Origin of the sequence: Chitinophaga sp. YR627 (assembly GCF_900114995.1) — a bacterium.
Classification (GTDB): Bacteria; Bacteroidota; Bacteroidia; order Chitinophagales; family Chitinophagaceae; genus Chitinophaga.
Genome location: NZ_FOUX01000003.1, coordinates 692,058 through 807,400 on the forward strand (window position 1 = coordinate 692,058; position 115,343 = coordinate 807,400).

101 protein-coding genes (1 of these 101 only partly in view) are annotated in these 115,343 nt (G+C 44.3%); 64 read left to right on the plus strand and 37 right to left on the minus strand.

The features are described 5' to 3' along the window. The first annotated feature begins 83 nt into the window (after positions 1-83). Genes BMZ72_RS18280 through BMZ72_RS18290 form a run of 3 tightly spaced genes read left to right on the plus strand, consistent with a single transcriptional unit; the run spans position 84 to position 7,466 of the window. On the plus strand, positions 84-3,449 hold the full coding sequence (locus tag BMZ72_RS18280) for a SusC/RagA family TonB-linked outer membrane protein (protein WP_089810878.1): 3,366 nt from the start codon (positions 84-86) through the stop codon (positions 3,447-3,449). Between the two features lie 3 nt (positions 3,450-3,452). After that, positions 3,453-4,898, plus strand: coding sequence for a RagB/SusD family nutrient uptake outer membrane protein (locus tag BMZ72_RS18285; protein WP_089810880.1), 1,446 nt, complete (start codon positions 3,453-3,455; stop codon positions 4,896-4,898). 18 nt (positions 4,899-4,916) lie between these two features. Next, positions 4,917-7,466: a redoxin domain-containing protein gene (locus BMZ72_RS18290; protein WP_089810882.1), complete on the plus strand. Its 2,550-nt coding sequence runs from the start codon at positions 4,917-4,919 to the stop codon at positions 7,464-7,466. Between the two features lie 129 nt (positions 7,467-7,595). On the opposite strand, the gene BMZ72_RS18295 is transcribed toward BMZ72_RS18290, so the two are convergent. From BMZ72_RS18295 to BMZ72_RS18330, 8 genes are all read right to left on the minus strand, one after another. Next, a complete protein-coding gene (locus BMZ72_RS18295; protein ID WP_089810884.1) occupies positions 7,596-8,438 on the minus strand; it encodes a metallophosphoesterase family protein in 843 nt (280 codons plus the stop codon). 3 nt (positions 8,439-8,441) lie between these two features. Further along, positions 8,442-8,972, minus strand: coding sequence for a hypothetical protein (locus BMZ72_RS18300; protein ID WP_089810886.1), 531 nt, complete (start codon positions 8,970-8,972; stop codon positions 8,442-8,444). A gap of 2 nt (positions 8,973-8,974) precedes the next feature. Further along, the gene (locus tag BMZ72_RS18305) at positions 8,975-10,042 is read right to left on the minus strand and encodes a DUF4221 family protein (protein ID WP_177222834.1); all 1,068 of its coding nucleotides are present in this window, start codon (positions 10,040-10,042) and stop codon (positions 8,975-8,977) included. A gap of 200 nt (positions 10,043-10,242) precedes the next feature. Next, the gene (locus tag BMZ72_RS18310) at positions 10,243-10,512 is read right to left on the minus strand and encodes a hypothetical protein (protein ID WP_089810891.1); all 270 of its coding nucleotides are present in this window, start codon (positions 10,510-10,512) and stop codon (positions 10,243-10,245) included. Positions 10,513-10,648: 136 nt separating this feature from the next. Beyond that, positions 10,649-12,823, minus strand: coding sequence for a protein kinase/lanthionine synthetase C family protein (locus BMZ72_RS18315; RefSeq protein ID WP_089810892.1), 2,175 nt, complete (start codon positions 12,821-12,823; stop codon positions 10,649-10,651). Continuing rightward, positions 12,820-13,092, minus strand: a complete 273-nt coding sequence (locus BMZ72_RS18320) for an HTH domain-containing protein (RefSeq protein ID WP_089810893.1) — start codon at positions 13,090-13,092, stop codon at positions 12,820-12,822. Before BMZ72_RS18320 ends, BMZ72_RS18315 begins: the two co-directional genes overlap by 4 nt. A 316-nt stretch (positions 13,093-13,408) precedes the next feature. Next, the gene (locus BMZ72_RS18325) at positions 13,409-14,161 is read right to left on the minus strand and encodes a hypothetical protein (RefSeq protein WP_089810895.1); all 753 of its coding nucleotides are present in this window, start codon (positions 14,159-14,161) and stop codon (positions 13,409-13,411) included. Positions 14,162-14,228: 67 nt separating this feature from the next. Beyond that, entirely contained in the window at positions 14,229-15,209 is a 981-nt protein-coding gene (locus tag BMZ72_RS18330; RefSeq protein ID WP_089810896.1) for a helix-turn-helix transcriptional regulator, read from the minus strand. Between the two features lie 654 nt (positions 15,210-15,863). Between BMZ72_RS18330 and BMZ72_RS18335 the strand changes: the two genes are divergently transcribed. From BMZ72_RS18335 to BMZ72_RS18345, 3 genes are all read left to right on the plus strand, one after another. Beyond that, positions 15,864-16,295, plus strand: coding sequence for a response regulator transcription factor (locus BMZ72_RS18335; RefSeq protein ID WP_012788660.1), 432 nt, complete (start codon positions 15,864-15,866; stop codon positions 16,293-16,295). A gap of 58 nt (positions 16,296-16,353) precedes the next feature. Further along, the gene (locus BMZ72_RS18340) at positions 16,354-17,823 is read left to right on the plus strand and encodes a sigma-54-dependent transcriptional regulator (RefSeq protein ID WP_089810897.1); all 1,470 of its coding nucleotides are present in this window, start codon (positions 16,354-16,356) and stop codon (positions 17,821-17,823) included. A gap of 114 nt (positions 17,824-17,937) precedes the next feature. Continuing rightward, positions 17,938-18,420 carry a low affinity iron permease family protein gene (locus BMZ72_RS18345; RefSeq protein WP_089810898.1) on the plus strand — a complete coding sequence of 161 codons (483 nt, stop codon included), beginning with the start codon at positions 17,938-17,940 and terminating at the stop codon, positions 18,418-18,420. A gap of 90 nt (positions 18,421-18,510) precedes the next feature. Here the strand turns inward: BMZ72_RS18345 and BMZ72_RS18350 are convergent, their stop codons facing one another. The 3 genes from BMZ72_RS18350 to BMZ72_RS18360 are packed head-to-tail and all read right to left on the minus strand — an operon-like array spanning position 18,511 to position 21,784. Further along, entirely contained in the window at positions 18,511-19,944 is a 1,434-nt protein-coding gene (locus BMZ72_RS18350) for a hybrid sensor histidine kinase/response regulator (RefSeq protein WP_089810899.1), read from the minus strand. A 3-nt stretch (positions 19,945-19,947) separates the two neighbouring features. Next, positions 19,948-20,403, minus strand: a complete 456-nt coding sequence (locus BMZ72_RS18355; RefSeq protein ID WP_089810901.1) for a response regulator — start codon at positions 20,401-20,403, stop codon at positions 19,948-19,950. Beyond that, positions 20,396-21,784, minus strand: a complete 1,389-nt coding sequence (locus tag BMZ72_RS18360) for a sensor histidine kinase (RefSeq protein WP_089810903.1) — start codon at positions 21,782-21,784, stop codon at positions 20,396-20,398. Before BMZ72_RS18360 ends, BMZ72_RS18355 begins: the two co-directional genes overlap by 8 nt. A 454-nt stretch (positions 21,785-22,238) precedes the next feature. On the opposite strand from BMZ72_RS18360, the gene BMZ72_RS18365 reads away from it, so the two are divergent. From BMZ72_RS18365 to BMZ72_RS18380, 4 genes are all read left to right on the plus strand, one after another. Then, positions 22,239-22,580 (plus strand): hypothetical protein, encoded by a 342-nt coding sequence (locus BMZ72_RS18365; RefSeq protein ID WP_089810904.1) that lies wholly within the window; start codon positions 22,239-22,241, stop codon positions 22,578-22,580. 32 nt (positions 22,581-22,612) lie between these two features. After that, positions 22,613-23,242, plus strand: a complete 630-nt coding sequence (locus BMZ72_RS18370) for a YciE/YciF ferroxidase family protein (RefSeq protein ID WP_089810906.1) — start codon at positions 22,613-22,615, stop codon at positions 23,240-23,242. A gap of 74 nt (positions 23,243-23,316) precedes the next feature. After that, positions 23,317-24,183 carry an SDR family oxidoreductase gene (locus BMZ72_RS18375; RefSeq protein ID WP_089810908.1) on the plus strand — a complete coding sequence of 289 codons (867 nt, stop codon included), beginning with the start codon at positions 23,317-23,319 and terminating at the stop codon, positions 24,181-24,183. Positions 24,184-24,200: 17 nt separating this feature from the next. After that, the gene (locus BMZ72_RS18380; protein WP_089810910.1) at positions 24,201-25,262 is read left to right on the plus strand and encodes a DNA topoisomerase IB; all 1,062 of its coding nucleotides are present in this window, start codon (positions 24,201-24,203) and stop codon (positions 25,260-25,262) included. Between the two features lie 81 nt (positions 25,263-25,343). Here the strand turns inward: BMZ72_RS18380 and BMZ72_RS18385 are convergent, their stop codons facing one another. Then, the gene (locus BMZ72_RS18385) at positions 25,344-25,691 is read right to left on the minus strand and encodes a hypothetical protein (protein ID WP_012788670.1); all 348 of its coding nucleotides are present in this window, start codon (positions 25,689-25,691) and stop codon (positions 25,344-25,346) included. Between the two features lie 93 nt (positions 25,692-25,784). Here BMZ72_RS18385 and BMZ72_RS18390 point away from each other — a divergent pair, with 93 nt between their 5' ends. Further along, a complete protein-coding gene (locus BMZ72_RS18390) occupies positions 25,785-26,576 on the plus strand; it encodes a non-homologous end joining protein Ku (protein WP_089810913.1) in 792 nt (263 codons plus the stop codon). Beyond that, entirely contained in the window at positions 26,573-29,158 is a 2,586-nt protein-coding gene (gene ligD / locus BMZ72_RS18395) for a DNA ligase D (RefSeq protein WP_089810915.1), read from the plus strand. The genes BMZ72_RS18390 and ligD overlap by 4 nt, the downstream gene beginning before the upstream one ends. A 6-nt stretch (positions 29,159-29,164) precedes the next feature. Here the strand turns inward: ligD and chrA are convergent, their stop codons facing one another. After that, positions 29,165-30,358 carry a chromate efflux transporter gene (gene chrA / locus BMZ72_RS18400; RefSeq protein ID WP_089810918.1) on the minus strand — a complete coding sequence of 398 codons (1,194 nt, stop codon included), beginning with the start codon at positions 30,356-30,358 and terminating at the stop codon, positions 29,165-29,167. 220 nt (positions 30,359-30,578) lie between these two features. Between chrA and BMZ72_RS18405 the strand changes: the two genes are divergently transcribed. Then, positions 30,579-31,619, plus strand: coding sequence for an alpha/beta hydrolase (locus BMZ72_RS18405; protein ID WP_089810920.1), 1,041 nt, complete (start codon positions 30,579-30,581; stop codon positions 31,617-31,619). Between the two features lie 70 nt (positions 31,620-31,689). On the opposite strand, the gene BMZ72_RS18410 is transcribed toward BMZ72_RS18405, so the two are convergent. The 3 genes from BMZ72_RS18410 to asnS form a co-directional block, all read right to left on the minus strand. After that, positions 31,690-32,646 carry an isopenicillin N synthase family dioxygenase gene (locus BMZ72_RS18410; RefSeq protein ID WP_089810921.1) on the minus strand — a complete coding sequence of 319 codons (957 nt, stop codon included), beginning with the start codon at positions 32,644-32,646 and terminating at the stop codon, positions 31,690-31,692. Positions 32,647-32,676: 30 nt separating this feature from the next. Continuing rightward, complete coding sequence (locus BMZ72_RS18415; RefSeq protein ID WP_089810923.1) at positions 32,677-33,207, minus strand: ExbD/TolR family protein; 531 nt, start codon at positions 33,205-33,207, stop codon at positions 32,677-32,679. 247 nt (positions 33,208-33,454) lie between these two features. Further along, positions 33,455-34,894 carry an asparagine--tRNA ligase gene (gene asnS / locus BMZ72_RS18420; protein ID WP_089810925.1) on the minus strand — a complete coding sequence of 480 codons (1,440 nt, stop codon included), beginning with the start codon at positions 34,892-34,894 and terminating at the stop codon, positions 33,455-33,457. Between the two features lie 511 nt (positions 34,895-35,405). Here asnS and rho point away from each other — a divergent pair. Beyond that, positions 35,406-37,103 (plus strand): transcription termination factor Rho, encoded by a 1,698-nt coding sequence (rho, locus tag BMZ72_RS18425; RefSeq protein ID WP_410492774.1) that lies wholly within the window; start codon positions 35,406-35,408, stop codon positions 37,101-37,103. A 41-nt stretch (positions 37,104-37,144) separates the two neighbouring features. Here the strand turns inward: rho and BMZ72_RS18430 are convergent, their stop codons facing one another. From BMZ72_RS18430 to trmB, 6 genes are all read right to left on the minus strand, one after another. Further along, positions 37,145-37,900, minus strand: coding sequence for a LytR/AlgR family response regulator transcription factor (locus BMZ72_RS18430; RefSeq protein WP_089810929.1), 756 nt, complete (start codon positions 37,898-37,900; stop codon positions 37,145-37,147). Between the two features lie 24 nt (positions 37,901-37,924). Next, positions 37,925-40,006: a histidine kinase gene (locus BMZ72_RS18435; RefSeq protein ID WP_089810932.1), complete on the minus strand. Its 2,082-nt coding sequence runs from the start codon at positions 40,004-40,006 to the stop codon at positions 37,925-37,927. Between the two features lie 17 nt (positions 40,007-40,023). Further along, on the minus strand, positions 40,024-40,254 hold the full coding sequence (locus tag BMZ72_RS18440) for a 4a-hydroxytetrahydrobiopterin dehydratase (RefSeq protein WP_089810934.1): 231 nt from the start codon (positions 40,252-40,254) through the stop codon (positions 40,024-40,026). Positions 40,255-40,327: 73 nt separating this feature from the next. After that, on the minus strand, positions 40,328-40,771 hold the full coding sequence (locus tag BMZ72_RS18445; protein ID WP_089811596.1) for an IPExxxVDY family protein: 444 nt from the start codon (positions 40,769-40,771) through the stop codon (positions 40,328-40,330). Between the two features lie 196 nt (positions 40,772-40,967). Next, positions 40,968-41,168, minus strand: a complete 201-nt coding sequence (locus BMZ72_RS18450) for a DUF5522 domain-containing protein (protein ID WP_089810936.1) — start codon at positions 41,166-41,168, stop codon at positions 40,968-40,970. Continuing rightward, positions 41,140-41,943, minus strand: a complete 804-nt coding sequence (trmB, locus tag BMZ72_RS18455; protein ID WP_255373231.1) for a tRNA (guanosine(46)-N7)-methyltransferase TrmB — start codon at positions 41,941-41,943, stop codon at positions 41,140-41,142. Before trmB ends, BMZ72_RS18450 begins: the two co-directional genes overlap by 29 nt. 387 nt (positions 41,944-42,330) lie before the next feature. Between trmB and BMZ72_RS18460 the strand changes: the two genes are divergently transcribed. The 15 genes from BMZ72_RS18460 (at position 42,331) to BMZ72_RS18535 (ending at position 58,943) form a co-directional block, all read left to right on the plus strand. Beyond that, positions 42,331-42,798, plus strand: coding sequence for an Lrp/AsnC ligand binding domain-containing protein (locus BMZ72_RS18460; protein ID WP_012788686.1), 468 nt, complete (start codon positions 42,331-42,333; stop codon positions 42,796-42,798). 92 nt (positions 42,799-42,890) lie between these two features. Further along, entirely contained in the window at positions 42,891-43,817 is a 927-nt protein-coding gene (locus BMZ72_RS18465) for a tryptophan 2,3-dioxygenase family protein (protein WP_089810940.1), read from the plus strand. 414 nt (positions 43,818-44,231) lie between these two features. Continuing rightward, positions 44,232-44,927 carry a DUF4290 domain-containing protein gene (locus BMZ72_RS18470; protein WP_410492770.1) on the plus strand — a complete coding sequence of 232 codons (696 nt, stop codon included), beginning with the start codon at positions 44,232-44,234 and terminating at the stop codon, positions 44,925-44,927. After that, positions 44,924-46,237: a UDP-N-acetylglucosamine 1-carboxyvinyltransferase gene (murA, locus tag BMZ72_RS18475; RefSeq protein ID WP_089810942.1), complete on the plus strand. Its 1,314-nt coding sequence runs from the start codon at positions 44,924-44,926 to the stop codon at positions 46,235-46,237. Before BMZ72_RS18470 ends, murA begins: the two co-directional genes overlap by 4 nt. Positions 46,238-46,365: 128 nt before the next feature. Further along, the gene (gene gmk / locus BMZ72_RS18480; RefSeq protein WP_089810944.1) at positions 46,366-46,932 is read left to right on the plus strand and encodes a guanylate kinase; all 567 of its coding nucleotides are present in this window, start codon (positions 46,366-46,368) and stop codon (positions 46,930-46,932) included. Between the two features lie 82 nt (positions 46,933-47,014). Further along, on the plus strand, positions 47,015-48,280 hold the full coding sequence (locus tag BMZ72_RS18485; protein WP_089810946.1) for a hemolysin family protein: 1,266 nt from the start codon (positions 47,015-47,017) through the stop codon (positions 48,278-48,280). A gap of 765 nt (positions 48,281-49,045) precedes the next feature. Continuing rightward, positions 49,046-49,897, plus strand: a complete 852-nt coding sequence (gene tatC / locus BMZ72_RS18495) for a twin-arginine translocase subunit TatC (RefSeq protein WP_089810949.1) — start codon at positions 49,046-49,048, stop codon at positions 49,895-49,897. A 105-nt stretch (positions 49,898-50,002) separates the two neighbouring features. Further along, positions 50,003-50,464 carry a ribose 5-phosphate isomerase B gene (gene rpiB, locus BMZ72_RS18500; RefSeq protein ID WP_089810951.1) on the plus strand — a complete coding sequence of 154 codons (462 nt, stop codon included), beginning with the start codon at positions 50,003-50,005 and terminating at the stop codon, positions 50,462-50,464. A 731-nt stretch (positions 50,465-51,195) separates the two neighbouring features. Continuing rightward, positions 51,196-51,696 carry an RNA polymerase sigma factor gene (locus BMZ72_RS18505; RefSeq protein ID WP_012788694.1) on the plus strand — a complete coding sequence of 167 codons (501 nt, stop codon included), beginning with the start codon at positions 51,196-51,198 and terminating at the stop codon, positions 51,694-51,696. 130 nt (positions 51,697-51,826) lie between these two features. Next, the gene (locus BMZ72_RS18510) at positions 51,827-54,178 is read left to right on the plus strand and encodes an ATP-dependent helicase (protein ID WP_089810953.1); all 2,352 of its coding nucleotides are present in this window, start codon (positions 51,827-51,829) and stop codon (positions 54,176-54,178) included. 64 nt (positions 54,179-54,242) lie between these two features. Continuing rightward, the gene (locus BMZ72_RS18515; protein WP_089810954.1) at positions 54,243-54,704 is read left to right on the plus strand and encodes a regulatory protein RecX; all 462 of its coding nucleotides are present in this window, start codon (positions 54,243-54,245) and stop codon (positions 54,702-54,704) included. Between the two features lie 190 nt (positions 54,705-54,894). After that, positions 54,895-55,689, plus strand: coding sequence for an amidohydrolase (locus tag BMZ72_RS18520; RefSeq protein ID WP_089810956.1), 795 nt, complete (start codon positions 54,895-54,897; stop codon positions 55,687-55,689). Next, the gene (locus BMZ72_RS18525; protein WP_089810958.1) at positions 55,689-56,072 is read left to right on the plus strand and encodes an SMU1112c/YaeR family gloxylase I-like metalloprotein; all 384 of its coding nucleotides are present in this window, start codon (positions 55,689-55,691) and stop codon (positions 56,070-56,072) included. Before BMZ72_RS18520 ends, BMZ72_RS18525 begins: the two co-directional genes overlap by 1 nt. A 69-nt stretch (positions 56,073-56,141) precedes the next feature. Then, positions 56,142-57,248: an N-acetylglucosamine-6-phosphate deacetylase gene (nagA, locus tag BMZ72_RS18530; RefSeq protein ID WP_089810960.1), complete on the plus strand. Its 1,107-nt coding sequence runs from the start codon at positions 56,142-56,144 to the stop codon at positions 57,246-57,248. 21 nt (positions 57,249-57,269) lie between these two features. Beyond that, complete coding sequence (locus BMZ72_RS18535) at positions 57,270-58,943, plus strand: ArnT family glycosyltransferase (RefSeq protein WP_089810962.1); 1,674 nt, start codon at positions 57,270-57,272, stop codon at positions 58,941-58,943. A gap of 133 nt (positions 58,944-59,076) precedes the next feature. Here the strand turns inward: BMZ72_RS18535 and BMZ72_RS18540 are convergent, their stop codons facing one another. From BMZ72_RS18540 to BMZ72_RS18565, 6 genes are all read right to left on the minus strand, one after another. Further along, the gene (locus tag BMZ72_RS18540; RefSeq protein WP_089810964.1) at positions 59,077-60,456 is read right to left on the minus strand and encodes a di-heme oxidoreductase family protein; all 1,380 of its coding nucleotides are present in this window, start codon (positions 60,454-60,456) and stop codon (positions 59,077-59,079) included. 23 nt (positions 60,457-60,479) lie between these two features. Beyond that, positions 60,480-61,562, minus strand: coding sequence for an imelysin family protein (locus BMZ72_RS18545; protein WP_089810966.1), 1,083 nt, complete (start codon positions 61,560-61,562; stop codon positions 60,480-60,482). An 11-nt stretch (positions 61,563-61,573) separates the two neighbouring features. Beyond that, the gene (locus BMZ72_RS18550) at positions 61,574-62,008 is read right to left on the minus strand and encodes a QcrA and Rieske domain-containing protein (protein ID WP_143087725.1); all 435 of its coding nucleotides are present in this window, start codon (positions 62,006-62,008) and stop codon (positions 61,574-61,576) included. Positions 62,009-62,038: 30 nt separating this feature from the next. Then, the gene (locus BMZ72_RS18555) at positions 62,039-63,307 is read right to left on the minus strand and encodes a hypothetical protein (RefSeq protein WP_089810968.1); all 1,269 of its coding nucleotides are present in this window, start codon (positions 63,305-63,307) and stop codon (positions 62,039-62,041) included. 261 nt (positions 63,308-63,568) lie between these two features. Continuing rightward, positions 63,569-64,603 carry a thiamine-phosphate kinase gene (gene thiL, locus BMZ72_RS18560; protein WP_089810970.1) on the minus strand — a complete coding sequence of 345 codons (1,035 nt, stop codon included), beginning with the start codon at positions 64,601-64,603 and terminating at the stop codon, positions 63,569-63,571. Between the two features lie 12 nt (positions 64,604-64,615). Next, the gene (locus BMZ72_RS18565) at positions 64,616-65,389 is read right to left on the minus strand and encodes an inositol monophosphatase family protein (protein WP_177222835.1); all 774 of its coding nucleotides are present in this window, start codon (positions 65,387-65,389) and stop codon (positions 64,616-64,618) included. A gap of 158 nt (positions 65,390-65,547) precedes the next feature. Between BMZ72_RS18565 and BMZ72_RS18570 the strand changes: the two genes are divergently transcribed. Further along, complete coding sequence (locus BMZ72_RS18570; RefSeq protein WP_089810974.1) at positions 65,548-67,080, plus strand: GH3 family acyl-acid amido synthetase; 1,533 nt, start codon at positions 65,548-65,550, stop codon at positions 67,078-67,080. A 112-nt stretch (positions 67,081-67,192) separates the two neighbouring features. Next, positions 67,193-67,834 (plus strand): LysE family translocator, encoded by a 642-nt coding sequence (locus BMZ72_RS18575; protein WP_089810976.1) that lies wholly within the window; start codon positions 67,193-67,195, stop codon positions 67,832-67,834. Between the two features lie 76 nt (positions 67,835-67,910). Here BMZ72_RS18575 and BMZ72_RS18580 read toward each other — a convergent pair whose 3' ends face one another. Together BMZ72_RS18580 and BMZ72_RS18585 are read right to left on the minus strand one after the other, a co-directional pair. Further along, positions 67,911-68,945 carry a 2-oxoacid:ferredoxin oxidoreductase subunit beta gene (locus tag BMZ72_RS18580; protein WP_089810978.1) on the minus strand — a complete coding sequence of 345 codons (1,035 nt, stop codon included), beginning with the start codon at positions 68,943-68,945 and terminating at the stop codon, positions 67,911-67,913. A 101-nt stretch (positions 68,946-69,046) separates the two neighbouring features. Beyond that, complete coding sequence (locus BMZ72_RS18585) at positions 69,047-69,400, minus strand: carboxymuconolactone decarboxylase family protein (protein ID WP_012788706.1); 354 nt, start codon at positions 69,398-69,400, stop codon at positions 69,047-69,049. A gap of 311 nt (positions 69,401-69,711) precedes the next feature. On the opposite strand from BMZ72_RS18585, the gene BMZ72_RS18590 reads away from it, so the two are divergent. The 5 genes from BMZ72_RS18590 to BMZ72_RS18610 all read left to right on the plus strand — a co-directional run bounded on the left by BMZ72_RS18590 (position 69,712) and on the right by BMZ72_RS18610 (position 76,496). Further along, positions 69,712-71,340 carry a tetratricopeptide repeat protein gene (locus tag BMZ72_RS18590; protein WP_255373232.1) on the plus strand — a complete coding sequence of 543 codons (1,629 nt, stop codon included), beginning with the start codon at positions 69,712-69,714 and terminating at the stop codon, positions 71,338-71,340. 227 nt (positions 71,341-71,567) lie between these two features. Next, a complete protein-coding gene (locus tag BMZ72_RS18595) occupies positions 71,568-72,020 on the plus strand; it encodes a DUF6934 family protein (RefSeq protein WP_089810982.1) in 453 nt (150 codons plus the stop codon). A gap of 64 nt (positions 72,021-72,084) precedes the next feature. Further along, positions 72,085-72,267, plus strand: a complete 183-nt coding sequence (locus tag BMZ72_RS18600; RefSeq protein WP_089810984.1) for a hypothetical protein — start codon at positions 72,085-72,087, stop codon at positions 72,265-72,267. Positions 72,268-72,597: 330 nt separating this feature from the next. Then, positions 72,598-75,414 (plus strand): TonB-dependent receptor, encoded by a 2,817-nt coding sequence (locus tag BMZ72_RS18605; RefSeq protein ID WP_089810986.1) that lies wholly within the window; start codon positions 72,598-72,600, stop codon positions 75,412-75,414. A 29-nt stretch (positions 75,415-75,443) separates the two neighbouring features. Continuing rightward, positions 75,444-76,496: a phytase gene (locus BMZ72_RS18610; RefSeq protein WP_089810988.1), complete on the plus strand. Its 1,053-nt coding sequence runs from the start codon at positions 75,444-75,446 to the stop codon at positions 76,494-76,496. Between the two features lie 71 nt (positions 76,497-76,567). On the opposite strand, the gene BMZ72_RS18615 is transcribed toward BMZ72_RS18610, so the two are convergent. The 3 genes from BMZ72_RS18615 to BMZ72_RS18625 form a co-directional block, all read right to left on the minus strand. Beyond that, positions 76,568-76,900, minus strand: coding sequence for an SdpI family protein (locus BMZ72_RS18615; RefSeq protein WP_089810990.1), 333 nt, complete (start codon positions 76,898-76,900; stop codon positions 76,568-76,570). A gap of 19 nt (positions 76,901-76,919) precedes the next feature. After that, positions 76,920-78,656, minus strand: coding sequence for an N-acetylmuramoyl-L-alanine amidase family protein (locus BMZ72_RS18620; RefSeq protein ID WP_089810992.1), 1,737 nt, complete (start codon positions 78,654-78,656; stop codon positions 76,920-76,922). 84 nt (positions 78,657-78,740) lie between these two features. After that, a complete protein-coding gene (locus BMZ72_RS18625) occupies positions 78,741-80,534 on the minus strand; it encodes an acyl-CoA dehydrogenase family protein (protein ID WP_089810994.1) in 1,794 nt (597 codons plus the stop codon). 72 nt (positions 80,535-80,606) lie between these two features. On the opposite strand from BMZ72_RS18625, the gene BMZ72_RS18630 reads away from it, so the two are divergent. From BMZ72_RS18630 to BMZ72_RS18735, 22 genes are all read left to right on the plus strand, one after another. Further along, complete coding sequence (locus BMZ72_RS18630; RefSeq protein WP_089810996.1) at positions 80,607-81,410, plus strand: alpha/beta fold hydrolase; 804 nt, start codon at positions 80,607-80,609, stop codon at positions 81,408-81,410. 63 nt (positions 81,411-81,473) lie between these two features. Then, positions 81,474-82,616: a glycosyltransferase gene (locus BMZ72_RS18635; RefSeq protein WP_177222836.1), complete on the plus strand. Its 1,143-nt coding sequence runs from the start codon at positions 81,474-81,476 to the stop codon at positions 82,614-82,616. A 4-nt stretch (positions 82,617-82,620) separates the two neighbouring features. Beyond that, positions 82,621-83,766, plus strand: coding sequence for an ABC transporter permease (locus BMZ72_RS18640; protein WP_089810999.1), 1,146 nt, complete (start codon positions 82,621-82,623; stop codon positions 83,764-83,766). Between the two features lie 56 nt (positions 83,767-83,822). Continuing rightward, positions 83,823-84,245, plus strand: coding sequence for a hypothetical protein (locus BMZ72_RS18645; protein ID WP_089811001.1), 423 nt, complete (start codon positions 83,823-83,825; stop codon positions 84,243-84,245). Between the two features lie 254 nt (positions 84,246-84,499). Then, positions 84,500-85,594 (plus strand): glycosyltransferase, encoded by a 1,095-nt coding sequence (locus tag BMZ72_RS18650; protein ID WP_089811003.1) that lies wholly within the window; start codon positions 84,500-84,502, stop codon positions 85,592-85,594. 48 nt (positions 85,595-85,642) lie between these two features. After that, positions 85,643-85,993, plus strand: coding sequence for a gliding motility protein GldC (gldC, locus tag BMZ72_RS18655; RefSeq protein ID WP_012788718.1), 351 nt, complete (start codon positions 85,643-85,645; stop codon positions 85,991-85,993). 24 nt (positions 85,994-86,017) lie between these two features. Then, entirely contained in the window at positions 86,018-86,470 is a 453-nt protein-coding gene (locus BMZ72_RS18660; RefSeq protein WP_089811005.1) for a GatB/YqeY domain-containing protein, read from the plus strand. An 85-nt stretch (positions 86,471-86,555) separates the two neighbouring features. Continuing rightward, on the plus strand, positions 86,556-87,098 hold the full coding sequence (locus tag BMZ72_RS18665; protein WP_089811007.1) for a CvpA family protein: 543 nt from the start codon (positions 86,556-86,558) through the stop codon (positions 87,096-87,098). A gap of 71 nt (positions 87,099-87,169) precedes the next feature. Continuing rightward, positions 87,170-87,937 carry an alpha/beta fold hydrolase gene (locus BMZ72_RS18670; protein ID WP_012788721.1) on the plus strand — a complete coding sequence of 256 codons (768 nt, stop codon included), beginning with the start codon at positions 87,170-87,172 and terminating at the stop codon, positions 87,935-87,937. Positions 87,938-88,168: 231 nt separating this feature from the next. Continuing rightward, the gene (locus BMZ72_RS18675) at positions 88,169-88,828 is read left to right on the plus strand and encodes a CBS domain-containing protein (RefSeq protein WP_089811010.1); all 660 of its coding nucleotides are present in this window, start codon (positions 88,169-88,171) and stop codon (positions 88,826-88,828) included. A 397-nt stretch (positions 88,829-89,225) separates the two neighbouring features. Then, the gene (locus tag BMZ72_RS18680; protein ID WP_089811012.1) at positions 89,226-90,113 is read left to right on the plus strand and encodes an NAD kinase; all 888 of its coding nucleotides are present in this window, start codon (positions 89,226-89,228) and stop codon (positions 90,111-90,113) included. Positions 90,114-90,242: 129 nt separating this feature from the next. Continuing rightward, a complete protein-coding gene (locus BMZ72_RS18685) occupies positions 90,243-91,109 on the plus strand; it encodes a type IX secretion system protein PorG (RefSeq protein ID WP_089811014.1) in 867 nt (288 codons plus the stop codon). A gap of 231 nt (positions 91,110-91,340) precedes the next feature. Beyond that, positions 91,341-92,102 carry an isoprenyl transferase gene (locus BMZ72_RS18690; RefSeq protein WP_012788725.1) on the plus strand — a complete coding sequence of 254 codons (762 nt, stop codon included), beginning with the start codon at positions 91,341-91,343 and terminating at the stop codon, positions 92,100-92,102. After that, positions 92,083-94,827, plus strand: coding sequence for a BamA/OMP85 family outer membrane protein (locus BMZ72_RS18695; protein WP_089811016.1), 2,745 nt, complete (start codon positions 92,083-92,085; stop codon positions 94,825-94,827). Before BMZ72_RS18690 ends, BMZ72_RS18695 begins: the two co-directional genes overlap by 20 nt. 183 nt (positions 94,828-95,010) lie before the next feature. Next, positions 95,011-95,547, plus strand: a complete 537-nt coding sequence (locus BMZ72_RS18700) for an OmpH/Skp family outer membrane protein (RefSeq protein ID WP_012788727.1) — start codon at positions 95,011-95,013, stop codon at positions 95,545-95,547. Between the two features lie 63 nt (positions 95,548-95,610). After that, complete coding sequence (locus BMZ72_RS18705) at positions 95,611-96,120, plus strand: OmpH/Skp family outer membrane protein (RefSeq protein ID WP_012788728.1); 510 nt, start codon at positions 95,611-95,613, stop codon at positions 96,118-96,120. A 177-nt stretch (positions 96,121-96,297) separates the two neighbouring features. Continuing rightward, a complete protein-coding gene (rpmH, locus tag BMZ72_RS18710) occupies positions 96,298-96,453 on the plus strand; it encodes a 50S ribosomal protein L34 (RefSeq protein ID WP_012788729.1) in 156 nt (51 codons plus the stop codon). Between the two features lie 100 nt (positions 96,454-96,553). After that, positions 96,554-96,943 carry a ribonuclease P protein component gene (locus BMZ72_RS18715; RefSeq protein ID WP_089811018.1) on the plus strand — a complete coding sequence of 130 codons (390 nt, stop codon included), beginning with the start codon at positions 96,554-96,556 and terminating at the stop codon, positions 96,941-96,943. Then, positions 96,943-97,173 (plus strand): membrane protein insertion efficiency factor YidD, encoded by a 231-nt coding sequence (gene yidD, locus BMZ72_RS18720; protein WP_089811020.1) that lies wholly within the window; start codon positions 96,943-96,945, stop codon positions 97,171-97,173. The genes BMZ72_RS18715 and yidD overlap by 1 nt, the downstream gene beginning before the upstream one ends. A 118-nt stretch (positions 97,174-97,291) precedes the next feature. Then, complete coding sequence (locus BMZ72_RS18725; protein ID WP_089811022.1) at positions 97,292-98,959, plus strand: S41 family peptidase; 1,668 nt, start codon at positions 97,292-97,294, stop codon at positions 98,957-98,959. 168 nt (positions 98,960-99,127) lie between these two features. Next, positions 99,128-100,516, plus strand: a complete 1,389-nt coding sequence (locus BMZ72_RS18730; protein WP_089811023.1) for a Gfo/Idh/MocA family protein — start codon at positions 99,128-99,130, stop codon at positions 100,514-100,516. Positions 100,517-100,526: 10 nt separating this feature from the next. Next, entirely contained in the window at positions 100,527-101,312 is a 786-nt protein-coding gene (locus BMZ72_RS18735) for a 3-keto-disaccharide hydrolase (protein WP_255373233.1), read from the plus strand. Positions 101,313-101,451: 139 nt separating this feature from the next. On the opposite strand, the gene BMZ72_RS18740 is transcribed toward BMZ72_RS18735, so the two are convergent. Further along, positions 101,452-102,057: a superoxide dismutase gene (locus BMZ72_RS18740; protein WP_012788735.1), complete on the minus strand. Its 606-nt coding sequence runs from the start codon at positions 102,055-102,057 to the stop codon at positions 101,452-101,454. 329 nt (positions 102,058-102,386) lie between these two features. On the opposite strand from BMZ72_RS18740, the gene BMZ72_RS18745 reads away from it, so the two are divergent. The 3 genes from BMZ72_RS18745 to BMZ72_RS18755 all read left to right on the plus strand — a co-directional run bounded on the left by BMZ72_RS18745 (position 102,387) and on the right by BMZ72_RS18755 (position 104,527). Beyond that, a complete protein-coding gene (locus BMZ72_RS18745) occupies positions 102,387-103,091 on the plus strand; it encodes a LuxR C-terminal-related transcriptional regulator (RefSeq protein WP_089811026.1) in 705 nt (234 codons plus the stop codon). 152 nt (positions 103,092-103,243) lie between these two features. After that, the gene (locus tag BMZ72_RS18750; protein WP_012788737.1) at positions 103,244-103,453 is read left to right on the plus strand and encodes a hypothetical protein; all 210 of its coding nucleotides are present in this window, start codon (positions 103,244-103,246) and stop codon (positions 103,451-103,453) included. A gap of 147 nt (positions 103,454-103,600) precedes the next feature. Further along, complete coding sequence (locus BMZ72_RS18755) at positions 103,601-104,527, plus strand: SPFH domain-containing protein (RefSeq protein ID WP_089811028.1); 927 nt, start codon at positions 103,601-103,603, stop codon at positions 104,525-104,527. Between the two features lie 62 nt (positions 104,528-104,589). Here BMZ72_RS18755 and BMZ72_RS18760 read toward each other — a convergent pair whose 3' ends face one another. From BMZ72_RS18760 to BMZ72_RS18770, 3 genes are all read right to left on the minus strand, one after another. Further along, a complete protein-coding gene (locus tag BMZ72_RS18760; RefSeq protein ID WP_089811030.1) occupies positions 104,590-105,030 on the minus strand; it encodes a nucleoside deaminase in 441 nt (146 codons plus the stop codon). A gap of 14 nt (positions 105,031-105,044) precedes the next feature. Continuing rightward, positions 105,045-107,174 (minus strand): NAD-dependent DNA ligase LigA, encoded by a 2,130-nt coding sequence (gene ligA, locus BMZ72_RS18765; RefSeq protein ID WP_089811031.1) that lies wholly within the window; start codon positions 107,172-107,174, stop codon positions 105,045-105,047. Positions 107,175-108,097: 923 nt separating this feature from the next. Further along, entirely contained in the window at positions 108,098-111,424 is a 3,327-nt protein-coding gene (locus tag BMZ72_RS18770) for a methylmalonyl-CoA mutase family protein (protein WP_089811033.1), read from the minus strand. A gap of 177 nt (positions 111,425-111,601) precedes the next feature. On the opposite strand from BMZ72_RS18770, the gene BMZ72_RS18775 reads away from it, so the two are divergent. The 3 genes from BMZ72_RS18775 to BMZ72_RS18785 form a co-directional block, all read left to right on the plus strand. Next, a complete protein-coding gene (locus tag BMZ72_RS18775) occupies positions 111,602-113,035 on the plus strand; it encodes a glycoside hydrolase family 125 protein (protein WP_089811035.1) in 1,434 nt (477 codons plus the stop codon). A gap of 101 nt (positions 113,036-113,136) precedes the next feature. Continuing rightward, positions 113,137-114,918, plus strand: coding sequence for a MutS-related protein (locus BMZ72_RS18780; protein WP_089811037.1), 1,782 nt, complete (start codon positions 113,137-113,139; stop codon positions 114,916-114,918). Positions 114,919-114,968: 50 nt separating this feature from the next. Beyond that, a protein-coding gene (locus tag BMZ72_RS18785; RefSeq protein ID WP_089811039.1) for a PA0069 family radical SAM protein crosses the window boundary here: on the plus strand, positions 114,969-115,343 show its 5' portion. The gene runs 708 nt beyond the window's last position; only the first 375 of its 1,083 coding nucleotides appear in the window; its start codon is at positions 114,969-114,971; its stop codon lies beyond the right edge, outside the window.

Consider the following 115,343-nt stretch of genomic DNA (forward strand, 5'->3'; position numbering starts at 1 on the left):
GGGGGAACCTTTTTGCCTAGCTAAATTCATTACCAAATATCGTCAGGTGACTGTGTATTAACTAACCATTTAGTCTTGTCCTTATGCATCAAAAATTTACTCACTGCTACGCAGCCCGTAGCTTAATGGGCATATTTTGCCTGTTACTTCCCTGTATTTATTCCGTTGCGCAGAAGAGTACGCAGCCGGGTAGAAATGTCACACTTACCAGTAGCCGTATTGCGCTGGGAGACGTTTTCAATGTCATTGAAAAACAGACCGGTATTTTGCTATTCTTTGGAGACCTTAATACCAATCAGACCGTTGGGGTGAAGTTTGTTGCCACCCCGGTAGAAGAGGCGTTGGGAGAGATGCTGCCACCGATTGGACTGACGTATGAATATGTGAAGGGCAATAAGGATAAGATATTTATAAAGTCGATCATGCCGACGAAAAAGGATACGGTGATGATGACGAGTATCAGTGGGGTAGTGACGGATGAGAAAGGTGAGCCGCTGCCGGGGGCGAGTGTGAGAGTGAAGGGGACGAATGTGGGGACGGCGACGGAGAGAAATGGTAGTTTTACGTTGAGGCGTAATAGTGAGAAGGATGTGTTGCAGATTAGTTTTATGGGGTTTACGATGGAAGAAGTGGCTGTTGGAGGGAGAGCGAATGTGAAGGTGAGGCTGAAGCAGGAGGATAATAGTTTGAGGGTGGTGACGGCTTATGGGACTACGGAACAAAAAGCTTTGACTGGTGCAGTTACGGTCGTTAAGGGAGAACAGATTCAAAGTTTGCCGAACAGAAGTTTTGACAAAAGTCTTCAAGGGTTAGTACCTGGGCTAATGGTTACTGGTGGCACTGGACAGCCCGGTGGAGGAATGAGTAACTTTGTACTTCGCGGTATCGCTACTGCTGCTGATCCTCAGAATGGATCAACTGTTAGAAATCCGCTGATTGTAATAGATGGAATTCCCGTTTCACAAGATCCTTTGCAGTTGACAGTCCGTAGCTCAGCAACTCCTATCAGCAACCCATTATCCCAACTCAATCCTTCTGATATAGAGTCGATTTCTGTCCTGAAAGATGCTTCTGCAATTTCGTTGTATGGATCCAGAGCAAGTAACGGTGTTTTGTTGGTTACAACTAAAAAAGGGAAATCAGGAAAGACTACTGTCAGCTTTCGTCATCAGACAGATATTTCCACTCCATTAATGGGTAAGACAAAAGTTCTCAATCAACAGGAGTATCTGGGCCTATTAAGAGATACTTACTTAGCCAGTGGGTACACCGAAGAAATGTATCTCGGAGATTTACATTCGAAATTCCCCTACAAGGTGCCTTCAGCAGGAGATACACTTTTTTATGATGCTGACAACTGGAAGAATAATTTATATAAGAAAGCTGCAACTACACTTTCCAATGAAATATCAATTTCCGGTGGAAACGAGAATAGCAATTTTTATATTAACCTGGAGTATACTAAGCAAAATGGTGTTGCAAGAGCTACGGGTTATGACAGAAAATCTCTGAGGATTAATTTTGAGAATCGGCTTAGTGATTGGATAAAGATGGGAATATTGAGTAGCTTTTCGTATGGCAAACAAGATTATTCGAGCACTGGACATGATGCGACTAATATTGCACTTGTCGATTTGATGTCTCCATTGAACCCTGCCCGCTTAGATAATGGTTCATACATTCTGAATTATAAATGGGGGACAGTAATATCGCCCACCTTACAGGCCAATCCGGTTGCTGCTGCTGAGTACAACTTAAATAGAAATACGTCTTATACCGGACTTGGTAAGGTCTATGCTGAAATTAAATTACTGCCATTCTGTTCTTTTACTTCGAGTTTGGGAACAAATTTTATACTGACAGAGGCCAAGGAAAAAACGGACCCGAGATTAATTTCAGATGATGGATATGATGTGGGCATTGGAAGTGTTGCGGAACGCGACATAAGAAGAGCCTCTTTTATATTCAATAATATTTTGAGAGTAACAAGGTCTTTAGGTGAGAAGAACAATTTTAATATTTTGTTGGGTCAGGAAGTACAGATGCTTAATGAGAAGAGTTTGCTTGTCAAAGTTACTGGACTTAAATTACCTTATTACGACCAGATAAGTAGTCCTGGTACAAAACTTCAATCTTTCAATGGAGCGACGGCTCGTGAAAATTTATTATCATATTTCGGGCAAATAAATTACGATTACGACAATAAATATCTGTTATCAGCAAGTGTCAGAAGGGATGGATCTTCCAGATTTGGTAGCGACAGGAAATTTGGAGACTATTGGTCTGTAGGTGCAGGTTGGGTTTTGACGAAAGAGTCTTTTTTGTCAGATCAGAAGTGGATTGATTTTCTGAAAATCAGAGGTAGCGTAGGCGCTGCTGGTAATGCATCTGCGATTAATTATTCGACCAAGTATGATAGAATAAATTTAGTCGATATCTCCGATGGCCTTGCAATATATCCAACGACACAACCTGGTAACCCCGATGTGCAATGGGAACAAACCTTATCTACAGATATCGGGCTTGAAGCACAACTGTTCAGGAATAAACTTTCTCTTAACGTAGACGCATATAAAAGGAATACATCAGATCTGATTTACTTAATAAATCTTCCGTTTAACTCTGGATATTATAGTGTGCTTTCAAATATAGGCAAAATGCAGAACAGGGGGATTGAGATCACTGTATCTGGAAATATTATTCAGAATAAGAACTTCATCTGGCGGGCTAATGCAACCTGGAGCACCAATCAGAATAAACTGGTAAGAGCAGATGTATCTGAATCTGTGTTAAAGACAGACCAGCTGGCAAATGAAGAGGGTCGGAACTTTAATTCTTTCTATTTGCCAATATGGGAGGGTGCGAATCAGGAAGATGGGAAGCCCATGTGGCGTGATGGTAATGGTAAAGCTACCGATGATTATAGTTCGGCTCCAAGAACCTTTGTTGGAAAGCCGCAGCCAGATGCTTTTGGTGCAATAACAAATACGTTCACACATAAGAATATTGAGCTCTCGTTGATGTTATATTACCAATATGGGTTCCAGATCTATAATAATGCTTTTAGAAGTCTTAATTCCGATGGTGAAAACCCATTTGTTAACCAAAGTGTGGATGCATTAAACAGATGGGAGAAGCAGGGGGACAAGGCGAGCAATCCTCGTAGATATCTTAACAATATTGATGGTGGCACAAGGCACTCAACGAGATATTTATTTGATGGAGATTTTTTGAGAGTAAAGAATATCAGATTGTCATATAGGTTAATGGGAGAACAATTAGAACGCGTCAATATTTCTATGCTTACTTTCTTTTTACAGGCAGATAACTTGTTAATTATCACTAAATATCCTGGACAGGATCCAGATAATGTCAGTACTGTAGGGACAGTAAATTTTCCTTATCCGAATCAAAGAAATTTTTCTCTTGGAGTTAATATGAAATTATAGGTCATGAAATATATAAAATGTCTTTTAATTCTTTTGATAGGAGTCTTCTCCTTTCAGTCCTGTAAAAAGGATTTTTTAGAGGTTCCTATAACGAATGATACTTTTCGGCAGGATTACGTTAAAGACTTAAATACGTTAGATGAATTTTTGAATGGTATATATCTACAGTTATCAACACGTTTTTTTAAGGGATATTTTTTAATCTACCCTGATTTAGTTTCAGATAATGTAAAACCTGTTGATGGGTCTGATATATTATCGTATCTGTATCGTTGGGCGCAACAAAGCAATAGTGATAGATCTGCTTCGGGAATCAATGACGAATCTGTCAATATGAACTCTGCTTGGTTTGTAGGATACAGAATAATTAGAGATTGCAATTTCGTGTTAGAGCAGGCAGATAGTTATAAAAGCCAGAATGCAGCAAAAGCTGATCAAATTAAGGGACAGGCATATGCAATAAGGGGATTTATTCATTTCATGTTGTGTAATGTTTTTTCTCAGCCTTATAACTATCAGCAGGGAGCGACTCATTTAGGTATTCCATATGTTAAAACATCGGACTGGTCAAAAGTGGTTCATCGGGAATCTGTAGCTAGTGTATATGAAGATGTGATCAATGACTTTAACACAGCCTTATCTTTAATGACGCTGGAGGAGCCGTCAAAATATAGATTCAACCGGCGTGCAATAATTGCAGCTTTGTCAAGAGTTTTTTTATATAAAGGAGATTTCCTGCAGGCGAAAAATATGGCATTGGTTATTTGTCGGGAGGTACCGTTGCTATCCAGTTATAATTATCCTGAAAAACTATTTACTACAGAAGAAACAGAGGCTGTTTTTCAGTTGCCTCCAGCTTGGGGTGGAAGTGGGGCCGGTAACTATTACACTTATTTTGCTGGATTTTATTATAATCCAGGCTCTATCCAGTTTTCTGCCACAGAAGATATCGCTAAAGTTATTTCCGAAAGCAAAACGGATAAGCGTAATGATTGGATAAAACCAATGGGGGATAAATGGATTGTTAGTAAATATCCAAGCAATATTGTTTTTGGTTTCCCTGATCCGGGAGCATCTTCCTATTATCAAACTATCATTCGTTCGTCAGAAATGTATCTTACCGCTGCGGAAGCTTATTCAAGGCTGAATAAGGCAGATAGCGCTCAATGGTTTCTGGATAAAATAAGAATGCGTGCGGACTCTCTGGCCGTCCCTACTACTGTTCAGGGAGAACAATTGAATGAATTAATCTATACAGAACGTAGAAAAGAATTTGCGTTTGAAGGCGCCAGAATTTTTGATTTACTCAGACTCTCTATGCCTATAGTGCGTAAAGATGTACTTCCTGGTGGACCTAAGATGATGTTACTACCAAATGAAAAGGCAATAGCGCCTATTCCTGTTCCGGATGTTGAGTTGTCAAATTTGCAGCAGAATCCCGGATACTAAAATAGAAAAAGATAGTTTATGATAGTTAGATTCTTATTCTTGACTTTTTTCTTATGTAGTTATTTTTCATCATCAGGTATGATGAAAGAGGCTACCTCAAAAATTAGGATACAAGGTAAATTTACGCGAAGTGCGGATAGTCAGGAGTTTACCTACGATTATTGTTTTTCTGATGATATTGATGTAGTAGACGCATGGCGTACAGGGAAAGTGTTGGTTCAAGATGGAGTAGGTAGTATTGAATTAATTGTCGATCGGCCTATTTTGATTTCGTCAAGGCAAATATTTGGCAGAGATGGTATTTATTATATTGAACCAGGTGCCGTTATTAGTTTAGATCATATTTCAGACTCTTTGATTGTCATCACCGGAGCTGGATCGGAAAATGTCAAATTAAAGAATAGTCTGGATCAATTTAAACGTGGGTTGGCGTCTTCATTGAAAGGATCTTCATTGGTAACTAAATCAGTAGAGGAATTCCTGGGCTGGAATAATATACTTAATAATCAAATTGTTAAGGTTGTCCAATATTTAGAAACGCAACGAAAAAATCTGACTCCCCAGGCGTTTCTTTACCTAAAAGCTAATTCTATAATTTATTATGAAAAGAAAAGACTTGATAAATTTTGGGGATTAAAAAACTTATATGAAAAGCAAAAGAATACTTTCCATGATCTGTCTTTGATATTTGATTCTACATTTTATGGACAATATGGAAGCTGGATTCGATCTCTTTCTAATGGACTGTCTGAAGAACCATATTTTTATGCTTTTAATAGAGCAGAGATCTTTAGGAAATACGATTTCGATATACGTAATGAAAATATTAATACCGATGTGAAGCGTCGTTTGCTTTATTATGCCCTTGCTAAACAAAAGTATAAAGGTATTATTCGTGAAAAACTCCTTGTTTATATGTTGACTGATCAAACTATAAAAGAGGTCGGTTTCGCGGAAGAAACAGAAATGTTACTTAATGATTATTATAGCCAGGAAGGGTTCAAACAATTTAAAAAATGGGTGAAAGAGTATGAATTAGTGTCTCGTAATTTAAGGAATGGTCGGCCAGCTCCGCAGTTTTCTTTAAAAAATGTTGATGATTTGGAATTTACACTTGAACAGTTTAAAGGAAAACCCGTTATCCTTGATTTTTGGTTCACAGGTTGTGTTGGCTGCTTACAAATGACACCGACATTAAGGAAAGTTGAGCAATATTTTGGAGAGGAAGTGGTTTTTATTAGCATATGTGTTGATAAAGAAAAGGCGACTTTTTTAAAAAGTGTAAAAGATGGGAAGTATACAACTGGTAGGTCTTTAAATTTGTATACCAATGGATTGGCACAAGATCATAAAATTTTGAAGGAATACAATATTCGGTCATATCCTAGTTTGTTTATGATAGATCCTAATGGGAATATCATAAATAATCCTATGCCTGATATCAAACAGGGGGATGGTGAAAAGCTGGTGGGACTTATAAAAGAACAACTGGTATTCAGAAAAGATGGACCTTATGTATTTGGCAACGCTGACACGCTTAAAAGTTATCGGCTTAATGGAGATTCAGTTTTTTTTGATAGTTATTTAAAGAAATCGGGTGAGCGGTTACGCTTATTACCAGATGTATCAAAACTCGAATTCGATATTTCACTAATGGATTCCTACGAAGATGAACCTTCAGTATTTGAAAAACCAGATAAGATAGTAGTCATGTCAGATATAGAAGGAAATTATACCGCCTTCAAAAAACTATTGCTATCAAATGGTATTATTGATTCTTCATTCAACTGGACGTTCGGGAGGGGACATTTAGTTTTAAACGGAGATATATTTGATAGAGGGAACCAGGTTACGGAATGTCTATGGTTGATATATACTTTGGAGTCCAGGGCAAAGGCTGCGGGTGGATATTTGCATTTTATATTAGGAAACCATGAGATAATGAATCTTCAGGGAGACTGCCGATACAATGCTGCGAAGTACAAGGAGAATGCTCGTTTAATGAGTCGCTCTTATCAACAGTTGTATGACTCAACTTCGGAGCTTGGCCAGTGGCTTAGAACAAAAAATATAATGGAAAAAATCGGCGACGCTTTGTTTGTACATGGTGGTATAAGTGCTCCAGTTAATAATTTAGGAATGTCAATTTTGCAGATAAACCAGATGGCAAGGAAATGGATAGATAAATACAATCTTCCTGTTGATAAAATGCCAGAGTCAGCACGTATACTTTTTAATTCAAAAAGTTCTCCTTTATGGTACAGGGAGTATTACCTGGATAGTGAGGTGAAGGCTTATAGCAATGGTCGTACTGTATTTAAGGCGTCTAATACGCTTATTGATTCGTCATTGCATAAATTTAATGTGAGTCAAATCATTACCGGACATACCATCGTTGCTGATACCATAAGTGTTCATTTTGGAGGAAAGGTTATTAATACCGATACTAGACATGCAAAGGGAAAGTCTGAATCACTCTTTATTGATAATAGTGGTTATTATAGAGTTAATTCAAGTGGTGAAAGGAAAAGACTGCAGGTTTCTCTTGTAGAAGATGTCGTGAGGTGAATTGAATGAATGTTTTGGTGATTATTTATTTTAACGTTAAAGAATATTGGTGTTACCAGTTCTTTAACGTTAAATATAGATATAAAGCAGCTTGCTGATACATTAATATATGGTATGATATTCGCCATTTTATAAACTTATTTCTTCTTTTTTTTCTGCAAACCCGATTCTAATATGAGTTCGGGATAACATTAAGGTGCATGTTTCATGCGTTAATAGGTTGATAGTTATGTACTCATCTTCAGTCTTTTCTTGTGGTAGATCCGGCTTTGCAGAATGATTTTTTGGTTGCTCTTTTTTTATTAAAATCAAAGGGGCGCTGTTATGAGACTCTGCTGCTGGTGCATCCTCTTTTTTAATATTAGTTTGTGCGTTTTTCGTAAAAGCTTTATATGCACTCATATTAACCCCAGATGAATAATCATCTGATTGTATGTTGTGATAGAAACCGCCGTTTATTAACACCCGGCCAATTTTTTCTATAATATTTTTTGTTAAAAGCCACCTATGAAGTTCCAGGTTTCCGTCATATAATAACGCATAATTCTTCTTCTTGCCTATTATTGGGTATGCATAGTTTGGTGTGGAAAATGTCCAGTTCAACCATAAATTTTTAATTCCCTGAGCCCCTAATATGAAATGTACATACCCTCCATGTTTCATTGCTTTTTGTTCTAAAGAATATACCATCCAAAGCAATTCATTTCCTACGTTTCTGTAATCTTCGAAGTTTCCCACAACTATCAGGTGGCCATTTGAAAAAATCCATGTATTTTTTTTATCTATTACACCTTTGTCAAGAAGTTTTTTTTTGAATGAATGGAAGTTTCCTGTCGTATCTGCAACAATCATCATCTTTTTGACTTCTGAAAATAATGCATACTCCGATTCCAGCTTATTTTTAATGATGACACTGAAATACTTTCTGGATAAACCTGTTCCAGGTTCTTTTAGCGCGATTTTGTTCATCATGGCTTAGTGTTTCAATGTTAGGAATTTGTTCAATTCATGTTGTATAGTATGGGGTATTAGAGTTGTTTTTTTATACACCTTCTTGCCTGCCATATGATATATAATTGGTTTTTCATCAGCTAGATTATATTTCGTACATAAGGAAAAACTATCTACGATAATTTGTTTATTGTTCATAGGGAGTCGTCCTCCATTGTCAATAAAATAAGAGTTTACAGTTTTATATCCTTTTTCTGATGAAATGAAGAGATAGCGATTTGAAGGTATGATGTAGTCATGCTTCACTAATTGATCAATAATTTTTCCACGGCAATAGGGACAACTTTGTGTAATTGGTAAAATGAGTAATTCGGATGTATCTGTTGATGAGCTGACAGATAATATTTGATCTGTGAGTTTTGTAATATTAATGAAGAGTGAATCCTGCATAGCTTGATCATTAATGTTTTCTTCCGTTTTATTTTTACTGGAATTACTGCATGATAGTATAAGCATAAAAAGATGTAGGATGAGTGTTGCTTTTGGGCTTTTCATATCTATGGGATTATTTTTAGTCTCAGAAAATTGAGATTGTATTCATCTTTGTTTACAATTCTTGTATACAGATCTCCTCTGGAATTGATGAAAGCTGAGTTTAGGTATGTCTGATCTTCTATTGTAGATTCACCGATGACTTTTAGGTTTTTATCCAATATAACAATGCTTTTTTTTCTTTGACTGTCCGGGCCGGCATCTATGTCTCTGAAAATTCTTAGATAATATCCACTTGCTGCATTGAAATAAATTTGTCCGTATGACTGTTGCTGTGAAAAAGAATTGAAATCATTTGTAATTGATGAGAAGTTAGGAGTGCCTTTCCCTGTTATCCCCTTGTCAAGATAGCTTCTTCCGGTATACTCAATGTTGAATGTTTCTAAATTAGTTTCGTAAATACTACTGTCTGCAGGAAAGCTGAAGACAAGATTTTTCTTTTCATTTATACAATAGCTGTAATTGGAGAAGTAATATCCCCAATTTTTTAATTTATATATATCCGGGTATTGATAATAAAAAGTTGTTTTGTTATTTAACATATTAATCGCGCAAACCAGTGGAAGATTTTTTCGTTCCGATTTTTTATGCGTAAGGGTTTCTGTTGATTGTAGACCGAAGTAGAGAATGTTGTCTTTTATAAACGGCATACATTTCATGTTTATCTTGGGGCTAAGTTTGAAGGGGAGCTTAGATATATTGATTGTTTGAATGATGTCTGCATTGCTATTCAGGAGATATATAGCTTCATAATTATAAAGGATTATGCTGTCTCTGCTGAGCATCAAGGCCGATGATTTGGCCAGGCTTTTCGGATCGAAGTTTTTTTTAAGATCTGTTCTTTTAACTAAAGATCGTTCGAGTAGGTCATAGGTGTTTAGCGTATTTGAGCGTTTGTCATGAAAAGTTATGTATTCCTTCCCGCCAACACAGAATGTGTTAAATGCTTTTATATCGTTGTACATCGATTCATGTAGTTTGAATCGTATGGTATCTGAGGTTGATACTATGTGAAGAGAAGTGTATGTAGGTGTTATGTATTTTGATGTTTTAGGAAGTTTTTTTTGGTTCATGGTACAACTTTCTCCAAAAAGAAATAAACAGGCGAACAATGCCCCGGAAAGATAGTTTTTGCAGTTATGTTGTATGGTTACTTTCATTTCGTCTTTCTGTATTCTTGGAAATTTGGAAATCAAGCTAGCACATTATAAGTTTTACAATATGCTAGCCTGATTGGAAAAATTAGATTATGTTCGGGGTGAACAGGTAATCTTTAAGCGTTATCTGGTAATGTAGTTCCTTCGCTTGTTTCTGGACTACCACCAGTTGTACCTGAATTTAATGTTGCGAAACATGAATCAGCAGCAGCACGGGCAGCGCATGTTACAGAAGCTCCATCGCTGGATGGAACGATAGTGCCGCCTTTAAGACGATAAGAATCGTCTTCTTCTTTGTTAGCAGGAATGATAGCTGCGGTAACAGCAGATACACCAATTAATGCGAGACCTAAAAAGGAGAAGTGTTTCAGTGATAACTTTTTCATGATTAGAAAATTTAGGATTGTGAAGAAAAATATAATCGATGGCCATAGAATACACAGCTAAGTTCAATTCTTTGGGTGAAAAAAATGTTCAGTATGCGCCATGATTTTTGGAATAACGCTCACATGATCTTTCTGCTTACATCATAAGAGGCGCTGATAATTCTTTTGGGTAACAATAGCGTAGTAGAAAATGCAATACACCGCTATTTCCTGACATAAAACTTGCAGTTGGGAATCGCTCGCTTTGAACAAGCCAATAGTTGCCGTTCTTTTGGTCTTCTTTTCTCAGACGTAGTATTGTTTGCGCAATCCAATCAGCCCGTTCAATCCATTGTTCATCTGAGGTGATTTTAGCCGCTTCGAGATAGACCTCTCCAAGCCCGGCGAGGCCCTGGTTTTGGCTCAAGTTGTTGCTCACAACCTTTATGGGATGTATTTTAAGACATTTGTCAATAACTTTTTTGTAGCTGGCGTCATTGGTGATTGCATATCCTTTCAAAAAAGCCAGCGCAATCCCTGGTGTGCCATCACTCCACCATGGAGGAAGCTTTTGTTTGTTTGAAGAATACCAGCTTATGATCCCATTTTCCTGAATGCTATTTTGAATCAGCCATTGCAATGCTTTCGTTCCCGCATTTAAAGACCTTTGATCGTTAAATATTTTCCCATGTTCTAATAAGAAATAGGCAATCCCACTGACACCTTGTGCGAAACCACGTGTTATTCTTTTTTTATTTTCGATGACGCTTCTAATCCATGCCCCATTTTTTTCCTGCTTGTTTATTAGATAGTCTGCATATTTATGGAGGTTGTTCCTGACTTGCTGATTAGGTTGAACATTGTTGATTATGATGTTTGCTAGTCCTTGCCCTGCTACACCGTAGAGTATATCAGGTTCAGTTCCCATTTTGGTAACTAGTTTGTCGATCCAATTATTATAACTGTATTGTTTTGGAACATAGCCCGATCCCGAAAACAGGCTTAGTACAGCTGCTACTCCATCGCTACCGAAATGTAATCCAGGATGCGTTGCATCTAGTCTTTGAATATATTTATTGTTTATTCTATCAAGTGCTAATTCAATATTTTCAGTATTTTTATTAATATCCAGACCTTTTTGATGAGCTTTCGTAAGAAGATAAAGAATGCCGGTGTCTCCGCAATTGAAACTGGAGTACCATCCCTTGTTTAATTTTGTTTTGTCTGCTTTGCTTGGGTTCCTTATGTTTTCGGTGAACCAACCACGGCCCTGGTCGCAGAAAATTGGGGTAGAGAAGGTGTCAATGCCAGACTGTATTAAGTCCAGAATTTCTTTTTTTTCGTATCGGGGTACATGAACTTTCTCACGCGATCTTCCTGTCTTAGTATCTTTTTGATACGCTTCAAACTCAGATTTGATTACCCTTAAATCTGGCCTTTCTTCCGGATTTGGATGTATACATTTAAGTAATAGGGTGCTAATTTTTTTGTCAGGAATGAAATAATTTAGTTTATCTCTGAGATTATCATTTTCGTTGACTGTAAATTTCGCGGGACTAATACTCGTAAATAATTGTATAAAGATGGCGCCCAGAGAGAAAATGTCTTCTTTTGTTGTCGGCTCTAATGTGGCTTCCTGTTCAGGAGACATATATCCGTATGTTCCAAGTTTGAAAGGAGGAGCAGGATGGTGATCTCTTGTAGAATAACTTAACTCCATATCGATCACATATACATTTCCTCCTGGAGTGACCATAAAGTTATTGACTGTGACATCCCTATGTACGATATGCTGTTCGTGCAGTTTTTCCAGTATGGATATGATTTGGAGCAGATACCCAACAATTTTCGGACTTTTTTTATTTCCATATGCAACAGGTATGAAAGATGGCGTCATTTCGGACAGCACTTTATGTAGAGATTTTCCTTTTATCCTTTCCAGCACGAGATAGGAAATATTATTTTCTTCAAACCATGCTAGCGCCTTTGGCAATTTCACATGCCCGTGCAACTTTTCATGGAGTTCTTTTTGCCACATGAGCCTATCCCTGATGTCTCTGCCGTTTTTGTCTATAGAGGCCCCTGATACACCTTCTTTGATCACACAGATACCAAAGTCGAACAGGCTTTTTATATATATGCATTTAATGACATCATTTTTATCACTTTCTTTCAGACTCTTTAGTACGATGTAGTGGTATCCCAGTCTCAGTCCACTTCTTTTTTTTTCTTTAGTTTTATTGACTGAAATTTCCCCATTGGTTTCACTTATGCTATTAGCGACCGATAGATGATCATTGTTATCGTCAATTGATATAACCTTATTATTCATGACAGAAGTGTTTGTGTTCCTGTAGATGGTATTTCACTCTTTTCGAAGAAAAATGATATATTAAAATGTCCCTCTTCATCATAGTAATAGCTTTGCCGGCTATTGGAGAATTTTATGGGAGCTCCAAAGTCTTTCATGATGTTTATGTATTTATAAACACAGCGTTCGGATATTCCAACCCTTCTTGCAAGCTCTGAGGGAGAGCCGGTCCCCTTTATCCGGATGAGGCGATCTATACGTTGTAGTCGTTCAAGCGCATCTATTGTCATAAATGTTTTAATTTATAGTATTGATGTTGATAGTTTTGTTGAGCTTGTAGCGCAGATAGTTAGTAGCGTTGCTGTTATAGCTGTCCGGAAGATATTTTATGATATCTTCAATACTAATTATCTTAAATAGCGTTATTTTCTGGTATCAGGACCAGAATGGTAAATGGGCTAAAAAACTCTCAGAGGGTTAAAGGTTTATCCTATAGGCTGATCTAAGCTGTCTCTATATTAAAGTTAGGTTAAATTAAATCCCTCAAATTATCCCAAGCGGCATATTTACTTATCCTGCGCGTCTTTCCCCGCGCCCACAGTTCCATCATCCTCCCACAACAGCACCGTTACACCAATCCACCAACACTAACTGAAACTTTTCTACCAGCAGTGAAAACTCATCATCTACATATTCAAAATCACGTAGACACAGCGCCGTGATAATATCATTATCAACGATACCATAATAAACATGACTATGTGAATGAATAACGAACGAAGAATGAATAACGCCTTGTGAGTCTATGCCTAACGTACCCCGCGAGCTAACACTGACCACATCACAGAATTCATTCATAGGAATATGAACAGACAGCAAAGGAATATTATCACGAATATAAGACGACGGATATCCCACCAGGTTATTCCCTATCTCCAAAATTTGAGTAATCGCTCCTAAGTCTGTTTCAATAACCGGCATTAATTCTATCGATAGGAACTGTAACTGCATCCATTGATTAACATGAATAGTCTCTGAATAGATACCAGGTACAACGACAGGTAAAGTACCCGAGCTAGTCGGGACCAACGACCGCTGATTCGTATTATCGAAATCAATTTTCCGCTGAATAGTCAGCGTTAGCTTTTTCGAATAATGAAAATCATCCCCTGATACAGGATTAGCTGTTATCACCTGCCAGGGCTCGCCGTCTAAAGTTAAGACGGTGGGTTTATCAAACACTTCCGGTAAATCATCTTTCAGAATTTTGCGTTTAGAAAGTATCTGATTAGAGGTGGCGTCAACAAACGTAACATTGATCTTTTTAGGGAACAATGTGAGTAGGGTTAAATAATTCATAAGGAGAAGTTACAAAAACTGTCTCTTCAGAAATTATCCTGAGCGGCAAAGTTACTTATCCGTAGCGTCATTCGCTGCCACCATTCCGCCGTGTCTCGCTGGGGGTTTCTTCAAAGTAGTTTTTATAGACTTTTGTGAGGGCGGAGGGATTTTTATAACCGACGATGTAAGCGATGTGAGCGATACTGATTGTTTCGTTGATACAGAGGTTGCGTGCTCGTTCCATGCGGATCTTTAGTTGGTACTCCGAGAAGGACATGCCGCAATATTTTGTGAAACTGTGTCTTAGTTTAGATTCACTTATATAATAGGTGGATGCGAGTTGAGAGATAGTGAGTTCTTTATCGATATTATTGCGGATATATGTTTTGATGGTGTTAAAGGTGAGATCTGAGCTGGGTGGGAGTGCTTTGTTATCCTGGTGTTCGAGGATAAGAATAAGTAGCTCCTGGAGTTTGGCGGATAGCCAGGAGCGGCGCAGACCGGAATTGACAATACTATATTTTAGCTCATGATTGAGGATATGGAGTTTATCCCAGACGATACCCGGCGTAGGGGTGAGGAGGGCTGGCGTTTCTCCGTCAATTTTTGACAGCCATCTGGACACCATGGGAGAGTTTGAAGTATTATAAGAGAGAATTTCCCTGCTAAAGGAATAATGTTGCACCTCATATATGCCAGGAGAGAACACGGAGGCTTGTTGCTGCCCTATTATCTGGAAGCAGCTGTACTGTCCCTGCAGCAGGGTCACTACGTTGTCGTAGTACATAATATTAAGACTACCTTTCACCACACAGCATACAGTACTCAATGCCTCTTTCACCTTCGGCAGCAGCTGCACCGGCTCTTTCACGATAAACACATTATTACTCATACTACACCCATTCGCAACCACCGTATGATAAATAATATCTACCGCAGGCGATGTCACTAAAACAGGATCGGCAAAGTCACAGCGGTAGGCTGCATATTGTGGTGGAAGCTGATGTGTCACTTTAATATGGTGCTCGGGAATACCGACTATACCATATTCTATAGTCACGTTCATATAGGTAAAGTTTGCTTTGAGGGATGTTGGCGAGGTAGACTCAGGTCAACAGACTGGGTTAAAGTCAACGGTAATATTCGCGAGAAAGGCGGGGAGTGCAAAAAAAAGCGGGTTAAGAAATTATTAAGAAAAGGAGCCAGGCTAAAAAACCTGGCTCTTCACTTAAAACAAGAAAACAACCTGTTAAAATATTTAACACCTGCGGGGTACGCAGGTGAGGATTAAACATTTATTGGATAATCAAAAGTAGATGCTTGGAAAGAGAAATCTGTGAATGAGATGTTAATGAAAAAAAATTGTCCCGGGTACTGCGCCCGGGACAATAACTAAACAACAGCTATGAATGAAAATCTTATTAGTAGGATAAAAAGGTCAATTACTATACCACCTGTAGGAATGGCGGTTTTCCCTGTGAATGTTATCGCATTTAGTGGACACTCTACAGGTAGTGTGGAAATATTTCCACACCTTTGTGTGACAGGCGATTGAGAACCCCTGTGAAAATCATGGGTTTGGTAATGGATTGATATTTGAAAGATAAAGAAATAGGTATTTGGGAAGGATTAGGGTGGATTTTGAGCGACGCATCGGCTTTATGTAAAGAATACATCTACAAGCATTTGATAATCAATTTTTAATGGAATAAGTGAAAGCATGGTACAGCATATAAAAACGGATGTGGACCACCCGTCCGATAAAATATTGACTACTGAGGGGAAAAAAGGATCGTTTATTCTGATCATAGATGATGAACCTGATATCTGTAAACTGTTGCAGTTAAGCCTGGTAAAACATGGTTATAAGGTGAAGTACGTGCATGCGCTCACAGAAGGGATGCAATACTTACAGCAACAACAACCTGATTTGCTTTTCCTCGATATACATCTCCCGGATGGTTCGGGTTTAGAAGCCCTTCCTGCGATCAAAAAGAAATGTCCCGCACTGCCGGTCATCACCATCAGTGCTTACGATAATGGAATGGAAAAGCAGAAAGCATTGAATGCAGGCGCCAGTTACTTTATGGCGAAACCATTCAATGTGACCAATCTGGATGAACTGATGAGTAATATGTTAAGTCAGAAATAAGTAAGGTGATTATTTGTAAATTTAAAAACGCTGTTGTCTAACACCACATATAAATATTATGAGAAATATTCTGATAATTGACGATGAGATCAATATTTGTACGTTATTAAGCAAGTTTTTAGGTAAACATGGCTTCAAGGTAGATACCACTATGAGTGGCGCAACTGCATTGAAGATGATGAAAGAAAAAACTTTCGATCTGGTGTTATGTGACTACCGGTTAAAAGATACCGATGGCGCACAACTGTTGCAGGATATCCTGCAAATTAACCCACGCACGATCGTTATCATCATCACTGGATATACTGACGTCAGAGTCGCAGTAGATATGGTGAAAAATGGCGCGTATGACTATCTGTCAAAACCGCTTTATCCGGATGAGATACTGAATCTGGTGCATAAAGCATTTGCACATATGGACTCCGAGCGTGAACGTGAGTCGTCCATGCCAATGCGTACCGTGAGTGCTGCTCCTGCTGCTAATGGCTCCTCACAGCCAGTGGACGACGGCGCCCCGGACAGTGAAATGCTGGATAAAAGTCACAAGTATGTTTATGGTGAGAGTAATGGAGCAAAAGAACTGTTCCGACAGATTAAACTCGTTGCACCAACTGATTACAGTGTGATCATCTTCGGTGAAACAGGTACTGGTAAAGAATCTGTTGCACACCTCATCCACCATCATAGTAAACGACATAACCAGCCTTTCGTAGCGCTGGACTGTGGTAGCCTCTCTAAAGAACTGGCAGCAAGTGAGCTGTTTGGTCACGAGAAAGGAGCATTTACCGGTGCTATCAATACAAAGATCGGTGCCTTTGAACAGGCCCACGGCGGTACGCTGTTCCTCGATGAGGTAGCCAACCTTTCCTACGATATTCAGGTAGCCCTGCTGCGTGTGATCCAGGAAAAAGTGATCCGCAGAGTAGGTAATCTGAAAGAGATTCCGATCGACGTACGTATCATCGTAGCGTCCAACGAGAAACTCTCTGAATCAGTAGCCAAAGGCCGCTTCCGTGAAGATCTCTTCCACCGCTTTAACGAGTTCACTACCTATATTCCACCATTGCGTGAAAGGGTAGAAGACCTCCCGCTTTTCGTGGATGCATTTATGCGCCAGGTAGAAAGAGAACTGCAGAAGAATTGTGGTAAGATCGCTAATGATGTATGGGAATGTTTCAGCCGGTACAACTGGCCAGGTAATATCCGTGAACTGAAAAACGTGATACGCCGTGCATGTCTGCTTACGCCGGAGCATGAGGACATTACTTTGTCCACATTGCCACTGGAAATGAAGGAGTCATTCGCACAACAACCATACGAGGAAGATCACCAGGTGAATATGTCCGGTGAACTGATCTCTATCACAAATGAAAACGATCTGAAAACAGTTGCTTTGCAGGCTGAGTACAACAAGATCATCAACGTACTCAAAGAAGTGAAGTATAACAAGACGAAAGCAGCGCAACTGCTTAACATCGATCGTAAAACCTTATACAACAAATTAAGGTTACTCAATATTAATTACTAAGCGATATCAATATAATGTTTGTTTAATATTCAATCAGTGGCCTGCTTTCCAGCAGGCCTTTTTTGTGTTGCACGGTATGCTATTTGCACCTTGAAAGTTATAAAACCGTGCACTATGGATTTGCAAAATAACCTACAACAAAATAGTAATGAAGATAAAAAAGGCGCAAACTTCTTTGAGCGATTTTCCAGTAAAGTCGCTCAGGCCACAGGTTCTCCCTGGGCATTCTTTATCGCCATGGGCGCAATCCTGGTGTGGGCAATAACAGGCCCTGTTTTCCATTACTCTGACACCTGGCAACTGGTCATCAATACTGGTACAACCATTATCACTTTCCTCATGGTATTTGTGATCCAGAAATCCCAGAATAAAGACTCCAAGTCCGTACAACTGAAATTAAATGAATTGATCGCCGCTAATAAATCGGCGAGTAACAGGTTGATCGTAGTAGAAGATTTGTCGGAAGATGAACTGGATACGCTGCATAATTATTACTGCAGACTGGCAGAAGAAACGAAGAAGAGAATGGATATGAAAGAGTCACACTCTGTAGAAGAAGCGATAGAGAATACGGAAGAGAAAATAAAAGAGATGTAAGTCAGGAATTACTTTGACTATAGTTATCTTACGTTGATGCTACGTTTTTAGACGTAGCGTCAACGTAAGATAACTATAGTCAAAGTAAGATCAGTTGGTAGGCAGTACGATCGTAAATAAACTTCCTTCTCCCTCTTCACTTTCTACGTGTACCGTTCCCTTGTGATTCATAATGATATTCTGCGTACTGGTTAATCCCAGACCGGTTCCTTTAGGTTTATTGGTAAAGAACGGATCAAACAAACGACTCTTTGTTTCCTCCGGAATACCAGGTCCATTATCACCAATGGTAATAATAGCCTTATCTCTTTGTTTGGTCGTTTGTAAAGTAAGCAGGCCTTTACCCGGCGTCATTGCTTCTACCGCATTGATGATAATATTCAGTAATGCAATCACAACCTTATCTTCATCTGCAGGAATCAGCACATCGTGTTTCAGATAATCTTTCTTCACATTGATCTCGTTCAGTTGCAGACGGTCCTGCGCCAGGGCAAGTGCCTTATCAGTGAGTTCATTCACACCATGCTGATGCACGTTCAGTTCGATCATTCTGGTGGAATGTAACAGTTCTGTGATCAGTTGATTGATGCGGGTACAGTTACGTTCAATGATATCAACATACACCTGGCTATCTTCCACACTAACAGGTTCTCCTTTAAACTGACTAACCGCCAGCAGGATGTTTGTAAGCGGGTTTCTTACTTCATGCGCGATCACACGGGCAATACGACCGGTTACTACAAATTTCTGCTGCTGCTGTTTTTCCAGTTCCTCTCTTTTCCTTTCAGTGATATCCTGTACCACACAAAGGAAGATCTGTTCTGCATCATCCAGCATCACCGCACTCACCATCACATCCAGTTTCTTTCCGTGTTTGGTGACGAAGTTATATTCTGTACGCAGACTGGAATCTTCTCCGCAGATATGATCGAAGAAATGTTTACTCTGCTCTTCGAGGAAGAATAATTGCTTGAGATTTAACTCTAGTAATTCCTGTTTACTGTAGCAAAGGCTCCTGATAGCGGCAGGGTTGGCATCAATTACATTCTTGTCGCAGTCGGCCAGGATGATCAGGTCATGCGCCTTTTCGAATACACCGAAGTATTTCTTTTCGTTTTCTTCGATGATCCGCAGGTGACGCGCTTCATCCAGTGCATAACGGATAGACCTTTCCAGCAGATCGGCACTGATCTCTCCTTTGACAAGGTAGTCAGAAGCACCTGCCTGCATCGCCTCTTTATCGATCGTGTAGTCACCTTTACCGGTCAGCATGATCACTGGTGCTTTATATTCCAGTTGCTGAAAATGGTGAAGGATATCGATCCCTGTATAAGGACCAAGGCGGTAGTCGGCAAGATAGATATCATGTACCTTTCTGTCAATTTCCTCTACTGCTTTGGAATAAGTAGGCGCCCAGTCCAGCTGGTATTGCCCCGGAGAAATATCCTGTAATAACTGGTTGACGAGATAAAAATCATCTTCATCATCGTCTATCATCAATATATGTACGGGTTGATCTGTCATTCTCTAAACATTTGGCAGTTCTGCTATTTCGAACCAATATTGCCCTAATACGCGGGTAAATTCCACGAGGCCCGAATAGGTGACCGGTTTTATAATAAAGCTGTTTACACCCAGCTCATAACTGTTAATAATATCTTTTTCTTCCTGGGAAGTAGTCAAAACGATAACAGGGATACTCTTAAAAACACTGTTCGCCTTCAGTTCGCGTAATGCCTCCCTTCCGTCCTTTTTAGGCATATTCAGATCCAGCAGGATAATTTGTGGAAAAGGGTGTAGCGTTTCATCCGCATAGTGACCATCCCGCTTTAAATAATGCAGGAGTTCTTCGCCATTTTCCACAAAACTTATGTGGTGCTGTGTACTGTTCTCATCAAAAGCTGCCTGGATCAGCTCTCTGTCATCAGCATCATCATCAGCAATAAGGATGCTAATTTTTCCGGCAGTTTTAATTTTATTCATTGTAGAGGGTTTGTGTTAGTGGTAATTCGATAATAAAGGTCGCGCCTTTACCAGGTGATCCCAACGCGGTGATGTGTCCATGATGGCTGTCCACTATTTTTTTACAGATGGCCAGTCCGATGCCGGTACCAGAATATTCGCTCATGCCGTGTAACCTTTGAAACAACAAAAAGATGCGCTCGGCATAAGCCGGGTCAAAACCTATACCATTATCTTCTATATAAATGCGGCATTGATTATTTTCCTGTTCAGCCCTGATATTGATGACCAGCTGTCTGCCGGGGTCCGCAAATTTGATCGCATTGGTAATGATATTCTGGAATAACTGATGAAATGCAGTAGGCATCCCCTCTATCACTGGCAGTGGAGCGATATGCACCACCGCCTTTTTCTCCTGCAAACTTACCTCAAGATCATTGGTGACCTCCTGCAGCACCTGTGTCATATCCACCTTCTCAATATGCTCAGGTGTAATACGGCCGGCACGGGAAAAAAGCAGCAGGTCATTGATCAATATACGCATCCGTCCTACGGCGCCCACCATACGCACGATCAGATCGGACGCCTCCTGCGGTAACTGCTCTCCGTACTTTGTCTGTAAGCGGTCGCTAAAGGTAGATATTTTACGTAAGGGTTCCTGTAAGTCGTGTGAGGCTACGTAAGCAAATTGCTCCAGTTCTTCGTTGGATTTATTGAGCAATTTGATATTCTGCTGGAGATCGTGCTGGTAAGATTTGAGACGTGACTCAATATGTAATTGTAAGCGGAACTCCCGTGTCAGGGTAACGTAGGAATAGATACCTATCAGGATAGCCATCAGCGAGGAAATAAAGATCACGGGTATCCAGATGGCAGAGAAGAAGTCCTGCAGGCGGGATTTCTGGTGCAGCTTCGCATTTTCGATATGCAGCATGTCCTGTACTTTCAGGTCTATTTTGTCCATCCATTTTTCTCCTTCCTGTACAGCACTCGTGTCTGTCTGACGCACAGACAGTTTGGCTTCACCGGCAATCAGCTGCTGGTATTTCTTTTCAAGCAGTTTTTTCAGGGTATCCAGGTGCAGTTGCTGCCGGCGGCTGTCGGCCGTGATACGACGCAGCAACATATATTCCTCTTCTATCTTGATACTGCGTTCCTGCATGGTAGGCCTCAGGAAAGCGGTATCCTGCGTAAGCCGGTAACCCCGCAGGGCGGATTCTGCGTCCTTCAGCTGTTTGGTGATCACTTCCAGGCTTTTGGAGATCTCTATCGTCTGATTCATCCACCGGGCATTATCCAGTAAGGTTTTCGTTACCAGAAAGGAACATATGGATGCGACGATGATCACAGTAAATGCGATAAAGAATCCCAGTCTGATCTTCTTTTGTACAGGTATATGCATTTTTCCCGCTGATTGTGTGGTAAGCTTTCTAATTTACGTTAATTACATGATAATCAGAAGCCAGTAGGCCTCCTCTTTCACAGGCAATGTCTGCACGTATATCCGGTTCCGGCTGTCATATGTATACAAATATTGTGCTATGTATATCAATCCACACTTATAATTTCATAAATAGTATCCATCAATTTCCACATTGTGAAATGCATATTCTACAGGCACTCCGGTCGTGGCTGCTAAAGTACTTCATATATACATTGAAGTGAATTAAAAGTAGGTGAAATGCAGTGCTGTTAAGGATTTGGCATGCATGTGAAGAGGTGCTTAAACCAGCCGTAACAGTGCTTATATGCCACTGGAACGAACTTTGTTTTTTCAGTTGTATAGAATACGTTGAAAAACATCGTGATACAACTGCTCACTGTTTAAGAAATCGTTCACCCAAAAAATTAATCTTATGCAATACTATCATACGGCGGCGGGGAGTCCAAATCCGGGTGGGGTACCGGAAAAGCAACCCATTCCGCAGGAGGAACCACCAAGGCCCAATAATCCGGAAATAACGCCTCCTCCATCTCCGCCAGGTCCACCGCCGCCGGTGCCCAACGAGATACCGGATCATGATATCAAACGTACGCCTCCCGATCCAAAGGCAGAAGAAGAAAGGATAGAAGTGATGGCAGAACAGGACAGGGAAGATGTACAGGAAAGATCACCGGACCTTTTCCCCGACAAGGATCTCATGGAGACAGGACATACGTACGATGAGGAAGATACGAAGGTCATTCCGGAAGAATAATTTGTTAATCACTATTTAAAACTCCAAAACATATGGCAACAAGAACCCAATCCAAAACCAGTAAGGCTACAACTTCAACAAGAAGTGCTGCTGGAAGTAAATCTATGTCAGCATCACGTACTGCTCCTAAATCATCCTCCAGGAGCAACAGCAAAAACGAAGATATGCCCAACTCCAAGTTCCACAAACTGTTTGTGGACGAACTGAAAGACATTTACTGGGCAGAAAAGAACCTTGTAAAGGCACTTGGGAAAATGCAGAAAGCAGCTACTTCAGAAGAACTGATCGATGCTATCAGCCATCACCAGGAACAAACAAAAGAGCATGTTACGCGTCTGGAACAGGTATTTGAAATTATCGGTCAGGCGCCAAAAGCTAAGAAATGTGAAGCAATGGAAGGATTGATCGCAGAAGGACAGGAAGTGGTAGATGATACAGAAGAAGATACCGCGGTGAGAGATGCAGGTATCATTATCTGTTCTCAGAAGATAGAACACTACGAGATCGCTGCCTATGGCAGTCTGCGTACACTGGCCAATAAAATGGGACATGACGAAGTTGCACAGTTACTGGAACAGACGCTGAATGAAGAGAAAGAGACTGATAGTCTGCTGACACAGATCGCAGAATCTTCTGTTAATGAAGAAGCTGCTGCTGAATAAGCTCAACTTATAAATGAGAACCCTAAGGCCTCTGCATATCGATATGCAAGAGGCCTTTCTTAAATCTACTTATCATGCAAAAGTCAGAAGAAAAGAAACCATTGAGACCAGAACAGGAACAGCCCCGTCAGCCGGGAATAGAATCAGAAATGGACCCGAAGCCGGTGTTTGAGAAAAAGGACGTACCGGTAGGTAAACTGATGGACAAGGTGGCGATTATAACGGGTGGTGACAGTGGTATCGGAAGAGCGGTAGCAGTTGCTTTTGCCAGTGAGGGCGCCGATGTTGTCATCGCTTATTTTGATGAACATGAGGATGCTGCATTGACACAGAAACACGTACAGGAGTATGGTCGTAAGGCAGTATTGGTACCTGGAGATGTGACAGATGAAAAACACTGTGCAGCTATCGTGGAAAAGGCAGTGGAGACTTTCGGCAGACTGGACATTGTTGTCAATAATGCCGCGGTACAATATCCACAGAAAAATCTGGAAGATATTACCGCGGAACAGTTACAGAAAACCTTTGCCACCAATATCTTTTCGCAGTTCTATCTCACAAAGGCGGCACTTCCGCATCTGAGAGAAGGTGCTGCGATCATCAATACAACATCTGTTACTGCATACAGGGGAAGCGCACACCTGATCGATTACTCGAGTACCAAAGGGGCAATTGTAAGTTTTACCCGTTCCCTGGCATCCACACTGGCAGAGAAAAAGATCAGGGTAAACGCAGTAGCGCCCGGACCTATCTGGACGCCATTGATACCTGCGACCTTTGATGCGGAACATGTAAAATCGTTTGGTTCGGACGTACCCTTGAAACGTGCGGGAGAACCCGTGGAGGTAGCATCCAGTTATGTATTCCTGGCCAGTAATGATTCCAGTTATATGACAGGACAGGTGCTGCATCCCAACGGAGGAGAAATTGTGAATGGTTAGCATAAAATATTACAATTATGGACCTGCTTGCTGAGGCAATGGCTACCGCCAAAGCCGTCAAATTACGTTATGTGAAGTCTGGTACTACAGGCTATAGCCGGGAAAGGATAAAAGGCGGCTTTCGGTACCGTGATCAGCACGGAGATATTATCAGGGACGAGGAGGTACTGAAAAGGATCCGCGGACTGGTATTACCACCTGCCTGGGAGGAAGTATGGATCTCTCCATATGCGAACGGACACCTGCAGGCGACAGGCATCGATGCCATGGGCAGAAGGCAGTACCGCTATCATTCTACCTGGGCAAAAGTACGTAACGAGACCAAGTACGATCGTCTGCTACATTTTGGGGAGAAACTACCGCAATTACGCGAACATATTACGGTTGCATTACGTAAGAAAAGTCTTGATAAAGAGAAGGTTACGGCTATCGCGTTGAGTGTTATGCAGGAAACCCTGATCAGGGTTGGGAATGCGTCCTATGAGAAATTATATGGGTCTTATGGGCTAACGACATTGCACTCACAACACGTGAAAATAGACGGAAATACGGCCTTTTTTAAGTTCAAGGGAAAGAAGGGCGTGATGCATAAAATAACGCTTAAACACGCGCAATTAGCCAAATTACTGCACAAGGTGAGAGATATTCCCGGCCAGGAATTATTCCAGTATTATGAAGGAGAAGAACATAAGAGTCTTGATTCCGGAGATATCAATGAATACCTGAAACAATGGACCGGTGATGATTTTACCTGTAAGGATTTCCGGACCTGGTCCGGTACGGTGAATGCACTGAATCTGCTGGCTGATCTTACCCCGTTTACTTCCGCACATCAATGTAAACAAAACCTGGTGCAGATCATCGACAGCGTAGCCGGCAAGCTCGGTAATACAAGGGCTGTCTGTAAGAAATATTACATCCATCCAAAAATACTGGAATCGTATGAACTATGTGAGCTGGAGCCTTACCTGGAAGAGTTACGGGCGGGAAGAGCAGAGGCATCTGAGGATGGTTTGCATAATGATGAGAAGGTGTTGCTGAAGTTTATGAAGGAACAGAAAAAGAACGGGAAAAATTAAGAATTAAAAATTAAGGATTAAGAATTAGCGCTGAGCAATAATTCTTAATCCTTAATTTTTAATTCTTAATTAAATAATATCCTATGCGAAGATCAGCTGATCTTCCCTGTCTTCTACCGGGATTTTCTGGATAAATTCATCGAATCCAGCCTCTTCATGGGTGCTGTAAACACCATAGGCATCCAGTACGTAGCCAATTTCGCCTTCCTTGTCCTCTATCAGGTATAATACGGACATGTCGGCAGGATCTGACTCACCTTCGAACCGGTAGGTTTTGATGATCTTCAATTCCTCAGGATTGTAGATCTTTTGTTTTTCTATATTCTGCATTCTGCCGTGATCACTCATTTTTAGTTCATGATCTAGGCCTTTTTCATGTAGTTTTTGCATCACCCGGCTAAGGGTGGTCATTTCGCCTGGCTTTTCCATAAACAAAGGTTTTTGTTACAGGATAAAATCCAAAACACGTGCCATGGCATATAGTTTGGTTTTCACTCATTATCACTACTAAATTATCTTTTTATGAGAGCTGTATGGTCAGGAACAATCGGTTTTGGGTTGGTCAATATACCCATCAAATTGTACAGCGCAGTACAGGACAGCAGGCTGGACCTGGACATGCTGGACAGGAAAGATCACGCCCATATAAAATTTAAAAGGGTGAATGAAGACACAGGTAAAGAAGTGCCCTGGGAGCAGATTGTGAAAGGATACCTGTATAATGATGAATACGTCATTCTGGAGGATGAGGATTTTCAGGAAGCCAGTCCGGAAAAGAGTAAGATCATCACCATCGAATCATTTGTGGAACTGGTAGAAATAGATGATATCTATTTCGAAACACCCTATTTCATAGAACCGGATAAAGCCGGCGTTAAAGCATATGATCTGTTGTTGAAAACATTGCAGAAAACGGGTAAGGCCGGTCTGGGGCGTTTTGTACTCAGAACGAGTGAACACCTGGCCATTATCCGGCCCAGAGAAGATTATCTGATGTTGCAACAGCTAAGATTTTCGCAGGAAATACGCTCTCCGGAAGAGCTGTCTTTTCCATCCAATACAAAGATCAGTAAAAAGGAGCTGGATATGGCGATACAACTGGTGGACAGTTACACCACTGAATTTGATATCAGTCAGTTCAAAGATACTTATCATGAAGAACTGCTGAAGATCATTAAGGCAAAAGCCAGCGGCAAACGACGTACGGTGAAAAAACTGAAAGTGGTGCATACGAAGAGCAGCGATCTGTTCAGTCAGCTGAAGGCGAGTCTGACGCCATCTACAGGAAAAACCACTAAAAAACGTGCGTCATGAGCAGCTTAAAAACATATGATGAGAAGCGCGATTTCAAACAGACTGCCGAACCCAAAGGTGCAAAGAGAAAGAGTGCCGGTAAGCAGCACATTTTTGTCATACAGCGGCATCATGCATCACGTTTGCATTATGATTTTCGCCTGGAAGTAGATGGTGTACTGAAAAGCTGGGCAGTACCCAAAGGCCCTTCTATGAATCCTGCAGATAAAAGGCTGGCTATGCAGGTGGAAGATCATCCGTATGACTATAAAGATTTCGAAGGCGTGATCCCGGAAGGGAATTATGGCGCTGGTTATGTCTATGTGTGGGATAAAGGCAATTACGAATTACTACGTGAGGATGGTAGCAGCTTTGATAAAGCCGCCAATAAGGAGATCAAAGAAGGAGATCTGAAGATACGGCTGAAAGGACGGAAGGTGAAAGGGGAATTTGCCCTGGTGAAGATGAAGAATACAGCTGATAATGCCTGGTTGCTGCTGAAACATAAAGATGACTATGCTGTGAAGGACGCTTATAACAGCGAAGATTTCACACCCCAGCGTGTAAAGGACCGGGGAGTGAAGGAAAAGGAAAAGATGAAAGGTGAGGGTAAAAAAAAAGTGAGTCCGGCAAAAGTGAAAGCAGCGTCTCAAAAAGGAAAGACAGTAAAAAAAGCTAAACAGCAACGGGCGCTTTTTACGCCGATGATGGCGACTTTGGTAGATGCACCTTTCAACCGGGAAGGATGGCTGTTTGAGACCAAATGGGATGGCTACCGGGCTATTGCAGATGTGAGAAACGGGAAAGTGGAACTGTATTCGAGAAATCATCTTTCGTTCAATAAGGATTATGCACCTGTTGTAGAGGCATTGGAAAAATTGCAGCATGACGCCGTGCTGGATGGAGAAATCGTTATCCTGAAAAAAGACGGGACCTCCGATTTTCAGTCATTGCAGAACTATAAGAATGACCCTTCGGGCAATCTTGTATATGTCGTGTTTGATATGCTTGAGCTGGATGGAGAAGACCTGAAAGCGATGCCCCTGATCCAGCGGAAAGAATTGTTGAAAACGGTAGTAAAGCAGCTAAAGAACAAAGGCGTTGTTTATTCAGAACACATCTCAGACAATAGTGACACATTATATCAACAGGCAAAGGAAAAAGGCTGGGAGGGCATTATTGCGAAAGAAGCGGAAAGTCTGTATGCAGAGGGAAAACGGGCTATGGCCTGGCTGAAGATAAAGATCATTGATGAGCAGGAAGCCATTATCTGTGGATATACTGATCCGAAGGGAAGCAGAAAGAAGATCGGCTCCCTGGTACTGGGTGTATATGATGATAATAAGGAACTACGATATGTGGGGAACTGTGGCGGTGGATTGAATGGAACGTTGATCAATGAGCTGTATGAAAAGATGCAACCGCTGCGACAAAAGAGCTCTCCTTTTGATAAAAAGATCAGAACCAATACGCCGGTTACCTGGGTAAAGCCACAACTGGTGTGTCAGGTGAAATTCTCTTCATGGACAAGTGACAAGCAGCTACGGCAGCCGGTATTCCTTGGATTGAGGAAAGACAAGCCGGCAAAGGAGGTGCATCAGGAAACTGCAAAATCCACAAAGATGGCTACTAAAAAAGCGGCAGTAACCGCTGCTCCGGCGAAAGCAGCACCTGAGAAAGAGCGGGTGGTGACACTCAACAGTAAAAAGGTACCGCTGACCAATCAGCAGAAATTATACTGGCCGGATGAAAAGATCACAAAAGGTGAGTTGATCGATTATTATATGGAAATGGCGGACTATGTGCTGCCCTATCTGAAAGACCGTCCACTCAGTCTGCATCGCTTCCCCAACGGCATCAAGGATGCCGGTTTCTATCAAAAGGATGTAGATACAGCAGCGGCTCCTGACTGGGTAAAAACGGTCACTTTACACGCAGCTTCCGCATCCCGTGACGTGGATTATCTGGTATGTAATAATGCTGCTACACTGGTATATATGGCCAACCTGGGCTGTATAGAAATGAACCCCTGGTTATCACGCGTGAAGAACCTGGATAATCCGGATTATATCGTACTGGACCTGGACCCGGAGAATATTGCCTTTAAGTATGTGGTAGAAACCGCATTAGCGATAAAGGAATTATTGGATAAGGTAGGTGTAAAGTCCTTTTGCAAGACTTCCGGCGCTTCGGGATTGCATATTTATGTGCCTACCGGCGGAAAGTATAACTATGAGACCTGCCGCTTATTTGCCGAGTATGTGGCTAAGCAGGTACAACAGGAATTGCCAAAGATCACCAGTGTGATCCGTACGAAGTCTAAACGTAATAAGAAGGTGTATATTGACTATATGCAGAATAGCCGCGGACAAACCGTTGCATCACCCTATTCCGTACGGCCAAAACCGGGAGCTACGGTGTCTGCTCCGCTGAACTGGGATGAACTGAATGAAGATCTTGCTATCAGCAATTTTACGATGGAGAATATGAGAGACAGGGTAAAAGCAATGGGAAATCTGTGGAAAGATATTGATAAGACGAAAAATGATCTGCGTAAGGCGATAGCCAAAGTGGAATCAATGGCACAGGCGCAGGTGGAATAATATGAACTATAACAGCCAGCCTAAAATAAGGCAGGCGAGTACGATAAAAGGGGATGGTATGCGCGAAAGCAGCAGTACGGTCAGTGTGACAGCGGTTACCGCAATCGTATACCCATTCTGTGGGATGGCCATGAACAGGATGATCGTGGCTGCCCACATGATCCCTACCACTACTGCATTAATGCCTTCTAATGCCCTGTAGATAACCACATATTTCTTCAGGTTATGCCATATGGGGAAGAAAAATAAGACCAAGAGTAGGCTGGGCAGGAAGATAGCAACCGGTGCCAGTACACAGCCTAATAACTGATAACCCGGACCGAGGTTACGCATCACCATACCACCGACATAAGCAGTGATAGAGAAGGTGGGCCCAGGTAAAGCACGCATGATACCAGCGCCTGTCAGTAATTCTTCAGCGCTCATGAACTGGGTTTTCGCACGCGAAACGTACTGTTCCAGCATCATTGCGATCAGAATATCTCCTCCGCCAAATACCAGACTACCGAAACGGTAGAAGTTCTCAAATAAGTTAAAAGGACGGCGTGTGATCCAGTCATGCGTACGGGCCAGCTCTGAGAAGAATCCCGCCAGTATGAAAAGCAGGGCAAAGAGCCAGATATTGGTCCAGCGGATCTTTTTAGGCTTATCCTGGATATCCGGAATACGTTTATCACTGAAATTGGATACGATACCCCCTAATATGATCAGGGAAGGAAAGGTCCAGGGAGATTTGAAGAAATAGGCGATCAGGAGCGACGATATCATGATCATCGTCGTTGCCAGGTTGCGTATACTGATACGGAATGCCCGCATGCTTCCATAAATAAGGAAACCAACGGCCATTGGTTGTACGTACTTAAAGATATCGGTATTCAGCGCTTTCTGGTCGAAATACTGTAACAGGAAGCTCAGGGAGCCCATAAGTATACAGGCGGGGGCTATCCATATCAACAGGGTGGCAACGGCCAGCGAAATGCCGCCACGTTTATATCCGATCAGTGTAAGTGTCTGGGAAGAAGAAGCGCCGGGTAAGAGTTGACAGAAAGCATTATATTCCATCAGTTCCTGTTCTGTCACATCCCGTCTCTGGTGTACAAATGTTTTCAACATCATAGCCAGGTGACCCTGCGGGCCCCCGTATGCTGTGATGCTATGCATAAAAACAGCGCGCAGGAAAGGAATATGACGAAGAAACACGCTTTAGTATTTATTAGGCTGCCCGAATTTCAATAATTTCCTGACAATATCAAACAATAAAGCGACAAACTATTGATTTTCTTCGGTTAAGCCTGTAACGTACAGGCATAATACTTGTTGTAGATTCTCAATACTTTGCAGGATATTGAATACTTCCCACCTCTATCTGGTAGCCTGTCAATTGATTGGTAATGAATAGTTTAATATTAGAAGCAGTTTTATGAAGAGATTTCTGATAATCCTATGCATAACACTTTCACTGAACGTACATGCGCAATTGTCATTCTACAACAGTGATGATTATTGGGCAAATTTCTGCTTACAGTCGGATTGTGTTAAACCATCGGCGACAGATACCTGTCTGGTTTTTGTGAGTAACCGGCACCTGCACAAGGATAATCTGCGCTTTGTGGACGAATATGTGGATACGTCAGGACTGAAATACTTCTTTTTGCAAAAGCATGGTGGACAATGGAATGTATTTCAGACGCCTACATTGTCAGACGCCATGCATTTATTGCCGGAAAAGCGGGATATCGTCGTTTATGCGGAGGGGATGGGAAAGATCTTCACTACGAATGTAGAAAGAGCATTGCTGATGCGATCGCAATACCAGGTGAATGTAATCATGTTTGACTATGCCAGTATTAATACCACTTACCGGCCGGCACGGAACTTCCGGTTTGCACGGGAGAATGCCCGTTTATCGGCGCCACATTATTACCGGCTGCTTCGTATCATACAAGAGGCGCGGAGGGAGCAGGAAGACTGGATGCAACAGGTGAAGGTGTCTACATTCTGCCATAGTATGGGCAATATCATATTGATGGAGATGATGAAAGGGCAGGATTACCAGCAACTGAATAGCGAACCGTTTATCGATAATATAGTGATCAATGCCGCCTGTGTACCTTCCAGAGGGCATCAGGAATGGGTAGAGGACATTCATTTCGCGAATAAGATCTATATCCACTATAACAGGTCGGACTGGCAATTAAAAGGCGCTCATTTACTGACATTGAAGCCACAATTGGGAGAGAAGCTGAAAGGACATCTGGCAAAAAATGCCAATTATGTCAATTTCCGGGAGCAGGTGGGTAGTCAGCACAGTTACTTTCTGAATTTCCCGCAGAACGAGTATCGTATGACCAATGAGATGAAGGATTACTTTGTACAGTTATTCAGTGGAAATACCGCTGTACTGGAAGAAGAGAAGACGCTGGTGAAGAAGGAGGGAAGTGGTCCGGACAAGGTGAATTAATGTGTAGTATAAATCAGCATATAAGAGAGAAAAGAAAAACGCTCCGTAATGGAGCGTTTTCTGTTTATAGCTATTTCTTAAGACCAATTTCTCTGAGGCGTTCATCGAGGTATTCGCCGGCCGTGATAGGCTCATAAGCGAGCGGATGTTCGGCATTTACGCAGCTTTCCAGTGCATTCAGTGGCATCTCTGATTTAGGATGCAGGAAGAACGGAATGGAATAACGGCTGGTATGCCACATCTCACGTGGTGGGTTTACCACACGATGCGTAGTTGATTTCAGCCGATTGTTGGTGAGACGCTGGAGCATATCCCCTACGTTTACAACGATCTGTTCCGGTAAAGAAGTAACAGGCACCCAGTTGTTCTGTTTATCCAGGATCTGTAATCCATCTGCAGAAGCGCCTACCAGCAGGGTAATGAGGTTGATATCCTCATGTTGTTCCGCACGGATGGCAGAGGATGGCTCTTCTGTAATAGGAGGGTAGTGAATAGCCCTCAGGATGGAGTTTCCATTATGGATAAACTGATCAAAATAGTGCTCATCCAGTCCGAGGTAGATGGCAATAGCCTGCAGCAGCGCTTTTCCTGATGATTCAAAACCACGGTAGGCATCAAAGAAGGTCGGCGTAAATGCCGGAATTTCTTTTACGGCCACATTGGGAGGGTATTCTGCACCGATCGGATCATCATCTTCTACTGTCTGGCCGAACTGGAAGAATTCTTTCAGGTCGGGCGCTTCATAGCCCTTGGCGTGTTCTTTCCCGAAGGAAGTATAGCCACGCTGACCGGCCAGTTCAGGGATCTCATAAGACCGCTTGATATCGGACGGCAGGGTGAAGAACAGTTGTACATACTTGTACAGTTTCGCAATAAGATCGTCAGAAATACCATGATTTTTTACCGCCACAAAGCCTACTTCTTCGTAAGCTTTACCAAGCTGCTCCACAAAAGCCGCTTTACTGGCGGCGTCGCCCGAGGTAAAGGCGGCGAGGTCCACAACCGGAATGGAATGAGTTATTGCCATAGTAAATGAGTTTTACCTTACTAAGGTAACTCATTTTAAGAAAGCTTCGTCTTCCGGTGTAATGTCTACTACGGCATATCTGGCTACATGGTTGATGAGCATTTCATCCATGATATCCACTACATTCTTATAACTGGCATGTTTATCTGCTTTGATCAGTACCATCAGGTCATCTTTTTTGTGCATTTGTATGACACGATCCTTTTTATCGATGATGACGTCGCGTATGCCATGGTTATTGGCATAGGATGAGTTTTTCACTACAGGAGGGTGTGAAGGATCATTGCCAATCCCTTCGTAGTAGCTGACTTTATTATTGGCGCCCAGTAAAATAGTCAGAGACTTACTGTCGGCCAATACAGACGGATGATCTTTATCTTCTGCGGGCATCAGCAGATCAGTTGTTCTGTGTTTCATCATGGTCGTGGTGAGCATGAAAAAGGTAATGAGCAAAAAGCCCAGGTCTACCATGGGTGTCATATCAACACGTGTACTTTTTTTATTTGATCGGGTGCCTCTTTTGCGGCCACGTTCGGATCCGCCGGCATTTATTTCAGCCATTGCATAAGGGTTTAATGGTAAGGAATTAAATGACTGAAAGCGCTTTCTGGTATATAGATGCAGGAGTGAATAGATTCCATAAAAATTAATCAGGAATGAAGAAGGGTGAATTGGGCAGAATGAGGCTGGATAAGGGAACGGGGTTGTGCGGAATTAAATAAAAAGGGCGCTTCATTTAAATGAAGCGCCCTGCTATAAGGCTTTAAAAAAGTCTGTTTGTAATTGAAGACTCCAATTCCTGATTGAATTAGAATTCCGCGCTCTTCGGCGTTCTTGGGAAAGGAATAACGTCTCTGATGTTACCCATACCGGATGCAAACAGCACCAGTCTTTCGAAACCAAGACCGAAACCTGCGTGTGGTGCAGAACCGTAGCGGCGTGTATCCAGGTACCAGCTCATTTCTTCTACCGGCAGGTGCATTTCTTCCATGCGGGTTACCAGTTTATCGTAGTTTTCTTCACGTTGTGAACCACCTACGATCTCACCGATACCAGGGAACAGGATATCCATTGCTCTTACTGTTTTGCCATCTTCGTTCTGTTTCATGTAGAACGCTTTGATCGCTTTCGGGTAGTCGGTGAGGATAACCGGTTTTTTGAAGTGTTTTTCTACCAGGTAGCGTTCGTGCTCACTCTGGAGGTCAGCACCCCATTCTTCGATCAGGTAGTTGAACTTTTTGGTTTTGTTTGGCTTGCTGTTTTTGAGGATGTCGATCGCTTCTGTATAAGTGATACGTACAAACTCATTGTTCAGCACGAATTCCAGTTTTTCGATAAGGCCCATCTCGCTGCGTTCCTGCTGAGGCTTTTGTTTTTCTTCCTCCAGGAGGCGTTGTGCCAGGAATTCCAGGTCTTCCCTGTTATTTTCCAGTGCGTAGCCCAGTACATACTTGATGAAAGCTTCAGCCAGGTTCATGTTGTCTTCCAGATCATAGAAGGCCATTTCAGGCTCGATCATCCAGAATTCAGCCAGGTGGCGGGCTGTGTTGGAATTTTCTGCACGGAAGGTAGGACCGAAGGTGTAGATATCGCCAAACGCCATTGCGCCAAGCTCGCCTTCCAGCTGACCGGATACGGTCAGGTTGGTAGCGCGGCCGAAGAAATCTTCTTTATAGTTGATCTCACCACTTTCTGTCAGCGGTGGATTTTTAAGATCGAAAGATGTTACATGGAACATTTCACCAGCGCCTTCTGCGTCAGAAGCAGTGATGATCGGCGTATGCAGGTATACAAAGCCTTTTTCATTAAAGAATTTGTGTACAGCAAATGCCAGGGCGTGGCGCAGACGGAAGATGGCTCCGAAGGTGTTGGTACGGAAACGCAGGTGTGCGATTTCACGCAGATATTCCAGGCTGGGGCGGTTTTTCAGCTGAAGCGGGTATTTCTCAGGATCGCAATCGCCCAGTATTTCCAGTTCAATTGCTTTTATTTCTACACGCTGGCCTTTACCCATAGAAGGGATCACCTGACCGGACACGCTGATCGCAGCCCCTGTGGAAAGGCGTTTCAGCAGTTCCGGGGTAACGGATTCCTGGTCTATTACTACCTGGATATTATTATTGGTTGAGCCATCGTTCAGTGCTATAAACTGATTGTTACGGAAAGACCGTATCCAACCCTTTACCACTACATTGTAGTCTGTTTTTTCGTCCAGCAGTATCTGCTTGACTTTCACTCTTTGGCTCATATGAATATATATTTTAGGATTGCAAATTTAAGAGATATGGAGCATACTGCATAGGGTATAAAGGAGCTTCCGGGGCAGGAACTAAATAAAATGTTAAATTAATTCTGAAGCCCTGACCGGCTGTTTGGCAGGAATGTTGATAGATATTCCGGGGCCAAAACCATAGAGAGGCTATGGGACGGGGTTTTCAAGGGGGGGAGATGGCACGGACGCTTGTCTGGCTGCTGTTGTAAGAGCTTGTAAGAGTGCTTTTTTTTTGGATAATAGCGAAACTTGTTTTAATCTTGCGTAACAAACCTGCCTGATAAAGTTCTAAATTTCCATATTTCCATCTTCGTCGGCAGTCCTAAACTCAACATTCCCTATCAGATTTAATAACCAGATTAAATTTATTGGACTCAAAAAACAATTATTTGTAATTGGTGTATGTTGGTATGTAGTGGTACCCACCTCACAACACTTTTAAATTTGACAACACACGATGATGTACGACATCTTACAATTGAACGACATGCTCGTTCCTGAGCTGCTTGACATTGCAGAGAAACTCGATGTGCCAAACGCCAAAAAACTGAGCAAACAGGATCTTATCTACAAAATACTCGATAAGCAGGCAGTAATGGCCTCTGAAGGTAACCCGGCAAATGGTGAAGAAAAGAAAACACGTAAACGTAAGACAAAAAAAGAAGAAGAAGCTGAAGAAGCACCTGTAGCAGAGACCACAGCTGCAGACGAAAAACCTAAACGTGGCAGAAAACCAGCTGCCAACGGCCTTAAATCAAAAGAAACAGAATTGGAAGAACCTAAGGCACAGGACACCAAACCAAAGAAAAAGAACTTCGATATAGATTTAGACATCCCCTCTCTTACTTTCGATGACGATGATGATGTAATCATCCCGCAATTCACTGAAGATCTTGAAGAAGAGGATGAAGAAGAGGAAGATGTTATTACCACTCTGCCCAATGCTCAGGAAGCAGAAGAGGAAGAGGAAGAAGAAGACGAGGATGATTTTGTAATGCCGGAAGAGCCGGTACTGGCGCAGAAACAGCGCACTCCTTCAAACAAGAAAGAACCTGCTTTTAATATAGAATTCGACGGTATAATTATCAGTGAAGGTGTATTGGAAATGATGCCTGATGGCTATGGTTTCCTTCGCTCTTCTGACTATAACTACCTCAGTTCACCAGATGATATTTATGTTTCTCCTTCACAGATAAAATTGTTCGGACTGAAAACCGGCGACACCGTTAAGGGTTCCGTGCGTCCTCCGAAAGAAGGCGAGAAATACTTCGCACTGCTGAAAGTAGAAACAATTAATGGTAAGTCTCCGGAAGAAGTACGTGACCGCGTACCTTTCGACTATCTGACGCCATTATTCCCATTCGAAAAATTACGTCTTACCACTACTTCCAATAACTACTCTACCCGTATCATGGACCTCTTTACCCCGATCGGTAAGGGCCAGCGTGGATTGATCGTAGCACAGCCAAAGGTTGGTAAAACCATGTTGCTGAAAGAAGTAGCAAACGCGATCGCTACAAACCATCCTGAAGTATACCTGATGGTCGTACTGATCGATGAGCGTCCTGAAGAGGTAACCGATATGGAACGTAGCGTTAAAGCAGAAGTCATTGCTTCTACTTTTGACGAACCAGCTGAAAAGCACGTAAAAGTATCTGCTATCGCTTTGCAGAAAGCAAAACGCCTGGTAGAATGTGGTCATGACGTAGTGATCCTCCTGGATTCCATTACCCGTCTGGCACGTGCACATAACACTGTAGCTCCTGCTTCTGGTAAAGTATTGAGTGGTGGTGTGGAAGCAAACGCCATGCAGAAACCAAAACAATTCTTTGGTGCTGCACGTAAGATCGAGAATGGTGGTTCACTGACAATCCTTGCAACTGCATTGATCGATACAGGTTCTAAAATGGATGAGGTGATCTTTGAAGAATTCAAGGGTACCGGTAACATGGAATTACAGCTTGACCGTAAACTGGCCAACAGACGTATCTTCCCTGCGATCGACGTATCTGCCTCTTCTACCCGTCGTGATGACCTGCTGCTGGAAAAAGATATCCTGAAACGTATACACATTCTGCGTAATCACCTTGCAGATATGAATACAGAGGAATCTATGCACTTTATGCTGCAACACATGAGAGGTACCAAGAACAACGAAGAGTTCCTGATCTCCATGAATGGATAAAAAATTAAAGGTCCCGTCTCAGACGGGACCTTTTTTATTTGTTACCTGTATTGTTTCCAGTGACTGACCAGATCCTTTCTCCTTCTATCTGCAACTTCGAGTTTGACCCCGTTCTTCAGTAAAGCCCTGCTGCCATCACCTTCAATATTATTGATCTGAGATAACTGCACCATCTGATGGTTGTTGATCTGATAAAAACGCAAGGTGCTAAAGAGGTCCGTATAATAGCGGAATGAGCGATCTGCCTGTATTTGCTGTTGATCAGACAAGTGTATGGTTGTCTTTTCTGCGGATGCTTCCAGGTAGGTGATTTTATTGAGTCCGATGATCATGTCTTCATGTTGCGTCACCGGGATCACCATATCCATATTGATGTTACGGCCATTGTTAAAGTTTTCAAGCAGCACTTTATAACGGGATGTACTGGCATTTGCATGTATACGATCAGCGATCTTGCCGACTGCATTCATCAGACTTTCCCTGTCAATCGGTTTGAGGATGATCTCTACTTCGCTGAAGCGGATGGTGTGCAGGAATTTCTTTTCAAAGGCAGTTACAAAAACGGCTTCAAAGGGAGGGGCATCCTGTGTACCTAACAGTACATCAAAGCCGGTGCCATCGGGCATTTCAAGATCAAGGAATACCAGTTGTGGCTGATGTTGCTGAATAGTGGCAATACCGTCCGCGCAGTCGGATGCCGTAGCGGCTACCTGTACTTCGGGGCAGTATTTTTCCAGCATCAGTGATATGATATCACGGCTGTTGCGTTCATCATCTATTATAACGGCCTTTATCATAGTATTCCAATAAGCTTGTATGGCCTAAAGTTGGGGGATCAGTATCCTTACAATAGTACCACTTTCTGTGTTATTATTTTCTGATTTGTCAATGATATCGATGTGTATACCTGTATTATACATCTTATTCAGGAGTTCGGCACGGTTGAAGCTGATCTCCATGCCGGACGACTGGTGATGTTTCGGTAGTGTACGCAAGGTCTTGGAGCGGATAATGCCGATGCCATTGTCCTCTATCAGGCACTCCAGCATATCCGGGGCTATCTGGTTAAACTGTATCAGCAACTGGCCGATAGGGTAGCTGGTGTTGGTCATGCCATATTTAACTGCATTTTCAACGTATGGTTGCAGGAGCATGGCGGGTACCTCTAATTCTGATGTGGCAATAGCAGGATCAACATAAATTTCGTATTCCATCTTATGCTCGAACCGCATTTTCTCCAACCCAAGATAAGTATTGAGGTAGGCAATTTCATCAGATAATGAAATAAAGTTACGACGCGAGAAATCAAGTGTTTTACGGATCAGATAGGAGAAATCAGAGAGATATTTCTGTGCATATTCAAAATCCCGCTGCATCACGAACAGCTGAATGGAATTCAGGCAGTTGAAGATAAAATGCGGATTGATCTGTGCGCGGATCGCCTTGAGTTCTATTTCTGTCAGTTTCTTATCGTACTCTGTTTCCAGGTGTATTTTGCGTTGTTCTTCGAGTTCCTGTTTCTTCCGCAGGATCTCTGTGGTCTGTTCTTTCACCAGTTCTTCCAGCTGTTCATTCAGTTTACGCTGCAGTTCTTTATTCTTATTCAGCTGTTTTATCAATAGTTCCTGTGTGCGTGTTCTTTCATGGTGCACCAGTTTATTGCGGTAACTGAGTCCGGCGAGGAAGAACATAGATTGCAGCAATACGCCTGCTACAATGAGCAGGGAAGGAGCAGAAATTTCTCCCAGGGCATTGATAAGGCCCAGTGGTCTGATCAGCATCAGGAATGAACCGAAGCTGGCCATATAGAAGCAGAGCGATCCGAAGAGGAAAAAGCGTACCAGCGGATGGTGGCGCGAACGTCTGGCTAATGCGATAAAAACGATCAGGAAAGGGAGCAGGGTAGAGATATAGACATAGCTATAGATCATGACCGGCACCTGATATTGTTCCAGTGCGATACAGTAAAAGCAGATAATGATAATACCTCCGATGATGGCGGCTACTGAAGTAAATAGTTTCTCCATGAAAGGATATCTCTCCTGGAGGTTAAGAAAAGTATTACCAAAGGCGAGATACATCAGGTAGAAACAGAATAACAGCGCCGGGATATCCCAGTAATACTTCAGCATGGGCCAGCGATAGAATACGGATAGCTGGTAGGGCTGACCTTCCAGGCGGAGGGTAAAAAAGACGATCAGTCCCAGCATGTAGGCGGCAAAGTACATGTAGGATTTATCGGGTAGTTGTATGTAGTTGATCACGGCGATCGCCAGGCATACCAGCAGCATACCGAGCAATACGTGTATCAGGATGGTTTCTTTGCGGTAGTATTCAAATTGTCCGTTACGGAATTGTCCGTATTGGAGGTCATTGAATAATGCGGGCATCAGTCCGTTCTCGTTATAGTATTTGTTATTGATATGCAGGAAGTAGGTATGTGTGCTGCCGGGGGGAACGGTGACGTTAAAGCCGTAGTGTTCCCATCTTTGTACACCTGCGCGGTCCCGCATAAGGCCGGTATGCATAAGCAGATGCATCTTGCGGTCAGCGCTGTCCTGTATATACCAGCTCATATCATCATGCCAGCCGGCAAATAGAGTGAGCGTGGAATCCTGGGAACCTGTGTTTCTTACATGGAGTTTCAGCCAGCAATTATTTCCTTTTCCAATATGTTTTTTTTCTACATGGAACAGGTGATAGTTGTGGTTAAATGATGCTGATGAAATCTGTTGCGGTGTTAAAGATCCTCCCTTATCTACCAGAGAAAGCAAATACGGCCGCAGGTCCACAGCGGCGGGCAGATGATCAAAATCTGCCACCAGTGTATCTAGTGCGGGTATGCCAGCCCTGGTAACAATGGAGCAACAAAACAACAGGAAAAGTAAAAAAATACGAATCACTGTGTGTTAATAAAAATTTACAACAACCCATCGATGGCTTTTGCCATCTTACGGTCTTTATCGGTGATCACATCTCCCGCGTCATGTGTATTCAGGTAAATTTCTACCTTATTATAAACATTTGTCCAGTAGGGGTGATGGTCCATTTTTTCAGCAATAAGGGCCACTTTTGTCATGAATGCGAATGCTTCTTTAAAGTCTTTGAATTCGAAGGACCTGTAAAGTTGGTTCTTTTTTTCTTCCCACATAACAAAAGGATTTTAACATGAAACAATGTCTTGTTCACGGGTGTAATTCGGTGAAGGAAACCGGTCTGGCCGGTTAGAAGATGAGGTTCATCTTATTCTTAATCTCTCTAATATCCAATAAAGATACTAATTGTACAAGCTCTACGTGGCGTAACTGGTCGATTAATTTTTTAATGTCATTTAACTGATAGTAGTCTCCTTTGACCATCCAGAGGTAGTCTACGTTTCTCAGTTCCGGTAGCAGATATTCTGCCTGACAGTGATTATTATAGAAATAGTGTACAGAAGACTTTATCGGTTCCTCGAACTCAAAAACGCTGAAATAGAACGCTCTGTTGTTTTTGGAGAGGTTAATTTCCAGTGAATTATTGATCCGGAAATCGAGGTGCATATGCTTGTTGATCTGCCAGCAGAGTTGATAGTCGCGTGCGGAGGATACGATTCCGATAACATGGGTAGATTCAAAGAAATCCTCCAGTAATTGATCATGATCCAGCTTTAGCTTAAGTACCGACATATGACAATTGGTATTATCGTTTTCAGTCTGACTATTTGAATGCTCTATGCTTTCTTCCTGATACCCAAAGTACATCTTTCAAGTTTAAATCGTCATCGTTAAATCCTTCCTATCTAATAGATCCTGCATCTCCATCCTTTGGGGAGGACCGGCTCAGGCCGGTAGGTAATGGGACTGTAGGCAATAGAAAGATACGTTACTTTTCTTTGTCTCTGTTCAGCCTGTTGGCAAGCAGGGTGGTCCGCCGGGGTTCGGGTACTTTATCGTACCCGTAGGGACAGTGTTTACAGCCGTTCCCGCAGCAGTACCCCCTTTCCAGGTGATAACGTTCAGTGAATACCATGTATCCCTGTTCATTATAGTAGAAGTCAATCGTCTCCTTCAGTGGCTTCTGCATGAGAAGGCAGTTTTATCTCGCGCCAGTCGAGCGGGGCTTCGGGCAGTCTGAATTTCAGGTACCTGATGGTGCGTCCGTCTTCCAGGTGCATTCCTTCATAAAATGTACGGATCTGCAGCAGGGGAGGTACTTCGGTCATGGCATAGATGTCCGGAATATCTTCTATTAAGATACAACCTGCGGCTTCGATCACTTCTTTTGTGAAGATATATAATTCAGGAGAGTCTGTTTTAAGATTAATTGTTCCGTCTTTTGCCAGCAGGGGCTGGTACAGCTGAAGGAATTTCGGGTGTGTCAGGCGCTTTTTCTGTTTGGAGTTGCGGAGGAATGGGTCCGGGAAGGTGATCCATATCTCTGAAATCTCTCCAGGTGCGAAATAGTTGGCCAGTTTATCGATCTGTGTGCGGAGGAAGCCAGCGTTGGGCAGTGGCTCTTCCATAGCGGTCTTAGCGCCGCGCCAGATGCGGTTTCCTTTCAGGTCTACGCCCAGGAAGTTCTTTTCCGGGTAGCGACGGGCGAGGCCCAGTGTATAATCGCCTTTACCACAGGCCAGTTCCAGCGTAAGCGGATGATTGTTTTTAAAGAATGTATGCCAGTTGCCGGGCATTCCTTCCGGGTATATTAAAACATTCGGAAAGGTCTCAATTTCTGCGAAGCGTTGTAGTTTCTTTTGTCCCATCGCTGCAAAAATAGTGTTTTTCCCGGCGGAGTATTGCAGCCGGGTGGCTGATGAGGAGAGTTGAGCACTGTAATAAAGCAAAAAAGCCTGCTCCACATAGCGAAGCAGGCTTTTAAATAGCTGTAGGGGAAGGAGTCGAACCTCCACGAGGCAGTTAGCCGCAGCACAAATAAGATTAGTGGTCAACCCATTATGCTGTGTTTATCCTGTGATCCCCACCCCCGAGACAAGAGGGCATGTCTGCCAGTTTCATCACCCCACAATTTAAAGAACTAGTTATTCAAAATTTTGCGGTATTTTTTCAAATCTGTTCAGTTTTTGATACTGTCTGTTTGTAGAAAACCGTCGTTTGATGAACTATTATGATGCAAATCTAAAGACATAACCGTTTTCTTGCAAATTTTTTAAGAAAAATTTTTGAATTTTCGAAATTTTTCAAATATTTGCATATAGGTTTAATACATTCCAAAACAAATTGTAAAAATGAGCCACAATTTGAATATTGACAAACTAGATTTGCAGATCATCAGTGAAATGATGCATAATGCAGAAATCTCCTACGCTGACCTCGGGAAGAAGCTTTTCGTTTCCGGTGGCACGATCCACGTTAGAATGAAGAAATTGCAAGAACTGGGTATCGTTAAAGGTACAAAATTGCATGTAGATTTAAAAATGATCGGCTATGACGTGATTGCCTTTATCGGTATCTATCTTGAAAAGAGTTCCATGTATGACACTGTGGCTAAAGAATTGCGCAAGATTCCCGAGATGGTGCGCCTGAACTATACCACAGGTAGCTATAGTATGTTTGCAGAGATCATCTGTAAGGATATTACTCAATTAAGGAGGATATTGCATGACGAGTTGCAGAAGATAAAGGGGATAGAGCGGACTGAGACGCTGATATCGCTGGAGGAAAGTTTTTACCGCACCATCAATGTTGTGGAATAAGGGAGCAATCCCGGCGCCCTTCCCCGTCAGCTTATATGTAAATATATGTACATGAGCGTCCGGGAAGGGTTCTTTTAATTATTTATTATATCATGGTTACAACTGAAATCGCTGACAAAATCAAGCGGCTGGAAGAGAAGTATGCCGCAATGGGCCAGGATCTCTCTTCTTATCTTGACGGGCTCCTGTATGCCGATTACCTTACCTATTGGGATTATATTCAGCTGGATGTATTATTAAACCTGCAGCATCCCCGGACCCCGATACCGGATGAGAACATTTTTATTATCTATCACCAGATCACGGAGCTTTATTTTAAACTGACCTTACAGGCCATCGAGCAGGTATGTCAGGCCCCGGAGCTGACGGCAGATCTGTTCAAAACGCAGCTGAAGCGTATCAATAACTATTTCCGGAACCTGATCAATTCCTTTGAGATCATGGTGGATGGGATGGATAAGCAGCAGTTCCTGCAGTTCAGGATGGCACTGTTGCCGGCCAGCGGCTTCCAGAGTGGTCAGTTCCGTAAAATAGAGATCTGTTCTACCGGACTGGTAAACCTGGTATATGAGCAGCAACGGGAAGGACTGAAAGGGAAGGAGCTGTCAGAGATACTGGATAATATCTATTGGCGCAGTGGTGCTACCGAACTGGCGACAGGTAAGAAAACGCTGACCCTTCGCCAGTTTGAGCAGAAGTATATGCGCGATTTCCTGTTCCTCGCAGAGCGTTATCAGCAAAATAATATGCAGTTACGCTATAAGCAGCTGCCGAAGGAAGTACAGGAAGAGGTAATGCCATTACTGAAGGAGTACGACCTGAATATCAATGTGAGATGGCCACTGATGCACTATAAATCCGCCGTACGCTATCTGAACCGTAAACCGGAGGATATTGCGGCTACCGGAGGAACCAACTGGCAGCAGTACCTGCCTCCGCGTCACAAGCGTATCGTATTCTTCCCGGAGATCTGGACAGAAGAAGAGCTGGAGAACTGGGGAAAATTAGCATTTGAATAAATTATAGTCACTGTCCTGGTTCAGGCCGGGACAGTGCTTTTACCTTTGCGGCCGCCCGCTTCTGTTAACCCTTAGGCTTTGTTACCCGGGAAACCCCGTAAACCGGCTGTTTTCCCTAAAAAAGATTCCCCTGTTACGGTATTATGAAAATGTGCCATGAATGTTTAAGGGAAACTGTTTTGGGACGAATTTAACTATTGATATAATTGAACTATTTTTCATAAGTTTGCAAGGAACGGTAGCTTTCACATTAAAAGTCATTCCGTCCTGGATACGATGACCAGGTACAAAGATGTTCTCCAATCAGCTTTTGTTGCTTTGTGAATGCGCAAGCAGATCTTACCTTTCAAAATTTACACAGATATTATTTTAAGTAGCGATATGGAATACAATACAACCCGTAACCATTTGATAATGAAGGAGTACGGACGCAATATCCAAAAGATGATCGAGTATGTACTCAACATCGAGGATACAGAGCACCGTCAACGTAACGCGATGTCACTGATAGAGCTGATGGGTACGCTGAATCCTCACCTGCGTAATGTGGAGGACTTCAGACACAAGCTATGGGACCATTTGTTTCTGATATCCGACTTTAAACTGGATGTGGAATCTCCATACCCTATTCCAACCAGAGAGACACTGAGAGCAAAACCAGAGCGTCTGGGTTATCCCAAAAAGTATCCCCGTAACCGCCACTTCGGTAAAAACCTGGAGATGGTGATCGATAAAGCGATCAACGAGGATAATCCTGAAAAGAAAGAAGGATTCACCCAATGTATAGGTAACTACATGAAACTGGCTTATAGCAACTGGCATAAGGAAAGTGTTCATGATGATGCCATCAAGGCTGAACTGAACGGTATCACTGAGGGCCGCCTGGAATACCAGACAGGTCATTCACCAGCACCGACTGCTGCTTCTATGGCTGCTGCGCCTAATTTTAATACGAATACTGAATACCAGCCACGTTCTTCCAACAGCGGCAGTGGTGGCAGCAAGCGTAGTAATAAGAACTTCCAGCAGAAGTTCAAGAGCAACAACAACCAGAAGAATAATAACAATAAGCACAATAACAACAAATACAATAAAAACAGGAACAAGTGAGTAGTGCTTTCGAAGTAAGAGGCGGCAACCGTCTTAAAGGGGAAATTGTGCCCCAGGGTGCCAAAAACGAAGCTTTACAGATTATCAGCGCTGTCCTGTTGACAGCTGATAAAGTTACTATCAGTAATATCCCCGATATCGTCGATGTGAATCTGTTAATAGAATTGCTGGGCGATATGGGTGTGAAGACCAACAGAATCAGCCGTGATACCTGTGAGTTTCAGGCTGACCAGATCAATCTTCCTTATCTGGAGAGTGCAGAATTCAAGAAAAAATCCGGACGTCTCAGAGGTTCTGTTATGATTGCAGGCCCTTTGCTGGCACGCTTTGGTAAAGCGTATATTCCAAAACCGGGCGGTGACAAGATCGGCCGCCGCAGACTGGATACGCATATCATCGGTTTTGAAAAACTGGGTGTGCAGTTCGTATATGATAATGATGATAACTATTTCCGTCTGGAAGCGGGAGATGGTGGTCTGAAAGGCGCTTACATGCTGCTCGACGAACCATCTGTAACCGGTACTGCCAACATCGTGATGGCGGCAGTAATGGCCAACGGAACAACGACTATCTATAACGCCGCATGTGAACCTTACCTGCAGCAATTGTGCAAAATGCTGAACAGCATGGGCGCCAATATCAACGGCATCGGTTCCAACCTGCTGACCATCCAGGGTGTTTCTTCCCTGAAAGGTTGCAGTCATGCGATGCTGCCGGATATGATCGAGATAGGATCTTTCATCGGACTGGCGGCAATGACGCGTTCTGAAATCACTATCAAGAATGCCGGTGTAGAACATCTGGGTATTATTCCGGAGAAGTTCCGTCAGTTAGGTATCAACCTGGAGATCAGAGGTAATGATATCTATATTCCGGAACAGGATAGTTATGAAATCCAGACTTTCCTGGATGGCTCCATCCTGACGATCTCCGATCATCCATGGCCAGGATTCACGCCTGACCTGCTGAGCATTGTGCTGGTAGTAGCTACACAGGCGAAAGGTAGTGTGATGATACACCAGAAGATGTTCGAAAGCAGATTGTTCTTTGTAGACAAACTGATCGACATGGGTGCGCAGATCGTATTATGCGATCCGCACCGTGCAGTGGTGATCGGTCTGGGCAGACAGCATGCACTGAGAGGCATTACCATGTCATCTCCGGATATACGTGCGGGTGTTTCCCTGCTGATCGCGGCATTGAGCGCGGAAGGTAAGAGCACTATTCAGAACATCGAACAGATAGATCGCGGTTATCAGTACATCGATGAGCGATTGAGAAAACTCGGTGCAGACATTAAGAGAATTTAAAGTAAAATAAGGAATACTACAGGCTGCAAGAGATTGGCGCGAACGATCATATTCTAATATGGTAAATGCCCGCACCAATTGCTTGCAGCCTGTGATTTATAGCGGAACCAGGATAATCAGATCAGAACATGAGCAATAAGATTATTATTATAACTGCTCCCTCCGGAGCGGGTAAAACCACCATCGTAAAAAAGCTGTTGTCGGAATTGCCACAGCTATCTTTTTCTATTTCAGCCACAACGCGTACTGCCCGGGAGAATGAAGTGCATGGAAGAGATTATTACTTCCTGTCACTCGAAGATTTTCACCAGAAAATTGATGATAACGCGTTTGCAGAATATGAGATGGTGTATGCCGGTAAATATTACGGTACCCTGAAAACAGAATTACAGCGTATATGGGATAAAGAAAAAGTACCTATGGTGGATATAGATGTGAAGGGCGCTCTTTCCATCAAAGAAAAATATCACACTGGTGTACTGACTATTTTTATTGCCCCGCCCACACTGGATACCTTACGGGTACGACTGAGTGAACGTGGCACAGAAACGCAGGCTTCCCTGGAAGAAAGACTGGGAAAGGCCCGCTACGAACTGTCGTTCTCTCATGAATTTGACGAAATAGTAGTGAATGACGACCTGGATACGGCTTATGCAGCAGTTAAAAAGCTGGTAACCGGATTCCTCGGACAGTAAACATAATGTTCCGGTGCAATCTTTGTATAAGGAATGACCGTACCTATTATGTGGAATCTATAATTCCTTACTTTTGAACTCTATGGATACTTATACACTCCTGATCCTGGCTACACTGGTATTGCTGGCAGGTTTCTTTGCCGGACTTGAGACGGCATTCGCCAATGTCAACAAGTTGAGCATTGAGCTGAAGAAGAAACAGGGGCGCGCTACCGGTAAAATACTGGCCAGCTTTAATGACAACCCTTCCCGCTTTCTGGCTACCAGCCTGTTAGGATTGACTATTGTTGTGGTGATATACGGCATCCTGTTTGCCGGGTTCTTCCAGCCGATATGGAACCTTGTATTGCCTCCCCAGCAGAACACGAATTTACAGCCGGTACTGTTGTTCATTGATGTTGTATTGAGCACACTGATACTGCTGACTTTCGGATTCTTTATTCCCCGTGCTATTTTCCGTTCACGGCCGGAGGCCTTACTCAGCTTTTTTGCATTACCCATTTCCGTGCTATCCAAGCCACTGTTTGTAATAGGCAGTCTGCTGGTATCTATTTCAGAATGGATCCTGAAATATCTGTTTAACGTGCGTATTGTGGAGACGGACACTTCCTTCCCAAGAGTGGATGTGGAGCATTTTATCCGTCAGTCACAGCAGCATATGACAGAGAATCAGGAACTGAATACAGAACTGTTTGAAAACGCTTTATCTCTGGCGCATGTGAAGATCCGGGGGTGTCTGATTCCGCGTAAGGAAATAGAAGCGCTGGAAATAGGTAGTCCTATTGGTGCTGCACAAAAGAAGTTTGTTGAAACCAAACTCTCCAAGATCATCATTTACGAAAGTACGATCGACAATATCCTGGGTTATATCCATCAGCTGGATATGTTTAAAAGTCCGGGTGAGATTTCTGTTATCCTGCATCCAATACTGGCGGTGCCTGAAACGATGAGTGCTATTGATCTGCTGAGTAAGTTCAACAAAGAGCACAGGAGTATTGCCTGGGTGGTGGATGAATTTGGCGGAACGGCGGGTATAGTGACCATTGAGGATGTACTGGAAGAGATCTTCGGAGAGATCAAGGATGAACATGACGTCGAAGAGTTTGTGGAAAAACAGATCGCTGAGAAGGAATATATTTTTTCTGGCCGACTGGAACTGGATTATCTGAATGAAAAATATGGTTTTGACTTTCCTGAGGACGAGAGTGAGACATTATCCGGTTATATTATTAATCACCACGAGAAGATCCCGCGATTGAAAGAGCGCATCATTATTGACGATTATGAGTTCGATGTGTTGAATGTTACTGAAACGAGGATCGAAATGGTGAAAATGAAGGTGCTCTGATTATATTTCAAGATAAATTAAGATTTTTTATCTATGAAATATGGGAGATTAGTTGCTTATTTCTCAACAATTTAGGAGAGCTTACTAATTTTTTATAAAAGAAAAGAAATCAAGAATTGATATTGTGATATTTTTTTTAATATATTTGCAGAGTGAATGAGACACTTCGCGGATGAATTAGCATCGCCCCTGCTAAAACGATTTAAAAAAAGTAGTAGGGATTTAACACGAATTTTATACATTTGCTACAGATGATGTAACACAATGATTTGATTTTTGTTAAAAGGATGTAAAAAAAATTGTTACAACATTGATAATAACATATTTCTTTCTATTTTTGTGATAGAAATTTAAAAGTAACCAGAAACACGATCATCTTGAAAGCTTGCCATCAATCGGATGCAAAGTGAATCTGGAAACAAAGACATTCTCGAATTCAACTTTTTTGGGGTTAACAAACAATGGATGAAAGGCCGGCTCTTGATTCTTCTCGGGCTGGCTCTTTTTTTGTACCTACCTCAAAGTTCATTATATATCTTTCTCTTTATCACCTGCCGGTTTTGCGGCGTTTTTTCATCAACAATTATTAAGACGGGCGTACGGCAGGCAGGTAACGATAGTTACTGGTCTCCGGCAGCTTGCGTTTATACCTTTAAATTCGCTTAAAACTTTCTACTAATAGGGTAAGTTGCTCTGTTTTGTTGGAAGCAACAGCTATATTTGTGCTCCTTAGCATAAAAAACAATCACAGTCCGACTAACTGATATGTTCAAGAAAATTTTTTCGAATAACGAGGAAAAGGCAGAGATGTCTTTCTTTGACCACCTGGAAGACCTGCGCTGGCATATAGTGCGTTCGATCATTGCGCTGATAGTGGTGAGCATCTTCGGCTTTGTCTATACAAAGGAGATATTGGATGATGTCATCTTCGGACCCACCAATCCTACCTTCCCTTCTTATGTTGCTTTATGTAAGCTGGGACACCTGGTTGGCCTGGGGGATAAACTTTGTATCACTCCTGTGCCTATTGTGTTTCAGAACCATATTCTGGTTGGACAGGTGATGTTGCAGTTCAAACTGGCATTTATATTTGGCCTGGTTGTGGCCTTCCCTTATATCTTCTGGGAGTTCTGGAGCTTTATCAAACCTGCACTGAAAGAGCGTGAGCTGAAAGGTGCACGTGGGGTGATCTTCTGGGTATCTTTCCAGTTTTTCATGGGTATCGCCTTCAGTTATTTCCTGATGGCGCCGTTCACGATCAACTTCCTGGCAGGTTATACTGTTACGGACAGGGCTGTTAACCAGTTCTTCATAGACGACTATTTCGGATTGATGTCACAGATCGTACTGGGTATGGGTATTCTGTTTGAATTGCCTGTGCTGGTATTCTTCCTGACGAAGATCGGATTCATCACACCGACGTTCCTTCGTACTTACCGCAGGCACGCGATCGTTGTGATACTGGTACTGGCAGCGGTGATCACTCCTCCGGATGTGATAGACCAGCTGATCGTATTTACACCATTGTATCTTTTATACGAAATTAGCATATACATTTCGGGCAGAGCGTTGAAAGGAATGGAGCAGGCAGAGAGAGAAGCAGAAGAATGGTCTTGATCTGACGCTGAAAAAAATTAAAACCGACGCGGAATGTCCTTTGTTATAAAACAGGATATTCCGCGTTGTGCTTTCTGTAATGTTCACTATTTAAATTTTTGTTTTATGGCATCACAACCACTATTTAATCTCACACTGCCGGTAGCTATTGGCGCTGATCATGCGGGATTTGAATATAAAGAAGAGATCATCTCTTATCTGGAGGGAAAGGGGCTGAAAGTAAAGGACGTAGGTGCGCATTCAAATGACTCGGCTGATTATCCTGATTTTGCACATCCGGTTGCCACGCTGGTCGAGCGGGAGCAGGCCGCGTTCGGTATACTGGTTTGTGGTAGTGGTAATGGCGTCGCTATTACGGCTAACAAACATCAGGGTATACGTGCGGCTATTTGCTGGGGACAAGAGTTGTCCCGCCTGGCGCGCTCTCACAATAACGCGAATGTATTGTGCATCCCTGCACGATTTGTAGACGATGCTGCTGCCAAACAGATAGTAGATATATTCATTGACACACCGTTTGAAGGTGGCCGTCATGAAAACAGGGTCAGAAAGATCGCCTGTTTATAGGTTTTTATAACGCTTATTTGTCATAATGCTAAACGCTGATTTTCCCGGTTTAAGCCGGTGATAATCAGCGTTTATTATTTATATGTTATACCACCTTGTTTTTTTGGTAAATACAATTGCTTTCGTTAAATTGTGTTAAGAGTCAGTCAGTTGAATGTTAGTTCGTATTGTATTTAGCCTATTCAGATGTGTGTGTGTTTAAGTATTTGATGTACCCAAAGAAAGTAGAAAACTAAGAGAACACTAATTGCACGTTTAACCGTCAGATACTGAAACAACCGGGATAGAAAACAATCGTCGAGAAAGTTAAGAAAACAAACAGTTAAAGGACCATAAGAAAAAGTTACGAACAGTACCCCAGTACGCTTAACAAAAAGTACAATCATGGAAGCACCTCATACAATAAGGTGGAATCGTCAGGGCTTTTTAGGAAAGTCGGGAGCGGGTTATGTCCGGCAACGATTGTGAGAAGTATATTGTCGTCGTAATATCCGGAAAGAGAATGTGTATGTGTACTTCAGTTTGAGAAAGCAGCCTTTAAGATCTGCATCCCCAGTATCATTCGAATGTTCATTCTACGTACAAGACTAACTGACTAACTACCATAACCATTTTAAGTAACTAATACCCTTACATATGATAATCAACATTTACATAAACGACTGTTTCCCTTAAAGCAGGTTTATTCAGCTGAATCAACAATTATTTCAGATGCTTAAACGATCACCATTATGTCATCCTCAGATTTCAATACGTTGTTACTGGGAAATGCGGATTTTCTCAGACCGTATGCAGTTACCTTAACGAAAGATTCAGAATCAGCGAAAGACCTTTACCAGGAAACGCTTTTCCGCGCACTGGCCAACCGTGACAAGTACCTTGCAGGTACAAATATCAGAGCATGGTTGTATACCATTATGCGTAATATCTTCATCAACAACTATCGTCGTGGCAACAGGCAGTTCCGCCTGCTCGACAATTCCGCAGGAGAATTCTTATTACACCAACAGCAACCCAGCATCGGCAATGCGGCAGAAACCAACCTGCGTATAAAAGATGTTCATATGGCAGTGTATAATCTGCCTGTGATATTTAAACAACCTTTCATGCTTTATTTTGAAGGGTATAAATATTACGAAATAGCCGCCATGCTGAATGAGCCTTTGGGCACAGTGAAAAGCAGGATCCACTTCGCGCGTAAAATGCTGAAGTCCCGTATAGCAAGATATTAATACCCCTTTTGAAAAGGGGGAGAGGGATTTCCTTTTCTCCCTTTCTTCATTCTTTCGTACTTTTATGCCTTCCCTTTCAAATATTCAAAACATCATTTCCTGATGCAGATCAGGGATTTTTATAAAGAGAATGAAGGCAAATTATTTAGATGAACTGAACGAGCAGCAACGTCTCGCAGTAGCGCACATTAATGGTCCGCTAATGATCGTGGCAGGCGCCGGCTCCGGTAAAACGAAAGTGTTGACCACCCGTATCGCACACCTGATGCGCAACGGGGTAGACGCGTTTAATATCCTTTCGCTGACATTTACTAATAAGGCAGCCCGTGAAATGAAGGAACGTGTGGAAAAGATCCTCGGTGGTACAGAAGCACGTAACCTTTACATCGGTACCTTCCACTCCGTGTTTGCCAGATTGCTCAGAGCAGAAGCACACCGGCTCGGTTACCCCAACGATTTTACCATCTACGATTCTGACGACGCGAAAAGTGTGCTTAAAACCATCATAAACGAGCAGAATCTGGACGATAAGCACTACAAGCCTAATTTGGTATATAACCGCATTTCCGCGGCTAAAAACAGCCTTATGGGGCCTGAAGAGTATCAGCATGACTATGCGGTACAGCAGGAGGATATGCGCGCCAACAGGCCGATGACCGGCAAGCTGTACGATATGTACGCAAAACGCTGTTTTAAGAACGGCGCTATGGACTTTGATGACCTGCTCTTCAAAATGTACCAGTTGCTGAAAAGCTTCCCCGAAGTACTGCACAAATACCAGCACAAGTTCAAATATATCATGATCGATGAGTACCAGGATACCAACCCGGCTCAGTATGAGATCATCAAACTGCTGGGCGCTGCACACGAAAACATCTGTGTGGTAGGTGACGATGCCCAGAGTATCTATTCCTTCCGTGGTGCAACCATCCAGAACATCCTCCAGTTTGAAAAAGACTATGATGATGCGAAAGTGGTAAAGCTGGAGCAGAACTACCGTTCCACCAAGTCCATCCTGAACGTTGCCAACGAAGTCATTTCCAATAACAAGGGACAGATCGAAAAGAACCTCTGGACAGATAACGCAGACGGTGAAAAGATCAAGCTGGTACGTACCATGACGGATAATGAGGAAGGTAAGTTCGTGGCAGATACCATTGCAGAGCAGAAACTCCGCAATCACTACGCCAACAGGGACTTCGCTATTCTCTACCGCACGAACGCACAGAGCCGTGCATTTGAAGAAAACCTGCGTCGTAAGGCCATTCCATACCGCATCTTCGGTGGTCTGTCCTTCTATCAGCGTAAAGAGATCAAAGACTTTATCGCCTACCTGCGTATTGTGACCAATCCACAGGAGGAGGAAAGTCTGAAACGTATCATTAACTACCCTATACGCGGTATTGGTAAAACAACGGTGGACAAATGCACCGTAATTGCCAATGACCAGAATATCACTTTCTGGAATGTACTGGAAAGAGCGCGTGAGTTTGGATTCAAGGCGGGTACCCTGGAAGCGATCGAAGGTTTTGTGATCATGATCCGGAGTTTCCAGGCAATGCTGGGTAAACATAATGCTTATGACATTGCTTTACAGGTGGGTAAGTCTACCAATATTGTAAAGGAACTGTTCAACGATAAAACAACCGAGGGCCTGGCCCGCTACGAGAATATCCAGGAGTTGCTGAACTCCATTAAGGAATTCACCGAAACTCCTACAGAAGACGGTGAACTGCTGGAAGCAGAGAAATCACTGGGTAGCTATCTGCAGCAGATCACATTGCTGACGGATGCCGATAAAGGCAATGATGAAGACAGTGATGTGGTGAAACTGATGACCATCCACGCGGCAAAAGGACTGGAATTCCCGGTAGTATTCTCCGTAGGGCTGGAGGAAAATCTCTTCCCAAGTGGTCTTTCCATCAATTCCAGAGAAGAACTGGAGGAGGAGCGCCGTCTGTTCTATGTGGTGATCACCCGTGCGAAATCACGTCTGTTCCTGACCTACGCAAACAGTCGTTATCGCTTCGGACAGCTGGTGAATAATGAATCCAGCCGTTTCCTGGAAGAGATGCCGGAAAAATACATTGACCGCAGCTATGCAGGCGGCAGTGGCGTAAACCGTAGTCCGATCAACAATGGTGGCGGCCTATGGGGCAACAGCGGCGGGGGTAATATGTTTGACCGTATGCAGAAGAAAACGCCGTCATCTCCCCAGCAACCTGCTGGTCCGCGTCCGGCGCCAAGACCGATGCAGACGGCGATGCCAAGCACCCACGTGCCGTCTCCTAACTTCACACCGGACGATCCCGCCACAATGGAAGCCGGTATGGAAGTGGAACACCAGAAGTTCGGTTTCGGTACCATTACCACAATGGACGGCCCGATGAACAACCGGGTGGCAACTGTGAACTTCCCCAAGGCAGGCGGCGAAAAGAAGATCATGCTGAACTACGCCCGCCTGATGATCGTAAAAAAATAACTGCACTATAACTGACTGCAAGAGAAGGGGATAACCCGTCTCTTGCAGTTTTTCTTTATACAGAATGATAGCTTCCGCGATACTGAAACTGCGTCACTACTGTGCTTACCAGGAGCGCTGCCACAGCGAGGTGAAAAGCAAATGTTTTGAGCTGGGATTAAGAGGCGAGGAGGTCGATGAGGCAATTGCCGCCCTGATCTCCGACAACTTCCTGAACGAGGAACGCTTTGCCAAGGCGTTTGCAGGCGGTAAATTCCGTCTGAAGCAATGGGGCCGTAAGAAGATACAGATGGAGCTGAAGCAGCGGCAGGTATCGGCTTATTGCATCAAAAAAGGGATGGAAGAGATCGACGCAGAGGATTATGATAAGACCCTGTATACCCTGGCAGAGAAGAAATACGCTTCCCTGAAAGGGGAGCAGTACCTCAAGAGGAAGTATAAAACGATGCAATATCTCCTGCAAAAAGGTTATGAACCAGCGTTTATACAGGACGCCATTGAACAAATCGCAAAAGGAGGGGATTAGTTCGCTGATAATTTTCATACTTTTTAAACGAAGTCATCGTAATTTGCAAATCATAATTTGCAAATTTTAATTAGGAATTAAAGCATTAAGAATTAAGAATTGTGCAGGAATTGCCGTGTATTCTTCTGAAAATTAATCCAGGTGAAAGATTCCTAATTTTTACTTCTTAATTGTTAATTCTTAATTGGCTATGTCAGATCTGAAAGTAACGCTCATACAGACTAACCTGAACTGGGAAAATATTGACGAGAATCTTCGCATGTTCGACGAAAAGATCGATTCGATCAAGGAAAGAACCGAAGTAGTGGTGCTGCCGGAAATGTTCAGCACAGGCTTTAGTATGGCGCCTGAAAGACTGGCACAAAAAATGGACGGTTCTGCGGTACAGTGGATGAAGCAAAAGGCTGCCGAAAAGAACATTATTCTGACCGGAAGTCTGATCATTGAAGAGGATGGCCAGTACTGGAACCGCCTGATCTGGATGCAGCCTAACGGTGTTTTCGGCACTTATGATAAACGTCACCTGTTTGGTTTCGGAGGTGAGCATGAGCATTACCAGGCGGGCGATAAACGCCTGATCGCCTCTGTAAAAGGATGGAAAGTGTGTCTGACAGTATGTTATGATCTGCGTTTCCCGGTATGGTCCAGGAATGCGATTTCCCCTGAAACAGGCGAACCTGCATATGATGTGCTGATCAATGTGGCTAACTGGCCAGAGCGCAGAAGTACTCCATGGAAAACACTGATTCATGCACGTGCCATTGAAAATCAATGTTATGCGATCGGTGTGAACAGGGTAGGTAACGATGGTAATGACATCTATCACAGCGGTGATTCCAGCCTGATCGACCCACTGGGTGAGATCATCTACAGGAAATCACATGAAGAGGACGTCTTTACCACTACGCTTGAACGCTCCCGCCTGGATGAGGTGAGAAGTAAATTTCCTTTCCTGAAGGATGCAGATAAATTCCAGGTTTTTTAATGTTAAAAGGTCTACACCATATAGCAATCATTTGCTCTGATTATGAAAAGAGCAAGCGTTTTTATACAGAAGTACTCGGTCTCAGGATCATCCGCGAAGTATACCGGCTGGAACGCCGGTCATACAAGCTGGACCTGGCATTAAACGAGTATTATGTGATTGAATTGTTTTCGTTTCCCGATCCGCCGCAAAGGGTCAGCGGACCAGAAGCAGCAGGATTAAGACACCTGGCCTTCGCTGTAGACGACCTGGATAAGGCGGTAGCACATCTTAAAACGTACAATGTAACTCCCGAGCCTGTACGTATCGATCCCTACACTGGCAGACGGTTTACCTTTTTTACCGACCCTGACGGATTACCTCTGGAATTATATGAAGCGTAACCGACAGTCATAAGCATGCCAGCTGGTATTGACTATGGCTGTTATCTATAGATAATTAAAACATAGTCAATGCTTAGGGCTTACATTAACACCCGGATCTTCACAGGAGACTTATGGCTTGACGGCTATGCCGTACTCACAGAAAATGGCCGCATTCAGCATGTACTGCCACAGGCGCAGGTACCTGAAAACGCCGAATTGACCGACCTGAAAGGCGATATTCTGGCCCCCGCATTTATTGATCTTCAGATCTATGGAGGTAATGGGAAGCTGTTTCCCTTAACGCCTGATACGGCCACTTTAAAGGCCACATACGAGTATTGTCAGTCAGGTGGGGCCGCTTATTTCATGCCTACTATTCCCACCCACTCTTCCGAAGTGATCAGCAAATCCATAGAAGCTGTCCGCCAATACTGGCAGGAAGGTGGCCAGGGTGTACTGGGTTTACACCTGGAAGGCCCGTTCATCAATGCTGAAAAGAAAGGTGCACACCTTCCGCAATATATCAAACGTCCCTCCGCAGCCGATATTGATCAGTTACTGCAACAGGGGGAAGGCATTATTAAAATGATGACACTGGCCCCTGAATGTGTAGACGCTGAGCTGATAAAGCGATTACAGGACGCCGGGATACTGGTCTCTGCCGGCCACAGTAATGCAGACTATAACACCGCTTACCAGTCATTTGAAAACGGTATTACCACCACCACGCATCTCTTCAATGCGATGTCTCCTTTCCAGCACCGGGCTCCTGGTCTGGTGGGGGCTATCTATGACCATCCCACCGTACACGCCAGTATTGTTCCCGATGGTATCCACGTGGATTTTGCCGCGCTACGTGTCAGCAAGAAGATCATGGGAGAAAGACTCTTCCTGATCACAGATGCTGTCGTAGCTACGAATGAAGGGGATTATATCTATGTGGAAGAAACAGACCGTTATAATAACGCCCAGGGTGTACTGGCCGGCTCAAAGCTGACCATGCACAAAGGTGTGCAGAACTGTATTAAAACCGCCTGTATACTACCGGAAGAGGCTTTACGTATGGCATCCCTGTACCCGGCTACTGTGGCAGGACGTGCAGATGAACTGGGTAAAATAGCCCCTGGATATACATCCGCCATGGTTGTGCTGGATACGAACTGGGGCTTCAAACAGTTAATTGGGTTATCTTAGCGGTTTCAACCTGTAATACGCATGGCCATCGCAGCATACTTTAAGAAGAACCAGTACAAGAACCTTTTCCTCCTGATATGGCTGTTACTGGCCCTGTTCCAGGCCGGATTTACAGAACTGATGGATGACGAGGCCTACTATTGGGTATACTCCCGTCACCTGGACTGGGGTTACTTCGATCATCCGCCGATGGTGGCGTTGCTGATCAAAATGGGATATGGCCTGTTCCATAATGAATTTGGCGTGCGCTTAGGGATGGTTATTCTTAACCTGTTAACGCTGATCATAACGGATAAACTGATACCCCGCAGGGATAACAAACTGTTTTACCTGTTGCTTTGTCTCATGGGAGCCATGCAGCTGGGTGGTATACTGGCCGTTCCTGATATTCCGCTGATCTTTTTTACGTCTCTCTTCTTCCTGGTATACCGCAATTTCCTGGAGCAGCAAAGCTGGAAGAATACGTTATTGCTGGCCCTGAGTATGGCGTTGATGTTTTACAGTAAATACCATGGCATTCTGATTGTCGGCTTTACGCTGATCTCTAATCTGAACCTGCTGCGTGTATTTAAATTCTATGTAGCCTGCATCGTTACGACCATCCTTTTCATGCCGCATCTTTACTGGCAGTATGCACACAATTTCCCGTCATTGCAATACCATCTGGTAGAACGTAATGCCAGCAGTTATAGTGTTGACTATACTATAGAGTACATACTCGGACAGCTTATGTTATTTGGTCCTGTAGCGGGTTGGCTGGTGCTGTATTACGCGTTTGTGTGTCCGATACAGAGCGCTTTTGAAAGAGCGCTTAAGTTCAGCGTGATCGGTGTACTGGCATTTTTCCTGCTTAGTACTTTTAAAGGAAGGGTGGAAACCAACTGGACAGTGATGCTGTTTACACCGACGATGATACTGGCACATCAGACCGTACGCAGGAAACGTTCCCTGAAATGGTCTCTGCGTATCATGCCTTATCTCGCTATCGTTACGCTTTTCCTTGTGATGGTCACCAGGGTGTATATGGTATGGGACTTCCTGCCGGAAGTAACGATCCGTCCGGAGATCCATCATAACAAGCCCTGGGCGGAAGAAATGAAAAAACATGCTGCCGGCAGACCGGTCGTATTCATCAACAGTTATCAGTGGCCATCCAAGTATATGTTCTATAGTGGCGAACTGGCGTATGTCATCAATAACCGTTATAACCGCCGTAATCAGTACAACTACTGGGATACGGAGAAACAGTTGTGGGGCAAGCCGGCTATGATCACCTTTACGCCTGATAATAAATTGCCGTTTTCAGAGAGCTTTAATACCGTAAAAGGTCCCTGGAATGCCTATAGCGCTGATCCGTATTATTCCTATTCCCTGATCACACTGGAACCTGCTATGAAAAAGGTGAAAGTCAAAAGGGGAGAGCGGATGCCTTTTATCCTGCATCTGAAGAACGGTTATAATCAGCCGGTACCGGTTGATAAAGCGAATGAGGCTGTAGTAGGGTATGCGTTCCTGGAAGCACAGGCGGGTGTGAAATCAGATCTCGCTGTCAGCAGGGCAATAGAAAGGCGGTTGATACGTATGGAGGTGATTATGCCAGATGCACCAGGTACATACCATCTGAAGTTTTGCGTGTTTTCAGGCATATTGCCGCCGACGCATAATAGTCAGACGGTGATCGTGGAAGTCAATTAGGAATTAAGAATTGAATGCAGCGGAGATTGATGACGAGGTTTTAAGGGGATGTGTTGATAAATTAATTGTTTTTATATACAAAGTAAAAGGCGTCCTACCTTATGGTGGGACGCCTTTTACTTTGTGGGATGTTTTATAGTGATTTTAAGAAGCGAACGAGATATCCCCGTTCTTCTTTTGTCAGTGATGTAAACTGTTGCTTACTTCTTTCCGCTTCACCGCCATGCCAGAGTACGGCTTCCTCCAGTGTACGCGCACGTCCGTCGTGAAGATAGAACGGCGTACCGTTGGTTTTTTCGAACAGTCCTACACCCCAGAGTGCAGGTGTTTTCCATTCATTTCCGGTAGCCTTATAGTCTGGTCGTCCGTCAGCAAGTGCCTCGCCCATATCATGCAGCAGGAGGTCTGTATAAGGGTGTATGCGCTGATGACTGAGCATCGGATAACGTACATCAACGCCTGTTTGTATAGTCGGTTTATGACAGCCGACACAGTTCAGTTGTGTAAACAGTTTTTCTCCTGCCATTACCTGCGGATCGGTGGTACTTCTTCTGGCGGGTACCGCCAATGTCAGCAGGTAGAAGTTAACCGCATTCAGGAGCGTATCCGGTAATTCAGGATCGTCTTTGAGATTGTCCAGCTGGGATTGACCAAAAGCACTTTCCTGTGGGAATACGCTGCTGGTCACACCCATATCCTGTTGATAGGCCGCCGCTGCCTGTGTAAGTATAGTGGCAGTATTCGCTTTCATCCCAAATCTACCCAGCATCATCGTTTTATTGACAGCATCGAATACATAGTTGGCCCTGCCGCTGATACCATCGTCATCGGCGTCATTCTCATCTGCAAAAGAAAGAATGGTCGATTCAGGAATACCCTGTAGTAATCCTAAACCAAAGAAAGGCGGCGCCATGCGTACGGATGTCATCAGGTTAGATGGCAGCGGCAGATATGGATTGATAATCCGGTAAGTTGGTTTGCGCAGCGATACTACATTTCCATCAGGATAAGTGAATACCTGTTCTGTGTAGGTAATGTTTACGGAGGCTTCTGCTACTTTACCAAAGGTAGCCAGATCCTGTAACTGTAAGCCGTAGCCAGGTACTGCCACCGGACCGCCATGTTCGTCAGTACCCGGAATACTCAGGCGCATCAGCATGGAAGAGGTCACTGTACCTGTAGTCGGACTTCCTTTACCATCGTTGTGATGACAGCTGGTGCAACTAACGTTGTTGAAGATAGGACCGAGGCCGCTGTTGATAATAGCGGGCGCGGTTACAAAGGTCTGGTCAACACTTTTATCACCCAGTCCATGAATGTGCTGATCATATTCGCTCAATCCATCTACCATATTACCGAAAGCTTTACTGGTTTCGTCAAATACGGTAGCGGCGCCTCCGCTAAGGCGGGGATCATATGCATCGTCACTAAAAGCAGACGGCTTGGTGCACATCATCAGTAATGACGGGCACGCAAGCAGTGCTGCAATAATATAAGTCTTCCTTATCAGCATTTGTGCTTAGTTATTGATGTAAGCTAGTCCTTGATATTAGCGAGAATGAAGGAAGCGAGGTCTTCTTCCAGCGTTGTTTTCAGTGTGCCGATGGTGGTCATGACCTGCTGGCATTGTACACGCTGTGAGATGATCGCTTTTTCATATGGCAGTGTAACCGCATCAAAAGAACTGATAGATGCCTGGAACTGTTGCTGCAATTTAGTGTCGAGTGACAGGTTCTTTGCTGCTACCAGGTGATGCAGGGACTTACCGCTTTTACCCAGGAAAGTACCCATGTATACATCATATGCACCTTTGATATTGTTTTTGAAGTCGATGGTGGAATTGCCGCTGAATGGAGATTCCACGATGTTAGGATCCTGTGCATCGAAAGGCTCTTTCATTTTACCTTCAGCTACTTCACCACAGATATCCGCAAGACCGGTAACCATTGCTGTGAATGCGCTTTGTTTGGTAGTATACGGCTGATTGCCTTTACCGGCAGCGAGTACTTTTGCACCATAGTTACCACCTGATGTGATCCAGCTGTCGCGCAGTTTGGTACAGGTGTTTTTCAGGTCGGTGGTCAGACTGGTGATATACTTCTTTTCACGGGTTGTAATGGAGGCAGCAGTTCTTGCGCCATTGGTGCCCCATAGTATATATTCGATCGGATGGTAACCTCTCAGTGACAGTGTGCTCAGTGATTCAATGTCAGCGATCTCCAGGTTATTGGCGCTTTTCAGCAGGGAGTCCATCTGTACGTAGTCAACCGGCCAGGTATCTATGTTTGGATCGTAGTTATCGTCTTCCACAGGGCCGATGAGGTAACCTTCACATTGTTCCCAGGTACTGCGCATATCTTTCCAGGCGGTTTTAGCAGCTGTAAGATTGGCTTCTGTTGCACTTGCATTCAGGGCTGTGACAATGTTGTTGAAATTGGCTGCTTTTGAGAGCAGGTCTTCATATCCAGGTATGGCGGTTTTGTTTACAAAATCCAGCAATACGGAGTCTTCAAGGCTTTGAAAGGATTGCTGGGAGTTATTGTTGTCGTCATCATTTTTGCTACAGGATGTAGCTACAGCGATGCAACCGGCAGCGAGGAGGAATACAAGTTTTTTCATGTTGTTTTAGCTTATATATGGATAATTAAGTTGGAGGATATTATTTCTGTAGATAGCTGTGGCAGCGGTGTTTCAGCAGGACCTTTCTTTACGTTGCCCTGTTTGTCATACTGACTGCCATGCAGACTGCAATAGTAACCGTTGCCGGTTGGTACAAGCTGGTTGTTGTGATGTGTACAGCGTAGTAAGAGTGCCTTGTAAGTATTGTCTGCATTCTTCTGTACAGCGATCTCATACTCGTAGTTCCTGGGGCTGATGATCTGTGCAGGCGCCGTATCAAACAATGACAACGGCACTTCGATCCTGTTATCAGCAACAGTTGTTTTGAATCCTTTTGCTGTGGTACCGCATGATTCCAGGAAGTCAGCCATAGTGAGAGATACTGTGCCGAGCAGACAGATCTTACAGGTATCCTTCAGGAAGTTTCTTCTACTGTTAGTTTCCATGATGGTATGTTTATATGGAGGAGCAATAAATCAGAATGAATAGCCGATACCTACATTGAGCAGGCTGTTATTGGTGCGATAGGGTACACGTGCCGGACTGGGATTGATCACGAGATCAGGATTTTCATCGCCGGTGTGCATCACCCTTACATCTGCTTTCACGGTTACATTTGGAATGGGCAGATAGCTGAAACCTGCGATGATATGTTGTTGTTTTAATTTACCGTCATAGATACCATTGGAAGGAATTTTACTATTCAGGTCTAACATTTCATATCGCGCGAAAACGTTGAACTGCTCGCCTGTTAATTTAGGGACCGTTTCGAAGATGTTATATGCCAGTTCTGCGTAAGCGCCATACATCAGCTTACTGATGTTGTTGGCATATGCCCTGTTTACGTCGCTGGCATCCGGCATGGAGATGATGCTGCCAATTGCTTTTGCGGAGATCCCATTTCTGCTGTACATGATATTGGCTTCTCCCAGGTAAAGCGGTATACTGAAAGCACCGTGACTTAACTGCAAACTATCTGATTTACGTGCATTCAGTCCGTTGGTACCGCCTGCGTAGGCAGATACCTGGAAACGGAAGTCCCGCCAGTAATACTGTAAGGAGGCGGTGACCGCCACATTATTCGCGGAAGCGCCCATCCCTTCTGCCTTACCATCTATCAGACCCGTACCGTGTACAAAGGCTGCATCATTCAATCCGTTCAGGAGTGCAATGGAATAGTTTAGAGGTAGCCTTCTCAGACGACCATAGAAACCAACTCCCAGTTCGCGCCAGGTAGCGGGAATGATGAGTTGTTCGACAAGTGGTCTTTCTACGCCATTGAAGTTGACCGGCAGGTGATTTTCATTGAGGATACCGATGCGTGGTACGAACAGACCTGCAACGAGATACTGTCTGGGATTGAGGCTGAATTTGACATATGCCTGTTCCATAGAAAGCTCTCCCTGGAAGCCATTAGCGGGGCCACCGCCTGGTACTACTTTCGCATTCTCCAGTTCCATTTCGCTGAAGAAGGCAATTTTTGGTGTGAACTGATGTCCTACAAAGAGTACGACTCTTTCGAGTGTAGCCGTGGACATCTTTTCATTCATGTCCCGTTGATAGAAGGCGGAACCATAGCCGGATAGTACAGTTTTGTTTTTTGCGGCGCCTGCATGCAGGGAGTCTTCACCGGTGGAAATAACGAGTTGTTGAGCTGGTGTGAGTTGTTGTGCGTGAGCGACGTGAAATGAAAGCAATAAGCTCCCTATAGCTGTCGCTAACAGCCTGCCATGTTGTAGTCCCATGATTTTGTTTTACGAATGCAAATCTCATGGTGAAAGGGCAGGGTCCGTTTACGCGGGACGGAAATAGAATGATCCAAAACGGAAAATTATTGTCTTGTAGTTGCAGAAAGAGGGGAAATATTAAAGGGAGCTTAAAACGGCCTTAAAGCGGGCTTAAAGGAATCTGAAGGAAATCTGAACGACGTGAAATTAGATAAAAAAAAGATCGCATGTCAATGACGTGCGATCTTTTTTGTTGATGGTTTTTAACCGATAAATTATTTACTGCTGGAAAGCATTCCATCCCTGGGAAACAAGTTTGAATTTGTTGCCACCTTTTGTCAGGATGTGTGCACCTTCGCTGATATCGTCCATATAACCGATCACGCTGATCTGTTCTGACAGGACGATCTTATCGTGGTCTTCCTGTTTGATGGTGAACAGCAGTTCGTAATCTTCGCCTCCGCTCAATGCTGCCGCAGTAGGGTCCAGGCTGAATTTCAGCGCCAGTTCTTTTGTTTCGTTGGCAATAGGAATTTTATCCTCATAGAGTTTCACACCGAGGTTGCTTTGTTTGCAGATATGCAGTATTTCAGAGCTGAGTCCATCACTCACATCCATCATGGAGGTAGGGTGGATATCCTGTTCTTCCAGGAAAGTGATGATATCGCGGCGTGCTTCCGGTTTGAGGAGGCGGCCGATCACATAGCTCTGGTTTTCCAGGTCAGGTTGTAACTGCGGACTTTCCAGGTAGATCTTCTTCTCTCTTTCGAGTATTGTCAGACCCAGGAAGGCGGCACCCAGATCGCCGGATACGCAAAGCAGATCGCCTTTTTGTGCAGTGGAGCGTTTTACGAATTTGTCAGGAGCTACTTCACCGATAGCAGTGATGCTGATGATAAAGCCTTTCTGAGAAGAGGAAGTATCTCCACCTATCAGGTCTACGCCGTATTTCTCACAGGCTGCATAAACGCCTTCATAGAATTCGTTCAGGGCATCTACGGAGAAGCGGTTGCTGAATGCAATGCTTACGGTGATCTGTGTAGGTGTTGCGTTCATGGCATAAATGTCGGAGAGGTTTACTATGACAGATTTATAACCCAGGTGTTTGAGCGGGGTATACATCAGGTCAAAGTGAATACCTTCAACGAGCATGTCAGTGGAAATAACTGTCTGACGGCCGAAATGATCAATGACAGCTGCATCGTCGCCTACTCCGAGGATGGTGCTTGCCTGTTGGATTTCGATATTTTTTGTAAGGAGTTCAATCAGTCCGAACTCCCCTAAGGAATTAATCTCTGTTCTTTCGTCACTCATGGTGTATGAAGATTAGTATTTACCGTTAACGATATCTACCAGCGGCTCGTGGATCAGGCCATTGGTGGCTATCAGCGTACGCTGGTATGGAGAGTAGCGGTTGCCTTTGAAGTCAGTTACTTTACCACCAGCTTCTTCTACCATCAGGAAACCGGCAGCGGCATCCCATGGGTTAAGGCTGTGTTCGTAATAACCGTCAAAGCGACCGGTAGCTACCCAGCAAAGATCAATGGCAGCAGAACCGAGACGGCGTACTGGCTGACCTTGCTTTACGAAGTACTCAAACACTTCGATCGGGCTATGAGTATATTCACCCCAGGTATACGGGAAGCCGGTTACCATGCAGGCTTTGTTCATTTCTGCTTTTGATGATACGCGGATGCGTTTGTCATTCAGGTAAGCACCCTGTCCTTTTTCAGCAAAGAAGAACTCGTTCAGGAATGGATTGTAGACAGCACCCAGGATCATTTCACCGTCCTGCTCTACGCCGATAGACACGCAGCAGATGGGAATGCCATGCGCAAAGTTAACCGTACCATCCAGCGGGTCGATGATCCACTTGACATTGGAGTCAGTGACCAGTTCTCCGGATTCTTCGCTCAAAATAAAGTGCTGGGGAAAGTTTTCCCTGATCACACTGAAAATCGCCGTTTCTGCATTCTTATCGGCTTCGGTAACGAGGTCATTCACTGAACTTTTGCTGGTTACCTCAAAAGAGCCGTTAAAGTATTGCTGTAGAACATCTCCGCCGGCTTTTGTTGCTTTGAGTAGGGTAGCTTTTAACATGGGGCAAAGGTACGCGGGAATTTTTTTTCTAACCATATCGTTTTTGTTAATATGTTTGTGTAAGATTGCCAGTGGTGAAATACTACTGATTCAAATTCCGGCCGTCGCAATCTAAAATCGGCGTATTTTTGCAGCTAATAAATGAGAAGGAAAATTAAATGGCCATTTTAGGTAATCTTATATCCAGGTCACTGCGCATCAGGAAGAAATTCACATTTAAGTTAGGGACACCCCGCCAATACCAACTACAGGTATTAAGGAGATTGCTGGGGAAGGCGAAGGACACGCAGTTTGGACAGCATTACAAATTCCAGGAAATCCTGAACAGTCCCAATATCACGGCTCAGTACCGTTCTACCATACCGGTGCATAACTATAACAAGATGCATGCTGAGTGGTGGCATAAGTGTCTGGAGGGACAGGCAAACGTGAGCTGGCCTGAAAAGATCAAATACTTTGCGCTGAGCTCCGGTACGTCGGAGTCGGCCAGTAAACATATTCCGGTTACCAGGGATATGCTGAAAAACGTCAAGAAAGTGGGCGTAAAGCAGCTGTATTCCATGGCTAACTTCAATATTCCTCCCAAGTCCTTTACGAAAGGTATCCTGATGCTGGGTGGTACTACCGCCCTCTACGAAAAAGGTGACTACTACGAAGGAGACATGAGCGGTATCCAGGCGAAGAACATTCCGCGCTGGTTCAGACGTTTCTATAAGCCGGGAGGTAACATCTCCAGGAAGCCGAACTGGGAGCAGCGTATCAAGCTGATCGTTCGTAAGGCGAAACAATGGGACGTAGGAACAGTATGTGGTGTGCCTGCATGGGTACAGATCGTATTAGCCGAGATCATCAAGTATCACGGTGTAAAGAACATTCATGAGATATGGCCGAACCTGGCTGTATATATCCATGGTGGGGTATCTTTTGAGCCTTACCGTGACAGTTTCCAGAAATTACTGGGTAAACCGATCAACTTCATCGAAACTTACATGGCTTCCGAAGGTTCTTTCGGTTTCCAGGCAAGACCAGGTGTACGTGGCATCAAGCTGGTGCTGAATACCGGTATCTTCTATGAGTTTATTCCTTTCAACGAGGAAAACTTTACTGCTGATGGCGAAGTGAAGCCTAATCCAAAGGCTTACATGATCCATGAAGTAGTGGAAGATGTTGAGTATGCAGTCATGCTGTCTACCTGTGCAGGTGCATGGCGTTACCTCATCGGTGATGTGGTGAAGTTCACTTCTGTAAAAGAACATGAGATCGTGATCGTGGGTCGTACAAAACAGTTCCTCAGCCTTTGCGGAGAACACATGAGTATCGATAACATGAACAAGGCGATCGATATGGTGCAGAAGAAGATGGGTATTACTATCAGAGAATTCACCGTAGCAGGTTTCCCGTATGACGGATTGTTTGCACACCGCTGGTACATCGGTACGGATGATGTGAATGTAGACAGTAACCGTGTACGTGAGATCATCGATCAGACACTCAGTGAAGTGAACGATGACTACGCAGTGGAAAGAACTTCCGCCCTGAAAGAGCTGTTCGTAGAAGTATTGCCGAATGAAGTATTCATCGACTATATGAGAGCGAAAGGTAAGGAAGGTGCGATGAATAAGTTCCCACGTGTATTGAAAGGCGACAAGCTGAAAGACTGGGAACAGTTCCTGAGCGTGAAGTCAGTTTAAGAATTTTAACGATTTTATTAATAAAAAGATGGGTAACTTTCAGCAATTAAAGTTACCCTTTTTTATTACTAAGGATAGCCGTAAGAGTAACGGCAACGGAATTTTGTAGCGCATGATAGCAGCACTGGCAGCGGGCATGGTGTTGGGCCTCTTTCTATCAATATCGGTAGGTCCTGTCATCTTTGCCATTATAAAGTATAGTATCAACAACGGTTTTAAGGCAGGGGTCAGCTTCGCTTTGGGAGTGTCATTCAGTGATATCTTTTTTGTACTGACGGGCAATCTGGCTACGTCTTTCATCACCGGTCTTGAAGAATACAAACAATATATCGGCATCGTTGGAGGTATTCTCCTGGTATGCATGGGAGTCTATGGCCTTTTCTTTAAAAAGGTCACGATCAGTACGGGAGACGAGCGTCCTGAAATGTTCCGCACACATGATTATCTGAAAATATGGCTGGCCGGTTTCCTGATGAACACGCTGAATCCGGGTGTGATCATCTTCTGGCTGGGAGTATGTGTGGCCAACAGTTCTACGACTGTAGGGCACCGCGTGGTGATGTACCTGACCTGTCTGGCCTGGGTATTGTCTACCGATGTACTGAAGGTATTCGTAGCTGATAAGATCAGGCATAAGCTGACACTAAGCAATGTAGTATGGCTGAATAAGATCGCCGGGGTGAGTCTGATCGTGTTTGGGGTGATATTGTTGTATAAGGTGTTGATTGATCCGGCAGCTATTACAGGACATTAATACAAAGACATGTATATAAAAAGAAAAGCCATTCATACGAATGGCTTTTTCTTTTTTATTGGTGGTGGTAATTAACCTATCTGATGGTCCAGGTTTCTTTACCTGCCAGTAATTTATCCAGATCGCCGGGGCCTTTTTTAGCCAGTGCGTCTTCTGTCTGGAAGTTCAGCTGATCTTCGTAAGTAGGACGGAAAGCCTGATAGAACACGCCGAAAGGACGTGGCAGGTGGCCTTCGATGCGAGGATCGTCGAACATGCGGGTAAGGATCTGTGCTTTATAGAAATCTCTCTCATCATGAATCCAGAGGTCTTCAGCGCTATATTCGCCACCCAGTTCCACCACAACCGGTTTTAAACCGTCCAGGCGGATCCCTTTATTCTTCTGTGCACCAAAGATCAATGGCTGACCTTGCTCTACCATGATGGTTTCTTCCAGTTTGCTGCCTTTTTCAGTAAAGACCTCAAATGCACCATCGTTGAAGATGTTACAGTTCTGGTAGATCTCCAGGAAGGAAGCACCTTTATGTGCATGGCTGCGTTTCAGCATTTCCTGCAGGTGTTTCGGATCACGGTCCATACTGCGGGCGATGAAGGTAGCATCTGCTCCCAGTGCCAGCGCCAGCGGATTGAACGGATGGTCGATACTGCCGAAAGGAGTGGACTTGGTCACTTTGTTCTCTTCTGAGGTAGGAGAGTACTGACCTTTCGTCAAACCATAGATCTGGTTATTGAACAGCATCACGTTGAGATCGAAGTTACGGCGCAGCAGGTGGATAGTATGGTTACCCCCGATAGAGAGACCGTCACCATCACCGGTTACAACCCAAACGCTCAGTTCGGGACGTACGGCTTTCAGGCCGGAAGCGATAGCAGTAGCACGGCCATGGATGGAGTGCATACCGTAAGTGTTCATATAATAAGGGAAACGTGAGGAGCAGCCGATACCGGATACGATCACAATATTCTCCTTAGGAATGCCCAGACCGGGCATAATGGTCTGTACTTGTTTTAATATAGAGTAGTCTCCACAACCTGGGCACCAGCGTACTTCCTGGTCCGTTGCAAAATCCTTCGCCGTTAACGTCTGCGGAGCTATAGTAGCTGTTGACATCTGAATGTTTTAAAGAAAAAGAAAAAAACGGTGGGCAAAGTTACGAATTGTTACTCTTCGCGGTTTACGCAAAAAGGAATACTTCTGTTTCCCCCTTTTATTTATGCCTGTTCCTGTTGCTGTAATGCTTCCCAGTATTCGGCTGCTCTTCTGGTGTGTGGTATCACTATAGTACCGCCAACAATATTAGCTACGGCAAAGATCTCATACATTTCTTCTGTAGTAATGCCCTGTTCGTGGCATTTTCCCAGGTGATATTTGATACAGTCATCGCAACGGAGCACCATTGATGAAACCAATCCCAGCATTTCCTTCACTTTGGTGCTCAACGCGCCCTCAGCGTAAGTATTCGTATCAAGGTTAAATAAACGGTTAATGACCTTATTCTGTTTTCCCAGGATTACCTCGTTCATTTTGGCGCGGTAATCATTAAAAGCTTGTATCTCGTCTGCCATTTTATTGTTGTTTACACACCTTAAAGCTATGAATTGATTCGCAAATATAAATCAATCTACTTGTTCAGTAGACTATGGCTCCGGGCGGGAAAAGTTATGATTCATTTATCTATTGTAAATGAATTAGTTATGTGATGTGGAATAACTATAGGTTATTGCTCATAACAAGAAGTGATGCAGGCCGCTGCATCTATAGTTGTCCGGAGAAGCGTCAATCATGCTGTCTCAAATACGACAGAAGCCTCGTCCGCTTAACAATAAGATAACATTCAAGCTGTTTCTTTGCGCTTTATCTGCTGATTATGTTTGCGATGCGTTTCTTACTACTGTTGATTTCAGGTGGACTTTTGTCCGTCGAACTGCCTGCACAAAATGAAAAGCTTTCAAAACTGCAACAGTTCGATAATGATGATTATGAACAGATTAAGCCAGATTCCAGCTTCCTGGAGCTGAAGAATGCCTATAACCGGGCCATCGAAAAGAAGGATCTGCAGGCCGCCGCCGGCTGTCTTTCCCAGATGGGGCAGGTATGTTTTCACCTGGGGCACTTTCCCCAGGCGCTGGATTACCATCTGCAAGCCATCAGCATTTACCGTAAAACAAACTCCGCCAGCCAACTGGCCAGCAATCTCAATGAGGTAGGGGTACTTTATTATTATAATAAACAGCCTGAACGCTCCCGCGAGCATTACGAGCAGGCCCTCGATATCTTCCGTTCTGTACATGATAATGCCGGCGTTGCCCTTACCTATGGTATGATCGGTCATCTTTATGAGAAGGAACAGGATTATGATAGTGCCTTCCTCTACCAGCGGTATGCCCTCGCTACCTATCTGCTGGCTGACGACAAAAAGGGCATGTCAAAGATCTATGAGAATATCGGTAGTATCTATGAGGACCAGGCCGTTTATGATTCCGCCGCCTGGTATTTCAGAAAAGCACTTGACCTGAATATGGAAGCCGGTGATAAACTGGCCCGTATAGAAATACTGAATAACCTCGGCGATGTATCCCGTAAAACGGGTCATTATCCGGAAGCGATTTACCAGACCCGCCGCGCCCTTGTGCTTGCCCTTGAGCTGCATGAACAACGTCAGCTCAGTGGCGCCTACCGTGATCTGGCCAAAGCACATCACCTGGCAGGCGCAAATGACAGTGCCTTTTATTACCTGGAACTTAGTCGCCAGTACCTGCTGGAGACTTACTCAGATGAAAACAGCAAACAGGTAGCCCTGTTACAGTCTGTTTATGATATTGAGAAGAAGAATAACGAGATAGAACGCTTACAGAATGCCCGGAAGACCAACCGGATTATGACCGTGGCTATCGTGCTCGTTGTATTATTGCTCGTTGCCCTGGGCTTACTGATCATCAGTCGCCAGCGTCTGAAGATCAGAAATGAACAGATCCTGCGTATGCAGCACCGTCAGATCTTCGAAACAGAGAAGGAATTGATGGAGGCCGCTTTGCAAAATAAACAGCTTCAGGAAGGTAAACTGAAAGAAGAACTGGAAGTGCGCTCCCGCGAACTGACCACACATACCCTGCATCTCATTCAAAAGAATCAATTGCTGGAGGAACTGCGCGTGCGTCTCGACGAAATGGTCAAGGAAGACAAGCGTGATCAGAAGAAACAGCTGAAGCAGCTGCTCTCACAGATCAACCATAGTTTCAACCACGACCAGTACTGGGTCGATTTCCGGAATATCTTCGAACAGGTGCATCAGGCATTTTTTGATAACCTGAAACGGTATTGTGATACACTGACTTCCAACGACCTCCGTCTGGTAGCATTACTGAAAATGAACATGGAATCAGGAGATATTGCCACTTTATTAGGTATTTCTACGGATAGTTTGCGGGTAGTAAGATACCGGCTGCGAAAGAAGTTAAATTTGCAGCAGGGCGAGAGCCTGACAGCGTTTATTCAGAGTTTATAATAATATCATAGTCATTATATGACGTTGTCAAAAGATGTGTTTGACAACGTCATTTTTATAAATAATCATTTACAGTGGGCTAATAAATACAGTCAGAACGTTGTCCGACATAGATAAATTGAAATCAATATGCAGGTTGCTTTTTCATTTTGATTTCATCTGTTTATATATGCGTAAAGTGTTGTAAATTAATTGTTAGAGACGTTTTTGCATGTATATTGCACTCTATGTTTGGTCTGGATAAATACCATTATACTAGTGACACAACTTTTATGGCCTACCATTTCACCAGCAACGGCCCCCGGGGTTCGATACAAAAGATCGCGAAATTTAATCTTATTGGGGAACGGGTATACAATTTTGGCTTTGGGGATTTTGATGTTGAAACTGAGGATATCTCTGACACTATTGTAAGTGATAATAGAGATGTAGATCTAATTATGGGAACTGTAGGAGCAATTATCTATGACTTCACGAATGTATTTGCAGATTCTCTCATCTTCGTTCAGGGAACTAATAATTCCCGAACAAGGTTATATCAAATGAATATAAACAGGCACTGGGAACAAATAGGATCTGTATTTAATATCTACGGTTTGATGGAAAATGAAGAATGGACCCCTTTTCAGCGAGGAGTTAATTATCAGGCGTTCTTAGGGGAACGCAAAAAAATTGCATAGTTATTGTTTGTCAGTTGATTGTGAGTTAGTTAAGAGGAACTAAAAATGAATTATCTTTGTATACATGGCAAATAAATCAAAAAAAATAGATTTTAGTCACGTCGGTATCAAGCCATTGATTACCGTTGATCCAACGTTGCCTTCATTCGAAGGCCATCCTTTTTTTGAGAAGAAAGCTAATGTCGCTAAAAAGCTTCTCAATCGCGTTGGCCTACCCAAATTCATCTCCCCTAAAGTCGCTAAATAGGATTCTTACCCCAAACATTTAATTTCTCTCCAGGAAATATGATTCTTACATCTTCTTACAACCATTTGGAAGTTTATACCTTCATGTGTAAACCATCCCCCTTATTTACCTGTTAACATTCCCTTAATGTTGCGGTAATATTTTCTTAACTGGCATTTTGTTACGCTTTTGTATCTTGTATATCAATCAGTTGCGTGTGTTTTGTTTCGCTTGTTGCCTGCTTGTTCACGGGGTTTGTAACGGTGTATCCTTTTTGTATACCCCCTGAATTTGGCTTCAGCAACTCCCAAATGCACCTTTGCGGAGTAAACGGATTAACTCACTACCGATATGCAAAAATTTCTATTCACCATTCTTTTTTCCTGGATGAGCATTTTATGCTTCGGACAGACTGCCGGCCTGGTGACCGGTAACATCGTCGATAAGAACCAGCATTTATCCCTGCCTGGTGCGACGCTTAAATTAAAACCAGGTAATCATTACACTGTTTCCAACCAGCAGGGTAAATTCGAATTCCTGGGTGTACCTGCCGGTACTTATACCCTGGAGGTAACTTATATTGGTTATCAGACATTCACACAGGAAGTGACTGTTGCCTCCGGAAAAACAACAGACCTGCAACTGAAAATGGAAGCTGGCGGTATTGCCGGTAAAGAAGTACTGGTGATCGGAGACCGTCTCCGTGGTCAGGCGAAAGCCCTCAACCAGCAGCGTAACAATCCAAATATTACGAATATCGTATCCGCTGACCAGATCGGTCGTTTCCCGGATGCAAACGTAGGTGATGCGATCAAGCGTATTCCTGGTATCACTATGCAGAATGACCAGGGCGAGGCACGTAACATCATCATCCGTGGTCTGGCGCCTGAACTGAACTCAGTGACCCTGAACGGTGACCGTATCCCTTCTGCAGAAGGTGATAACCGTCGTGTACAGATGGACCTGATCCCTTCTGATATGGTACAGACGATCGAAGTGAACAAGACCCTCACACCTGATATGGACGCTGATGCAATCGGCGGTTCTGTAAACCTGGTAACCCGTGCTGCTCCAAACGGCCTGCGTGTATCTGCAACCGCTTCCGGTGGCGTGAACCCGATCCGTGGTAAAGCATTATATACCGGCGGACTGGTAGTTGCTAACCGTTTTTTCAATAACAAACTGGGTGCGGTAGTAAGTGCTTCCTATAATAATAATGATTATGGCTCCGATGACATGGAGGCTACCTGGAGTAAAGATGACTTCGGTAATGTATTCGTTTCTGAGTCAGAAGTACGTAAATACAATGTACAGCGTATCCGTAGAAGTGCATCCGCAGCATTGGATTATAAGATCAATGCCAAAAACACTATCTATGCTTCTGCTATGTACAACTGGCGCGATGACAGAGAAAACCGTTACCGTCTGCGTTTGACTGATATCGAACCTGAGTATGATGCAAATGACGCGATCACCGGTTATGTGGGTTCCGTACGTCGTGAAACCAAAGGCGGTATCGATAATGGCCGTAACAAAAGTCGTCGTCTGGAAGATCAGCGCGTACAGAACTACTCCGTACGTGGTGAACACCTGCTGGGTAGCAAAGTAGACCTGGACTGGTCTGCCAGCTATTCAAGAGCAAGCGAAGACAGACCTAACGAGCGTTATATTGAATACCGTGCGGATGATGGTCCGGTAAGCCTGGATGTAAGCAATCCACGTTTCCCGCTGGCGACTGCACCATCCCTGCGAGATGAAGATTTCGGTTTCAAATCCCTGACAGAAAACCACGACTTTACCAAAGAGAATGAATACGGATTTAAACTGAACCTGCGTTTCCCACTGAGCGTGGTACCTGGCCAGAAAGGCCGTCTGCGTGTTGGTACACGTCTGCGTCTGAAGGATAAGGAGAGAGTGAATAACTTCTTCGAATATGAACCAACCACCGAGTTCGGTAATCTGGCACAGATCTCCAACATCAATATCAGCGGTAAAGGTTATCAGGCTGGTGAAAAATATGTACCAGGTACTTTCGTAGTAAATACCTTCCTGGGTGCACAACGCCTGGATGATGCTTCTAAATTTGAGAAGAACGATAATCCTGCTGAATACCTCGCGGTAAACTTCAACGCAAAAGAAAGGATCTCTGCCGGTTATATCCGCTGGGATCAGGACCTGACCAGCAAACTGTCTGTGATTGCAGGTGTACGTGTTGAGAATACACACATCAATTATGAAGGTAACGTAGTAGCTGAAGAAGAAGATCTGGAAGGTCAGCGTAAAGTAACCAACAGCTACACTAACGTTCTGCCAGGTGTTACATTCAAATACAATGTAAACAGTGATCTGGTACTGCGTGCAGCAGCGACTACTTCTATCGCCCGTCCTAACTACTATGACATCGCTCCTTATGTAAGCAGTGTTGCAGATGATGCAGAACTGAGCGCAGGTAACCCATCCCTGAAAGCAGCTTACGCATGGAACTTTGACCTGATGGCTGAGCAGTATTTCAAATCAGTAGGTATTCTGTCTGGTGGCCTGTTCTACAAGAGCATCAGCGACTTTATCTATACTTACAGAGATAATGCTTACACTACTGAGAAATTTGCGGCTGACTATAAAGACGTAGCGAACAATCCGATCCCTGCTGGTGAAGAATGGGTATACAAACAGGCACGTAATGGTGATAATGTAAGAGTATATGGTTTTGAAGTAGCCTTTCAGCGTCAGCTGGATTTCCTGCCAGGTTTCCTGAAAGGTTTCGGTGTGTACGTAAACTATACTTACACCAAGTCTAAAGCAGACGGTATCTACAATGCGGATGGCGACAAACGTGACAATGTATCTTTACCAGGTACTGCTCCTCACATGTTCAACGCTTCCCTGTCTTATGAGCACACACGTTTCACAGCAAGACTGTCCGGTAACTATACCGCTTCTTACCTGGATGAACTGGGTGGTGATGATTTCGACGATCGTTTTTATGATAAACAATTCTTCCTGGACCTGAATGCTTCTTTCAAGCTGACTAAAACCTTAAGAGTATTCGGTGAAGCAAACAACCTGACTAACCAGCCACTGCGCTACTATCAGGGTATTTCTTCCAGGACAATGCAGGCAGAATATTATCGTCCGAGATACAACTTCGGCGTGAAGTTCGACTTGTAGTTTATTGTTTTCTTAAATAGATAAGATACATGTTAAAGAATATATTGGCGCCTTTAAGCGGTCTCGTAATATTTGGCGCCTGCCAGGTGAATTCAGCAAAAACTGTTGTAAGACAGGACGGTATCAAGCCAGTAGTGGTTACACAGGAAACAGGCCATGATACGGACGATCCTGCCATCTGGATCAATAAAGCAGATACATTGAAAAGCCTCATCATCGGCACGGATAAGAATAGTGAGGGCGGGTTGTATGCCTTTGATCTTGAGGGGAAAATTGTCAACAAGGTACTGGGTTTAAAACGCCCTAACAATGTGGACATCGCTTACGGCTTCAAATTAAATGGTCAGCCGGTAGATATTGCCGTACTGACAGAACGTGAAACAAATACGATCCGCATATTCCGTCTGCCTGAGCTGACGCCCATAGATGGTGGTGGTATGCCGGTATTCCAGGGTGAAAAGGAACGCGCTCCGATGGGCGTAGCCATGTATACCCGTCCGGAAGACGGCGCTATTTTCGCTATCGTTGGCCGCAAGAGTGGTCCTGCTGAAGGATATCTCTGGCAATACCGCCTCGTGGATGAAAACGGTGTGGTAAAGGGCCGTCTGGTAAGGAAGTTTGGTACATACAGCGGTAAAAAGGAAATCGAATCTATCGCGGTGGATAACAAGCTGGGATATGTCTATTATTCTGATGAAACGGTTGGCGTACGCAAGTATATAGCTGATCCGGCGAAATGGGATAATAAGGAGCTGGCGCTGTTTGCTAAAGAGGGATTTGTTTCTGATCATGAGGGTATTTCCATTTACCCGACATCCGATTCGACAGGATATCTCCTGGTATCCAATCAGCAGAATAATTCATTCATGATCTACAGAAGAGAGGGTGAAAATGGTGTGGCGAATGAACATAAACTGATTGCAGAGGTACCGGTATCTACACTGGAGAGCGATGGTTCAGAAGTAACGGCGGTTCCGCTGGGAAGTAAATTCCCGAAGGGAATGTTTGTTGCCATGAGCAATGGAAAGGTGTTCCACTACTATTCCTGGGAAGATATACAAACGAAGATCAAAGAAAAATAGACAGGGGAAATACAAAAAACAGGAAGGCGTCCGCTACATCGTGGACGCCTTCCTGTTTTCTATAATGATCGTTATTTTAATTGTCTTTCTGTAAAGATGAAAATGATCATACCACCTGCAATTGCCGACACGGCGGTCAATATACCCATGACTGTCTGATTGAATGCGAAGAACGCGAGTATTATCCCTATCAGCATTAATCCCAATCCAGCTTTCAACATCACAATATTGGAATAGTGATTGGCCAGTTGCCAGTTCTCTTCACTTTCCATTGATTTCCGGGTACGATATCCATAGACAGGATTGATCTTTTTAGGCGGAAACTGTTTGCTGATCAGTGCGGCCAGCACGAAAATGATCCCTGTCAGAAAGGGGGAGATCAATAAGCTGCTGAATGAAAACATAGGCGTACAATTTTATGGGTTATTTACCTGCGTCCTGCAGAAAATCCTTCAGTCCCTGTACGATCTTTTCTGTTAACACTAAGCGGAAGTTCTCATCAAGGATCCGCATTTCATCTTCAGGGTAACTCAGGAACAAGGTCTCTATCAATGCCGAAGGCATTTCTGTAGGCATGTTAAGAATGAAATTGAAGTTAGCATTATTTTTAAAGTCTGCCAGGCCCGTTTCCAGCAGCCGGTTATGTAAATACCGGTTCAGTGGTTCGCAGAAAGGGTATTTATAGTAATTCGCTGTTCCTTTTACATCTACCGGATTGATAGAAGAGTTCATATGAATACTAAGCAGGAGATCGGGCGCCAGTTGACGATAGTTGTATAATCGTGCCTGGTTGTCAACAAATACATCGCTCATACGCGTAGTGATGACTTTCGCTCCTTCTTTTTCCAGGGCAGCTTTTACCAGCAAAGTCATGTTCAGTGTCAGCTGTTTTTCAGCAATACCCATAGCGCCGGCTGTTCCAACATTTCCGCCACCATGACCTGCGTCGAGTCCGACCGTCAGGTTCTTTAACTGCAGGTTAGCTGGCTGGTGTTTGATACGGATGGTCAGGCGGTTACTATCGGCATAAAAGATCTTATATCCCCAGGGTTGTTTATGCGCAAGGGAAATGGCGATCCGGAATACCTCCGGATTGATCTGTTTCCAGTCTATCCGGCTGATTTCTCCGGTGCCTTCAGAAGAGGGCAGGAAACCCGGTTCTGACACGACGCCGTGTATGTCTACGATCACCTTACCGGGATTGACCTCCTGGGTGGAAAGATAGGGGAGTTTATCGGCCAGTCCGACGGAGATATAATCATACTGTTTATCACTCCACACCCTGGCTTCATTGACTATACTCTGTGGGACAGGTTCTGTCAGTGTCATGGTATCTACCAGTCCTTCAGGAATATATGCAAATTGATACTTACTCAGTTTTACACGGTAATGACTGCCTTCTTTACCGGAGATATGCAACAGGACATTTCTGTCGAGATAGCCCATTTTTTCAGGGCCGAGACGGTCGCCGTCCGGTGTAACGGTCAGATAGCACTGGTCATCGATGGTACGGGCATACAGTTCGGTATTACGCAGATAGGTATAACGGAAACTACCCGGTAATACGCCTGTCTGTCCTTTGTATTTCAGTGATACATTGATCTTTCCATCCAGCAGGGAGTCGGCTTCCTTCATAACGTAATAACCGGCATAATAACCGGGTATACCGCCTGATTGTGCAGCCGGCAGCTCCGCAATAGGAGAACCATTGAACCAGCTGGCCTGTCCGTCAGGATAACCTTTCATACGTACCCGTAAGGTATCGCCTGCGGAAAGCGTGGTATTGCTTTTAGGAGAGATGGTAACATTATCGATCCGGAAGGAAGGCGTTACCCTTGCTGGCGGAGGCGTTGTGAAATAGATGTTATAGGTGCGGGAAACGAATTTACCGGTGCTATCGGTGGAAGAGAGCACATAGGTATTTCTCCCTGGTTTTGCTTCGCGTTTGATAGCGAAGACACCATTGGGGTATACATAAATGCTGTCATTGTTGAGCAGTACCTTACAGCCAACGCAGGTGCGTCCTGACCAGTATTGCTTTGAGCTGCCGGTATTAATTTCTGTCCTGAGCGGCTGTGCCATTTTCAGGAACGCCTGTGCATGTAATTGCAGACCTGTGTATGCTGTTTGTAACAGTAGTAGTAATGCGAATCTCCTCATAGTCCCGCGACAAAGTAATCAAAAAAAATGCCACCCGCTCTTACGGATGGCATTCGAAAGTATTGAAAAATTGCGATGGTCAGCTTACCAGGCGTATTTATTTTCTGCGATTAATTTATCGGCTATACGTCTGCGTGCATCCCTTGTGTTAAAGGGAGCCGTTTTAGTAAAGCGTTTGATACCAAGCAGCATCATACGTTGTTCATCACCGCTGCCGAATGAATTGATCGCATCTTTTCCGTATTTGTTGATACGGTCAGCCGCGTCATTGATGTAGGTACGAACGATGTCAGCCTGCAATGCATTGACTGTTTCTCCTTCGAGTTCTATGCGTTTCAGGAGACGTAACAGGGCGCTTTCAGCGGCGAATGTTTCAATCGCCATATCAGCAATGTTCATGAGTATTTCCTGTTCATTCTGGAGGTTCTGCATGAGTTTTTGTACGGCGCCACCTGCTACCAGTAAGATCGCTTTTTTGAAGTTGGCGACCACTTTCTTTTCGGCAGCAAAAGGTGTTTCGTCTTCGCTACCGAAATCAGGAATGCTCATGAGTTCCTTCATTACATTCATAGCAGGATTCATGAGATCGAGACGGCCTTTTAAAGCGCGTTTCAGGGTCATGTCCAGGGCCAGGAGACGGTTGATCTCGTTGGTGCCTTCGAATATGCGGTTGATACGGCTGTCACGGTATGCTTTGGAAATAACGTATTCATCACTGAATCCGTTACCACCGTGAATCTGTACGCCTTCATCCACGGAAAAGTCCAGCGCTTCAGAACCCGCCACTTTCAGGATGGCGCATTCTACGGCATATTCTTCAGCAGCGCCCAGCAGGGCTTCTGCGAATGGTTTGCCGGCAGCGATGAGTTCTTTTTCTTTATCGTCAATGAGTTGTGCGGTGCGGTACAGGGCTGACTCGCATACCCAGTTCCGGATCACCATTTCACCCAGTTTATGTTTGATAGCGCCGAAATTGGCGATCGGTTGTTTGAACTGTTCGCGGGTATTGGCATACTGTACGGTGATGGTGGTGACGTTTTTAGCAGCACCCACAGCGGCAGCACAGAGTTTCAAACGGCCAATGTTCAGGATATTAAAGGCGATCAGGTGACCTTTACCGATTTCGCCGAGTACATTTTCCACGGGTACCTGGGCATCCTGGAAATAGATCTGCCTGGTGGAAGATCCTTTGATCCCCATTTTATGTTCTTCCGCTCCCAGGGTAAAACCAGGGGTGTCTTTATCAACGATAAATGCGGTGAACTGTTCTCCGTCGATCTTTGCGAATACGGTGAATACGTCAGCAAAGCCGGAGTTGGTGATCCAGCATTTCTGGCCGTTCAGTATATAGAATTTTCCATCTGCGGACAGTTTCGCCGTTGTTTTGGCGCTGAGTGCATCTGAACCGGAGTTAGGTTCGGTCAGTGCGTAAGCACCCTTCATTTGTCCGCTGCCAAGGAAAGGAATGTATTTCTGTTTCTGGGCTTCCGTACCGAAGTACAGGATAGGGAGAGAACCGATACCCGTGTGTGCCGCCATTGCTACGGAGAAGGAGTGGCCGGCGCCAAGGGCTTCATTGATCAGGGTAGCTGTGACGAAGTCTTTTCCCAGTCCGCCGTATTCTTCCGGAAATGCGGCGCCCAGCAGGCCGAGTTCACCCGCTTTATCCAGCAGGGAAGGCATGAGTCCTTCTTCCAGTTTATCAATACGGTCCAGTACGGGAGAAACTTCTTTGGTTACAAACTGCTCTGCCATTTCTCTGATCATACGTTGTTCTTCAGAGAAATCTTCCGGGGTAAAGACTTCGTTGGCAGGGGTTTCTTTTACGAGGAATTCCACGCCTTTCAGGGCGTGTTTGTTATCAACTGTAGCGTCCATCCTGAATTTTTTTTGGTCCTATTGTAATTTACTTGTTTTAGTGCAAACGGCAAAAGTTGATACATTTGTAACATGTCGTCCTTTTTCCTGCCATATCTGAAAAGCCGTTTTCATACCATTAGTGATGGAACAGGAGAGGAATTGCTGATATGTTTACATGGTTTCGGAGAGAATGCAGAGAGTTTCAGCCGATTACATTATACCCTGGGAGGGTACTTTACTATCGTGTCACTCGACTTGCCACTGCATGGAGCAACTGAGTGGAAGGAGGAACGGCCTTTTTCTATGGATGATCTGAAAGCAGTAATATTACTCATTCTGCAACATTACCGCTTTAAGACCTTTTCCCTGATGGGATATAGTATGGGAGGACGGGTGTCCCTCTGTGTTGTGCAGTTACTGGCCGAAAGGATCGACCGGCTTTACCTGCTGGCGCCGGACGGACTAAAGGATAACCGCTGGCATATGTTTGCTACACAGACTGGTTTAGGTAACAGATTGTTTAAACATTGTACGTACCATCCACAGTTATTTTTCGGGTTGCTGCACACCTGGCGATCTTTACGTTTCATCAGCAGAGGACTGCACAAATTCACTTTCAACAGTATGAACACGCTGGAAAAGCGGGAGAGGGTGTATTTTGTGTGGACGTGTATGGGGCAGATGATGCCGGACCGGGAATTGTGTAAACAGCAGCTGAAAAAATACCGTATCAGTACACTGCTGCTTTTCGGGAAATATGACCGCGTTATTCCTCCCGTATTAGGCATGCGTTTTATGGACGGTACATTCCCCTGTGAAATGCAGGTGCTGGAAAGAGGACACCAGCTGATCAGTGAAGATGCTGCGGAGGTGATCCGGGCATATAGTTTTTAATCAATCAACAACAACATACCATCCGCTGCGGACTACACCAGTCGCGGCCTAATGAAGCAGTATATGTACATTATTCTATCGATCTTGTCTCTGTTGGGTATTATTTATGGTTATCTGATGTTTCGTTATGGAGAGGGCTGGAAAAAGCTGCAGTCTTTCAAGCCTGTTAACCCGATCAGCGGCCGCACAAAAGTCACCGTAATCATTCCTGCCAGAGATGAGGAAGATAATCTGCCGCCCCTTTTACAGTCATTAAAAGCACAGACCTATCCGGCTGAATTGTTTGAGGTGATTGTGATCGATGATTTTTCTACAGATGGTACTGCGGAAGCAGTGCGTAATTTCCCGGCATCCAATGTGCGTTTGTTACAACTGAGTCAGCACCTGAGCGCAGAACAGCGACTCAATTCCTATAAGAAAAAAGCCATTGAAATGGCGGTGGAACGTGCAACCGGAGATATCATTATGACAACAGATGCGGATTGTGAAATGGGACCGGAGTGGATCATGCGGATGGTACAGTTTTATGAAACCTATCAGCCTAAATTTATCGCGGCACCTGTGAGTTTCCATAAAGAAGATAACTTCTTCAAAGCTTTACAGTCACTGGATTTTATGACCATGCAGGGCATCACAGGAGCGCTGGCAGCCTTAAAATCAGGAACCATGTGTAATGGCGCTAACCTGGCATATGAGCGGAAGGTGTTTTATGAGGTAGGCGGATTCAAGGGGATTGATAATATCGCTTCGGGAGATGATATGCTGCTTATGTTTAAGATCTATCGCGCTTATCCTGAAGGCGTGCTTTATATGAAAACAAAAGATGCGATCGTGCGTACACTACCGGTAGATACGTTCAGGGCGTTTATGAACCAGCGTATCCGCTGGTCTTCCAAAGCAGATAAGTATGACGATAAACGACTGATATGGGTGCTGGCGCTGGTTTATTTCTGGAATGTAGGTATCCTGCTGGCTGGTATTGCCGCACTGTTCATTCCGGTATTACGCCTGTGGATGCTGGGGCTGCTGATCTATAAAGTGCTGGTGGAATTCTATTTCCTGATACCGGTAGCACGTTTCTTTGATAAAACATCACTGTTATCGCGGTTTATACCCGGACAGTTATTCCATATTCCTTACATTGTAGTAGCGGGTTGGTTGGGCAAGTTTGGTTCTTATCAGTGGAAAGGCAGAAAAGTTAAATAGCAGTATGTCTCTCAGTAACAGCAATACTTCTTTTGGCCGTCAGGCCTGGAAACGCCTGCGGCGCAATAAAGGCGCTGTAGCAGGAATGCTGTTGATCATACTGGCGATTATCGTCAGTATACTGGCATATATCATTGCGCCGGATGGTACACCTTATGCAAACCGGATGCTGCTGGAAGCAGGCGGACAAAAGCCTGGTTTTCACCTGCGCCTGCTGGCATTAAAACAGGACAGGGAGTTGAGCCGTGTGGGCTTCTTTTCCCGTCTGATGAACGGGCAACAGGATACGCTGAGTTATATACCTATCCGTGACTGGCATTTTCAGGGAGATTCAGTGGTGGTGGACCGGTACCTGGATGAAGAAGAGACGGCCCGGGAAAAATATAGCCTGAGCCGGGTATTATTTGCAAAAGAACTACCGGTGGGAGACCATCTAAAAGAATGGCAGGAGGCAGTCAGGACACAGCACATACAGGAACGAACCTATCGGCTGGGAACAGATAAATTCGGCCGGGATATTCTGAGCCGTCTGCTGGTAGGAACAAGGGTAAGTCTGAGCGTAGGCTGTATTGCGGTGATCATTTCCCTGACCATAGGTATCTTCCTGGGGGCAATAGCTGGTTATTTCCGGGGAGTGACAGATGATGTAGTGATGTGGGGGGTGAATGTGATATGGTCGGTGCCTACCTTGTTGCTGGTATTTGCTATTACCCTGGCTTTGGGGAAGGGATTCTGGCAGGTGTTTATCGCGGTCGGACTGACCATGTGGGTGAATGTGGCCAGGATCATCCGGGGGCAGGTGCTGGCTTTGCGGGAACTGCCTTTTATAGAAGCGACAAAAGCGCTGGGGTATGGACATAGCCGTACAATTGTGCGGCATATATTACCGAATATCCTGGGACCGGTGATGGTCGTGGCGGCAGGCAATTTTGCAACCGCTATCGTGATAGAGGCCGGCTTGAGTTTTCTGGGGGTGGGGGTACAACCACCACAACCCTCCTGGGGACTGATGATCAAGGAAAATTACAACTTTATCATCACCCATAACCCAATGCTTGCATTAATTCCGGGGCTGGCGATTATGGTCATGGTATTGGCGTTTAATCTGTTAGGAAACGGACTGCGGGATGCAATGGATGTAAGGCAGTGAACACTTGGATCGCATTATAAAAACAGTTAATTTTACTTTATCCATAATTTTTTACTATGCCTTTGAAATCATATCTCTTTATTGTACTGGCTTTCCTCGGGCTGACATTTACATCCTGTGGCAAAAAAGGAGCCGCCGAACCTAAACCGGAAGAAGAAGGCCTGAAAGTATCGCTGGAAAACGTAGCAGAAGGTCAGTATACCGCTGCTCCCGGCGAGAGTTATACCTTCCAGGTAAAAGTTTCTTCCAAAATGCCTGAAAAAGGCGTCAATGTTAAAGTAGACGTTATTACTGATCCGGGTGGTATTGTATTCCCACAGAATCCGGTAGCGCCTTCCAAAGACAGTGTTATCAATGTGACACTGATAGGACTGGAGCCGATCCGTACGGTGAAGGTAACGATCACGATCACATCTGAAGGAAATGACAAGAATACTGTTGTCAAGACTTTCTGGATTACCAATAAGTCAGAGGAGTAATGTTAATATAATATCAGACTTAAGATATCAGATAAAAGCCGGATCCGCTACCAATAAGGGTCCGGCTTTTATTTTGAGTCCTGGACGAACAAGCGGCGAATTAGTGACGAATCTGCGACGAATAAGCGTTATGAAAGCAAAAGTGGTGAATCCCAATTTTTTAATACTATTTTAACTGCCATAGCAGGTAATTATCTCTGTGTAGTCTTTATTTCTTTCTAGTTTTGCACCTTGCAGAATAAGCAGCCAAATTTATGCGTATAGGAGTGAATGCTTCCTGTGTACTGCAGGATACGCCTGCTGACACAGGTAATATAGCCAGGGATTTATTGTTAGGACTATGTAACCATCATCCGGAACACCAGTTTATCCTCTTCTTTGATCAGGACCCGTCAGCTGCCATACAATGGCCGGGTAATGTGACGACTGTTGTGATACCCCTCAGCGGGACACAGGCATGGCGTCGTTATCTGTGGCTGGAGTGGAAGCTGGTCAGTGCCATGAAGAAACAGCAACTGGATCTGTTCCTGGGATTGGATGGGCAGTTGCCTTTAAGAAACAAAATACCAGCTCAGCTGTTGATCAGCGACATGGGCTTTTTACATGGAGCAGTAGGTATACCGGCTACAGAACAGCGGTTTTTACAGAAAAACCTGATTAAATACATCAGGCAGGCTAAAAAAGTGATCGTACTGTCCAACACGCTGGAAAAGGACGTATTACAGTATGCACCTGAAGCTGCCGGGAAGGTGACAGTGCTGAAACCAGCAGTAGATGCAAGCTATCATCCCCTGGAATGGGAAGCCCGTGAAGAGGTAAAGGAAACCTATGCCGGCCGGGTGGAATACTTTGCTGTGGTAGGCAGGGTGCATCCGAAGAATAACCTTATGCCGTTGCTGAAAGCATTTTCGGCTTTGAAGCGACGCCTGCATTCCAATATGAAATTATTGTTAATAGGGGGGCATACAGCAGCCGGAAATGAGATTATTGAATCACTGACTTCCTACAAATACAGGAATGATGTGATACTGTTACCTGAGGTAGATCAGGCAGAGCTGGCCAGACTGGTAGCAGGCGCCTATGCCCTGGTTTATCCGCCCCGTTTTGAGGGGGTGGCCATGCCGGTATATGCTGCTATGCAGAGTGAGGTGCCGGTTATTGCCCTGGATGGCGCTGCTGCCAGAGAAGCAGGCGGAGAGGCTGTATTGTTTGCTGATCCGGAAAGTCTGGAAGATCTGGCAGATAAGATGTGCCTGCTGTATAAGGATGAACAGCTGCGCAGTCGCCTGCTGGGAAATATTAAAAAAGCGGACTGGGCTACGGCGCTGGACGTGCTAATAACAGATTAGGCAATTAATACCTAAATTTGCGGTTCTTAAAATTTGGGAACAAACATCATGGGAAAGACATCTACCATACAGATTCAGGTGGGACTGGATAATGACCGGGTACCTGAGAAGATAGAATGGAGAGCAACAGACAGCTCTGAAGCGGACCGTTTCCAGGAGGCCAAAGCAATGATGGTCGCTTTCTGGGATGGTGGTGATAAAACCGCGCTGCGCATAGATTTATGGACTAAACAAATGATGGTGGATGAAATGGCAGATTTCTTTTATCAGACCATGATGACCATGGCCGATACCTACCAGCGTGCAACTCCATACAAGGATCAGGCGGATGACCTCCGTGCTTTTGCAAAAGACTTCTTCAAGAAGTTTGAAGAAAAGCAGAAGCTGGAACAACAATAAGCCATAACCTTAAAACAACCACATATGTCATTAGAATTAAATATCAATGCTGCTATCAAAGCAGCGATGCTGGCGAAAAGCGAAGCTGAACTGCGTGCTCTGCGCGCTATCAAAGCTGCTATATTGCTGGCTAAAACAGCAGAAGGTGGTGGGGCAGAACTGACAGAGGCTGACGAGACGAAACTCTTGCAGAAACTGGCGAAGCAAAGGAAAGACTCCCTGGAGATCTTCCGTCAGCAGAACCGTGAAGATCTGGCAGTGAAAGAAGAAGAAGAGCTGGTAGTGATCGAAAGATATCTGCCTAAGCAGATGGATGAGGCGGAACTGAAAGCCGTTATAACTGAGATCATCGCAACAACAGGCGCCAGTTCACCTGCCGATATGGGTAAGGTGATGGGTGTAGCTTCCAAACAACTGGCCGGCAAGGCTGATGGTAAAGCTATTTCCACAATGGTGAAAGAGTTGTTAGCCAAATAATTGCAGCAGCAGGACCGGTGTCGGCAGATCGTAAACGGATAAGCAGACCGGTCCTGTTCTTTCCCTTCTTTATCCTATTGAAATCATGGGCATTGACATAGTTTTTGCTATCCTGATGGTATTAGCCATTTATAAAGGGTACAGCCGTGGGCTGATAGTAGCCGTCTTCTCTTTTATTGCGGTGACCCTGGGACTGGCAGCCGCGTTGAAATTAACCACTGTAACGGCCCTCTATGCCCAGGAACACTGGAATATCCACACCCGGTGGTTACCTGTACTGTGCTTCATCGCGCTTTTCGTTGGCGTCGTATTTCTTGTACGGTTTGGCGCTACACTTATTCAGGCCATGGTTGAGGCTGCAATGATGGGTTGGTTAAACAAATTAGGTGGAATTATATTATATAGTGCTATCTTTATCACTGTTTATAGCATCCTGTTATGGATTGCCAATCAAATGTACTGGTTAAGCCCGGAGATAAAGATGCAATCTGTAGTATACCCCTACATAGAGCCTCTTGGTCCGGTTGTGATGAATGTATGGGGTAAAATTGTTCCCATCTTCAGGGATATGTTCGAAAATCTTCAGTCATTTTTTGACAACGCAGCTAAGGAAATACAAGCTACTTAGCTCGCTTCAAAGATTATTTGAATTAATAAAAAGAATTATTTTAGCGCAAAATTGACTTTCAAGCTTTGGCAATGGTTTACGAAATAAAAACACAGGGAAAGTTTAAATTCATTGAAGAAGGAGAGGGGGAGCCTTTGGTGTTATTGCACGGTTTATTCGGTGCGATGAGCAACTTTGGCGGTCTGATTGATTACTTCCGGCACTACAATAAAGTAGTAGTACCGATTTTGCCTCTGTTTGATCTGAATATTCTGGACACTTCCGTATCAGGACTGGCGAAGTATGTGCACAAGTTCATAGAAACCATGGGGTACACCAATGTACACCTGCTTGGTAACTCCCTGGGTGGTCACGTAGGACTGGTATACCTGCTGAAACATCCGGAAGCGCATACAAAATCATTGACACTGACTGGTAGTTCCGGACTGTTTGAAAATGGTATGGGTGAAACTTACCCTAAACGTGGCGACTACGAATATATCCGTAAAAAAACGGAGCTGACATTCTATGATCCGGCAATGGCTACCAAAGAACTGGTGGACGAAGTATTCGATATTACCACCAACCGTCTGAAGGTGATCAAAATTATTACCCTGGCAAAATCCGCAATCCGTCATAACCTGGGCGAAGAACTGCGTGATATCAAAATACCTACACTGCTGGTATGGGGACTGAACGATACCGTAACACCTCCGATGGTGGGCGAGGAGTTCAAGAAACTCATTCCTAACTCAGAACTGCACTTCATTGATAAATGCGGTCACGCCCCGATGATGGAGCGTCCGGATGAATTCAACAAGATCCTGCATCCGTTCCTCGAGAAGTTGAAAAACCAGTAAAACAACGAACTAACAAACCTTCTTGCGAATAACATTCTTAAAGAGGCTGTTCTCCATATGGCGGACAGCCTCTTGTTTTTATACAAAGATTCCCTGTCTCCCATGTAACAAACCATTCTAACCCAGCGTTTCGTATATAAGTAAGAGCATGTCCGTTTATCACAAATCTTTCCCATAAGGACGGCGTTCGCGATTCTTTTCTTATTATTGTATCATAATAGCTCAAACACAATGCTGGCAAGAGATCTCATATCAACCGTCGTCCCAATTCTGCATCCCCTGGATCCAGGTTCGAGAGCCCTGCGACTGATGAATGAATATCATCTGACGCAGCTGCCACTCGTGTTGGAGAATAAATATCTGGCACTGGTAGAAGAAGATGATATACTGGACCTGGAAGATCCGGAAATTGCTTTGGAAAACATGGAATACAACGGCCCTAAACCCGCTGTTGCTGAAAACGCTCACTTCTTTGAAGCCGTGCGTCTTTTTCATGAAATGAAGCTCGCAGTGCTTCCCGTTATCAGCCATGAAAAGGAATATATCGGCGTACTCACCAAAGACAGTTTACTGACAGCCCTCGCACAATATAACGGTGTGAAGGAACATGGCGGTATTCTGGCCCTGGACATTGATCCGCGTGATTATAGCCTGAGTGAAATAGCACGTATTGCAGAGTCCAATGATGTGACACTGCTCAGCGTGAATACTATCACCTTTCCTTCCGGCCGTCTGGAAGTATTACTGAAGACCAACCGTCAGGAACTCCACGGCCTGGTGGCTACTTTTGAAAGATTTAACTACATTATTAAGTATACCATTACTGAAGAACAGGAAGAAGATCTGCTGAAGAAAAACTACGATCTGCTGATGAATTATATCAGTATGTAATTGTACAACCATGCTCAGTAAAAGCGAAACGCATAACGGATCTGCCGGTATGCGTTTCGCTTTTTGTACAGTGTTACTGTGTTGAAAAGACAGGTTTGTTTCGAAAGGTGCAGATCTACCAATGTCTTCTGTTGATCAACGTAATCGTCTACATACCTGCGCATGTGTCTGACAATGTATTACATGATTGATGCGGACGTATATACACCCGCGTTAATGTCACTTATGGTAACAGGTGAGAATGATCCGCTATTTAAGCAGTTCAAACGCTGAGGTCAGGTTATGTTCTCCGGACATTTTCATCTTTGTGTAAGTTGGCAGGGTAAAAAAGGCTATTTTTACGCCTAACCATGGTGAGGTATTCCTGCTTAACCCATGGTCCACCTAAGATCAGATTATGCATATTGCTATTTACAGCCGGGGATTTGTAAAAGAAGACCTGCCCATTATTCAGTTACTGCTGGATGAGCTGGTGCGGGAGGAAATGGAGACTGTTATTTACCAACCTTTCTGCGAGTCACTGGCGCCGTATATCCGCTTCAGTAAAACACCTGACACATTCTGTTGCGCAGAAGATCTGCATGGCAAGGCGGACATACTGGTCAGCCTGGGAGGAGACGGGACGCTGCTGGACACTGTTTGTTATGTAAGGGATACAAATGTACCTGTATTAGGTATCAATTTCGGCCGTCTGGGTTTTCTGGCCAGTATCGGCAAGGATGCCATCAATGCAGCGGTGCAGGCATTGAAGCAGCGTACCTATGTGGTAGACCGTCGTTCATTGCTGCACCTGGACTCCAATATCGGCCTGTTCGGTGATGTGCCCTATGCGCTGAATGACTTTACCATTCACAAGAAAGATACCTCCGCAATGATCAAGATCCATACTTACCTGAATGGTGAGTTTCTGAATACCTACTGGTCAGATGGATTGATCGTGGCGACACCTACGGGGTCGACGGGGTATTCCCTGAGCTGCGGCGGACCGGTCGTATTTCCGGATGCGGGTAGTTTTGTGATCACGCCGGTGGCCCCACATAATCTGAACGTGAGACCGGTCATCGTTCCCGACAATCATGTGATATCGTTTGAGGTAGAGGGGCGTAGTGACCAGTTTTTATGTACCCTGGATTCACGGATGGAAATAATTGATAATACGGTCCAGCTGGCTATTAAAAAAGAAGATTTCAAGATCAGTCTTTTAAGACTGGATGATAGCAATTTTCTACATACATTGCGGAATAAGTTGTTGTGGGGAATAGACACGAGAAATAGATTAAAATAATTATATCTGTACAGGGGATTGCAAATAAGCACATTAGTATTTTTCATTACATTTGTTTGATTTATTTAATACCAAAAGCAGGGATAATCGCGTTTTAGGAATTATCGTCGCGTTAAGCAGTACCGATCTATGGGTAAACCTTACTTTTTCTTCAAGTGTTTCTTAAAGTCCGGCCTCGTAGCAGTAATATCCCTGTTCCTGACGCCCGCTTTCGCTCAGAACGAGCTGTCATATACCGGAGAACTGGGCCTTTCAGTAGGCGCAGCTCACTATTTTGGTGATCTCAATACCAAAGGTGCGCTCAATGCTGCAAAGCCGGCTATCGGTGTTTACTACCGGAAGTACATGAACGACTATATCGGTCTGCGTGTACATGGCCGTTTTATGCAACTGGGTTATTCTGATATCTACAATAAGAATGATTTTCAGCACAGACGTAATCTCAGCTTCAATACAGATGTATTTGAGCTGGGGGTACAGGGTGACTTTAACTTTTTCCGGTTTGAGCCGGGTTCTCAATACTACCGCTTTTCGCCCTATTTCACCGGCGGAGCATCTATCTTCTACTACAATCCTTACGCTTATCTGAATGGCGTGAAATACCGTCTGCAGCCTCTGCGTACCGAGGGGCAGGGTAGCGCCATGTATCCGGACCGGAAGCCTTACAGTCTGACGTCCCTGGCATTTCTGCTGGGAGGTGGCTTCAAGTACAACATATCCCGCAAGGTGAACCTTGGTCTGGAGGTATTGTACCGGTTTACGAATACGGACTACCTGGATGACGTAAGTACTACTTATGCCGGTCCGGCCGTATTTCCGCCTGACGCTCAGGGACATAGTACAACTGCTTACCTTTTACAGGACCGTTCCTATGCCACAGGAGACCGTATCGGGGTCGCCGGACGTCAGCGGGGTAACAGCCGTGACAAGGACCAGTTTGTTACTGCGGAGCTCACAATCAGCATTTTATTCACCTCTTACAGATGTAAATTCTGATTTCGCAGTCATGGTCAGGCTATTGGCAGTTCAATAATGCCAATTGGCCTATTTTGTTAAATTTTCATTACCAGTTTTTGGCGCAAAACAGCGGTCAGTAAAGGATTTCGCTGTTAAAACTACGTTAAAACCCCAGCCCCCCCTTTGCCGGGAAAGGCATAATTCTATTTTTGTATCTTTGCAAACTTTACTAAAAATCTGTATCGATATTATAATCCGCCGGAGATACTCATGAGTTTGAAGGATAAATTAGACTTGCAACGGTTACCACGACATATTGCCATCATTATGGATGGAAATGGCCGTTGGGCTAAAGAGCGTGGCCAGGACAGACTTTTCGGACACCATGAGGGCGTCGAAAGTGTTCGCAATATTACCGAGGCCTGTGCTGAATTAGGTATCGGGTATCTTACCTTGTATGCTTTTTCGACAGAAAACTGGGACCGCCCCGTTTACGAGGTAAACGGTATCATGGAATTACTCGTAAATACCATCCGCAATGAGGTAGCTACCCTCATGAAAAATAATATCAGGCTGCATGTGATTGGGGACATGAACATGCTGCCGGGTAACTGTAAAAACGAAATGGAGGAGGCTATGTCCATCACCAGCCAGAATACCGGGCTTAACCTGGTAATGGCGCTTAGTTACAGTGCCCGCTGGGAGATCGTGAATGCCGCGAAAAATATCGCCCAGGATGTAAAAGATGGTAAGCTCGCACCGGAGGCAGTAACCCCTGAGATGTGGCAGAAATATCTGTGTACTGCTACACTGCCAGATCCCGAACTGATGATCAGAACGAGCGGAGAATGCAGGATCAGTAACTTTCTACTATACCAGTTGGCCTATGCGGAGTTATACTTTACCGACACGCGTTGGCCGGATTTCCGCAAAGAACACCTTTACGAAGCCATCCTCAATTTTCAGAACAGAGAAAGGCGCTTTGGCAAAACAAGCGAACAAATACAGCAGAATGAAGAAATTATTTCCTAAGAGCCTACTGGCCATAGTATTATGTTGCAGTGCCGGCATCCGTGTGTCCGCCCAGATCAGGGACACCAGTGTTACGCCGGTTCCAACACCTGACCAGCAAGCGGCGGGATTGAATTTATCAGGTCCGTTACAGGCGCAGCCTTACGAAATTGCTGACATTACCATCGTAGGGACGCAATACCTCGATAAATCTCTGCTGATTTCCCTGTCAGGCCTCAATGTCGGTGATAAAGTGGTTTATCCCGGCGGTGACCAGTTCGCAAAGGCCATCCAGAGTCTCTGGGGCCAGCGTTTGTTTGCCAACGTTGCTATTTATGTTACCAAAATAGAAGACGGTAAGATCTGGCTGGAAATAGAACTCCAGGAACGTCCCCGTCTGAATAACTTCGTTTTCAGAGGCGTAAAAAAGTCTGAAACAGAAGAACTGATAAAAAAAGCCGGTCTGCGTAAAGGATCCGTTGTAACCGAGAGCATGAAGCAAAATGCAATCGGCGTGATCTCCAAACACTACGGCGATAAAGGCTTCCGCAATGCGACCGTTAATATTACCGAAAGAACAGATACCTCCCAGGTAAATGCTTCTGACCTGGTAATTACCGTAGTAAAGGGTGGTAAAGCAAAAGTGAATGATATCCAGATCGTTGGTAACGACAATATTGACGATACAAGGGTGAAGAAAAAAATGAAAGGTACCAAAGAGCGTACCCGCTTCACTTTATACCCGGATATCGAGTCGGTATATGAAGATTCAACCGAATTGCAGGACAACTACTGGAAAACCTTCGGTTTCCTGTATCCTTCCCGCACCATGGAAGAACTGGATCCTTATTTCCGCTTCAAATTATTCTCTTCCGCCAAGTTCAATGAGAACAAATACGCAGAAGATAAAGAGAAAGTAATCGCTTATTATAACACACAGGGTTACCGTGACGCTGTGCTGGTGAGAGATACTACCTACCGTGCGCACAATGGTGGTGTAAACGTAGCCATGCAGATCAGTGAGGGTAAGAAATATTACTTCGGTAACATTACCTGGAAAGGTAATAGCCGTTATAATGACTCCCTGCTGACCCGTGTACTCGGTATCAGAAAAGGTGATACCTACAACCAGGAACTGCTCCAGAAACGCTTATTGTCTTCTGAAGGTGGCGACATCGGTGGTATGTACATGGACTTCGGTTACCTGTTCTTCCGTGCTGACCCTGTAGAGGTAGCCATCCATGGCGATACCATCGACTATGAGATCCGTATCTCTGAAGGTCCGCAGGCAACCATCAAAGAAGTACGTATTGCCGGTAACGAAAAAACCAACGAACACGTAATCCGTCGTGAGTTGCGTACCCTGCCTGGTGAGAAATTCAGCCGTACTGACCTGATCCGTTCCAACCGTGAGATCGCGAACCTCGGTTTCTTCAACCCTGAGAAGATCGGTATGGACCCTGTACCGAACATCCAGGATGGTACCGTGGATATTAACTATACCGTAGAAGAGAAAGCGAATGACCAGCTGGAATTATCTGCCGGCTGGGGTGGTTACATCGGTCTGACCGGTACTTTGGGTGTAACCTTCAACAACTTCTCCCTGCGTAACATCTTAAGAAAAGAAACATGGGATCCATTACCAAGTGGTGACGGTCAGAAATTATCTGTACGTGTATCATCCAACGGTAAAGCCTATCGCTCCTATAACTTCTCATTCACAGAGCCATGGTTAGGTGGTAAAAAGCGTAACCAGTTCTCTGTCAGCTTCTATAGCAGCTACCAGAACCCGAACGCTTATTCTGCTTATATATATGGTAGCACCCTGTCAAACAATGCTTACTTCAAGGTATTGGGTGGTTCCGTATCCCTGGGTAAACAGCTGAAATGGCCGGATGACTTCTTCACGCTGATCTATTCCCTGAACTATCAGCAGTATAAACTGAAGAACTATAACTACTTCAATATTCCTGGTTTCTCCAGCGGTACTTCCAATAACGTCAACGTGAAACTGACCCTCGCCCGTTCATCTGTTAACCAGCAGATCTATCCGAGCAGTGGTTCCAACTTCCTGTTGTCCGGACAGTTCACGCCGCCTTACTCCTTATTTAACCCTAACAGGGATTACAAACTGGAGTCTATTCAGGATCAGTTCAACCTGATTGAGTACCAGAAGTATCGTTTCAATGCGGAGTGGTACGTACCATTGAGCAGACCTAAAGGTTCCGATAACAAAGTGTTCGTAATGAAGGTTGCTGCTAAATTCGGTTACATCGGCCGCTACAACAACCGTACAACATTGTCTCCATTTGGTCGTTTTGAACTGGGTGGTGACGGTCTGAGTAACTTCGCGATCTATGACCGTGATATCATCTCTCAGAGAGGTTATCCGGTATACTATACTTCCGATCCAAGGATGAACTCAGAAACCGGACAACCAACAGGTTACGAAGGTTTCACTGTGTTCAACAAATACATAATGGAGTTACGTTATCCGTTCAGTCTGAACCCGAGCTCTACCATCTTTGGTCTGGCGTTCCTGGAAGCAGCCAACGGTTACCGCGACGTAAAAGACTACAATCCGTTCAGATTACGCCGTTCCGCAGGTCTCGGTATGCGTTTCTACCTGCCGATGTTTGGTCTGCTTGGATTTGACTATGGTATCGGTTTCGACCGTCTGCAGTCCGGCAATGGTCTGAAAGATGCTGCCAAGTTCACCTTCATGCTGGGCTTCGAACCGGAATAATAGGTATGCCGGCTGGCATAAAAAACGCGCAGGCGTTGATATTCAGTCAGTCGTATGAGGGCGAAAGTGCAGTATAATGGACCTAAAGTGGTAGTGCGGAATGATGTTAGAATAAATTTTAAATTATATATTGCAATTTCGAACCCTGGTATCAATTTGGCAGGTAATTTGAAAACGACAAGTATGAAAAAAATATCCCTCATAGCCGCCGTTCTGTTCTGTTGCACATTTACGGCCTTTGCACAGCGTTACTGCGTGATAGACACAAAGTACATCCTGGAAAATGTGCCTGACTATAAAGAGGCGCAGGGCAAACTTGATGCTGTGGCAGAACAATGGCAGAAAGAAATAGACGCTAAATTCCTGGAAGTAGATAAGATGTATAAGTCTTATCAGGCAGAACAGGTAATGCTGACAGAAGAGCTGAAACATAAAAGAGAGGAAGAAATAATAGCAAAGGAGAAAGAAGCAAAAGATCTGCAAAAGAAGCGCTTCGGATATGAAGGAGATCTTTTCAAGAAACGTGAGGAACTGGTAAAGCCTATTCAGGATAAAGTTTACAACGCCGTTCAGAAACTGGCCGCGCAGAGGATGTATGACTTCATACTGGATAAATCGGGAGGCGTGACTGTTATCTTCTCTGACCCTAAACTGGATAAGAGCGACGACATTCTGCGTTCCCTGGGTATAAAGAAAGACGCACCGGCTACAGGCGAGTAATCGTATAAACCATTTTATAACCTTTGTATTAGTATTAAAAGTTTTTTAAACACAGACAACATCATGAAGAAGTATGTAATTATTGCTTTCGTGGCAGTTTCAGGATTGTTCAGCGTAAATGCAATGGCTCAGTCCAAGGTTGGACATATTAACGCTCAAGCTCTGATCGAGGCTATGCCGGAGGCACAGACTGCACAGAAAACACTGCAGCAGTTTGCAGAGGAGCTGGATAAAGATGGTAAAGGGCTGATCGATGAGTACCAGAAGAAACTGGCTGAATTCGATAAATCTGCAGCTACTATGACTGATAACATGAAGGAGATCAAAACTAAAGAGATCCAGACTGCTCAGAAAAATATACAGGACTACCAGGAATCAGCTCAGCAGAAAATCGAGCAGAAACGTGGTGAAATCCTGAAACCAATCTACGATAAAGCACGTAAAGCAATCGAAGATGTAGCTAAAGAAAAAGGTTACGGTTACGTAATCGACAGCTCTGTAGGCGTTCTGCTGGTATCTCCTGCAGGTGATGACCTGGCTCCGGCTGTTAAAACCAAACTGGGTATCAAATAATTCGCTATAAGCAGTTATTAACTTTTATAGCTGCCCTGGAGTCACTCCGGGGCAGTTTTTTTTAGAAAACACTTTACTATTTAAGAATTTTCCCTACCTTTGCCTTCCGTTTTAAAAACAGGATTCCGCAATCCGGGATAGTGTTTAGTATAGTACAGGTAAAAACAAAATATTAAAATGAAACGTACTTTTCAACCGCATAACAGACGCAGAAAGAGCGTTCATGGTTTTAGAAAGAGAATGGAAACTGCTAACGGCCGTAAAGTATTAGCTTCCCGTAGAGCTAAAGGACGTAAGAAATTAACAGTTTCTGACGAGCGGAAGCTGAAATAAGAACCGCTGTTTAACTGTGTAGCTGAGAAGCTCACAGGTTTTGAGGCTGGTTCACGATAGAACAGAATGTATCGCTATAGGTTGATAAATCGAACTTGCCATAAAAACTTATTCTTTTAACAAGGAAGAAAGGTTAAAAAGCAGAAAACTCATTGAAACGCTTTTTCGCGAAGGAAAAGCGTTTTCTGTTTTTCCCTACCGCATAGTATATATGCTGGTGGATCAACCTCTCAGTAAATATCCCGTACAGGTCGGCTTTAGCGCCTCTACGAAACGGTTCCCCCATGCCGTTGACCGTAACCGGGTAAAACGCCTTACGCGTGAATGCTGGCGCCTGCAAAAGCAGGAATTCTATAACACCTTGCAGCAACAGTCCCGTCAGCTGCTCGTTTTCTTTATCTATACAGATAAGAAAATAGCTCCCTACGCCACCCTGCACCATAAAATTTCGGTAATTTTAAAGAAGCTGGAAAAAGAAGTGGTGCAATAATGAAAGTCTTTCGATACTTAAGTTACCCGTTTATATGGCTTATCAGGATCTACCAATGGGGTCTCTCCCCGCTGCTGGGTGCTAACAAGTGCCGCTATACCCCCACCTGCTCCCAATACGGTGTGGAAGCCCTGCAAAAACATGGGCTGTTCAAAGGCGGCTACCTGACCATTAAACGCATATTGTCCTGCAACCCCTGGGGGGGCCATGGACACGATCCCGTACCTTAGGCCGGAAAGCACCCAGTTATTAGGATAGATCCCAATGTTTTAACAGTTTATGTTTAATAGATTGACTAATTTTCACAACAGAAGCTTTTTCTCTGTAACAGACTAACTGAAAGAACCTATGCGTGCATTTTTTCGCAGAAATAGAAGAATGATGCTGGTATTGGTGCTGCTGGTAGCCGGCGGTATGAGTATCATGGCTTATAATGAGAAGGATAAGTACTTCGAAATAGCCAAGAACCTGGATATATTCGCCGCTTTTTACCGCGAACTCAATACCTACTACGTAGATGAACTGCCTCCCGAAAAACTCATGCATAAAGGCATTGACGCCATGCTGGAAGAGACAGACCCATATACTGACTTTATACCGGAAGAAAATCTGGACGAACTGAAATTCATGGCCACCGGTAAATACGGTGGAGTAGGGGTCTCCGTCAATACAGACAGCGAACGCACTGTGATCACCGACGTCTACGAAGGTGGTCCTATGGATAAAGCAGGCGTGAAACCTGGTGATATCATCCTCTCACTCGATGGAAAGGATATCAAGGGAATGGACCAGGAAGAGATCAGCCGTATGCTGAAAGGTGCTCCGGGTTCTTCACTGGATATGGTCACCAAACATCCTGTTACCGGTGCTCAGAACAACAGAAGGATCAATCGTGAAGAGATCAATGTAAAAGCAGTCAGCTTCTCTGGTATCACCAACCGCGATATCGGTTATATCAGAATGACGCAGTTCACCGAAAACAGCGGCGAACTCGTACAGGGCGCTTTCGCAGAACTTAAAAAGCAATATCCTTCCATGAAGGGCCTGATCCTGGACCTCAGAGGTAACCCGGGTGGTTTACTGGATGAAGCAGTAGTGGTAGCCAACATCTTCGTGGATAAGAATAAAACGATCGTTAGTACAAAAGGAAAAGTAAAGAGCTGGGACAGAGAATATAAAACCGAGACATCCGCATTCGATGCGCATATCCCCCTGGTTGTACTGACCAACCGCTCCTCAGCTTCCGCTTCAGAAATCGTGGCAGGCGCTATTCAGGACCTCGACAGAGGCGTAATTGTCGGTCAGCGTTCCTTTGGTAAGGGATTGGTGCAAACCACGCGTCCGCTGCCTTATAATGCGAAACTGAAAGTAACGACCGCCAAATACTACACCCCAAGCGGCCGCTGTATCCAGGCAATTGACTATTCCCACAGAAACAGCGATGGAGAAGTGGAATATGTCGCAGATTCCGTGCGTAAATCCTTTAATACAGTAGCAGGCCGTAAAGTAAGAGATGGCGGTGGTATAGAACCGGATGACGCAGTAGAACCAACCCTGCTCAGCCAGGTAGCGATCACCCTGCTGCGTAAACAATACATCTTCGACTTCGCTACACAGTATTACTATAGTCACCCGAAAATTGCAGCTGCCAATACCTTCGAACTCAGTGAAGACGATTTCGCAGATTTTCTGAAATATCTCGATGGCAGAAACTATAGCTACAAAACCCGTAGTGAAGAAGCCCTGGAATCCTTTCAGGCTACTGCCAGAAAAGAGAAATACTACGATGCAGTAGCAAAAGAGTTTGAAGCATTGCAGGTGAAAATGAAACATGATAAGAAACAGGACCTGCTGAAGAATAAAACAGAGATCAAACGTCTGCTGGAAGAAGAGATCGCCAGCCGCTACTATATGCAGCGCGGACGTATTGAAAAATCACTGTCCAGTGATAATGAGGTCAATGAGGCAATCACCGTACTGCATTCGCCGGAACGTTATCAGCAATTACTGAAATAATACCTTCTTTTAAAAGGATAAAAGTCCATAGGCAGGCGGCTTTCGCACCTGTTTATGGACTTTTCTTTTTCAGGCAGCGGAGGGAAAAATTATGATTTCCGGCATTTTAATTTTAAATTATGCTTCTCTTCTCTACACACGTTATTAAAAACCAAAATAAAGAACCGCATGCCTGAAAATGCTAATAACAACTCTCGCAGGGGATTTATCACCAAAGTGGCGAAAGGAGTAGTGGGCGCCTCTTTATTGCCCAACATCATCACAGCAGCCGACAGAAAACGTAACCTCGAATCACTGTCGCGTGCAAACGAAAAGTATAGTGCCAATGACCAGATCCAGATCGCGCTGATCGGAGCCGGTGGTATGGGTACCGCGGATACAAATACCGCTATTACCGTACCGGGGGCTAAACTCATTGCCGCCTGTGATCTGTACGATGGCCGTCTTGCCGATGCCAGAAAGAAATGGGGCAACGACATCTTTACCACCCGTGATTATCGCGAGATACTGGAGCGTAAAGATGTAGATGCGGTGATCATTGCAACGCCCGATTTCTGGCACAAAGACATCTCTGTTGCTGCGATGAATAAAGGCAAATCCGTCTATTGTGAAAAACCCATGGTACACGACATTTCTGAAGGACCTGCTGTAGTAGAGGCACAACAGAAGAACAGCAAAGTGGTATACCAGGTAGGTAGTCAGGGGATGAGTTCTCTCGGTAATGAAAAAGCCAGACAATTGCTGAAAGACGGCGCTATCGGAAAACTCAATTATGCAGAAGGATTCTGGGCACGTATGTCTCCCTTCGGCGCCTGGCAGTACCCTATTCCTGCTGATGCTTCTACGAAAACCGTCGACTGGACCACTTATCTGAAAAACGCCCCCAAAAGAGATTTCGATCCCTTACGTTTCTTCCGCTGGCGTAATTACAGGGATTATGGTACCGGCGTATCCGGCGACCTGTTTGTACACCTGTTCTCCAGTCTGCATTTTGTAACCGGTTCTATCGGACCAGAAAAAGTAATGGCGACCGGTGGTCTTCGTTACTGGAAAGATGGCCGTGAAGTGCCTGATGTGATGCTCGGTATGTTTGACTATCCTGAAACAGAAGTACATCCTGCATTTAACCTTTCCCTGCGTGTAAACTTTGTGGATGGTACCGGTGGTACCAACTATCTGCGAATGGTGGGCAGCGAAGGTTCCATGACGGTAGAATGGGATAAAGTGACCCTGTATCGCAACAAGACATATGCAGCGACTGACGATCCTTTACTGCAAAGCAAAAAGGATGTGGATCATGGCAAGCAGTATGTATATGACCGTAAAGAAATGCTGCCGCCGGATAAGCTGGAATATGTAGCAGAAGAAGGCTATAAAGGCGCGCATTTTGATCACTTCTATAATCTGTTCAATGCAATGCGTACAGGTGGTAAAGTAAGCGAAGATGCCCTGTTTGGCTACCGCGCAGCGGCGCCTGCATTACTTTGTAACGATAGTTACTTCAATAACCGTATTATTCAATGGGATCCTAAAGCCCTGAAATCGATAAACAAATAAACCAAAGATCATGATGAAATTATTTGTTCCGGCATTATCAGTAATGGCCATCAGCCTGGCAGCATGCGGCGGTGGTTCAAATTCCACGTCGAATGACAGTACTACCGTTACAGCCGATACATCTGCAGCGCAGGCGCCTGTAACAGATGCAGCAGATAACCTGCTGTCAGATACAGAAAAATCAGAAGGATGGACATTGTTGTTCAACGGCCAGAATCTCGATGGCTGGCATATTTATAAAGGCAAACAGTCCAATAGCTGGACAGCCGATAACGGTACCCTGCACTGCCTGGGAAGCGAAAAAGACAAGAGTGATAAACGTGCAGATCTGACTTCCGACAGTACCTACGAGAACTTTGAGTTCCGTACCGACTGGAAGATCGCACCAAAAGGTAACAGCGGGATTATCTATCTGGCTTCAGAAGACCAGGAATCAGCTTATCTGAGCGGTCCTGAGTATCAGCTGATCGATGATGAGAACTTCCCTGAAAAACTGGAAGACTGGCAGAAAACCGGCGCTAACTACGCAATGGGTGCTCCGCTGGTAGCTGCGGCTAAACCAGTTGGGGAGTGGAACCATACCCGTATTGTTGTGAATAAGGGACATGTGGAGCACTGGCTGAATGGTCAGAAGACCGCTGACTATCAGATCGGTTCTCCTGAATGGAAGAAAGCCAGAAAAGAAGGTAAATGGAAAGATGCCAAAGCTTACGGTGAAACAAAGAAAGGTCATATCGACCTGCAGGATCACGGAAGCGAAGTATGGTTCAGAAATGTAAAGATCAAACAACTGTAGATAATAAGGGGACTTGTCAGTATCAACGCTCCCTTTGCATCGCTTAAAGGATTGCCTGATCACACCAGGCACCAGAACGGAAAAGAGGCTGCCTCAAAATATTGAGCAGCCTCTTTTCTTTATTGGAAAGCCGTTAAAATTATTTAGCAGCTTCGTAGTTCTTAGCTACTTCGCTCCAGTTAACCACGCTCCAGAAAGCTTTCAGGTATTCCGGACGACGGTTCTGATATTTCAGGTAGTAAGCGTGTTCCCAAACGTCGATACCCAGAACTGGTGTGCCTTTTACTTCAGCAACGTCCATCAGTGGGTTGTCCTGGTTTGGAGTGGAAGTGATTTCCAGTTTACCGTCTTTTACGATCAGCCATGCCCAACCGGAACCGAAACGGGTAGCACCAGCGTTAGCGAATTTCTCTTTGAATTCTTCGAAAGAACCGAAAGTGCTCTTGATAGCATCTGCCAGTGCGCCTGTAGGTTCACCACCTGCATTAGGGCCGATCACTTTCCAGAAGAAGCTGTGGTTCCAGTGACCACCACCGTTGTTTCTTACAGCAGGGCTGATCTTACCAGCGCTTGCTACCAGCTCTTCCAGGGATTTATTTTCATTTTCAGTACCGGCAATCGCTTTGTTCAGGTTGTCTACATATGCCTGATGGTGCTTACCGTGGTGAATTTCCATTGTCAGTTTATCAATATGCGGTTCCAGTGCGTCGTGTGCGTACGGTAAGCTCGGAAGTGTAAATGCCATAACTTAATGTTTTTATTGTGTTAATGAATATGTATCTCAAAAAGAGTTTCCAAATTTACTGCCTAATATCATAAATATCAAACAAGGCTGTGCCTGGCGATATAATTAGAACTAGGTGGTTTCGCCCAATTCGCATACCAATTATGTTGGATATATACTTTTTTATTTTATATTTACGTTAAGCGTTGTAACAAATTTTCGTGTTACATTCCTGTTCGTTTAAACTTGAAAGTTACAATACTAGACAATCCTGCGCTACGTAGGATCAGGTTTACTATGTCACTCCTGACCCCTTAAGTTTCAGCTATTGTTTGTATAAAACTTAATGTATGTTGACAGATTCGGACATGGGCCAGAGCTATTCCCTCAACGCCTTACAAAAGGAAAATGAACTGTTAAAGACCCGCATCCAGTCACTGGAAAGTCTTTTAGACCATTTCCCCGCTATGCTTTATACTCACCAGAACAATTCCAAAACGATCAACTGGTGTAACCGCTATATGGAAGATGTAACAGGATACACTTTAGCGGAAATGAATAGTCTGGGATTGGATTTCTTTAAAAAAGTCATGCATCCCGATGATTTTGAACTGGCTGTCATAGCCCAACAGTCGTTCAAAGAGAATAAGAATGTATTTGGGGGAGTGTTGCGGTTTCGTAAACGGGGCGCCGAAAACTGGCGCTGGCTGACAGGCATTGCTATTCCCTATAGCCGGGATGACGCAGGTGGTGTAAAAGAGGTGATCTGTGCATTTGTGGATATGACCATGGCCATGGATACCAATGACCAGCTGACTGAAGCCATGCTGGATGTCATGCGCCGGAAACATGAAGATCTCATCAGTAAACTCACCCCGCGTGAGAAAGATATTCTCAAACTCACTGTGAAAGGATTGAATAACAAAGAGATAGCTGCTGAGCTGAATCTAAGCCGTTATACCATAGAAACCCATCGTAAAAATATCCGGATCAAGTTGAAAGTCCGCAATACAACTGAATTAATCGCTTTAGCAAGAAAGGTTGGTTATCAATAAATTATGTAGTGTAAACAGTCTGTGGGCATAACAAATACGGGTAAAAATACCCAAGCTTGGGTATTTGATGCCAGGATAAAGTCGACTAATTTAGTGGCATTAGAAAAACAGATTTTTTAAACGTTAGAAAGACATCCGAAACCCCTATTGCTATGATTACAGATGAAAGTGCGTTGAGTATCTTGCAGCTTGACCGTTCAGCAACAGCAGAGGAGATAATGGCGAGATATGAAATGTTGAAATATCAATATAAAAAGATCAAGGACGAGACGGGCGATCTCAGAACCCGGCTTGCTTACCAGTTGAAGCAGATCGAACTTGACGACGTATACATTTACTTTACAAGGAAACAAAGAATATGACCTAAGCGAATTGAACATTCATTCGTTGTGTTTTTAACTCGGCTTTCGTCCGTTGTTTGTATCTTTTCTGAATCTTAACTTTCTCAGGTAAAGTCATTTCCATATTGTCGTCTTTTATCATACATTTATACTCATAAACTCCAAATTATGAGTATTGCTTACATTGTAATCGGCGTCATTATCCTGTTGATCCTACTTTCGAGTTTCGTAACCGTACAACAGGGTACAATAGGCGTTACTACTATCTTCGGAAAGTATAACCGTATACTGTTCCCTGGCCTGAACTTTAAAATTCCACTGGTTGAAAAGGTATTTAAACGCATCTCTATCCAGAACCGTTCGGTAGAACTGGAATTCCAGGCTATTACCGTTGACCAGGCCAATGTTTACTTCAAGGCTATGCTCCTCTATTCCGTATGGAATCAGGACGAAGAAACCATCAAAAACGTAGCATTTAAGTTTGTGGATGAACGTAGTTTCATGCAGGCACTGGTACGTACCATTGAAGGTTCTATCCGCGGTTTCGTGGCTACCAAACGTCAGTCAGAAGTACTGGGTCTGCGCCGCGATATTACTGAGCATGTAAAAGAACAGATTGACCAGACCCTGGAAGCCTGGGGCTTTCACTTACAGGATCTGCAGATGAACGATATCACCTTTGATGATGCGATCATGAAATCCATGGCGCAGGTAGTGGCTTCCAATAACCTGAAAGCTGCTGCTGAAAACGAAGGTCAGGCATTGCTGATCACCAAGACCAAAGCAGCTGAAGCGGATGGTAATGCGATTAAGATCGCAGCCGAAGCAGAACGTCAGGCGGCCCAGTTACGTGGTATGGGTGTGGCATTGTTCCGTGAAGAGGTGGCTAAAGGTATGACCATGGCGGCTAAAGAAATGCAGCAGGCTAACCTGGATACTTCCGTGATCCTGTTCTCTATGTGGACAGAAGCTATTAAACACTTCGCTGAAAATAGTAAGGGAAATGTGATCTTCCTGGATGGTTCTTCTGAAGGAATGGATCATACCATGCAGCAGATGATGGCGATGAACAAACTGATGGAAAAGAAGAACTAAACGTTATACATATTGCTGAAAGAAAAGCGGCGTTGTCTCTGGTGAGGCAACGCCGCTTTCATTTATTTTCTTCGCTGTTCGAAAAATGTCTTTACTAACTGTAAACTCTCTTCTTCACATGGCCCTTGCTCTACTTTCGTTTTGGGATGGAAAGGGGAGGTAGCGCCTGCTACTCTGCGATAACTGTTCTTCTCATCTTTTGCCGCGTATACGATGCGCCCGATCTTGCTCCAGTAAAGCGCTCCTGCACACATCAGGCAAGGCTCCAGCGTCACGTATAAAGTGGCGTCCATGAGATACTTGCTGCCCAGGTAATTGAAAGCGGCTGTCAGTGCCAGCATTTCTGCATGCGCCGTACAGTCGTTCAACATTTCTACCTGATTGCTGCCTTTACCAATGATCTTATCACTCAGTACCACTACAGCGCCAACAGGTACTTCTCCGGCATCAAATGCTTTCCGGGCTTCACGAAGCGCCTGCTGCATATAGTATTTATCATCCATGCTCCTCGTCTGCTTTATGATTCTGTAACCGGAGTTTGTGACTCGATCAGGGTGAGGAATTCATCTTCCGTCAGTATCCTGATCGTATTGATCTTTTTCGCTTTTTCCAGTTTGCTGCCGGCCTCTTCACCAACGATCAGGAAGTTCAGCTTGCTGCTTACACCGCTTAATATTTTACCGCCCTGTTGCTCTACCATCGCTTCTGCATCATTGCGTTTCAGCTTGTTCAGCGTACCGGTGAAAAGGAAGGTTTGTCCGTCGAGACTACCGCCGCCCTGATGATCTGCTTTGGTGCTTTTCAGATTAAGTCCCAGTGACTCTAATTCTTCCAGCATACGGATACTATCATCCAGGTGGAAGAACTGGTTGATACTACCGGCTACTTTCGGTCCGATATCTTCCAGTGCGAGTAACTGTTCTTCTGTCCAGTCTTTGAGGTCCAGCAGATGGTTAACAGCATTGGCGAGTGTCTTAGCCGTTGTTTCGCCTACATAGCGAATACCCAGACCGAATATCAGTCTGTGTAAAGGCTGCGTTTTTGACTGCTCAATGGCGCTTTGCAGATTGGTGAGTGATTTCTTACCAAAGCCTTCCAGCTTTTCCAGTTGGGCGAAGTCTATTTTATAAATACCCGGAATGTCTTTCATCAGTCCCAGGCCATAGAATTTACGTACGTTGCTCTCTCCCAGACTACGAATATCCATTGCGTCTTTGCTGACGAAGTGGATCATTCTTTCTACTACCTGTGCTTCACACATGAGGTTAATACAGCGCCATACGCTTTCACCTTCTGGTTTGAACAGTGGTTCATTACACACCGGACATTCCGTAGGGAATCTGATCTCTTCTTCCGTACCATCGCGCATATCCGCGAGTGATTTCACGATGTAGGGAATAACGTCACCTGCTCTTTCTACCAGCACGGTATCACCTATTTTCAGGTCCTTTTCTTTTACTACATCTTCATTGAATAATGAAATGGAACCAACCGTAACACCGCCAATAGGTACAGGATCGATTTTCGCAACAGGTGTAACGGAACCGGTACGACCTACCTGGAATTCAACCCTGCGCAGTTTACTGGTCGCCTGTCTGGCTTTGAATTTATAAGCCATTGCCCAGCGCGGGTGGTGGGTGGTCATGCCCAGTTTGTCCTGCAGGGCATAATCATTCACCTTGATCACCATACCATCTATTTCATAAGGCAGATTGTCTCTTTCCTTCTCAAATTCCAGTACATAATCAATCACTGCCTGGATACCTTTTACCACTTTCATTTCCTTGGCAGGAGAGCGGAAGCCAAGGGTGGCCAGCAGTTGCAGGGTATTACTGTGTGTTTTGATCTCCTGTGGCTCAGCTTTTCCATCATCCATCACGTGATAGCTCATGTGGTAGAGGAATGCTTCCAGTCCGCGTTTGGCTACTTCACGCGGATCCACCATACGGAGTGAACCTGAAGCGGCATTGCGCGGATTGGCCAGCGGAGGCAGGTTATCAGCTATACGCTGGTCATTATATGCTTTGAACGTATTCTTATTGATCAGCACTTCTCCTCTGATCTCTATGGATTGAATGCCATGCGCTGCGAAGTGTGCACTCAGCGGAATAGACCGTATCTGTTTGATATTAGCAGTAATATCTTCTCCGGATACGCCATCGCCGCGGGTAGCGCCACGTGTCAGCTTATCATTCTCATAAATCAGGGAAATACTGGCGCCATCAAACTTTGGTTCAATACAGTACTCGATCTCCGTCAGACCGCTGATCTCACGGGCCTTACGGTCCCAGTCGTTGAGATCATCCGCATTGTAGGAGTTTTCCAGACTTAACATCGGTACCAGATGCTGTACTGTGGGGAAATTCTTTGAAATACCCAGTGCAACGCGCTGAGTGGGGGAGTCGGCGCTGACTTTGTCCGGATTAGCGGTTTCCAGTTCTTTCAACCAGGCAAACAACTGATCGTATTCGTAATCACTTAAAACGGGGTCACTTTGCACATAATAACGCCAGTCGTTGTAAATAATAACCCGGCGCAGGTTCTCCAGCGTACTATCCAGGTCCTGGATAGTTTCTTTTTGCTGCAATTTTCCTAACAGGTCCTTTGCTAATTGAAGCAAAGTGATTTCTATTTCTTTCGTATACATATAAAAAATGCTATCAGAACGTAAAATACAAATACTTTGAAAGTAATGGTTAAAATCATTTAAATCGGCCACTGTGGCTCATTGGCTTATAATTTCGTATTTTTTACACTTATTATTTTTAAAAAAAAGATGTTAAAAATGTTTTTTATTAACAAAAATTTAATTAAGATTGTGTAACGAAACGAAAGTATCTGAAAGGCCAAAATTTAAATCTGAGTTTCTAAGGTAGCAATTGCCAATTTGAAGACCCGCTACGAAAGAAATTCAAATGAACGAAGAAATGTAGAGATTCAAACATATTGCTTTTATATTATTCCATGTTACGTAAAAACACGCTTTTATAAATTTCCATGTTAGTGCTTTTATGATTCTACGTTAGTGCTTTTATATAATTCTACGTTAATGCTTTTATGTAATTCCATGTTAGAATATTAGCTTTTATAAGTTCCACGTTTTATAGATTCCACGTAAAATATTATCTAATTCCACGTCAATGAAATCTAGCGATGTGCATTTTGCCTCGTGTAGATTTTCTTCCCCTGCATAAATTTTTTATGCAGGGGCATTTTATTTATAGGCGTTTTTATACCTGGAAAACAGGCTGCCACCCGCAAAAGAAACATTTCGAAATGAAATAGCAATGATAGGTGATACATAGCCTCCTCAGCCATAATCACTTGTCAGGTATACAAACAATTGTCCGTTCAGTGTATCTTCCTGTTAAAAATAACATTGCCTTGAATCCTTTATGGTGGCTGGTTCAGGGTTTATTTCTACCATTAAAGGCCCATTACGCCGCTATTACGCCGCTATTTCTTCGCTTATGAGCGAAGAAATAGCGGCGTAATAGCGGCGTAGTAAGGGTGTAGTACGAAGAAAAGGGCATTTATACGAAGAAAACAAGGCTTTTCACCGGTTTACGCCTACATATTTCTTCTGTACTGACCACCTACTTCATAAAGTGCATGTGTAATTTGTCCGAGAGAGCAATGTTTCACTGTTTCCATCAGTTCTTCAAACAGATTCCCATTGTTAATGGCTACCTGCTGGAGTTGTTGTAATGCAGCAGTGCTGCGGTGATGATGTCGCTGTTGGAAAGCCGTCAGGGTATTGATCTGGAATTCCTTTTCTTCCTGTGTAGACCGGATCACCTCTTCCGGAATAACTGTCGGAGAGCCTTTTTTATTCAGGAAAGTATTCACACCAACGATCGGATAATCACCGGTATGTTTGAGCGATTCGTAATGCAGGCTTTCTTCCTGGATCTTATTACGCTGATACATTCTTTCCATTGCACCCAATACACCGCCTCTTTCCGTGATCCGCTGGAATTCTGCCATCACGGCTTCTTCTACCAGGTCAGTCAGTTCTTCGATAAAAAAAGATCCCTGTGTAGGATTCTCATTTTTCGCAGTACCTAATTCCCGGTTGATGATCAGCTGGATAGCCATTGCCCTGCGCACGCTTTCTTCTGTAGGCGTGGTAATGGCCTCATCATAGGCGTTCGTATGTAATGAGTTACAGTTATCGTAAATGGCGTATAATGCCTGTAAGGTGGTACGGATATCGTTGAAGTCAATTTCCTGTGCATGCAGACTACGGCCGGAAGTCTGAATATGATATTTCAGTTTCTGCGAACGGTCATTGCCTTTGTATTTATACTTGATCGCTTTCGCCCATATCCGGCGGGCTACACGACCGATCACCGCATATTCAGGGTCCATTCCATTGCTGAAGAAGAACGAGAGATTAGGCGCAAAGTCATCGATATGCATACCGCGGCTCAGGTAATATTCCACATAGGTGAAACCATTCGCCAGTGTGAAAGCCAGCTGCGTGATAGGATTAGCGCCTGCTTCTGCAATGTGATAGCCGGAAATGCTGACAGAGTAGAAATTGCGCACTTTCTGACTGATGAAATATTCCTGTACATCACCCATCAGCTTTAGTGCAAATTCAGTGGAGAAAATACAGGTATTCTGTGCCTGATCTTCTTTCAGAATATCTGCCTGCACCGTACCCCGCGCAGTAGATAATGCATGCGCCTTTATCTTTTCATAGATCTCTTTATCCAGTACCTCATCACCGGAAATCCCTAACAGTTTTAATCCCAGACCGTCATTGCCGGCTGGCAGATCGCCATTGTAATGAGGTAATGGATTATCGCTGAACTTTGCTTTGATCAGTGCATTCACTTTATCAGTCAGCCCATTCGCAGCGATATATTTTTCACACTGCTGATCGATAGCCGCATTCATGAAGAAGGCCAGCAGTATCGGTGCCGGACCGTTAATGGTCATAGACACAGAGGTCTTCGGATCACAGAGATCGAAGCCACTATACAGTTTTTTGGCATCATCCACAGTAGCAATGCTGACACCTGAGTTACCTACTTTTCCGTAAATATCCGGCCGGTGTGCAGGATCTTCTCCATACAGGGTCACACTGTCAAATGCAGTGCTGAGACGCTTGGCCGGCTGATCCAGAGATACATAGTGAAAGCGTTTATTGGTACGTTCCGGTCCGCCTTCTCCGGCAAACATACGGGTAGGATCTTCGCCTTCCCTTTTCAGCGGAAATACACCTGCTGCATAAGGGAATTCTCCCGGCAGATTTTCAGTCAGCTGCCAGCGGAGAATATCGCCCCAGTCGTTATATCTCGGCAGACTGATTTTAGGTATAGCAGACTGTGAAAGGCTTTCGCTGTAAAGCGGCAGTTTGATCACTTTATCTCTGACCTGGAATTCGTAGAAAGGAGCCGTGTATTGTTTTTTCAGCGCCGGCCAGTTGTCCAGTAATTGCTGGCATTCCGGATGTAACTGTGTGCGCAGGTGAGCGGCAATATCTGCCATTGCCTGCTGCTGATCTTCATTCAGCAGAGAAGCGGCTCCCTGTAACTGATACAGACGCGTGGCGATATTGCATTGTTCGTCTACCCATTTCCCATAATCGTGGATGCTTTCATTGATCTCAGCCAGATAACGTACCCGTGCCGGCGGAATGATCTGCGATTTGGTAGTAGTGGCATCGGTTGTCTCGTGTGTAACATTACCGAAACGAACAGATTTTTTTTCATCGATCACTGCCAGCAATTTCTCAAAGAGCTGATTAATGCCATGGTCGTTGAACTGAGACGCGATGGTGCCGATCACCGGTAACTGGTCGTCGGTGGCGGTCCACAGGCTATGATTGCGTTTAAATTGCTTGCGTACATCATGCAGCGCGTCCAGTGCGCCTGCTTTATCAAACTTGTTGATAGCGATAACATCTGCATAATCCAGCATGTTGATCTTCTCCAGCTGAGAAGCAGCGCCATATTCAGGCGTCATCACATAGAGGGCTACATCGCAGTGATCTGTAATGGCGGTATCACTCTGGCCGATACCGGAAGTTTCCAGTATGATCAGATCAAAACCAGCGGTTTTACAGATATCGATCGCTTCCTGTACGTGTGCGCTGACGGCTTTATCACTTTCCCTGGTAGCGAGGGAGCGCATATAGGCGCGGGGATGGTGGATCGCATTCATACGGATACGGTCTCCCAGGAGGGCGCCACCGGTCTTTTTCTTGGAAGGGTCTACAGAAATGACGGCGATGGTCTGCTGATCAAAACTGCGGAGGAAGCGGCGCACGATCTCATCCGTCACACTGCTTTTACCCGCCCCACCGGTACCGGTAATACCTAAAACGACGCCAGCCCCTGTTTTCCGGGTGGGAAGCGTATCGGGCAACTGGTCATTTTCGGCTACGGTGATCGCCTGGGCAATCAGTTTGTCATTGCGGGAAGGCAGTTCCTGCAAATGGCCATTCAGCCCTTTGGTGGTGGTAAAATCGCATTGTCTGATCACATCTTCGATCATTCCTTCCAGTCCCATCTGACGGCCGTCGTCAGGAGAATAGAGCCGGGTAATACCGTATTGATGCAGTTCTGCTATTTCGGAAGGGAGGATGGTACCTCCGCCACCGCCAAATATTTTGATGTGACCGCATCCTTTTTCCCGGAGGAGGTCATACATGTACTTGAAAAATTCAAGGTGTCCACCCTGATAAGAAGTAATGGCAATACCCTGAGCATCTTCCTGGATGGCACAGTCCACAATTTCCGCTGCCGAACGATTGTGGCCCAGGTGGATCACTTCCGCGCCTTTTGCCTGCATAATGCGGCGCATAATGTTAATGGCTGCATCGTGTCCGTCAAAAAGAGAGGCTGCCGTTACGATACGGACCTTGTTTGATAGGTTGTCAGTCATATTGTTCTGGTGTTTGAACGTGGTTACGGCAAACGTGGAGCCGGTAAAGTCCGTAATTTACGAAAATCGTAACTGTGGAATATTGCCGTATTTTTTTATTTTCACCCCATTATTCACGTTTATGAGTTGCAGGTCGTAGAAACAAATGCAATCGTAATAGAAAAATCTATATCAGCAATGGTGGCAAGAAGAGATTTTATCAGAAACAGCAGTTTGCTGGCAGGCGCGGTAGCGCTGGGTTTCCCTAAGGCGGTATTCAGTAATCCGCTGGGTTATACTTCCCAACGTCCTCCGCTGGCACAACGTAAGTTTACCAGTCAGGCAGTGGAAAAGGCGATTACGAATATTAAAAAGGAGATCGCTGACCAGAAACTGGGCTGGATGTTTGAGAACTGTTTTCCGAACACCCTGGATACTACCGTACAGTTTAAGGTAGAAAATGGCCGTCCGGATACATTTGTACTGACCGGCGATATCCACGCAATGTGGCTGCGCGACTCCACCGCACAGGTTTGGCCTTATCTGTCTCTGATAAAAGAAGACGATAAACTGAAACAACTGATCGCGGGTGTGGTGAACAGGCAGACCAAATGCGTACTGATCGATCCGTATGCGAATGCCTTCAACGAAGGACCGACCGGTAGTGAGTGGGATTCCGATCTGACCGAAATGAAACCTGAGCTGCACGAGCGTAAATGGGAAATTGACTCCCTGTGTTATACCGTGCGTCTGGCTTATAACTACTGGAAAGTAAGTGGTGATGCAAGTGTACTGGATGATACTTATAAAAAAGCTGCTAAAACCATCGTGAAGACTTTCAAAGAGCAGCAGCGTAAAGAAGGTAAAGGTCCTTACAAATTCCAGCGTAAGACGCCGATCCAGTCAGATACTGCACCAAATGGCGGTTGGGGTGCACCAATGCAGCCGGTTGGACTGATCGTTTCCCTGTTCCGTCCTTCTGATGATGCGACTGTATTCCCGTTCCTGATCCCATCTAACATGTTTGCCGTAGTATCCCTGCGTCAGCTGAGCGAGATCAGCGAAGTGGTATTCAAAGACGCCGCTTTTGCAAAAGAGTGTACAGAACTGGCTGACGAGGTAGACAGAGCGATCAAGGCATATGCGATCGTAGAACATCCGCAGCTGGGTCATATGTATCCGCTGGAAGTGGATGGTTACGGTAACCGCCTGTTCCTGGATGATACCAACGTACCAAGTCTGCTGTCAATCCCTTATCTGGGTTATACCACAGCTGACGATCCGCTGTATCAGAACTCCCGTCACTTTGTATGGAGCACTTTCCATTGCTGGTTCTACAAAGGTAAATATGGTGATGGTGTAGGCAGTCCGCACACCGGTCCTGATTACATCTGGCCAATGAGTATCATCATGAAGGCGCTGACCAGCAGTAATCCGGATGAAATCGCTGAGTGTATCAAAACCCTGCGTAACACAGATGGCGATACCGGCTTTATCCATGAGTCTTATCACAAGGATGATCCAACGAAATACACCCGTAAATGGTTTGCATGGGCGAATACCCTGTTTGGTGAGCTGATCCTGAAAGTAAGCCAGGAATATCCGCAGCTGCTGAAAAAACAGTACGCGTAACTATTACTCAATAATATAGTCTTTCAAATTGCTCATCCTTCGCATTTATGCGGAGGATGAGTATTTTTGGACCTGTTTATAACAAAACTAATCCGTAACCCATGACGCCCCTGGCTATATACGAGCAACAGATTAATGATTATAAGGTAGAGATTTCGCAGGTACAGCGTCGTCTGAGTATACTTGGCTGGACAAGGCTGGCTTTTTTTGTAGCCGCATTGTACTGTGGGTATGCGTTTTTCAGCCGGCATTTTGATTATGCCTGGCTGGCGGCAGCGATCGTATTGCTGGGGGGATTTGTCGTGTTACTGATCCGCTATCTGTCCCAACAGGAAAAGCTCACATTGCTGAAGACCTTCCTGGAGCTGAATGAGAAAGAGTGGCAGCTGGCGGCTTCGGGGCAGTCAGGGTTTGATGATGGGTTACGCTTCGCGGATGAACAGCATCCGTATACCGGCGATCTGGATGTATTCGGACATGCCTCACTTTATGCCCATGTAAACCGTACAGGGACGCTGCTGGGTAGTAATGCGCTTGCGGATGCGCTGAAAACGCCTTTACAGGGTGTGGAGCAGATCGCACAAACGCAGGCAGTGATCAGGGAACTTGCCCCAAGATTTAAATTCAGACAGCTGTTTGCAGTACATGCAACGCTGACGAATGAGCAGCCGGAAGATGTGGCCGGATTGAAAAAATGGTTATCCCGGCCCCTGGAATTCCTGGATAAAAAATGGCTGAACATCGCACGCTGGCTGATGCCGGCATTGCTGGTAGTGGGAGCGGTCTTTTATTTTATAACAGACCAGTACTATCTCTTCACCTGCTTCTTTTGTGTAAACCTGGTCATACTGGGTATGAATGTGAAGAAGGTGAACGATCAGCATCAGCTGCTTTCCAATAAAGAAAAGACCTTTGGCCGGTTCGCCCTGCTGCTGCGGCTGGTCAATGCAGAAAGTGCCGGTAGTGCAGTACTGCTGAAAGAACAACAGGAAAAGGCAACGGCAGCCAATAATGCCCTGCATCAGTTGTCAGGGATCTGTAGTGCTATGGACCAGCGGCTGAATCAACTGGTAGGTGTTGCATTGAATGCCCTTGTATTGTATGACCTGCATTGTGTATTTGCCCTGGAGAAATGGAAGGAGCGTAACAAAGAAGAAGTACAGGGCTGGCTGGATGTGATCGCCCGGATGGAAGTCTGGAACAGCATGGCCACTTTTGCCTACAATCACCCAGGATATATTTACCCTGAGATCACGGACGAAAAGTCCCGTCTGATCGCGACTGGTATCGGCCATCCACTGATTCCGGCAGAAGAGTGTGTGAGAAATGGTATCACTATCGGCAACCCGCAGGAGTTCCTGATCATTACCGGGTCTAACATGAGCGGTAAGAGTACTTTCCTGCGCAGTGTGGGCAGTAACCTGCTGATGGGCATGTGTGGTATGCCGGTATGTGCAGAGAGTTTCAGCTGTAGTCCGATGCAGATCATGACCTCTATGCGTATCAAAGATTCTATTGCGAAGCATACCTCTTATTTCCAGGCGGAATTATTACGCCTGCAACAGATTGTGGAAGTATTGAAAGGAGGAGAGCGCGTATTTATTTTGCTGGATGAGATCCTGAAAGGGACTAATTCGGAAGATAAACTATCCGGCTCCCGCAGACTGATCGAGCATTTCCTGCAATATCATTGTCTGGGGATGATCGCTACGCATGACCTGGAACTGGGACACCTGGAGGAGACTTATCCGCAGCGGATCCGGAACTATTGTTTTGAAAGCACTATCAAGGATGACCAGCTTTTCTTTGATTACCGGATACGGGAGGGAGTGGCGCGTAATAAGAATGCGACCTTCCTGATGCAAAAGATGGAAATAATATGATTTGGGTGATAGCTAATTAATTTAGTATTTTTACTAAAAATATTAGCTGTATGACCTTGCCATTTCAGGAGGGGATACCTGAAAATCCCTACTATAAAGGACGTGGAGCCCAATTAAATCCGAAGAACAGATTCCTCCGGAATGAGTATGCGCAGGAACATGCGGAGGGTATTGATGAGTGGTGGCAGGCAGATGTGCCTACGCAGATCCTGGAAGAGCATGCAAAGACGCTTGTCAATAAGGTAGATAGTCCGGATGTGGGTATGTGGTATTCCATGAACCCTTATCAGGGCTGTGAGCATGGTTGTATCTATTGTTATGCACGCAATGCGCATCAGTTCTGGGGGATGAGTGCCGGACTGGATTTCGAGCGGAAGATTGTGGTAAAGCGGAATGCGCCTGAGTTATTGAAGAAATTCCTCGAT

What these genes read in the sequence shown, in the direction of transcription:
- BMZ72_RS18760 (WP_089811030.1), bottom strand. Translation starts at nt 105,030, where the DNA reads ATGGATGATAAATACTATATGCAGCAGGCGCTTCGTGAAGCCCGGAAA.
- BMZ72_RS18445 (WP_089811596.1), bottom strand. Translation starts at nt 40,771, where the DNA reads ATGTCGGTACTTAAGCTAAAGCTGGATCATGATCAATTACTGGAGGAT.
- BMZ72_RS18465 (WP_089810940.1), top strand. Translation starts at nt 42,891, where the DNA reads ATGGTTACAACTGAAATCGCTGACAAAATCAAGCGGCTGGAAGAGAAG.
- BMZ72_RS18535 (WP_089810962.1), top strand. Translation starts at nt 57,270, where the DNA reads ATGGCCATCGCAGCATACTTTAAGAAGAACCAGTACAAGAACCTTTTC.
- BMZ72_RS18700 (WP_012788727.1), top strand. Translation starts at nt 95,011, where the DNA reads ATGAAAAAAATATCCCTCATAGCCGCCGTTCTGTTCTGTTGCACATTT.
- BMZ72_RS18585 (WP_012788706.1), bottom strand. Translation starts at nt 69,400, where the DNA reads ATGGCAGACGAGATACAAGCTTTTAATGATTACCGCGCCAAAATGAAC.
- BMZ72_RS18405 (WP_089810920.1), top strand. Translation starts at nt 30,579, where the DNA reads ATGAAGAGATTTCTGATAATCCTATGCATAACACTTTCACTGAACGTA.
- BMZ72_RS18620 (WP_089810992.1), bottom strand. Translation starts at nt 78,656, where the DNA reads ATGAGGAGATTCGCATTACTACTACTGTTACAAACAGCATACACAGGT.
- BMZ72_RS18375 (WP_089810908.1), top strand. Translation starts at nt 23,317, where the DNA reads ATGCAAAAGTCAGAAGAAAAGAAACCATTGAGACCAGAACAGGAACAG.
- BMZ72_RS18630 (WP_089810996.1), top strand. Translation starts at nt 80,607, where the DNA reads ATGTCGTCCTTTTTCCTGCCATATCTGAAAAGCCGTTTTCATACCATT.
- BMZ72_RS18330 (WP_089810896.1), bottom strand. Translation starts at nt 15,209, where the DNA reads ATGAACGTGACTATAGAATATGGTATAGTCGGTATTCCCGAGCACCAT.
- BMZ72_RS18350 (WP_089810899.1), bottom strand. Translation starts at nt 19,944, where the DNA reads ATGACAGATCAACCCGTACATATATTGATGATAGACGATGATGAAGAT.
- BMZ72_RS18685 (WP_089811014.1), top strand. Translation starts at nt 90,243, where the DNA reads ATGGGTAAACCTTACTTTTTCTTCAAGTGTTTCTTAAAGTCCGGCCTC.
- BMZ72_RS18645 (WP_089811001.1), top strand. Translation starts at nt 83,823, where the DNA reads ATGCCTTTGAAATCATATCTCTTTATTGTACTGGCTTTCCTCGGGCTG.
- BMZ72_RS18610 (WP_089810988.1), top strand. Translation starts at nt 75,444, where the DNA reads ATGTTAAAGAATATATTGGCGCCTTTAAGCGGTCTCGTAATATTTGGC.
- BMZ72_RS18310 (WP_089810891.1), bottom strand. Translation starts at nt 10,512, where the DNA reads ATGAAAAAGTTATCACTGAAACACTTCTCCTTTTTAGGTCTCGCATTA.
- BMZ72_RS18540 (WP_089810964.1), bottom strand. Translation starts at nt 60,456, where the DNA reads ATGCTGATAAGGAAGACTTATATTATTGCAGCACTGCTTGCGTGCCCG.
- BMZ72_RS18625 (WP_089810994.1), bottom strand. Translation starts at nt 80,534, where the DNA reads ATGGACGCTACAGTTGATAACAAACACGCCCTGAAAGGCGTGGAATTC.
- BMZ72_RS18410 (WP_089810921.1), bottom strand. Translation starts at nt 32,646, where the DNA reads ATGGCAATAACTCATTCCATTCCGGTTGTGGACCTCGCCGCCTTTACC.
- BMZ72_RS18340 (WP_089810897.1), top strand. Translation starts at nt 16,354, where the DNA reads ATGAGAAATATTCTGATAATTGACGATGAGATCAATATTTGTACGTTA.
- BMZ72_RS18300 (WP_089810886.1), bottom strand. Translation starts at nt 8,972, where the DNA reads ATGAAAAGCCCAAAAGCAACACTCATCCTACATCTTTTTATGCTTATA.
- tatC (WP_089810949.1), top strand. Translation starts at nt 49,046, where the DNA reads ATGTTCAAGAAAATTTTTTCGAATAACGAGGAAAAGGCAGAGATGTCT.
- nagA (WP_089810960.1), top strand. Translation starts at nt 56,142, where the DNA reads ATGCTTAGGGCTTACATTAACACCCGGATCTTCACAGGAGACTTATGG.
- BMZ72_RS18640 (WP_089810999.1), top strand. Translation starts at nt 82,621, where the DNA reads ATGTCTCTCAGTAACAGCAATACTTCTTTTGGCCGTCAGGCCTGGAAA.
- BMZ72_RS18355 (WP_089810901.1), bottom strand. Translation starts at nt 20,403, where the DNA reads ATGAATAAAATTAAAACTGCCGGAAAAATTAGCATCCTTATTGCTGAT.
- yidD (WP_089811020.1), top strand. Translation starts at nt 96,943, where the DNA reads ATGAAAGTCTTTCGATACTTAAGTTACCCGTTTATATGGCTTATCAGG.
- BMZ72_RS18770 (WP_089811033.1), bottom strand. Translation starts at nt 111,424, where the DNA reads ATGACTGACAACCTATCAAACAAGGTCCGTATCGTAACGGCAGCCTCT.
- BMZ72_RS18430 (WP_089810929.1), bottom strand. Translation starts at nt 37,900, where the DNA reads ATGATAAAGGCCGTTATAATAGATGATGAACGCAACAGCCGTGATATC.
- BMZ72_RS18570 (WP_089810974.1), top strand. Translation starts at nt 65,548, where the DNA reads ATGGCCATTTTAGGTAATCTTATATCCAGGTCACTGCGCATCAGGAAG.
- BMZ72_RS18545 (WP_089810966.1), bottom strand. Translation starts at nt 61,562, where the DNA reads ATGAAAAAACTTGTATTCCTCCTCGCTGCCGGTTGCATCGCTGTAGCT.
- BMZ72_RS18550 (WP_143087725.1), bottom strand. Translation starts at nt 62,008, where the DNA reads ATGGAAACTAACAGTAGAAGAAACTTCCTGAAGGATACCTGTAAGATC.
- BMZ72_RS18730 (WP_089811023.1), top strand. Translation starts at nt 99,128, where the DNA reads ATGCCTGAAAATGCTAATAACAACTCTCGCAGGGGATTTATCACCAAA.
- BMZ72_RS18660 (WP_089811005.1), top strand. Translation starts at nt 86,018, where the DNA reads ATGTCATTAGAATTAAATATCAATGCTGCTATCAAAGCAGCGATGCTG.
- BMZ72_RS18460 (WP_012788686.1), top strand. Translation starts at nt 42,331, where the DNA reads ATGAGCCACAATTTGAATATTGACAAACTAGATTTGCAGATCATCAGT.
- ligA (WP_089811031.1), bottom strand. Translation starts at nt 107,174, where the DNA reads ATGTATACGAAAGAAATAGAAATCACTTTGCTTCAATTAGCAAAGGAC.
- BMZ72_RS18485 (WP_089810946.1), top strand. Translation starts at nt 47,015, where the DNA reads ATGGATACTTATACACTCCTGATCCTGGCTACACTGGTATTGCTGGCA.
- thiL (WP_089810970.1), bottom strand. Translation starts at nt 64,603, where the DNA reads ATGAGTGACGAAAGAACAGAGATTAATTCCTTAGGGGAGTTCGGACTG.
- BMZ72_RS18605 (WP_089810986.1), top strand. Translation starts at nt 72,598, where the DNA reads ATGCAAAAATTTCTATTCACCATTCTTTTTTCCTGGATGAGCATTTTA.
- BMZ72_RS18320 (WP_089810893.1), bottom strand. Translation starts at nt 13,092, where the DNA reads ATGACAATAGATGCGCTTGAACGACTACAACGTATAGATCGCCTCATC.
- BMZ72_RS18745 (WP_089811026.1), top strand. Translation starts at nt 102,387, where the DNA reads ATGTTGACAGATTCGGACATGGGCCAGAGCTATTCCCTCAACGCCTTA.
- BMZ72_RS18775 (WP_089811035.1), top strand. Translation starts at nt 111,602, where the DNA reads ATGGTGGCAAGAAGAGATTTTATCAGAAACAGCAGTTTGCTGGCAGGC.
- BMZ72_RS18590 (WP_255373232.1), top strand. Translation starts at nt 69,712, where the DNA reads ATGCGTTTCTTACTACTGTTGATTTCAGGTGGACTTTTGTCCGTCGAA.
- BMZ72_RS18365 (WP_089810904.1), top strand. Translation starts at nt 22,239, where the DNA reads ATGCAATACTATCATACGGCGGCGGGGAGTCCAAATCCGGGTGGGGTA.
- BMZ72_RS18725 (WP_089811022.1), top strand. Translation starts at nt 97,292, where the DNA reads ATGCGTGCATTTTTTCGCAGAAATAGAAGAATGATGCTGGTATTGGTG.
- rpmH (WP_012788729.1), top strand. Translation starts at nt 96,298, where the DNA reads ATGAAACGTACTTTTCAACCGCATAACAGACGCAGAAAGAGCGTTCAT.
- BMZ72_RS18450 (WP_089810936.1), bottom strand. Translation starts at nt 41,168, where the DNA reads ATGCAGAAGCCACTGAAGGAGACGATTGACTTCTACTATAATGAACAG.
- ligD (WP_089810915.1), top strand. Translation starts at nt 26,573, where the DNA reads ATGAGCAGCTTAAAAACATATGATGAGAAGCGCGATTTCAAACAGACT.
- BMZ72_RS18470 (WP_410492770.1), top strand. Translation starts at nt 44,232, where the DNA reads ATGAAGGAGTACGGACGCAATATCCAAAAGATGATCGAGTATGTACTC.
- BMZ72_RS18385 (WP_012788670.1), bottom strand. Translation starts at nt 25,691, where the DNA reads ATGGAAAAGCCAGGCGAAATGACCACCCTTAGCCGGGTGATGCAAAAA.
- BMZ72_RS18735 (WP_255373233.1), top strand. Translation starts at nt 100,527, where the DNA reads ATGATGAAATTATTTGTTCCGGCATTATCAGTAATGGCCATCAGCCTG.
- BMZ72_RS18440 (WP_089810934.1), bottom strand. Translation starts at nt 40,254, where the DNA reads ATGTGGGAAGAAAAAAAGAACCAACTTTACAGGTCCTTCGAATTCAAA.
- BMZ72_RS18280 (WP_089810878.1), top strand. Translation starts at nt 84, where the DNA reads ATGCATCAAAAATTTACTCACTGCTACGCAGCCCGTAGCTTAATGGGC.
- BMZ72_RS18285 (WP_089810880.1), top strand. Translation starts at nt 3,453, where the DNA reads ATGAAATATATAAAATGTCTTTTAATTCTTTTGATAGGAGTCTTCTCC.
- BMZ72_RS18360 (WP_089810903.1), bottom strand. Translation starts at nt 21,784, where the DNA reads ATGCATATACCTGTACAAAAGAAGATCAGACTGGGATTCTTTATCGCA.
- BMZ72_RS18295 (WP_089810884.1), bottom strand. Translation starts at nt 8,438, where the DNA reads ATGATGAACAAAATCGCGCTAAAAGAACCTGGAACAGGTTTATCCAGA.
- BMZ72_RS18755 (WP_089811028.1), top strand. Translation starts at nt 103,601, where the DNA reads ATGAGTATTGCTTACATTGTAATCGGCGTCATTATCCTGTTGATCCTA.
- BMZ72_RS18650 (WP_089811003.1), top strand. Translation starts at nt 84,500, where the DNA reads ATGCGTATAGGAGTGAATGCTTCCTGTGTACTGCAGGATACGCCTGCT.
- BMZ72_RS18510 (WP_089810953.1), top strand. Translation starts at nt 51,827, where the DNA reads ATGAAGGCAAATTATTTAGATGAACTGAACGAGCAGCAACGTCTCGCA.
- BMZ72_RS18315 (WP_089810892.1), bottom strand. Translation starts at nt 12,823, where the DNA reads ATGAATAATAAGGTTATATCAATTGACGATAACAATGATCATCTATCG.
- BMZ72_RS18370 (WP_089810906.1), top strand. Translation starts at nt 22,613, where the DNA reads ATGGCAACAAGAACCCAATCCAAAACCAGTAAGGCTACAACTTCAACA.
- BMZ72_RS18740 (WP_012788735.1), bottom strand. Translation starts at nt 102,057, where the DNA reads ATGGCATTTACACTTCCGAGCTTACCGTACGCACACGACGCACTGGAA.
- BMZ72_RS18335 (WP_012788660.1), top strand. Translation starts at nt 15,864, where the DNA reads ATGGTACAGCATATAAAAACGGATGTGGACCACCCGTCCGATAAAATA.
- BMZ72_RS18675 (WP_089811010.1), top strand. Translation starts at nt 88,169, where the DNA reads ATGCTGGCAAGAGATCTCATATCAACCGTCGTCCCAATTCTGCATCCC.
- BMZ72_RS18680 (WP_089811012.1), top strand. Translation starts at nt 89,226, where the DNA reads ATGCATATTGCTATTTACAGCCGGGGATTTGTAAAAGAAGACCTGCCC.
- BMZ72_RS18690 (WP_012788725.1), top strand. Translation starts at nt 91,341, where the DNA reads ATGAGTTTGAAGGATAAATTAGACTTGCAACGGTTACCACGACATATT.
- BMZ72_RS18555 (WP_089810968.1), bottom strand. Translation starts at nt 63,307, where the DNA reads ATGGGACTACAACATGGCAGGCTGTTAGCGACAGCTATAGGGAGCTTA.
- BMZ72_RS18505 (WP_012788694.1), top strand. Translation starts at nt 51,196, where the DNA reads ATGTCATCCTCAGATTTCAATACGTTGTTACTGGGAAATGCGGATTTT.
- BMZ72_RS18705 (WP_012788728.1), top strand. Translation starts at nt 95,611, where the DNA reads ATGAAGAAGTATGTAATTATTGCTTTCGTGGCAGTTTCAGGATTGTTC.
- BMZ72_RS18635 (WP_177222836.1), top strand. Translation starts at nt 81,474, where the DNA reads ATGTACATTATTCTATCGATCTTGTCTCTGTTGGGTATTATTTATGGT.
- BMZ72_RS18595 (WP_089810982.1), top strand. Translation starts at nt 71,568, where the DNA reads ATGTTTGGTCTGGATAAATACCATTATACTAGTGACACAACTTTTATG.
- BMZ72_RS18565 (WP_177222835.1), bottom strand. Translation starts at nt 65,389, where the DNA reads ATGTTAAAAGCTACCCTACTCAAAGCAACAAAAGCCGGCGGAGATGTT.
- BMZ72_RS18670 (WP_012788721.1), top strand. Translation starts at nt 87,170, where the DNA reads ATGGTTTACGAAATAAAAACACAGGGAAAGTTTAAATTCATTGAAGAA.
- rho (WP_410492774.1), top strand. Translation starts at nt 35,406, where the DNA reads ATGCTCGTTCCTGAGCTGCTTGACATTGCAGAGAAACTCGATGTGCCA.
- BMZ72_RS18600 (WP_089810984.1), top strand. Translation starts at nt 72,085, where the DNA reads ATGGCAAATAAATCAAAAAAAATAGATTTTAGTCACGTCGGTATCAAG.
- BMZ72_RS18380 (WP_089810910.1), top strand. Translation starts at nt 24,201, where the DNA reads ATGGACCTGCTTGCTGAGGCAATGGCTACCGCCAAAGCCGTCAAATTA.
- gldC (WP_012788718.1), top strand. Translation starts at nt 85,643, where the DNA reads ATGGGAAAGACATCTACCATACAGATTCAGGTGGGACTGGATAATGAC.
- BMZ72_RS18615 (WP_089810990.1), bottom strand. Translation starts at nt 76,900, where the DNA reads ATGTTTTCATTCAGCAGCTTATTGATCTCCCCCTTTCTGACAGGGATC.
- BMZ72_RS18695 (WP_089811016.1), top strand. Translation starts at nt 92,083, where the DNA reads ATGAAGAAATTATTTCCTAAGAGCCTACTGGCCATAGTATTATGTTGC.
- BMZ72_RS18415 (WP_089810923.1), bottom strand. Translation starts at nt 33,207, where the DNA reads ATGGCTGAAATAAATGCCGGCGGATCCGAACGTGGCCGCAAAAGAGGC.
- BMZ72_RS18525 (WP_089810958.1), top strand. Translation starts at nt 55,689, where the DNA reads ATGTTAAAAGGTCTACACCATATAGCAATCATTTGCTCTGATTATGAA.
- BMZ72_RS18780 (WP_089811037.1), top strand. Translation starts at nt 113,137, where the DNA reads ATGACGCCCCTGGCTATATACGAGCAACAGATTAATGATTATAAGGTA.
- BMZ72_RS18750 (WP_012788737.1), top strand. Translation starts at nt 103,244, where the DNA reads ATGATTACAGATGAAAGTGCGTTGAGTATCTTGCAGCTTGACCGTTCA.
- BMZ72_RS18580 (WP_089810978.1), bottom strand. Translation starts at nt 68,945, where the DNA reads ATGTCAACAGCTACTATAGCTCCGCAGACGTTAACGGCGAAGGATTTT.
- BMZ72_RS18390 (WP_089810913.1), top strand. Translation starts at nt 25,785, where the DNA reads ATGAGAGCTGTATGGTCAGGAACAATCGGTTTTGGGTTGGTCAATATA.
- rpiB (WP_089810951.1), top strand. Translation starts at nt 50,003, where the DNA reads ATGGCATCACAACCACTATTTAATCTCACACTGCCGGTAGCTATTGGC.
- BMZ72_RS18305 (WP_177222834.1), bottom strand. Translation starts at nt 10,042, where the DNA reads ATGAACCAAAAAAAACTTCCTAAAACATCAAAATACATAACACCTACA.
- asnS (WP_089810925.1), bottom strand. Translation starts at nt 34,894, where the DNA reads ATGAGCCAAAGAGTGAAAGTCAAGCAGATACTGCTGGACGAAAAAACA.
- BMZ72_RS18520 (WP_089810956.1), top strand. Translation starts at nt 54,895, where the DNA reads ATGTCAGATCTGAAAGTAACGCTCATACAGACTAACCTGAACTGGGAA.
- BMZ72_RS18345 (WP_089810898.1), top strand. Translation starts at nt 17,938, where the DNA reads ATGGATTTGCAAAATAACCTACAACAAAATAGTAATGAAGATAAAAAA.
- BMZ72_RS18575 (WP_089810976.1), top strand. Translation starts at nt 67,193, where the DNA reads ATGATAGCAGCACTGGCAGCGGGCATGGTGTTGGGCCTCTTTCTATCA.
- BMZ72_RS18290 (WP_089810882.1), top strand. Translation starts at nt 4,917, where the DNA reads ATGATAGTTAGATTCTTATTCTTGACTTTTTTCTTATGTAGTTATTTT.
- BMZ72_RS18665 (WP_089811007.1), top strand. Translation starts at nt 86,556, where the DNA reads ATGGGCATTGACATAGTTTTTGCTATCCTGATGGTATTAGCCATTTAT.
- BMZ72_RS18515 (WP_089810954.1), top strand. Translation starts at nt 54,243, where the DNA reads ATGATAGCTTCCGCGATACTGAAACTGCGTCACTACTGTGCTTACCAG.
- BMZ72_RS18325 (WP_089810895.1), bottom strand. Translation starts at nt 14,161, where the DNA reads ATGAATTATTTAACCCTACTCACATTGTTCCCTAAAAAGATCAATGTT.
- gmk (WP_089810944.1), top strand. Translation starts at nt 46,366, where the DNA reads ATGAGCAATAAGATTATTATTATAACTGCTCCCTCCGGAGCGGGTAAA.